Origin of the sequence: Halomonas sp. AOP30-A1-24, assembly GCF_052378165.1 — a bacterium.
GTDB classification, from domain to species: domain Bacteria; phylum Pseudomonadota; class Gammaproteobacteria; order Pseudomonadales; family Halomonadaceae; genus Vreelandella; species Vreelandella citrativorans.
Genome location: NZ_JBQSXL010000001.1, coordinates 56,645 through 171,749 on the forward strand (window position 1 = coordinate 56,645; position 115,105 = coordinate 171,749).

Consider the following 115,105-nt stretch of genomic DNA (forward strand, 5'->3'; position numbering starts at 1 on the left):
TAGTGCCTACCAGTTGGCCCTCGCCACCGTAGACAGGGCTCGACCAACAGGAGGCAAGCCCCGCCTGTTTGGAAACGCCATGATAGCCCCGCCAGCGCTCGTCCTCGGCAATATTAGCGCATATCACCGTTGCCCCCTGATAGGCGGCACTACCACAAGCGCCATTATTCGCGCTGATCAAAATGCGTTGTATCGCGCTGCGATAAGCGGCGGGCAGTCGGTCTCCCGCGATGAATTCCAGGTGAGTACCTGTCTCGTTAGCCAACATGACAGAACAGATTGCCGAAGGTAACTCGCGCTCCAACATAAGACACAGACTTTCCAGCGTTTCCTTTAGGGGCTGCTCTTGGGCAATCATGTGCTGAATCGCCTGCTGGTCTTCCAATGACTGACGCGTCTGAACAAGCTCGCGGGCACGAGAAACACTGACGCTCACAACGCCAAGACTAAAAGCCAACAAACCACTAAGCAGCAAGCTGCCTAACGCAACCGCAAACGACAGCAGGTTCAATTGATGCCAGTTGTGCTGGTTACCTGGGTAGACATAAAGCACCAGGTTAATGCCGCCGGGCAAGCCGATATAGCGTGACGCCAGCGCAAGCTCTGGCGTTTCCATGCGGTCGGCAGCAAAACCAGCGGGGTGTAGCTTCATCAGCGGCATGTCATCACGATTCACTCTCACCTGGAAAGGGCCCACCTCTAGGCGCAACTCGTTTTCCAACATGGTGGCCAGGTTAAAACTGGCGAACAGGTAACGATTGTTAGCGGGAACCGGGATAACAAATACCGCTTCGTGGGGTCGGCTGGTATCCGTCATCAACATCCTTGGACGACCGAGCGGAATTTGCATCCAGGCACGTGTTTGCTCTTCCTCCAACTGCTGACGTAGCCATCGTTCCATTTCAACCGTCCGCCCCACTCCCCACTCCCAGGACAACTGCTGCTGATCAACTATCGCAATGGCGCTAATACTGGGGATGTCCCGCAGATAGTGTTGTGCGTCATTATCCAACAGGTTCACATCCCAGTCTGTGCCCATGGCGTTCAGCCGCTCCGCCATTCGTTGCATTAATCGCAAGCGGTCTTGTGTTGCCCGCTCGATATTGAGTTGAACGTTATCCAATAGATAGGCGGCTTGCTGTTGCAGCGACGTTTGTTGATAAGCGTTTAACAATAACCAGATAAAACAACTGATCGTAACGCCCCATAGCGAGGCGACGACGGTCACCCGACCTGGATTTAGACGTTGCGGTTTACCCCGTAAGCCTGCTGCCAGCATGGCGGTACCTAAAAAGCAGGTAATGACCAATGCACTCATGGGCGACGATGAGAACAGAGGAGATGCACCGCTTAGCGTAAGCCATAGTTTTCCAACCACAAAAAGGGCAAGCCCCCACAGGCTTAGCCCACCGGCTATCCATAACCAGCGCCGCCATGCGGTAGAAAGCCCCAACCAAAAGCACACCCCAATCATTAAAAAAAAGCCTGCCGACAAGCTGGTGATACGCGGCCCATTGCTGAGCCATGAGTCGCCTCGACCGCCTTCCAGGCTATTATGTACCAAGGTGTAGGTGACAACCAAAAACAGAGATAAGATACTGATAGTTCTTGTTTTTCTCCACCCCTGAAGCGACGCCAGCAGCGCAATGCCGACCAGCAGAGTGACCAGTGCTCCATCCGGCACTAGCGTTGCAAAAAATGGCCGTGTCGGCACACTGAGACCGACCACCACCCCGACGACTCCCATGCAAACGAGGGTTGCCGATATCATAAGTAGCAGGGTTTCCAACGCCAATTGGCGCGTATTTATCCGCATGGTTCTACGCCCCATCAGGCCTTGGCATTGATATCTTTCACCGTCCCAAGTGTACCCGTTCTGTGAGTGATACCAGCTCATTAAATTGCTCATCCAAATAGTCGCGATAAGTGCTCAGCGACCGATAATCAATTAATGAGCCATACTCATGTGTAATCCGATGACGTAATGGCTCGCTGGCAAGCGCGTAAGCTAACGCATCGTTCAAAACGGCAAGCTCTCCCGGTGGTGTTCCTGCAGGCGCAAACACACCTCGGTCGCTCGTATGGACCAGATCAATTCCCTGCTCACGAAGCGTAAGAACGTCCGGCAACCCAGAGAGTCGCTCACTCCCCGCTACGGCCAGTGGCACCAAGGCACCCGAGACAAAAAGAGTGCCCGCCGAGGGCAGGTTAAGCATGGCGAAATCAATTTCTCTAGCCACCAAAGCTTCTACCTCGGAGGCCGTATCAGGAAAATGAACCAACTGTACATCCGAGAGCGAGATACCGCTTTGTTCAAAAAACTGCAGCCAGAACAAGTGGTCGGTGGAGTTAGCGATAACGCCAAACTTGAGCGGGGTTGAGGAAGTCTGCACTAACGCGCCAATATCGCTGGCTTGTTGAGCCGCATGCCCTGCATACGTGGCGGGAATATTAATCGTGCGAACCAGCAGTGACACCGGCGCAAAGTCTGCATGGGAAAACGAAGCGAGCCCCGCCAGGTACGAAAGATCAATCGTTTGATGACTACCGAGCAACGTATAACCATCGGGCGAGGCATTTTTGACATACTGAGCGCCCCGCATGGCTTCACGACCGGGCATATTAACCACAAGCACTGGCTGGTCTAGATAAATTTGTGCCGTGTCAAAAATATCCCGAAACAACACATCGGTCGCCCCTCCTAAACCAAAGGGAATGACAACGGTAATTTCTCTATCCGGGTACCGATTTTCAGCAAACGTGAACGTCGTTCCCCACAATAACAACCCACTGACAAACCCTAATGTGATGCAATAACGAGCGAGTCCCCTGCCACTATATGCCATGACATCAACCCCTCGTTTTTATTAGTTAACGCATAGCTACTCTTTGCAACATAGCTTTAATTTTCGGCCGCTACCACAAAAGCAGGGATCGTTACGCCGCGGCTTGAGACGCACGACCTCAGGCGTCCCATCCACGTACCACCACCGGCTCTGCTCAAACACGAAACGCGAGTTTTCTTCAAGCATGTGCCAGCGGCCACGCTCTTTGAAATAAGCGCGAAAATGAATATAACCTTTATCAGCATCGGGGGGCGTCTCTTCGGATGCTGCTTTAACAATGATGAGAGCTTTCCACTCGGTGTTAAGGTCCGGTGATAGCGCTTCAGGGCGAGTGCTCACGTGCCAAGTGGCAAGCACGTAGTCGCATAGATTCAGCGCAAAGGCACTGTAGCGAGAGCGCATTAGCGCTTCCGGGGTAGGGGCTGGCGCGCCATCGTGGTAACGGCCACAGCATACGTCAGTCGACAACCCTGTACCGCAAGGGCAACTTTTTTCAATTAGAGACATCATAGAAAGGCTCATATATCACGGTCACTTAAGCCTAACCGATAATCCTTAAAACCGTCCTACACATGGCCTATGTTTTATTCGATTTTGGTCCCATGTTAAGCGTATAGTGGCTGAGCAAGATTTTTTTGGCTTACGGAGTACGAAACACGACCCAATATTCTTTCCAAATGCAGCGGAGGTTCTCATGAAGGTTTATAAACCCGAATGGCAGTGCACGTTTAGCGTAAACGAAGGCGCAGAAGAATCAGCCAACTGGAAAGAGCGAGTCGCCTGGCGGCTGCGGGCGATAGCCGACCGTTTGGACGGTGTTGGTCGGACGCTGAAGGTTAATTGTCATGTTTCTCCTCAGGTCAGCCAGGAGGAAATGGATACCTGCCTGGGCAAAGGGTTTGAAGTCACCCAGCAGCTATTGACCCAACTGGCGCACCAGCAGGCGTGTGAAGATGTAATGCGCAATGCCAAAGCCGAGCTTTTCGAGCATAACCATCAGCACTGAAGTGGTTCGCAAGCAGTCTCGACTTTCCACTCCGCAACGGGGTGGGAAGTTTCTTGTAGGATCACTTTATTGCTTCGTCAGCCTTGCTGATCAACATCCGAATGAACCCCTCCAGCAGCGGATTCGCCTCCCCCTTTCGGCTCACCGCCACCAGCATGGTACTGATGTCAATGTCATTGACAGGTAGAAACACGACATCTCTTCGGTTATTGGTCGTAATCGAACCGCTCACTAACGTGACTCCCAACCCTGCTCCCACCAGAGCCAACGCCGTGTGTATTTCAATCGCGTCATGGATGACCGCTGGGCGCACGCCTCTTTCGTCGAGATACGTCAGCATCTTTTGACCGAAAGGGCTACGTTTATCTTTCGGATAGAGAATGAAGGGTAATTGCTCGAAATCGCGGATGGAAAAGCTGTCGCGCTTGGCCAGCGGATGATCGATGGGCAAGGCGACCCAGAAAGGGTCATTGATGATAACCTCGTACTGCATGTCCGCCTGCCGCTCGAAGGTGCCGATGAATCGCGAGACACCGACATCGATGCGGTGCTGCCTTAATCGCTCTTCCTGATATTCCGACAGTACTTCAACAAGATCCAGATGAACCTCTGGATGCTCCTCACGGTAACTCTTGATCACGCTGGGCAATAATGAAAAAAGCGTTGAGCGGATGAAACCCACTCCCAACCATCCACCGCTCCCATTAGCCACTTGCCTAGCCTCTTGCTCCAACCGTGAAGCCTGAGCCAATAGCTCTTTTGCACGGGGATAGACGAACTTTCCCAGCGAAGTGAGCTTCATCGGCCGCGTTGCGCGATCAAAGAGCTCCCCACCCAAGACTTGTTCCAGCAGCGCGACCTGCGCACTGATAGCAGTCGGCGCCACAAAAAGCCGCTTGGCAGCCGCACTTCCGCCACCGGCATCGACCACTTCGCAGAAATAACGTATCTGTCGTAAATTCATTTTTTTTGGACTTATGTGCGCTATTCGCTGATTGATTAAAGATAATCGATTATAGACAATCAATAGACAATAGTGAAATTGTTGTCAACCTAGGAACACAATAATGATAAATAAGCATCTCGCTTCACAACTCAGTCAGTTCAGTAGCGCCTCTATCTATGAAGCGCAAGGTGCTGTCGGCGCACTCGACAGCGGTATCAAGCCTCTCTGCTCCTCCATGCGCCTTTCTGGGCCCGCGTTCACGGTCGATATACGCCCAAGCGACAATCTCATGCTGCATTACGCCTTACTGCATATTCAGCCGGGTGATGTACTGGTGGTCGATGCCAAGCGCTTCATCGAAGCGGGTCCTTGGGGGGATATTCTCACCGAGCAGGCGATCAGCAAAGGCGTTTCGGGTCTCATCATCAACGGTTCGGTCAGGGATGCCCAAGTGATAAAAACGCTGGGCTTCCCTGTCTTCTGCCGCGGCTTGAGCATCAAAGGCACCGCCAAGAAGCAGCCGGGCAGAATCAATGTTCCTATTTGCATCGGGGACACGGTCATTCACTCAGGGGACTATGTGTTTGGAGACGAGGACGGTGTCGTGGCGGTTCCGCAGCAGAATCTCGCTGCGGTGCTAGAAGCCACTGTAGAGCGCGAAAGCACTGAAGCCTCATACCGAGAAGAGATCAAGAAAGGGCGCAACACAGTCGATCTGCTCGGCCTGAAGGATACCTTGCAGCGCCTCGACCTGGTCTGAAGCCGGCGAAAACTATGTCTTTTCAGACCATGGCCATTAGACGCCAGCCACGCATCCATAACTATAAATCTATACGACAGATATAAAGAAAGAGGTTAAACATGAAAACGATAACAACCATCAGCATACTCTCCTGCCTTTCACTGCCCATGATGTTCGCCGCCCCTGCGGCAGCGGATACCTATCCAGAAAGGCCCATTTCGGCGCTCATATCCTTCGGCGCCGGAGGTAATACGGACGTGGGCGCACGTATCCTGTTTCCGGGCGTCGAGCGCGAGCTTGGCGTACCACTCAATATCATCAACCGTCCAGGCGGCGGTGGCTGGGTAGGTTGGACGCAACTGCTCAATTCACCCAGTGACGGCTACACCCTGGGATACATCAACACACCCAACTTGATCACGGGCTACTTGGACCCCCAATATCGCCGTAATGTCGACCTGGATGACTTCGAGTTCATTGCCAACCATGTCACGGACTACGGTGTTATTTCGATCAATAAAAACGAGACACGCTTCAGCAATATCGACGAGCTGGTGGAGTATGCTCAGTCAAACATATTGACAGCATCCACCACGGGGGCAAATGGTGATGATCATATCGCCATGTTGAAGATGAACCGCCACTACGATACGCAATTCGTGCCTGTACATACCACCGGCACCGCAGAACAACGTGCCGCCATTCAGGGAGGTCACGTCGATGTCAACTTCTCCAATGTGGGCGATACCAACATGGCGCATCGCAACGGTGACCTGAACATCATTGCGATCATGGCGCCGGAACGTTCGGCGTTCATTCCCGACGTTCCCACTCTTGAGGAGCTTGGCTATTCAGGCGTGATCTCTTGGTCGGCACGAGGTATCGCAGCACCAAAAGGGATCGACCCTGCTCAGCGCGAGCTGCTGGAGGCAGCATTCGTTCGCGGCATGCAGGACCCTGAGCACATGGCCAAGATGGAAGAGATGGGCCTGATGGTCGATATCCGCACTGGAGAGGCCTACCGAGAGATGCTGGAGGAAGAGGAGGAGAGCGTTCGCGCACTCGAAGGCCTGCTCGGCTGGTAGTCCGAGTCCCTGGCCGCGGCAGTTTCCCACTTCACGGCCAGCCCCATCTCACGCCGTTCTCTACAAGAATAAATTGGTGGTTTTATGAAAACGCTCCATATGGACGTGGCTATTGGGTTAGCCATGCTGCTGTTCACGATCGTGTTTTATAGTCTCACAGTGATGATGCCCGCTGACCCAGCGGTGTTCCCCAAACTCATTCTTTCCGTTTTAGGCCTGTTTTCGCTACTGATCCTCGCCTCGGGCATCTCCAAGACACGGGGCCCCCTAAAGGCAAACGTCAACTCCGCGCCCATTTTCACCCATGTGCGCGGTCCTGCCGTGACGTTTACCGCCCTGTGTATCTATTTAGCGCTCATCAGCGTACTTGGCTTCTTTACGGCCAGCTCCCTCGCCGCCATTTTTTTCATGTTTTACTTTGGCCTCAAGTCGTATGTCCAAATGTTATTCGTCCTCGTGCTGATGAATACTTTTGTCTATTTACTGTTCGTCTGGCAGCTTCGTATCTCGCTGCCTACCGGACTACTTTTATAGAGGAGAGGGATCATGACTATTGATACGACCCTGCTATTGTCGGTGCTCTCCCAGCTTACCTCTCCAGATGTTCTCCTCATGCTGGTCATTGGGGTCCTGGGGGGCATTTTCCTGGGCGCGCTGCCAGGACTGAGTGCCACCATGGGCATTGCCCTGTTAATTCCAGTAACGTTTGGAATGCAACCCGTAGCGGCGATGGTATTGCTTGCAGCCATTTATGCGTCGGCCGTATACGGGGGATCCATTACGGCGATCCTGATTCATACGCCGGGCACTCCGGCATCAGCCGCGACGGCAGTCGATGGCTATCAAATGACGCTGCATGGCGAAGGGCTCAAGGCACTGGGAACATCCACGCTCTGCTCCGTCATCGGCGGCCTAGTGAGCGTGGTGGCCCTGCTATTACTCGCGCCTCCTTTGGCACAAATTTCGCTGCGTTTCAGCGCACCGGAATATTTTCTAATCGCTATATTCGGCTTGACCATTATTGGTAGCCTCTCGAGCGATGCTCTAGTGAAAGGCCTCTCTGCCGGGCTGCTGGGTCTATTGATCAGTTTAGTAGGGGTCGATGTCATGACCGCCTACCCGCGCTTCACCTTTGGCGTGGCTGAGCTGGAGAGTGGAATTTCGTTGATTCCCGCCATGATCGGCCTCTTCTCTATCTCGCAGGTTATGATTCAGTCGGAGAAGCTGCACAGTACCCACGCCCCTAGCTCCCAAGCCCCCACGTTGAGCGGGCAGCTCTTCCCCAGCCGAGTAGAGTGGAGAAAACTGAGGCGCACGATTTCACGCTCTTCGGTCATTGGCGTAGTGGTGGGCGCCTTACCGGGCGCAGGCGGCGACGTCGCCTCATGGGTGGCGTACAACGAAGCCAAGCGCAATGCCAAACAGCCGGATCGTTTTGGCAAGGGCGAAATCGAGGGGTTGGCAGCAGCGGAAACAGCCAATAACGCCGTGACCGGCGGCGCCATGATTCCCTTACTTACGTTGGGTATCCCAGGCAGCGCGGCGACTGCCGTCATGCTGGGCGGCCTGTACATTCATGGCTTGCAACCCGGGCACGAGCTGTTCAGCGTCAATGCGCATATCGTCTATGCCATTATCGTTGGACTGCTGCTGGCTAATATATTGATGGGTATCGTCGGCTTGGCGTTGGCAAAGCAGGTTGTCAAGGTAGCGACGGTACCTTTTGCTATCCTTGCGCCGATCATCGTGATTCTGTCGGTCGTGGGTTCCTACACCATCAACAACAGCATGTTCGATGTTTATGTCATGGCCGCGTTTGGACTGCTGGGCTACCTGATGAGAAAGACCGGCTTCCCGACCGCCGCCATTGTGCTGGCCATGATTCTAGGTGCGATGGCCGAGATCGGTTTCCGTCAATCGCTGGTCATGTCGAAAGGCAACATGCTGAGCTACTATTTTGATCGGCCATTTTCACTGCTCCTCATGGGGTTGATCCTGCTGGCCCTGATCTCTCCCCTCATCCTGCGCTGGAAGCGGTACAAGGCTCAGCAGGAGGTCTAGCGCGAACCGCTCAACAGCAGCCATGGCGGGTCATCGCCATGGCTGCTCCAGCGCCTTCCCCAAACAGCCCATAAACGCCAGGCACGCCTCAAGTTCGCTTTTCTCAATATATTCATCCGGCTGATGCGCTTGAGCGATACTGCCCGGACCCAGAATAATCGTTTGTAACCCTTGGCCTTGAAATTGCCCCGCCTCGGTGGCGTAGGCCACTGCGTGGTTGCAGCACTTACCTGGCAGGTGGTCCTTGGCCAAGCGCAGTACAGCGTGGTTATCTCGGTCGGCAAGGCCTGGCACCGTTACATTCAGCGGTTCGGTCGTAATCTGTACGTCCTTGCCACGCGCCCTTAGCTCGGCACTTAACGTATCGGCATACGCTTCAAAACGCGCAAACACCTCATCAAACGTCTCGGTGGGCAGGTGGCGTATTTCCCACTCAAACTGGCACTCTCGCGCCATGATATTGATGGCCGTACCGCCCTTGATCTTGCCCACGTGGAGGCTGGTGTGGGGTACGTTGAACGCCTCATCCACTTTGCCCTCCTCCACCAACGCCGCCATGGTGTCTTCGATGAAGGTGACCAGTCGCGCTGCCACATGAATGGCCGAAGTGCCCTGGTTCACCTGACTGCTGTGCGCTTCGCGCCCTACGACGGTGGTGCGCAGATTAGTGGCGCCCTTCTGGGCCACGACGGGCTGCATGCTGGTCGGCTCACCAACAATGACGTGCGCGGTGGTTGAGTAGTGCTCGTAGAACCGTTTGATCAGCGCAGGCGCACCGACACAGCCAACCTCCTCGTCATAGGAAAAACCAAAATAGATCGGCTGCTGCAAAGGCGTTTTCACCCACGTGGGCACCATGGCAAGAGCGCAGGCAATGAAGCCTTTCATATCACAGGTGCCACGGCCGTAAAGCTTACCGTCCTGGCCGTCATGCAGGGCGAAAGGATCCGTCGACCAGGGCTGGCCTTCCACCGGCACCACATCGGTATGGCCAGAGAGCATCACCCCACCCGGCGCATCAGGGCCTATACGGGCAATCAAGTTCGCCTTGGTGCCGCAGGGGCTCATCACCCGTTCGGAGGCGGCGCCGTACTCTTCAAGATAAGCTTCGACAAATTCGATCAGCGCCAGGTTAGAGCCACGGGAGGTAGTATCGAAAGAGACCAGTTTGGTTAATAGCGCTATTGCGTCACTCATACGACTCTCATTAGTTATGCACATTGTCTCAACCCTATCATCGCCCTCGCAGAGCGCCTACTACCAATGCCCTTGGATAAAACCCAAAGCTTTTATAAAACCTTGGTCCAGTTAGCATTCATCAAAATGTCATCTACACTCACTAATGTTCAGTGCACCCACAAATCTTAAAAACGCATTGTGCCACCTGGCTCTCGCCAGGCCCAAAAGGAGCTTACATGTCTCGTTTTATGTTACGCGCGTTATCTGCCGGTATTGCCGCGGCCACTCTGAGTGTTTCTGCCCACGCCGCTACCGAGATCACCTGGTGGCACTCCATGGGCGGCGAGCTGGGCGAGCGCTTGAGCGCGCTTGCCGAAGACTTCAACGCCACCCAGGATGAGTACCGTGTCACGCCTTCCTACCGGGGCGAATACGAACAAACCATGGTGAACACCATTGCTGCCTTCCGCGCAGGCGAGCAGCCCCACATCGTACAAATTTACGAAGTGGGCACCGGCACCATGATGGCCGCCCAGGGCGCTATCTATCCGGTGTTTGAGCTGATGGAAGAGCACGGCAACACCTTTGATCCGGCTGATTATCTGCCCGTGGTAACCGGTTACTACACCGACACCAACGGCAACATGCTCTCCATGCCGTTCAACTCGTCCACACCGATTCTTTACTACAACAAAACCATTTTTGAAGCGGCTGGCCTCGACCCTGAATCACCGCCTACTACGTGGGCTGAGATGGGTGAGATGGGTCAGCAAATCGTCGATGAAGGCGCGGCCTCTTGCGGTTTCACCATGGCCTATGCGGCTAACTGGGTCGGCCTTGAGAACTTCTCAGCACTGCACAATCAATCCATCGGCACCCAGGAAAACGGCTTCGGCGGTCTGGACACCGAGTTTGCCTTTAACGGCGACGTACAGGCGCGCTTTTGGGATCAGTTGAAAGAGTGGTCGGATAGCGGCGTCTACAGCTACGCAGGCCCAGCAAACGGCCCGGACGCGGCACCCTCGTTCTATTCCAGCGACTGCGCGATGTACATGAACTCGTCAGCATCACGCGCCGATGTGTTGGCTAACTCCGACTTCGACGTAGGTTTTGGCATGCTGCCCTACTACGACGACGTAGACGGCGCACCGCAAAACTCGATCATCGGCGGCGCGACTCTGTGGGTGCTTTCTGGCCACGAAGACGACGAGTACACCGGCGTTGCTGAATTCCTTGAGTACCTCTCCTTGCCTGAGATTCAGGCCGAGTGGCACCAGGGCACCGGCTACCTGCCGATTACCACCGCCGCTTATGAGCTGAGCCAAGAGCAGGGTTACTACGACGAAAACCCAGGTGCGGATATCGCCATCGAGCAGATCAACTTAAACGAGCCGACAGAGAACTCCAAAGGCCTGCGCTTTGGCAACTACCCCCAAGTGCGCATGGTTCTGGACGAAGAGTTCCAGGCCGTACTAGCCGGCGACAAGAGCGGTCAGCAAGCGCTGGATGATGCGGCAAGCCGCGGCAACCAGATCCTGCGCGACTTTGAGGCAGCCAATAACTAAGCACTTCGCATTACTTGTCAACAAACCCCGGCTTTTATAGCCGGGGTTTGTTATAGGAGCCATCCCATACGCCCAAGTCACCGGGGCCTATGGGATGGCTTACTTCCTGGCAGCTGAGCACAGCAGCCAGCCGCACCAACGCCCGTACGACAGGATGTGTCATGCAGACCAAACGTTCCACCTATCAAAACCGGTGGCTCCCTTTCTTACTGTTAGCGCCGCAGTTGGCGATTACGCTGGTGTTTTTTATCTGGCCGGCAAGCCAGGCGGTTAAATCGAGCTTCGAGCGCACCGATGCATTCGGCTTTAAAACAACGTTTGTCGGTCTGGAGAACTATGCACGCGTTCTGGCCGACCCCAGCTACCTGAACGCGCTGGGGCGCACCGCGATTTTTTCCGTCTCGGTGACGGTGCTTTCCATGAGCCTGGCGCTTTTACTGGCCGTTTGCGTCAACCGTGTGCTGAAGAGCGCCAAGTTCTACACCACGCTTCTGGTATGGCCCTACGCCGTCGCCCCAGTGGTAGCAGGTGTATTATGGTGGTTTCTGTTCAACCCCACCATCGGCCTCCTGCCGCATCTGCTCGACTGGTTCGGTATCAGCTGGAATCACCGCGTTTCGGGCTCTCAAGCAATGATTTTGATCACCATTGCCGCCGCTTGGAAGCAGATCTCCTATAACTTCCTGTTTTTCCTGGCAGGGCTGCAATCTGTGCCGCAGTCACTCATGGAGGCAGCGGCCATTGATGGTGCGGGCCCCTTCAAGCGCTTCTGGACCATCGTGCTCCCGCTTCTATCGCCCACCACCTTCTTCCTGCTGATCATCAACATCAACTACGTGATGTTCGACACCTTCGGGGTGATCGATGCCACCACCGCTGGCGGGCCTGGCCAAGCCACCATGACATTGGTCTACAAGGTCTACACCGATGGCGTAGCGGGGCTGAATATAGGCTCCTCATCCGCCCAGTCGGTCATGCTGATGGGCATCGTGATTATCTTGACGTTTATCCAGTTCCGATACGTGGAACGCCGGGTCAACTACTAGTGCGTTAAGGAAGTAAACATGGTTGAAAACAGACCCTTTCTAAATATTCTGACCCACCTGGTGCTCATTGCAGGCGTATTGGTCGTGGCGTTCCCGGTATACGTGGCCTTTATCGCCTCGACCCACGAATCCAGCGCCTTCGTGCGTGGGGTGTTGCCGCTGCTTCCCGGCGACAACATGTTTGCATCCTACCGGCAGATGCTCAGTTCCGGTTGGCAGGTAGGCGGCACGCCGCCGGTCTGGCTGATGCTGGGTAACTCGCTGATCATGGCGCTGACAATCGCGATCGGCAAGATCGCCATTTCGATTCTTTCCGCTTTTGCGATTGTCTATTTCCGCTTTCCGTTTCGCATGCTGGCGTTCTGGATCATTTTTATCACGCTGATGCTGCCGGTCGAAGTGCGCATCATCCCCACCTACGCCGTTGTGGCAGATCTCGGCATGCTGAACTCCTATGCGGGCTTAACCCTGCCACTGATTGCCTCTGCTACTGCGACCTTCCTGTTCCGCCAGTTCTTCATGACCGTGCCGGAAGAGCTGATGGAGGCCAGCCGAGTGGATGGCGCCGGGCCGATGAAGTTCTTCAAGGACATACTGCTGCCGGTATCGATCACCAATATCGCCGCTCTCTTCGTGATCATGTTTATTTACGGCTGGGTGCAGTACCTGTGGCCACTGCTGGTCACCACCGACGAAGACTTCTACACCATCGTGCTGGGCATCAAGCGCCTGATGGCCTCGTCCGACCGCGTACCCGCCTGGAACCTCATTATGGCGACCGTCACGCTTGCCATGCTGCCGCCGGTATTAGTGGTGCTGTTTATGCAAAAACTGTTTGTGAAAGGCCTGACCGAGACGGAGAAATAAGATGGCCAGTATTACCTTGGAAGGGCTTAGAAAGACCTACGCTGGCGATGTTCAGGCAGTGAAAGGCGTCGATCTTGCGATTGAAGACGGTGAGTTTGTGGTGCTGGTAGGGCCTTCGGGCTGCGGTAAATCCACGCTGTTACGTATGGTAGCCGGGCTTGAAACGATTACCGACGGCACGCTCAAGATTGGTGATCGGGTGGTCAACAGTCTCGAACCCGCCGAGCGCGATATCGCCATGGTATTCCAAAACTACGCGCTCTATCCGCACATGACGGTGTACAACAACCTCGCTTACGGGTTGAAAAACCGCGGCTTTAAAAAACCCGAGATCGAAGAGCGGGTACGTAAAGCGGCCAAAATGCTTGAAATCGAAGAGTATCTGGAGCGCAAGCCGCGCAAGCTCTCCGGCGGTCAGCGCCAGCGCGTCGCCATGGGCCGGGCATTGGTGCGCGAGCCCGCGGCCTTCTTGTTCGACGAACCGCTCTCTAACCTGGATGCCAAGCTGCGTGTGCAGATGCGGGTGGAGATCAAGCAGCTTCAGCGGCGCTTGAAGACTACCAGCCTCTACGTAACCCACGACCAGTTAGAAGCGATGACGCTGGGCGACCGTCTGGTGGTGCTTAGCGCTGGCAAAATCGAGCAGGTGGGCACGCCCATGGAGATCTACGCGCGCCCTGCGTCGATGTTCGTGGCAGGGTTTATCGGCTCGCCTGCGATGAACATGGTGCCGCTTGAGTACCTGCAAACGCGCGGCACCCATGACCTGCTAAACGATCTTCCCGCCGAGACCGACACAGTCGGCATTCGCCCGGACGATATGCGCCTATCGCCACCCGATACACCGCACCTCGTGGTCGACTCCACGCTTGAGCTTTTTGAAGCCGCCGGCGCCGAAAGCCACCTTTACGTGCGGCTCGCCGACAGCGACCAGCCCACTGTGATTCGGGTGAGTGGCCAGCCGCCGGTCAACGAAGGCGAAACGCTACGCTTCTATGTCACCCGCGAAGCGCTGCACCCGTTTAACAGTGTAACCGGCCAGCGCGCGGGGGATTGACTCGCCTTTTACGAAAACAACAGCCAGTAGAAAAAGAGCAAGTAAAAAGGGGCGCTATAGGCTAGGTTTGAGAAAGCATTATTGACTATTATCCACTTTGGCGCCCCTATAGATGCGAATGGGTCTTCTACCATGCGTCCTAAACCCTCCTTACTCGATGCCCTTTACCGTACTCATGCCAGACGTGTTCAGGCCACCCTGATCCGTCTGCTGGGAGACTTCGAGCTTGCCGAGGAAGCCATGCAAGATGCCTTTGTCGCCGCAGCTCAACAGTGGCCTGCCAAAGGCGCCCCCGATAACCCTCAGGCGTGGCTGATCCGCACCGGCTATTACTGCGGAATCGATCAAATTCGTCGACGCAGTACAGCACGCCGCCGGGCACATTTGCTATTACCGATGGAAGAAACCTGGGAATTCGACGATGTCGCTATCGCGGATGACTCACTGCGGCTGCTGTTTACCTGCTGCCACCCAAGCTTAAGCATAGAAGCACGCCTTGCGCTAACACTACGTGAGATGTGTGGGCTAACCACTGAGCAAGTCGCCCGTGCCCTACTGATGAAACCTTCAACCGTGGCACAGCGCATCGTACGGGCAAAACGCAAGATTCGCGATGCACATATTCCCTATGCGGTACCTGCGCCGGAGGCATTGCCCGAGCGTTTGCCGGACGTCCTCCAGATTATTTACCTGGTTTTCAATGAAGGTTATTCAAGCAGTAGCGGCACAATGGTGGTCGATATCAGCCTGACCCGCGAGGCGCTACGTCTTGGCGAGGAACTGGCAGCGTTGCTACCCCAGGGTGAAGTGTTTGGGCTACTGGCACTCATGCTGCTTACTAACGCCCGCCGAGATGCCCGCCAGGATCAACAAGGCGGCCTGGTCACACTGGAAGCGCAAAACAGGCACCTATGGCACCAGAAGGAAATTCACACAGGTATTGAGTGGCTCGAACAGGCACTCGCCCTTACCCCTGTTGGTTTTTATACCCTTCAAGCCTCTATTGCCGCCGTACACGCCCAAACCCATGACTCTGGGCAAACTGACTGGGCACGGGTTGTCAGGCTGTATGACGCTTTATGTCGCCATTATCCATCGCCTGTCCTGACCTTGAATCGCGCGGTGGCCGTTGCCATGCATGATTCTCCAGCAACCGGATTGAGACTGCTTGATGAGCTATCTCATCATCCTCAACTCTCTCGCTACTATTTATTGTATGCGGCACAGGCGGATTTGCTACGTCGACAGGGCAACAATGACGCAGCGCGCGATGCTTACCAAAAGGCCCTGACATTAACCACTCAGGATCCAGAAAAACGCTTTTTGCTCGACAGATTGACCGAACTTTAAGCATCGTTATAAAAACATCGCTATAAAAACCTTGTTATAAAAAAATAATCTGCAGGCCTGTCGATTTGCGAACACGCCAGACGTCTAGAGAGTATCCACCACAATAAAAGAGACTCTCAATGAAATTCATGCTGATACGGCGTGCCGATGCGGCCACCGAAAATGGCGTTATGCCATCCCAGGAAATGCTTGCCGCCATGGCTGATTACAACGAGCGCATGATGCAGGCAGGTGTACTCGTAAGCGGCAACGGCTTACATCCAACAAGCGATGGCTGCCTGATCCAGTTCAATAACGGCACTCCCACTATCCTCCCCGGCCCTCTGGCTCCTGCCAGTGAGCGTATCGCTGGTTATAGCGTGCTGGAGACACCTTCACTTGACGTCGCTTTGGAGTGGGCACAACAGTGGCCAACGCTGGATGCCGACGGCAACGTACTCCTTGAGCTAAGGCGCTACTTTACACTTGAGGAGTTTGAGCCCGGCGCAGGCCTGGATAAGCATCACGACCATGCTCGCGTACCGGATGCCATGAATGTGTATGTCGCCTTTCCTGGCACCTGCCGGGAAGCCATGCAGTTCTATGCCGACGTGCTCGGCGGCCACATAGAGTGCTTGCTGACTTACGCAGAAACCCCAGCGGCGGAACATGCGCCCCCTTCACTGCATGACCGCATCATCCACGCCTCGCTGAACCTACGCGGTCGTCGCTTGATGGGCGCCGACATGGCGCTTGAACAGCACATGCCACCACAAGGCGTGCAGATTCAGCTGGAGTATCAGGAGATCGAGCAAGCCTCCCGAACCTTTGCACGACTTTCCGAAGGCGGAGAGGTGATCATGCCTTTTGAACCAACATTCTGGTCTGCAGGGTTTGGCATGGCCACTGACCGCTTTGGCGTGCAGTGGATGATCAATGTGTCGGCGGATAGTTGCCTTTCTACTGAAGGAGAAACGCCATGAAATATGCGGCATTAGTGTACTACCAGGAACAACTTATTAGTGCCATGAGCGACCAGGCGTGGCATGACCTTAATCAGGAGTGCATCGCGGGGGTAGAGCGACTGAGCGCTCAAGGAAGTTACCTGGCCGGTGAAGCGCTGCAACCAATAGACACTGCTACCACGGTGCGTGTACGCAATGGCGAGACAGTGATTACCGACGGCCCGTTTGCGGAAACCAAAGAACAGCTGGCCGGTTTTTACCTGCTCGAAGCGCGTGATTTAAACGAGGCACTACAGCTAGCTAGCCGCATCCCACCCGCGAGACTCGGCAGCATTGAAGTACGCCCCATTCGAGAACTCCCGCCCAAAGCCCAGACTGGAGAAGCATCATGAGCACCACCACTCAACGCTATATTGATGGTTTCGTCGCGGCCGTGCCCACGGCTAATAAAGAAATATTCATCGAGCACGCCCGTGTTGCTGCCGAAGTTTTCAAAGAGCATGGCGCGCTGCGGGTAGTCGAGTGCTGGGGCGAGGATGTCCCCGAAGGGGAAATCACCTCTTACTCCATGGCTGTTCAGCGCAAGGATAATGAAACCATTATCTTCTCGTGGATCGAATGGCCATCCCGCGCCGTGCATGATGAGGCGATGCCCAAGGTCATGAAGGACCCACGCTTACAGCCGGATATCAATCCCATGCCGTTTGATGGCAAGCGGGCGATATTCGGTAGTTTTGCCACGCTTATCGATGAGTGACCAAGCTTCTGCGTGGCTTTCATGACTCTGAATAAGGGCCGCCTCTACGTAACGTCCGGACGGCCCGTCATCCGCGTTTAATGCTGGCGAGCCTGGTCCGTGATGCGCCCTTCAACCTGATAAACCACTTCGCCAACAGCCACCATATAGTCACGCAGCATTTCCCAGTCGGTATTGCCAACAATGGTGCTGCGCTCATCATCATAGGCGGCTTCTAGCGCCGTATGGCTGTCGCCACCGGCAGCGGTGAAGTGGTTGGTGGCGATGGTGTAGGTACTTTCAGGGTCTACCGGCTGTAACGTGCCATTGTGCGTCACCTTCAAGCTTACAACGCGCTCACCAACGGGTTGGCGGCTGTCATATACCAACTCGGTACCGTTCGACACCTGCAGAAAACCGCCGCTTTCATCCGGGGCATTTGCCAGTCCGATCTCGAACGTTTCCAAAAGCTCCGCGCCCGTCACACTCACCAGCGCCAGGCGATTGCCAAACGGCTGCACGGCAACCAGCTCACCCACACTCACATCACCTAGGGCAATGGGCTCACGAATACCGCCGCTATTTTGAATAGCCAGCACGGTTTCCAGGTTCACCCGGCGGGCAGCAGCAAGCTGACCATCGGCAATCAGATTGCCCAGCGCCGTTTCATCGGCACGCACGCTCTGTTCATCACCCTTGCCGTGGCGGGGGTTAGGCAGGGCTGAAACCACCCGAGCGCCCACCAGCGTATCGCGTACTTCTTCAATTTTCGCGGTGTACGGCGCCAAGAGGGCGGCAGCTTCGGCGTCTGGCTCGCGCTCGGCAGTGGCAAGCAGCTCCCCGTTAGCCTCCAGTACGTTGCCATTATCATCGAACGTTACCTGCATGACGCCCAGGTGCTGACCGTACTCGCCTGCCTGACCAATCACGGTGGGCGCTATCGGCTCGCCCCGGTCGTTTTCGGTTAGCATAACAGGGGCTTGCAAGTGAGTATGGCTGTGCCCGCCGATGATCACGTCCACCCCCTCCACGTGCTGGGCAAGTAACAGGTCGTTGCCCATACTCGGGTCGCTGTCGTAACCCAGGTGAGTAAGCGCGACGATCTTGTTGACCCCTTGGGCTTCAAACGTTTCCACCATCGCCTCAGCGGCCGCCCTATAGTCGTCAATAGCTACCTTACCAAGGCTGGAGACGGTCTCGCTGCCTTGCGTGCTTAGCCCGAAGATGCCGATTCGCTCGCCACCTTGCTCTACCACAATGCCATCGTAAAGGTGGCCAGGCTTAGGCTTATGTTCGGGCTCGGCACCGATCGAATCACCGAGTAGCTCGGCAAACTCCGGCGAGGTAGAGAAATCCAGATTCGCGCCCACAATAGGAAAGTCTGCGGCAGCAAAGAAAGCCGCAAGAGCCTGATGGCCCTCTTCCGGATCGCCCAGGTCGAACTCATGGTTACCGGGCACGAAAGCGTCATAGCCCATCAAATTCATGAACTCAACGGCGTCCTGCCCTTGGTATTCGGTGAAATAGAGCGTACCCGAAAAGATATCCCCAGCGTCCAGCAGCAAGCCATAGCCGAATTGCTCGCGCGCCTCGTCCAGCGTGGTGATGAGCTGAGGGTAGTGGTCGGTACGTCCGTGCAGGTCATTGGTATGAAAAATGGTCAGCGTATAGGGCGCAGCATACGCCGAGGTAGTCAGCAGCCCCGCCGCTATCCCTAGCGCAATACTGTGAGGAATAAGACGCATCAGTATGGTTCCTTTTATATAAGCGTTATAGCAAAACGATAGCGTGCCCTAAAAGCCTGACAAATTGGTGACGGTCCTTATGCATGTCATTTCAGCGCACTCATTTACCTTAGCTTAAGTGATACAAAAATAGCCTTTTACCTCATTTCACTCACGGCAACAGGCAGACTAAATAGCCCTCACTGTTCCAACCACCATGTCATGAGATAGAGACAAGACCGTCATCTTCGCTACACCAAAGTGTCATCAACAGCTGCCACTCTATGGAGCCATCACTCCATGCTAGGCAAGCTACAGCTGCGTCGCCTCTGATATCTCCTCTCTTGGGAAGCTCACAATGCACAAGTCACTCCTCGCGCTTGCACTCTCCACCGCCGCAACGCTGGCAACAACCGCCACCACCTATGCCAATGAAGATTTAAGCGGCATTTGCCCTAACCCACTGCGCATGGCCGATACGGGTATTGAAGGCATGGGGCCACTGGCAGAAGCGTTTGGCCCCTTCGCTGAGGCGTTTGAGGAAACGACCGGACTTGAGCTTAAGATGTTTAGCCTAAGCAACCGTACAGCGGCAGGCACAGCGCTTCAATATGACGATGTGGACCTGGTATTTGCCGGTCCTTCGGAATTCGTGCTGTTCGATCGCGAAAGCGATATTGAAATTCTGTTCGCCATCGAGCGCCCACACTATGGCAGCAGCTTCTATGTGCCCGCCGATAGCGATATCGAATCTCTTGAAGATTTAGCAGGCAATCGCGTAGCGCTGAAGGATGTTGGCTCTACCAGTGGACATATTTTCCCAAGCCAAATGCTGGTGGATGCCGGGCTGGATATTAACCGGGACCTGGAAATCATCATGGCTGGCGACGCGCGTATTGCTGCCTTGGTCAATGGCGATGTTGATGCCATGGGCGGCGGCAATCGCGACATTGATGAGATTCAGGCCATGGATCCTAACGGCGAATACCGTGTTATCGCCACTAGCGATGTGCTGCCTGGCGATCCGGTGGTTATGCGGGGCTCTTTAGATGATGCCTGTAAAACAGCACTGCGTGACACGCTAAATGCCAATGCCGATATGCTGTGGAGTGCTCTGATTGCCACAGAGCGCAACGAAGGCAAATTCTTAAACCGAGACTCATCACTGGGCTTTGACCGCACCAATGAAGATTACGACGTAGTCCGTCAAGCGTACGAAGCCGCGGGCATTCCCCTTTAACGGTTAGTTACTCAACATGCACAAGGACGTGCCGTTTAAAGGTTTCAACATGATGGCCTATAACCTCCCCCTCCTGGCAGTAACGCAGGAGGTTTTTGTATGAATGCGATCACGATTACCGACTTGCATAAATACTACGCAAAGCTTCATGTACTACGCGGCTTAAATCTCAGCGTTCGCCAAGGCGAATGCGTTATTTTGCTGGGCGCCAATGGATGCGGCAAATCGACGTTGATGCGCTGTCTCAATGGTTTGGCACCTCACGACCAAGGCAGTATCCACATCCTTGGCGAGCCGCTAACGCGCCTGTCGACAGCCCAAATGCGCAGGCTGCGCCAGAAAATAGGCGTTGTGTTCCAGCAGTTCAATCTGGTGCAAAACGTGAGTGTTTTTCAAAACGTTTTATACGGTGCACTTGGCCAGCAGCGTTTAGGACTTCTCACCAGCCTTGCCTGTTTCGCCAGTGATGAGCTGCGCGAACGGGCGATGGCGGCGCTTGAGCGAGTAGGGTTGGCGCATAAAGCACAGGCTGAGTGTCGGGCACTTTCAGGCGGCCAACAGCAGCGCGTGGCCATCGCCAGAACACTTATGCAGGATGCCGAAATTATTATTGCAGATGAGCCTATTGCCAGCCTTGACCCTAAAGCCGGCCGTGAAATCATGGACTTATTGCTGGATGTCGTGACAGAGCGAGGCATGACGGTGCTCTGCACGCTGCATCAGCTAGAGCTCGCCCAGCAATACGGCGACCGTATTGTAGGGATGAAAGCAGGAAGAATTGTCCTAGACTCGCTACGCCAACAGGTCGAATTAGACGATATGCAGCAACTGTATCAAGGCGAGACCCGTGTCGATCAACCACTGCTTTCGACCCCTACTCGTTTAACGCCCGTTACCCACTAACTGCCGAGAGCAGCCCATGCCTACTAATCGTCCGCTTGCGACGGCGTTGCCGCCCCGATTTAAGCGACCGTCACTGTTTACCTGGGGTATTGCCCTGGCGTTTTTAGCCCTGTTTATTCAAGGGGCTATGGCGACCAATGTCACGCTTGAGCGCTTGCTGCGCGGAATCGTGAATCTGAGCCATTTTTTGGGTCGCGCCTTCCCCCCCGATCTCAGCAATCTGGATGTATTGGCATGGTCGATGTTTGAAACGCTAAACATTGCCATTGTGGGCGTGACCATTGGGGTAATACTTAGCCTACCGTTTGCCTTGCTGTCGGCACGTAATACCACCCCCGCCTCCTGGGTTCGCACCCTAACGCGGTTTATTGTTTCGACGATGCGCACCATTCCGGACCTGATTTGGGCGCTCATTTTCGTGGTGGCCGTTGGCTTGGGCCCCATGGCCGGCGTGTTGGCGATCATCATGGACACCATTGGTTTTGCAGCGCGCTTTTTCTCGGAGCGTATCGAAGAAGTCCACCCGGGGCCTTCTGAAGCGCTTAGCGCTACCGGTGCGGGTAAGCTTTCAGTGATCGGCGGCGCAATTTTGCCGGAGACGTTGGCCTCCATGACCGCGACTAGCCTATATAGCGTCGAAAAGGCCCTGCGCTCAGCAGTTACGTTAGGCCTGGTCGGGGCTGGCGGCATCGGTGTTGAGTTAGCTGCTGCCATGCGGCTTTTCAATTTTGATCGCGCACTGACTATTATTCTATTCATTCTGGTGGTCGTAATTGCCTTTGAACAATTGTCCTCACAAATCCGGAAACGAGTGATTTAGCGAACAATCAAATATAAGCGCTTACTTATCTAAAATCGCCGTTGGCTGTCACTATAAATGCGCTAATACAGAAGGCCGCGGCGTCTCCGGAATACTCATTCAAATTCCCCTTTCACGCTTTAACTTAAGTTCAATCCCGAGCCGCCCGCTTTTACAACCCTCCCCCCTTGACTACCTTTTGACCAATACATCTGCGCATTAAAGAGGACTGATACCAGGATAAAAACAAGGGATCCATGGAGGAATGCCCACATGAACCGACCGTGCACGATTACGTTTGATGATAAAACATTAACCGGCAACGCCGATGAACCGCTAATCGACTTTCTAAAAGCCCAAGGCATTAACTTACCCAGCGTCTGCTATCACCCTTCCTTGGGGCCTATCGAAACCTGCGATACGTGCTGGGTTAATGTTAACGGCGAGATAAAACGAGGCTGTACGCTGCGTACCGAAGAGGGTCTTAACGTTTCCAGCCAAGACAGAGAGGCCGAAGCCGCTCGCCATGAAGGAATGGATCGCTTGTTAGCCAAGCACGAGCTTTACTGCACCGTGTGCGAGAACAACAATGGCGACTGCACGGTGCACAATGCGCTGGTAGAAATGCAGATACCCATCCAGCGCTACGAATTCACGCCCAAGCCTCATGAAAAAGATACTTCTAGCCCTTTCTATACCTACGATCCGGACCAGTGCATTCTGTGCGGCCAATGCGTGGAAGCGTGCCAAAACGTCGAAGTTAATGAGACGCTGAGCATCGACTTTTCCAGCGAAGACCCGCGCGTACTCTGGGATGGTGGCGAAAAGATCAACGACTCAAGCTGCGTACATTGCGGCCACTGTGTAACGGTTTGTCCGTGTAATGCGCTGCAGGAAAACAGCATGTACGGCCAGACAGGCCCGCTGACCGCACTGCCCTGGTTGCTTAAGCGGCCGATGATTGAAATAGTCAAGGAAGTCGAAAACACCACCAGCGCCATACCCATCACCGGTGTTTCAGAACTGGATGCCGCTTTGCGCGAGCCGGGCATCAAACGTACAAAAACGGTATGCACCTACTGCGGTGTAGGCTGCGCGTTTGAGATGTGGACCCGTGATCGCAACATTCTTAAGGTTCAGCCCACGCCAGATGCCCCGGCTAACGGTATCTCAACCTGCATCAAGGGCAAATTTGCCTGGGACTTTGTAAACAGTGAAAAACGCCTCTCGACACCGCTGATTCGGGAAAAGGGTCAGTTCCGTGAAGCCAGTTGGGACGAAGCGCTGGATCTGGTGGCGAGCCAACTGATGAGCGTGCGCGACACCCACGGCCCACAGAGCGTGGGCTTTATTGGTTCCAGTAAAGCCAGCAACGAAGAGGCCTACCTAACGCAGAAAATTGCCCGGCTGATCATTGGCACCAACAGCGTGGATAACTCATCCCGCTACTGCCAAAACCCGGCGACTAAAGGGCTTTTCCGCACCGTGGGTTACGGTGGCGACGCCGGTACCATCAAGGACATAGAGCAGGCTGAAGTAGTGGTGCTGGTAGGCAGCAATACCGCCGAAAACCACCCAGTGATTGCCTCGCGCATCAAGTCCTCACAGAAGCTGCACGGCCAAAAGCTGGTGGTGTTCGACCCGCGCCAACATGAAATGGCCGAGCGGGCGAATCTTTTCATGCGCCCCAATGTCAGCACCGATTTAATCTGGGCGTCGGCGCTATCACGCTATATGTTCGATAACGACCTGGCCGACCATGAATTCCTCGGGCGCTGGGTCAATAACGTCGATGAGTATCGTGAATCGCTGGCGCCGTTTACGCTTGATTTTGCGGAACAGAAAACCGGCATTCCCAAACAGCAATTGATTGAGGCCGCTGAATTAATCGGCCGGGCAAAACGTGTCTGCCTGCTATGGGCCATGGGAATTACTCAACATAGCCACGGTTCGGATACCAGCACCGCGCTTTCCAACTTGCTGCTGGTCACTGGTAACTACGGCAAGCCAGGTACCGGCGGTTATCCCATGCGCGGCCATAATAACGTGCAAGGCGCCAGCGACTTTGGTTGCTTGCGCAACATGTACCCAGGCTATGAAAAGGTCACCGACGAAGATGCCCGTAAGCGGTGGGCCAAAGGTTGGGGCGTTAAGCCTGAACAGCTCTCCAGTGAAATCGGTTATGGCAACTTCCTGATGGTGCAAGCCGCCGCCGAGGACAAGCTTAAAGCCATGTACATTATTGGCGAGGAAACGGCCTTCTCCGACTCCAATACCCATAACGTCCATTCCGCATTTGAAAGCCTCGACTTTATGGTCGTGCAGGACATGTTTTTAAGCCGTACCGCTGAGTTTGCCGATGTCGTGCTGCCCGCCTGCCCCAGCGTCGAGAAAGACGGCTCCTTTGTTAATACCGAGCGGCGTATTCAGCGCTTCTACCAAGTGCTTGACCCACTGGGCGATAGCCGCCCGGATTGGCGTATTTTAACGGACCTTGCCGCGCAAATGGGCCACGACTGGGGCTATAACCACCCCTCCGAGATCATGGCAGAGTGCGCATCTATATCCCCCATGTTCGCGGGGGTCAGCTACGAGCGCCTGGAAGGCTGGAAGTCGTTGCTCTGGCCGGTTGCCGAGGACGGCACCGATACGCCACTGCTGTATACCGATGGATTTCCGACGGAGGATGGCAAAGCTAGCCTGTTTCCGCTGGAGTGGAAAGAGCCTTCAGAGGCCTCGGATAAAGAGTACGGCCTAATGTTGAACAACGGTCGTCTGTTGGAACAGTTTCAGGGAACCAATCAGACTGGCCGCTCGCCGGGTATTTGTGACCAGGTAGCCCATGGGTTTGTTGAAGTTAGCCCCGAGCTTGCCGCCGAGCGCGGGATCGAAGACGGCACATGGGTCAAGATAGCTTCACGTCGGGATAGCATTGAGTTTCCAGCTATCGTCACCGAGCGTGCCGCAGGAAAAACTCTTTTTATGCCCATTCACTTCGGCAAACTGGGGGTTAACTCGCTGACCGGCGAACATAACGACCCCGATGTGCAAACACCTGCCTATAAGGAAGTTGCCGTAAAGCTTGAAGTGCTCGACAAACACACCGCCCTCCCGCTCCCCAGTAACAACTACCGCTACGGCCACCGTACGCCCAATAAGGGCGTTGCGGTCGAGGTCAAATGGGCAAAGGATGACTACCAGCTTCCGCCTGCCCAGCAAACCAATCCGAGGAAAATGTGATGGCCGAACGAATTTCCTACGACGTGCCGCCGCCTACTATCGGCCCGGATGCTCAGGAGGAACTTGATAGGCTGGTGCAAACGCTCCATGAGCACGGTCTGCTGCGGTTTGCCAATGACATGGTTGCCTCTAATCATGAGCTAATGCGTATTGCGGTAGACGGGTTAAATAAACCCGGCTCGCTTAACACTATTCAGAACTTATCGGTCATCGTGATGACGCTTTCAACGCTACCACCAGATCGGTTTTACCAAGTGATGTTTGCGCTTAAAGAGGGAATTGAGCAGGTTGGCAACCATCGCCATGAGGACAAGGCCAAGCACAAGGAGCAAGCACGAAGCCAGGACAAAGAGAAAGAAGAAAAAGACAGCGCCCCCGGCATCACCGGGGTGTATCACATGCTCAAAGATGACGAGCTGTGGTATGCCCTTAAACCGATTCTGGCAGGCCTGCGGGCTTTTTCCGAGCGGCTGGACCAGCCCATAGATAAACCGGTGACGGATTTCACCAGCAAGCCTACCGAAGGGCCTTAAACATATTGCTTAAGGCTGTGTATGGTTATTAACGGTGGCGTGAGTTTAATCCTTCTCAAGATAGACAGTCCGAGAGGGGAAGGCAAAATCGGCGTCATGACCATGCACGATAGTGATGATATTAAGGTAGATATCTTGCTGGATCGCCAGCCATTCAGCCCATTTCGTGGTCCTGGTAAAACCATAGACCATAATATTTAGTGAGGAATCCGCAAATTCGTTGAAGTAGACGAGGAGAGTCTGCGTGAAATCAATGCCGTCGTGCTTCTGAAGCATCGCGCGAATATCGTTGACGACGGCGGCAACCTTGTCGGCATCCTCGTACCTGAGGCCGACCGTAGTACTGATGCGCCTGTTACGCATCTGCCCCGGATTTTCGACGCTGATCGTTGAGAAAACGGAGTTAGGGACGAAGAGCGGGCGGTTATCGAAGGTGATGATCTTCGTCATTCTCCAACCGATTTCCTCGACGGTACCCTCAATATTACGGTCTGGAGAACGAATCCAGTCGCCAAACTTGAAGGGGCGGTCGAAATAGAGCATCACGCCGGAGAAAACATTGCTTAGAACATCCCGTCCGGCAATACCGATGGCGATACCGCCGAAGCCGCCAAAGGCCAAGAGGCCCGAAAAGCTCAGGCCCAGATGTTCACCGAACAAAAGCAGTAACACCAGCACCATTGCAAGTTTAAGGATGCGAGCGATGCTTGTGGCCGAGGTTTTATCGCTTCCCTTCGTTACCTGATCGGCCGTCAGGCGGTTAATCAGCAGGAAGGTTTGCTGCATGGCGGTCAGACCAATAGCCACCAAGGTCAGGTCGTCAATGATATCCGGCTTTATGGCGGAGACCTTTCTGTCGACCAGTATCTGATTGATGGTCTTGTTCAGAGTCAGCAGGAAACCCGCATTCGCGGCGAACAGAACAACGTGAACGGAGATGCTGTGGGACCAGCTCTTTCTTTTCCGCATGATAAAACCGGAGGCCAGCGCGACCGTCAGAAAAGCTATCAAGAGCCCCGCATTTATCCAGTCGTTGATCATCATGTTTCCGTTCCTTGTTCCAGGCGCCGCCAATTTCGCCCAGCTTCATCGCCATGTAAACCCGTGTTCATTCATAAATACCCATCCGGGCATGGCAAATCTTCTTTATTAAAACGTTATTAGAGCCTAATTAAACATATCACTTCTTAGCAACGCACTACCAATATGCTCAAGCCAAATCACACAACGTAGTGGCATGCGCCCACGACTCTTTTTAGTTGTCCGTGACAACCCTATTGTCCTAATAACACTGCAGCTCACCCAGCGGTAAAAAAATAACCAACGAATCTTTTATTATAAAATTCCTCTTTCAGTCGCTTTTATCAGGTTGTAATCTCTTAATAATAACGTCGTTAAAAGCAGGCCTATCAATAATTAAATAAACGGCGATTGATATTTGTGTCACTAGTTTTTCACTGTCCTGACTTGGCAATGTCATCGTTACCGACCACACTAAGTTAAAATATGATTAAGGGGCGTATCGTTTATGCGGCTATGTATTGTGAGTGAAACGTGGTCACCCGATATCAATGGCGTTGCGCACACGCTAAGCCGCATTAACCACGAACTGCACCAGCAGGGCGTAACGGTCGATGTGATTCGCCCACGCCCCAAAGTACCCGGAAGCGCTACGCATATTGCCCAGGAAATGCAGGTTAAATCTGTCGCTTTACCTGGCTATGCGGAAGTACAGGTAGGCTTGGTAACGCCCGCTAAGCTGCGCCGTTTCTGGCGTAAGTACCGTCCTGATACGATCTATCTTGCTACCCAAGGCCCGCTTGGCTGGGCAGCACGACATGCGGCGAGGAAACTCAATATTCCTCTGGTGGCGGGCTGGCATACCAACTTTGACCACTACTGCCACGATTACGGCGTGTCGTGGTTATCCTCCGCCACGCGGCGCTATTTGCGCTACTTTCATAATGGCTGTACCACCACGCTGGTCCCCACCCATTTACAAGCCGAGACGCTACGCCGCCAAGGCATCCACGGCGTTCAAGTGCTGTCGCGCGGAATCGACGGAGAGCGCTTTTCACCCACTTTTCGAGATAGCGCGTTACGCCGTCAATGGGGAGTGAGTGACCATCAGCCCGTGGCCGTTTATGTCGGTCGTTTAGCCGCTGAGAAAAACCTCACGCTACTCCAGGAAACACTGCAAGCCATGCGTGAAGTGCGCCCGGATATGGCCCAGGTCATTGTGGGTGATGGCCCAGCGCGTGCGCAGCTTGAAAAGGCGCTACCTGATGCACACTTCACCGGGTTCGTCGATAAACATGAATTAGCCCGCCACTATGCCAGCGCCGATATCTTTGTCTTCCCTTCGCTGTCAGAAACCTGGGGCAATGTGATTACGGAAGCCATGGCCAGTGGTCTGGCTGTTGTGGCCTATCGATACGCAGCAAGCGCTGAACTGATCGAAAATGATCAAAACGGAATGACGATAGCGCTTGATGATGGCGACGCGTTTCAGCAAGCGGCCGTCGAGCTTTGCCAACACCCCGCCGACTATGCACGGCTAGGGCGTGTTGCGCGCCTTCGCGCACTTGAGCAAAGCTGGTCGGGCATTGCAGACCAGTTTATGCAGTACCTTCAGCAAGCCCAGGAGAATTACCATGCGTCCGCGCCCGCTTGTCGTATTCGATCGTCTTGATTTACTGGAGTGGCGCCTCTGCCAGCGGGTGACACGGCTCAACCTGTTTCGCCCGTGGCGAATTCTCTTGCAAGCCGCCAGCCGAATAGGTGACTGGCCTATCTGGGTACTGCTGATAGCCGCTCAGCCTTGGCTACAGCCGGATGGAATCTGGCGTATGGTGCAATACACCAGCATCGCACTGCTGGCGATGGCGGCTTATCGCTTAATCAAAACGCGCCTGTGCCGCGAGCGGCCCTTTATTACCTACCTGGGTGGCGTGCATTGCGGTGAGCCTGCGCGTGACCGTTACAGTTTCCCCAGTGGCCACACCATGCACGCCGTAATGTTTAGCGTACTGGTGGCGGCTCATACGCCGTGGCTACTTCCTTTGGTGGTGCCACTGGCCCTGCTAATTGCCGTTTCCCGTGTTGGCCTCGGGCTCCACTACATTAGCGATGTTCTTGCAGGCGCCGCTATGGGTTATGGCTTTGCTCTACTTAGCCTCTATTGGGCAGGCTAAGCATTAACTATTCGCCAATTTAACCACGACGCACTACGTTAAAACCAACCCTGTCATTTACTTGGTCTTGTGAAGACGGCATACGTCCTCTCGCATTCATTAAGGAGTGATGTGATGACCATGACGGTTGGTGAACTTTTTATTGCACTGGTGATTATCTCTCTCGCGCTCGTCGCAAGTAATGCGCTGCGGCTTCGGATTGGTTGGCTACGTAGGCTGTTCTTACCCAGTTCCGTCATTGCTGGTCTTGTGCTTTTATTGATGGGCCCGGACGTTATCGGCCGCTTGCTGCCTACTTTTTTTGAAGAGAGCCCCGGCCTTTTCCCCGCGTATGTACAAGAGAGCTGGTCTGCGCTACCTGGCCTTTTGATCAACGTGGTATTTGCTGCCCTCTTTATCGGTAAAACGATTCCTGGCATTCGTACTATTTGGCTGCGCGCAGGCCCCCAGGTCGTTGTTGGCCAAACAATGGCGTGGGGTCAATACGTGGTGGGTTTGACGCTGGCGCTGTTGATACTTGCTCCCTTGTTTAACATGAACCCCATGGCGGGTGCCCTTATTGAAATTGGCTTTGAAGGCGGCCATGGTACGGCCGCTGGCATGGCCGATACGTTCGCTGACCTGGGGTTTGAAGAAGGCGCTGACCTTGCACTTGGTCTCGCCACCGTGGGCATTGTTTCCGGTGTACTCATTGGCACGCTCATGATTAATATTGCCGCGCGCCGCAACATCATTACGCCCAGCAACGAGAACGATGAACCTGATGACATGATCCGTGAGGACAGTCGTCCTTCTACTGAAGAGTTTAGCGAATTTAAAAAAGACCTCATGCATGAAGCAGGAACCACTGACCCGCTTAGCCTGCATATTGGGTTGGTGGGCATTGCCATTTTAATAGGTTGGCTGCTGCTCTCTGGCCTGCAGTGGATTGAGCAAGCCACCTGGGCAAGCAATGGAGGTCTTGAGATATTAGCGCATGTGCCGCTATTTCCTATCGCGATGATTGGCGGCGTCATCGTCCAGTTAGTGATCACGCGCTTTGGCCTGGAGCACCATGTTTCCACACGCACCATGGCGCGAATTGCTGGCACCGCGCTTGATTTCACCATTGTCGCAGCACTGGCCACGCTGTCACTCACCACCCTAGGGGAGTACTTCCTGCCCTTTTTACTGCTTGCCGTCGCTGGCATTGCCTGGGGGTTATTCGTTCTTATCGTGATTGCCCCCCGAGTAATTCCAGAAGGCTGGTTTGAGCGGGGCATTGGAGACTTTGGACAATCCATGGGGGTCACGGTGACGGGCTTATTGCTGATGAGAATGGCTGACCCCAGCAATAAATCCGGCGCGCTTGAGAGCTTTGGCTATAAGCAGCTTATGTTTGAACCGGTGGTAGGTGGTGGGTTATTTACCGCCGCTGCTCTGCCCTTGATAGGCGAGTTTGGTGCGCTCGCTATACTGGGCTTTTCGGCTATTTTAACCGTTGGCTGGTTAGTCTTTGGCCTGCTGTACTTCGGACGCATGGTGCCCGACAGAGGCCGTGGCCGCTGGCAGAAACAGTAGCCCGCCGCGTTATGCTCACCCCAAACGATCATGCCCACTTGCGTGGGCATGATCGTTTAGTGTACGTATTCTTTTTAGAACGCGCCGTTGGGCGGTAACCATCAAATGTCGGGCGGTATGTCTTCGTGGTTGTCTGTTGTGACCATAAAAGAACTTTTAAACATCATGTATAACCCGATGGCGGAAAACACCAAGAACAGCACAAACATGCATAACATCAATCCCATCGCCATAACGCTTGTTCCTGAAATGCGCGGCTACTGCATTGGCATGTTCTAACCGCTTAGATTTAGTGTGCTGCAAGGATAGACTAAATCGGCGGCGTCATCTGTACAAATCTTTTGCAAATTATAGCCAGGAATCAACAATTTTATAATTTTCAACAACTTAAAAAACACACACAACGCAAAAAAACCACAACGCTTACGCGAAATGGTCATTTTGCATCTCAGCCAATCCCTGGCCTCGACGATTAGCATATCCTTATGCTAATACAAATGAGCGGGTGAATGTCCTTTAACGTCCTGTTCTTCTACTTGGCTCCTGCCTTCCCTTGCTTCCTATCAATCCGCTCATGTTGTTCCTACTCATAATACTGCAGGCTTTAGGCCAACTGCCAACATAAAAACAAAAAACAAACAAAATCAAAAGTTTGAAATAAAAAACACTTTCCTAAAAACAACGAAAACCCTCTTTAGCCGTGTGTAAAAAAGGCACATGCGACAAAAATACCTGCTCATCGAATGGTCACCGTGACACCAATCACCACTTGGGAAGCTGAACGTTTGGCTATTGCTCACTTTATTTCGGCAAAAACGTACTACTTCTTACCCTAACGTGTTATTGCTGGCTAATATAAAGAGAAGGCAAGATACTTCGAAGGCGCGCTTGGTATGGGCTACTGCGTTGCTGATGGCAGCCTTACTGTTTTATGCAAGAATGGTTTTACGCAGGACTGTTTCTACTCACGACTATTTCTGATCAACAAGAAGGGATCATTCAATGAAACGCACATGGGCGATGGGTGTAGTGCTATTAACCACACTGCTGGCGATCAGCGGTTGTAATACGATTCATGGCGCGGGAGAGGATATCTCGGAAGGCGGCCAGGCGATTGAAAGAGCAGCGGAATAACCATAATGATGACCGTCTATCTTTCACACGGCCTGGAAAGCGGGCCCGGTGCCTTGAAAATTCAGGCACTCAAAGGGATCGCCGAAACGCTCGATGATTGTGAGCCGGTCGTTATGGATTACCGTGGCATGGCAGAGCCCCCCAGGCGGCTGGATCACCTGTTGGATACTCTGTCAAAACGCAATGATAACCCCGCAGCGTGTGTGCTAGCGGGTTCAAGCCTGGGAGGATGGCTGAGCGCTGCGGTTAGCGCTCAGCATCCCCTTTTAGGTTGTTTTTTACTTGCCCCTGCGCTTGGCTTACCGGCATACCCTGAAACCTCGCCGATGATTCAGGCTCAGCTTACCCATATCATCCACGGCTGGCAGGATGATGTCGTGCTGCCCGGCCCCGTTATTGAACGCGCCCAGTTACAACAACTCTCGTTACGGATGGTCAATGACGACCATCGTCTTCACGCTAGCCTGGACACCATACTGAGCGACTTTGAGCGTTTTCTAATGCAGTGCCAAGCGCTTACCAAGCAATCAATGCTCGTTTAGCGCGCACAGTGGCAGCGTTATTCGTCTGCCAGGGCGGGTAGCAACGTCTTTAATTTACGCGTTAGTGTATTGCGCCCCCAGCCTAACAATTCCGCTGCTTCTCCTTTACGCCCACCGGTATGTTTTAACGCCGTCTCAATCAGAATTTTCTCAACGTCGGGTACGGCCTCTTCCAACAGATGTGTGTGCCCTTCGGCCAGAGCACGGTCGGCCCACTCCCGAAAGGCACTGCGCCAGTCGCCGTGACCGGCGCTTTCAGTTGCTTGGGGGGAGCGTAGCTCTGGCGGTAAATCCTCCACCAGAATTTCACGCCCAGACGCCATTACCGTTAACCAGCGACAGATATTTTCCAGTTGGCGCACGTTACCCGGCCACGCTAGGCGCGTCAGGTGCTCCTCGGTTTCGGCCGTGAGTACCTTGATGTCGGTGGCAAGTTCTTTGGCGGCTTCAGCAAGAAAATGCCGTGTGAGGCGTGGGATATCCTCACGGCGTTCGGCAAGGCGCGGCAAGTGAATGCGGATAACGTTCAGGCGATGGAAAAGGTCCTCACGAAAGCGCCCGTCATCCACCAGCGACTCAAGGTTCTGGTGCGTCGCAGCGATAATCCGCACGTCGACCTTGACCGGAGTATGCCCGCCCACTCGGTAGAACTCCCCGTCGGCCAATACGCGCAGCAAGCGGGTCTGAGTTTCAGCCGGCATATCGCCGATCTCATCCAGAAACAGCGTGCCGCCGTTGGCCTGCTCAAAGCGCCCCTGGCGCTGGGCAGCGGCCCCGGTAAACGCGCCTTTCTCGTGGCCAAACAGTTCAGACTCAATCAGATCACGCGGGATGGCTGCCATGTTCAGGGCAATAAACGGCTTGCCCGCCCGGGGGCTGTGCTGGTGGAGCGCCTGGGCTACACGCTCTTTACCGGTGCCCGACTCGCCATTGATGAGCACAGTAATATGCGAATGAGAGAGCCGCCCAATAGCCCGAAACACCTCCTGCATGGCCGGCGCTTCACCAATGATTTCTGCGTTCAAACCTTCGGGAACGCTGATCGGCCGTTGGCGCTCGCGCGCATGAGCCACCGCCCGGCGCACAAGCGCCAGCGCTTCATCCACATCAAACGGCTTGGGCAGGTACTCAAACGCACCGCCTTGATAAGAGGCCACTGCGCTGTCGAGGTCCGAATGAGCGGTCATGATGATGACGGGCAAATCCGGATGCGCCTCGCGAATGTGCGACATCAGATCCAGCCCATCAATGCCCGGCATACGAATGTCAGTCACCAGCACATCCGGTGGGGTTTTCAGCAGTCGTTCCAGTACGGTATCGGCGCGTTCTATGCACTCTACATCAAGATCCGGCTGCGCCAATGCACGTTCAAGCACCCAGCGGATAGCGCGATCGTCATCCACAACGACCACCCGTGCAACCTCGTTACGTGTCGCCTCTATCATGATGCTTCTCCGGTGCAATTAATAACCAATGGAATCAGTAAGCGGAACTCGGTGTGCCCGGGCCGTGAGTCACATTCAATCAAGCCTTGATGCTGATGCAGGATCGACTGAGCGATGGACAACCCCAATCCGCTGCCTTCAGCACGCCCTGACACCATCGGGTAGAAGAGCGTTTCTTTAAGCCCTTCCGGGATGCCAGGGCCGTTGTCGACCACACCCACCTCGCTCACTAACCGGTGGCGCTCAGCCCCCAGGGTAAACTGACGCCGTGCGCGGGTGCGCAGCATCAATTCGGGCACAGGGGTCTCGGCATCGCTCATGGCCTGCACGGCGTTTCTGGCCACGTTAAGCACGGCCTGGATCATCTGCGCCTCATCCCCGGAAAGGTCCGGCAGGCTAGGGTCGTAATCGCGGTGGATGGTGATATTCGGATGTTCAGCCACCAGCAGCGTTCTTACCCGCTCCAGCACTTTGTGGATGTTCACCGGCGCGTGCTTAACAATGCGATTCGGGCCAAGCATCGAATCCACCAGATCACGCAAGCGGTCAACCTCCTCCACGATGATATGGGTAAACTCACGCAATTCAGGCTTATCCAGGTCACGCTCTAATAGCTGAGCCGCCCCGCGGATGCCGCCCAGCGGATTTTTCACTTCATGGGCCAAGCCTCGGGCTAGCACTTTGATGGTTTCCTGGCGCGTGGTTAGCGCTTCCTCGCGGGAAATTTGCATCAAGCGGTCACGAGGTTCTACTTCCAGCAGAAGCTCGTCTGCCGACAGGGGCGTCACGGTGTAATCCACCGTCAGCGCTTCACCGTTAACCGGGGTAATGCGCGCCTCGCGCTGGGTGTAGGGATGAAAGGCATCCCGCGCCTTGGCCAACACCTGGTCAATACTTTCATCACCGCCCAGCAGGGTATCCTGGCTGCTCCCCTGCACACGGCTAAAGCTTACTGCCAACAGCGCTTCGGCGGCAGGGTTCATCCAGCGTACGCGGAGCTCACCGTCCAGCAGCAGCACTGCCATGGAGAGATGTTCTAGTAAACGCTGATACATGAAGTGTCCTGAATGTCGCTGATAAAAACGTTCAATACGCAAGAGAAACTGCAAAAAGCACGCCAGGTTGGCCCCTTTCATCAGCATGCACGCCTTATGGGCGCCAAGCCTTGATTCAACGAGCGTTAAGCGCGCAACCTGCCATGGTGCGATCCACCACATGCACTATTTTAGTGCATGGAGTACCGTTAAGGCGCACCCTCTCACTGGTTAAGTGCAATAAAAAACCCCGCCGAAGCGGGGTTTTAGGGCTATCGCGTCAAAACGCGATTAGCAGCTGTAGTACATATCAAATTCGATAGGGTGCGTGGTCATGCGAATACGCTCTACTTCTTCCATCTTGAGTTCGATATAGGCATCAATCATATCGTCGGTGAACACGCCACCTTCGGTCAGGAACGCACGGTCAGCGTCGAGCGCTTCCAGAGCCTGGTCCAGGCTGTTGGCAACGGTCGGTACCAACTTGCCTTCTTCTGGCGGCAGGTCGTACAGGTTCTTGTCCATGGCATCGCCAGGATGAATCTTGTTCTTGATGCCGTCGATACCTGCCATTAGCAGGGCAGCAAACGACAGGTACGGGTTAGCGGTCGGGTCAGGGAAGCGGGTTTCAACGCGCTTGCCTTTGGGGCTGACCGTATAGGGAATCCGGATAGAGGCGGAACGGTTACGGGCGCTGTAAGCCAGCATAACCGGCGCTTCAAACCCCGGCACCAAACGCTTGTACGAGTTGGTAGAGGCGTTGGTGAAGGCGTTCAGAGCGCGTGCGTGCTTGATCACACCGCCGATGTAATACAGCGCCATTTCCGACAGGCCTGCGTATTCATCACCGGCAAACTGGTTCTGACCATCTTTCCAGAACGACTGGTGAATATGCATACCAGAACCGTTGTCGCCAACCAGCGGCTTGGGCATGAAGGTCGCGGTTTTGCCGTACGCGTGGGCCACGTTGTGGATCACGTACTTCATTTCCTGAACTTCGTCCGCCTTCTTCACCAGCGTATTGAATTTAACGCCGATCTCGTTCTGCCCCGCATTCGCCACTTCGTGGTGGTGAACTTCAACGGTCTGACCAATCGCTTCCAGGGTGTTACACATAGCGCCACGGATATCGTGGAAGCTGTCGACCGGAGGAACCGGGAAGTAACCGCCTTTAACGCGCGGACGGTGCCCCAGGTTGCCGCCCTCTACCTGATTACTGGTCGCCCAGGCGCCCTCGTCGGAAGAAATCTTGTACATGGAACCCTGAATATCAGACTTCCAATGTACTTCGTCAAAAATAAAGAACTCAGGCTCCGGACCGAAGAAAGCAGTATCGCCCAGGCCGGTGGACTCCAGGTACGCCTCAGCGCGCTTAGCAATAGAACGCGGGTCACGATCATAGCCCTGCATCGTGGCTGGCTCAATGATATCGCAACGCAAAATCAGAGTAGCGTCTTCGGTGAAGGGGTCGAGGAAAGCAGTGCCATCTTCCGGGCGCAGGATCATGTCGGATTCGTTAATGCCTTTCCAGCCCTCGATTGAGGAGCCATCGAACATTTGACCATTTTCGAAGAACTCTTCGTCTACATCGCGGGCAGGCACGGTAACGTGCTGCTCTTTACCACGAGTATCGGTGAAACGCAGGTCCACCCACTTAACATCATGTTCTTCAATTAGCGCGAGAGTCTTGGCTGACATTGTGCCTCCGATATGGGCGTGGCTTAAAGCATGTAACAGTAAGCTATCGATAAAAGTGTTATTAGACAAACCCCGTCATTCAATAAAGTACGTGCCTGACAGGCCTATCCTTTTTGTTCGCTTAACATTTGCCTGAAATTGAATCACACATCGCCTAGTGATCGTTTCAAACCGGCTATTGTTGTAGCACGCCGAGAGGCATCTGCCTACGGTGGCTAGCCGCTGACAAGTATAATGCAGAGAACATGCCAACCCTGCACCAAAATGACCGGAACAATTACTAACTTGTTGTTTTAATGAATAAAAAATCTGCGCCTACTTGCCTCTCTATGACGCATAAATATTTCCCGAGGCTTTTAAACACACACGGAGCTGTTTTTTTGACCCAAAATAGATCAAACATAAGCATAAACGCACCTAATTGGTGCATGGAAAGATAGTAGAGCGCCCCTCTCGGCTTCCAACCCACCGCACGGCGCGTCAACGCCCTATACTTTTAGCCGCTTGCCAAACATCATGGCCCCGGCTTTTGTGGTGTTCGCCATTTTACTGAGCAGGATAGAGCCCGTGGCACCCATTACTATCAGCAGCAGCACGTAAACCGTTATAGGCAACGCCAACGGCATCACCAACACATCGGTAATGGCAAAAAACATGGGGTGCGCCAGGTAAATACCAAACGAATACTGGTTGATATAGCGCACCCAGCGAGGCGCTGTGATGTCTTTTAAATAACGCATCGCTACAAGCGTTGAGAGCATGAACAGCGGTATCACCCACACTTCCTTGGATGAGAACTGCAGCCACCCCGCCACGCTGGCCGCGACCAGCAGACAAACCAACACGACCAACCACAAAGGCCACGACAGGTACTGCATCCATAAAGGCCGCAGCGGTGCCTGGACTCCACTATCAAAGGGGTAGTAACGCACCAGCACCAGGGCCAGAAAGAACAGATATATCCAGCCCAGAGGAGCCACCCAGAGCAGATACCCCGGCAGCGCCACACCCAACCAATACGCCACTCCCCAGTACGCCATACTCACCCAACAGCTCACCCACAGCCACGGCACCGGGTTAAAGCGCCACAGCTGCCAGCGGGTAAACAGCCAATAAGCGATATAAAACTGCATGGCGATAATCAAAAAATAACCGTGCCACCCGGCGAAAACAAAGTACGCCAGCGCATTAGCGACAAAGCCTACCGGCTCCCCTGCCACGTATAGCCGAACCCACTCGGCCGTCGAGTAGATAAAGCCATATACCAGATAAGGCAGCATGACGTACTTTACCCGTTGGGCCAAAAAGCCAGGCGGCACCGCCTTGTCATAGCGCATGGCAAACACAAACACTGAAATGAACAAAAAGATCGGCGTGCCCAATACCAGCGGCAGGCGCATTAGGTCGGTGGCCAGGTTATCCACACGCTGATTAACGTGGTCCAGCAAATGAAATAAAAACACGGCCACGCAGCCGTATGCACGCAACCAGTAAATTTCCTCTATCCTTTTATGCATACCTGCTCCGTGTATGCCTGACATTCGCCTGCGCTGAACAGTGTCGGCGGGTACGGTGTACGACGCTATAACCCTGCGATAATTCCCGGAGGCTGTTTGTCATTCCTCTCATTTTCACGTGTATTTCACGGGTTGTTACGTTCCTTGTTGACCAGCCTGACAGCCCTGGCGGGCCTATGGAGCCTGTTTAACACCGCCGTTGCTGGCGAGGTGCACTACGCCACCTTTGACTCGCCCACGCTGGGCCACGCCTACCCTTACACCGTGTATCTACCCGACCATTATGACGCCAATGCCGCCGAGCCTTACCCAGTGGTTTATCTGCTCCATGGCTCTTTTGGCAACGAACGAGACTGGCTAGCCAAGGGCAATCTTGCCCAAACCGCTGATCGTTTGATTCGCGCTGGGCACATTCCACCTGCCGTTTTTATCATGCCCGGTAGCCGCAGTTGGTGGGTAGACGGCCATAACGAAGCCGCCCGCAGCGCCTTTTTTAACGACCTAATGCCGCATATTGAAAACCAGTACCGAGTGGGTGCCACGCGAGCGCTTCGCGGCGTAGGCGGGTTATCCGCCGGAGGGTTTGGCGCGCTTAATTTTGCCCTGGAAAAGCCCGAGATGTTTGCCGCTGCCGCAGCGCTAAGCCCGGCAAGCTATCTTCCGTATCCGCCGAGCAATTCCTCAGCACATCGTCATCCCGCGTTTTTGGATGAACAAGGCCATTTTGATACGGCTTTATGGGACCAACTCAACTACCCCGCTTACCTTGAAGCGTATCGCATTAACGTAACGCCCCGGCCCAGCGCAGAAGAGAGCGACATCCCGATCGTGCCACTTTACATTAGCGCAGGCCGCAGCGATGTGTACGACGCCGAGTTTCACGCCCGTAAGCTACGCCAAGCCATGGAACGCATTCAACCTAATGATGTACGCTTGGACCTCTACCCCGGCGGGCACACCTGGCGCGTTTGGCGTGCCAGCCTACCTGCGGCCTTAACCTTTATGTTTCAGCATATTGGCAAAGGTCCCATTAACCAATAACTAGCAAAACTAATAAAAATCAAACTACACTTGTGTTTTTCGGCCCACTTACAAGGAAACCATGATGCATCGACATATCGAATGGGAAGACCCCGGCAAAGACAGCGTATCCAAGCTGTTTGCTAACGACCACCATGAACACGCCCGCATTGGCACCGGCGATATTTTATCCGCCCGCTACCAAGGCAAAATTGTCCACGTAAAAGTGGAAGCCTACCGAGAAGAAGACGCCGTGAGTATTGGCAGCGTTGCCGCCATCATGGACACCAAAGGCCACCATATTAAAGGCCTTCCTGATCTCAACATCGGTGATATTGTCCGGCTCCCCGATGACAAGCGCGCCTTTGAACACTGGGACAAGGATAAATAAGCAGTTTCAACACCGTTATTTCAAAGAGCCTCCATTGAGGCTCTTTTGCTTAAAGCTGAACGCTAGCGTTAATTTCAAGACAGCGCTAAAAGATAGTAACGCTTGTCTTTTCTCAGCTGCCTAGGCGGCAGCGAACCTGCTTAAAGCTGTCATGGCCATGACCATCTGTTTCTGGGCTGCCTGGGCGGCAGCGAACGTGGCAATGCGCTCCAGCAGCTCCAGCGTTGATTTCTAAGCTGCCTGGGCGGCAGCGAACCGGCTTCTTTCTGCTCCTCGGTAATTCCGGCGTTTCTAAGCTGCCTGGGCGGCAGCGAACAGACTCTCAGAACGGGCTACGTCGCTGGGAGTTTTCTAAGCTGCCTGGGCGGCAGCGAACGATCTCGCCGTTCTCAGCGGCGGCCAGCTGCTTTTCTAAGCTGCCTGGGCGGCAGCGAACTGGCAGCATAACCCACTGGTTAGTTAATGCCTTTTCTAAGCTGCCTGGGCGGCAGCGAACCTCCCCCGGCAAGCCGGTGATTGATGCCGATTTTTCTAAGCTGCCTGGGCGGCAGCGAACACGCCAGCTCTGACCCCGCCGTTAGCGGTATTTTTCTAAGCTGCCTGGGCGGCAGCGAACGCGGCGGATCTCGCCAAACGGGTAACCGCTCATTTCTAAGCTGCCTGGGCGGCAGCGAACTTCCACATCGTAAATGTAATCGGTTTTCGCATTTTCTAAGCTGCCTGGGCGGCAGCGGACGCTTGGCCACACCAAACTCCCGAGCAATCTCCTTTCTAAGCTGCCTGGGCGGCAGCGGACAAGCGCTGCACCCAACGGTTTGTTATGCGCTTTTTCTAAGCTGCCTGGGCGGCAGCGGACCTATTCGCAGGCTGGCATGCGATTGAGCGACATTTCTAAGCTGCCTGGGCGGCAGCGGACCATGCGCGATCTGATAGAGCGCGGTTTTCTGATTTCTAAGCTGCCTGGGCGGCAGCGAACTCGACGTCAAGGATGGTAAGCCGTGGCCCCAGTTTCTAAGCTGCCTGGGCGGCAGCGAACCTAGCGATGACCACCCCGGCAGAACTTGAATTTTTCTAAGCTGCCTGGGCGGCAGCGAACTGAGGGCGTAAGAAGGCCAATAGCATCAGTGATTTCTGAGCTGCCTGGGCGGCAGCGAACCAGCATACGCTAGGCCGCGCGGCGGATATCAATTTCTGAGCTGCCTGGGCGGCAGCGAACGCTTTCTTGGCCAGCTCTTCGGCGATGGTGGTTTTCTGAGCTGCCTGGGCGGCAGCGAACGAGTTCTGGGTGCATGAAGTGGGCTTCTTTCTTTTCTGAGCTGCCTGGGCGGCAGCGAACAAGCCACCAGAGGGAGTGCTAGACGACCTTTTTTTCTGAGCTGCCTGGGCGGCAGCGAACGTAAGCCGCTTGACCTCTTCCCCAGTGCGCTTTTTCTGAGCTGCCTGGACGGCAGCGAACCCAGCCGCCCAGCTGACCTGCAGCTGCTGGATTTTCTGAGCTGCCTGGGCGGCAGCGAACGCGAGGCGTTGGGCGTTTTGGGCTGCCCTTTTTTTCTGAGCTGCCTGGGCGGCAGCGAACTACCAAGAACGTGGCGTTGCGTGCCGGTGAGCTTTCTGAGCTGCCTGGGCGGCAGCGAACTTGGCAGAAGCAAAACGGAATGAGATTGTTGCTTTCTGAGCTGCCTGGGCGGCAGCGAACAAGCCCCAGCGCCAACTGGGGCTTTTCTTTTGTTTCTGAGCTGCCTGGGCGGCAGCGAACTGCCTTCGGATATAAGCACATCGTTGGTTATCTTTCTGAGCTGCCTGGGCGGCAGCGAACGAGCTGGAGGAACCGCTCGATGACGAGGCGCTTTTCTGAGCTGCCTGGGCGGCAGCGAACACTTGCCCGAGACACGCAGCAGCGGGAGTACATTTCTGAGCTGCCTGGGCGGCAGCGAACGCTCCCAGTCCAAGTGCATGGCGGTTTTGCGATTTCTGAGCTGCCTGGGCGGCAGCGAACTGTGGCATGAGCATAACTGCCGCCATGCTCCCTTTCTGAGCTGCCTGGGCGGCAGCGAACCCATCATCCAGCAGCACTTCCATAGAGTGGTTTTTCTGAGCTGCCTGGGCGGCAGCGAACCGATTCGTGGCGCTAACGGGCGACCGCGCGATTTTCTGAGCTGCCTGGGCGGCAGCGAACGATGGCGGTACGAACACCGTTGGCGTTTTCCGTTTCTGAGCTGCCTGGGCGGCAGCGAACTGTGAGGCCGAACTGGCCTAGTTCGCTGTCGCTTTCTGAGCTGCCTGGGCGGCAGCGAACGCCGCAACACGTCAGGACTAGGCGCATCATCATTTCTGAGCTGCCTGGGCGGCAGCGAACATAATTCAGATATGCCAGCGATGCCATTGAGCTTTCTGAGCTGCCTGGGCGGCAGCGAACGTAGGGTGTGCTATGTGATAGCTTATTCAGTCTTTCTGAGCTGCCTGGGCGGCAGCGAACCACTCTCTATATCGTTACCCGTTGCCGTCGATTTTCTGAGCTGCCTGGGCGGCAGCGAACACCGCCCGCAAAGCTATTGCGGCGCGACAAGCTTTCTGAGCTGCCTGGGCGGCAGCGAACGTAGCGCTATCATCGAAGGGTAATCCGATTGTTTTCTGAGCTGCCTGGGCGGCAGCGAACGCGTGTACAGCCTGCGCAACGTGCGTGGTCGCTTTCTGAGCTGCCTGGGCGGCAGCGAACATAGCGCCCTGCACTGTTACGCCCGGCAAGCGTTTCTGAGCTGCCTGGGCGGCAGCGAACGCCACATGACAGCCATGACCATTGTTGCTATTTTTCTGAGCTGCCTGGGCGGCAGCGAACTTGACTGGAGTGAATTTAATCATGCGTTTGACTTTCTGAGCTGCCTGGGCGGCAGCGAACGCGGATGCCGCCATTTCGCCCCTGAGCCAGCATTTCTGAGCTGCCTGGGCGGCAGCGAACCCACCCATGCCGAACATGCCTTGCATCTGTCCTTTCTGAGCTGCCTGGGCGGCAGCGAACCGTTTGCATACGCTTTCTGAATCGGTTATTGATTTCTGAGCTGCCTGGGCGGCAGCGAACTTCTACCCGCTCGGTAGGTGTGGCGTCGTCCCATTTCTGAGCTGCCTGGGCGGCAGCGAACGGAGCTGGGGCTGGGTGATCTGTTTTTCTCCGTTTCTGAGCTGCCTGGGCGGCAGCGAACTGCTGGCCTCTGCGACCTGGGCGAGAGTCTCATTTCTGAGCTGCCTGGGCGGCAGCGAACGCCACTTCCAGTTACAACCGGGGGTGGTCAATTTTCTGAGCTGCCTGGGCGGCAGCGAACCGCTCGAAAACCTCATGCTGCAGCAGCGTATCATTTCTGAGCTGCCTGGGCGGCAGCGAACCTGGCGAGACGTGAAAATCTTTTGAAAGATCATTTCTGAGCTGCCTGGGCGGCAGCGAACAGCGCAGCCCTTGTTCTGAATTCATACGGTCCTTTCTGAGCTGCCTGGGCGGCAGCGAACCTTCTTCAGCTGGTTCATAGATTGGACCCGGGTTTCTGAGCTGCCTGGGCGGCAGCGAACGTACCGCTTACTTACGTGGAGGTTTAACTTATTTTCTGAGCTGCCTGGGCGGCAGCGAACCTGATGAGGCTAGCTATGAAAAACGTGATGAATTTCTGAGCTGCCTGGGCGGCAGCGAACACCGCTTGCTGCTTGCCGAGCTGCATCATGCGTTTCTGAGCTGCCTGGGCGGCAGCGAACCCTGCGTTTAGTGCGTGGGACGTGCTTGAACTTTTCTGAGCTGCCTGGGCGGCAGCGAACGCAGGATGTTATCGAGTACCGGCGTGGGCGGCTTTCTGAGCTGCCTGGGCGGCAGCGAACTAGGGTGTCAATCTGACACCCCTTCTATATCTTTTCTGAGCTGCCTGGGCGGCAGCGAACCGAGGTGGTCAGCATTCGCGGCGCCGTCCAACTTTCTGAGCTGCCTGGGCGGCAGCGAACACCAACCTGCCCAGCGGTTTTCTGATTCCAGATTTTCTGAGCTGCCTGGGCGGCAGCGAACGGGAAAACCGCTAACTCCAACTACGGTGAGACTTTCTGAGCTGCCTGGGCGGCAGCGAACGCCGCATTTTGCAGCGCCCATGCTGAGTGGATTTTCTGAGCTGCCTGGGCGGCAGCGAACTTCTGTGACAATGCAGGGCTTGGCTACTCATGTTTCTGAGCTGCCTGGGCGGCAGCGAACATAAACATGGATCGAACATTGGAAAGTATCGAGTTTCTGAGCTGCCTGGGCGGCAGCGAACTGGTGCCAGTATATTCCGCACGCTTGACCAATTTTCTGAGCTGCCTGGGCGGCAGCGAACTTTGTGATGCCGGGGTCGTAGATCGGGTCGTCTTTCTGAGCTGCCTGGGCGGCAGCGAACCGGCAGCTTTTGAAACTGGCGGCTTGATTTCATTTCTGAGCTGCCTGGGCGGCAGCGAACTTAGGATTTGGGCAGACTGTGGATTGGTACATTTTCTGAGCTGCCTGGGCGGCAGCGAACAGCTCATGAACGCGGTTTCGCACTAGCTGCGCTTTCTGAGCTGCCTGGGCGGCAGCGAACTGGTACGTGTTGAAAGCCGCCAAGCGAAGAATTTTCTGAGCTGCCTGGGCGGCAGCGAACGTTAACTCCGAGAGCCTTAGCAGTGGATTGCTTTTCTGAGCTGCTTGGGCGGCAGCGAACTGCGTGCAGGCGCTCCATCCCCCGGCCGTCTGTTTCTGAGCTGCCTGGGCGGCAGCGAACAAACAGGCCCGGTTGGGGCGTGAAATGCGCGCTTTCTGAGCTGCCTGGGCGGCAGCGAACGGCGTAGTTCTATTTGGCGCCTTTGGGATTATTTTCTGAGCTGCCTGGGCGGCAGCGAACACAGGTGCAAACATAGACGTTGATAACCTTGTTTTCTGAGCTGCCTGGGCGGCAGCGAACAAGCTGAGCTTGATGGCGACCTGCCGGATGGTTTTCTGAGCTGCCTGGGCGGCAGCGAACGCCTGTTCTTCGGCTCCGGCGCGTTCGGTTACTTTCTGAGCTGCCTGGGCGGCAGCGAACTTTCAGTGGGTCTAGCTGGAGAGGGATGCCGTTTTCTGAGCTGCCTGGGCGGCAGCGAACGTACGCACAACGGCGCGCGGTAGCTCTGCGCTTTTCTGAGCTGCCTGGGCGGCAGCGAACCTGCCGCGCTGACACACTCGATGCACCGAGTGTTTCTGAGCTGCCTGGGCGGCAGCGAACGGCTGTCGGGCCTTTACGCCCTCGGCACCGATTTTCTGAGCTGCCTGGGCGGCAGCGAACCCATGACCGCTGCAGGCGGCGAGAACGTGCTATTTCTGAGCTGCCTGGGCGGCAGCGAACGGTGTCGAAAACGTCACGCTGCATAACTGGCATTTCTGAGCTGCCTGGGCGGCAGCGAACATCTTGCTCTGCGTCTTCGTGTTCATATGTCATTTTCTGAGCTGCCTGGGCGGCAGCGAACATGGATTGCGCCCTCGGCGGTTGTCTCAAACTTTTCTGAGCTGCCTGGGCGGCAGCGAACGATCACGATGGCCGCTACTACACAAAAGGCCATTTCTGAGCTGCCTGGGCGGCAGCGAACACTCCCCACAGCACCCAAACCCCGCCCGCCATTTTCTGAGCTGCCTGGGCGGCAGCGAACTTATTTCAAATATTCCCACGGCGCGCTGGGCATTTCTGAGCTGCCTGGGCGGCAGCGAACCAGATTGATTTGACCGTCACTGATAGGCCGCTTTTCTGAGCTGCCTGGGCGGCAGCGAACGCCTGCATTGAGAGCTACCGGCGCCCTGTCTGTTTCTGAGCTGCCTGGGCGGCAGCGAACTCGGGGTTGGCTAAACCTAACTCTGCCAACTCTTTCTGAGCTGCCTGGGCGGCAGCGAACAACCTGGATCGTCTAAACGACGCTGCCAAGCATTTCTGAGCTGCCTGGGCGGCAGCGAACGCGACAAGGCCCATCAGGAGATCGATGCGCTATTTCTGAGCTGCCTGGGCGGCAGCGAACTTTAACGGTCTATCAAAGCAGATCGTGAAGATTTTCTGAGCTGCCTGGGCGGCAGCGAACACGGATCTGGGCGAAGCGCATGGCGGCGCAAGTTTCTGAGCTGCCTGGGCGGCAGCGAACGCCGCGCTGCACTGGTTGGGTTTGATTGAAAATTTCTGAGCTGCCTGGGCGGCAGCGAACTCGGCAAGAAATTGCTCAGGGCTGAGCATTTCTTTCTGAGCTGCCTGGGCGGCAGCGAACTAATTAGCGTATGTGCTAATTATCTGGTGTGTTTTCTGAGCTGCCTGGGCGGCAGCGAACATACTCCAGTCTGCCCTGGGTGATCCGTTACATTTCTGAGCTGCCTGGGCGGCAGCGAACTGGTACTGGTACCATCCGTAAGGTAGAGAACTGTTTCTGAGCTGCCTGGGCGGCAGCGAACTGCGATGTTATTAATGAAGACGGTAGCATCAATTTCTGAGCTGCCTGGGCGGCAGCGAACGAGGATTATTTAGAGACTAGCTCTAAGATTCATTTCTGAGCTGCCTGGGCGGCAGCGAACACATGCATTCAGGATCAAGCCGACGTTGCTGTTTTCTGAGCTGCCTGGGCGGCAGCGAACACTCACGCTCAAGAACCGCTGCACGTTGCTCATTTCTGAGCTGCCTGGGCGGCAGCGAACTCGCGGGTTAGCAAATCCCAATCCTCTGGATGTTTCTGAGCTGCCTGGGCGGCAGCGAACAGCCTTCCCGACGATGGCGGCCATGTTCCGTTTTTCTGAGCTGCCTGGGCGGCAGCGAACACGCGCCCCCAATGCAAACGATCCATCTTGCATTTCTGAGCTGCCTGGGCGGCAGCGAACCTCTCTGTGGTGCGACTCCATTCTCTCAAACATTTCTGAGCTGCCTGGGCGGCAGCGAACAGGAGAGGCTAGCGGCCAGCATTCTCGGTTAGTTTCTGAGCTGCCTGGGCGGCAGCGAACAATGCCGAGGTTGATAATCTCACTGCTATGCATTTCTGAGCTGCCTGGGCGGCAGCGAACTGGAAACCCCAGTAGGGCTATTAACATCACAGTTTCTGAGCTGCCTGGGCGGCAGCGAACGCTTATTTTGTCGGCGCTGAGGCATAGAATTATTTCTGAGCTGCCTGGGCGGCAGCGAACAACTAGGCTCGCAGGGGGCCACCCCTTCTATTTTTCTGAGCTGCCTGGGCGGCAGCGAACGCGAAGCCTATCAGCGCCGCACGGTGCCCCATTTTCTGAGCTGCCTGGGCGGCAGCGAACGCCGCCCTTTAGCAGGTACACGCGGCCATGCATTTCTGAGCTGCCTGGGCGGCAGCGAACTGGCCTGCCGAACCTCGGCAAGCTGTTCGGGGTTTCTGAGCTGCCTGGGCGGCAGCGAACAGCTTATTTTGTCGGCGCTGAGGCATAGAATTTTTCTGAGCTGCCTGGGCGGCAGCGAACTCTACATGAAGGCGCTGGCCGTCGTGGGTTTGTTTCTGAGCTGCCTGGGCGGCAGCGAACGACGAGTTCGCCGAGGTGAGGCAAGATGTGACTTTCTGAGCTGCCTGGGCGGCAGCGAACGTGTTCCCATGCCCTGCTCAGTGGCGTCATGATTTTCTGAGCTGCCTGGGCGGCAGCGAACTTCGCGGTACTTGCGGCGGGCCTGTTTGAGCTTTTCTGAGCTGCCTGGGCGGCAGCGAACCCGTGCGCGGGGCACCTACGGGTGCGCCGGGTTTTCTGAGCTGCCTGGGCGGCAGCGAACCGAAGAGGAAATTGATGCGCTAATCCAGCAATTTTCTGAGCTGCCTGGGCGGCAGCGAACTAATCGTGTGCGCACACCATCATTTTCATCCATTTTCTGAGCTGCCTGGGCGGCAGCGAACGCTGAGCTGCACGTTCGAAGATCGTCGGCTCATTTCTGAGCTGCCTGGGCGGCAGCGAACACTCCGTTACCCAGAGGGTAATGCTTTTCCTTTTTCTGAGCTGCCTGGGCGGCAGCGAACTGGTAGCGGCTACCGACGAGGGGTAGTCCAGTTTTCTGAGCTGCCTGGGCGGCAGCGAACACACGTACTTAAAAGCGAATGGCAAAGCCCAGTTTCTGAGCTGCCTGGGCGGCAGCGAACGCGGTTGCAGTTAAGAATAAAGTTAGCCGTCATTTCTGAGCTGCCTGGGCGGCAGCGAACTCACCCTCCCCATCACAGCCAGATATAGAGGGTTTCTGAGCTGCCTGGGCGGCAGCGAACCAGCAGGACCGCATTCGCGCTATTGATCAAGATTTCTGAGCTGCCTGGGCGGCAGCGAACCGATGTTCTTCAAAGGCCCACACGGCGGCGTCTTTCTGAGCTGCCTGGGCGGCAGCGAACTGGGTGAAAGCATGATGCCCGACTACCCGCCTTTTCTGAGCTGCCTGGGCGGCAGCGAACGTCACCGAACACGCCATGGTGGCCGCCTTGTTTTTCTGAGCTGCCTGGGCGGCAGCGAACCCTGTTATTGCTGACCGATCGTCACCCGAACATTTCTGAGCTGCCTGGGCGGCAGCGAACTAAACGCAAGTCTAACTGTTCAAAATCTTCTTTTTCTGAGCTGCCTGGGCGGCAGCGAACCTACGAGCGCACGCAACTCATCGACTGTTTTGGTTTCTGAGCTGCCTGGGCGGCAGCGAACCAGATGATCGATCACATCGCGCTGGATTTGCTTTTCTGAGCTGCCTGGGCGGCAGCGAACCTGGCAGAAGCCAATGACTTGACCGATGAACATTTCTGAGCTGCCTGGGCGGCAGCGAACGCTTCATACCTCGCCCTCCCGCATCTTCAACTTTTCTGAGCTGCCTGGGCGGCAGCGAACCTATCCAGTGCGCCACTTCCCCGCTCGCTGCTTTTCTGAGCTGCCTGGGCGGCAGCGAACTCCCGATGATTGCACCCGGTGCATCGCTAAACTTTCTGAGCTGCCTGGGCGGCAGCGAACGGTTTCCGGGTCGTACACAGCTGATACGTCTTTTTCTGAGCTGCCTGGGCGGCAGCGAACCTGCGCTTTGTCGTCGAGAACGTCGGCGAAGTTTTCTGAGCTGCCTGGGCGGCAGCGAACTCCATGCGATTGAAAACGACATCGATCTGCTTTTTCTGAGCTGCCTGGGCGGCAGCGAACCTTTTGAAAAGGCGGGTTGTACTCAGGCGGTATTTCTGAGCTGCCTGGGCGGCAGCGAACTTTCCTCGCTCCCCGTAAATGTAGCGCCTTCAGTTTCTGAGCTGCCTGGGCGGCAGCGAACCACCGGGCAGGAAAGCCCTGTTCGGAATTATATTTCTGAGCTGCCTGGGCGGCAGCGAACGCTGGACGCAGCATGGATGCCGTCACGCAGCATTTCTGAGCTGCCTGGGCGGCAGCGAACAGAAAAGCAGCAAGACCAAGGCCGCCCACTGATTTCTGAGCTGCCTGGGCGGCAGCGAACCATGATCATGATGATGGATATGTGCGCCGTGATTTCTGAGCTGCCTGGGCGGCAGCGAACACGGCAATTCCGTCGAGCGTCAGCGACCACATTTTCTGAGCTGCCTGGGCGGCAGCGAACTGGCAGGAAATCAACGGCCTGATTCACTCCGTTTTCTGAGCTGCCTGGGCGGCAGCGAACTTCCACATTGTAAATGTAATCGGTTTTCGCACTTTCTGAGCTGCCTGGGCGGCAGCGAACGTGTACTCTTCCGAGCTATGCAGCATGATCTCTTTCTGAGCTGCCTGGGCGGCAGCGAACAGGCACTGGCTGCGCAGTTACAAATTGACCAGTTTCTGAGCTGCCTGGGCGGCAGCGAACTTCCACATCGTAAATGTAATCGGTTTTCGCATTTTCTGAGCTGCCTGGGCGGCAGCGAACCGGCAAGAAATTGCTCAGGGCTGAGCATTTCGTTTCTGAGCTGCCTGGGCGGCAGCGAACGCTCTTTACGCAATCGGCATAGATGTCGATCTTTTCTGAGCTGCCTGGGCGGCAGCGAACGTGGCGTTCTTGAGTTGCCGCTCAACTTTCGTTTTCTGAGCTGCCTGGGCGGCAGCGAACACAGCTACGGTGCCGGTTTCATTGTCGCTAACTTTCTGAGCTGCCTGGGCGGCAGCGAACGAAGGTTTTGATCTCAGCGCCCAAGTAGGAAATTTCTGAGCTGCCTGGGCGGCAGCGAACGCCACAAAGCCTATACCGCCTGCGTTATTAACTTTCTGAGCTGCCTGGGCGGCAGCGAACTCGCCATGGGCGCATCAATCGTGGACTCCATCTTTCTGAGCTGCCTGGGCGGCAGCGAACTATTTGATATCGCTCGATCAACACGCCTCCTTTTTCTGAGCTGCCTGGGCGGCAGCGAACAATATTGGCGTGCGCGCTGCGGCAAACGTATCTTTCTGAGCTGCCTGGGCGGCAGCGAACGAGGTGCTGGAGCTGTTGACGGAGTATCCAGATTTCTGAGCTGCCTGGGCGGCAGCGAACGCCTTGGTTTAAAGTACATCTTTCCTGTGTCTTTTCTGAGCTGCCTGGGCGGCAGCGAACCGAACTCAGGTTGAAAACTTCCCCGGCCGCGTTTTCTGAGCTGCCTGGGCGGCAGCGAACCGTGCGGCGCGTGCGCGACGGTCTGGCAGATTTTTCTGAGCTGCCTGGGCGGCAGCGAACGTTAGCAGGACGGCGGCGGCTTTTGATTTGTATTTCTGAGCTGCCTGGGCGGCAGCGAACGGTTACCATACCTGCATCCCCATGACTGACGCTTTCTGAGCTGCCTGGGCGGCAGCGAACACGGTAATGGCACGATTCCCCAGTTTGCAAACTTTCTGAGCTGCCTGGGCGGCAGCGAACGGTATGACCACGGCCAGAGTGTATTGCACTTATTTCTGAGCTGCCTGGGCGGCAGCGAACATATCCTAAAGCAGGACGATGGTTTGATGATATTTCTGAGCTGCCTGGGCGGCAGCGAACTGCCGTATCTGCCCGATACGCTGCTGGGTCAATTTCTGAGCTGCCTGGGCGGCAGCGAACAATACCAACAACCGTTGTCCCAGCCATGGCGATTTCTGAGCTGCCTGGGCGGCAGCGAACACAAAACGACGGGTAGCGAGTTCCTGTTCTATTTTCTGAGCTGCCTGGGCGGCAGCGAACGAGAAGATTGCTCGCGACACATGTATTCAGGATTTCTGAGCTGCCTGGGCGGCAGCGAACGCTTCTCTGTCAGCTGCTCAGGGCAGTTTGTGTTTCTGAGCTGCCTGGGCGGCAGCGAACCTGGAAGCTGTCAAACGGGATCATCTCTTGCTTTTCTGAGCTGCCTGGGCGGCAGCGAACCCAGCGAGGCCTACAGCCCTAGCCGTGCCATGTTTCTGAGCTGCCTGGGCGGCAGCGAACCAAGTTACAGCCCTGCGTTAACAGGGCTGGGTTTTCTGAGCTGCCTGGGCGGCAGCGAACTAGAGCTTACCAAAAATAATCTACTGATTGTTAAAGAGCTTTGCCCAAAAAAAGCGGTATCACCCTTTTCTGGGAGATACCGCTAAGTGGTTGATTAATCGCGGCCCTTATTCATACAAAGAAAAAGGGTCAAAACCAGGGCACGGTGGCGCTACTGCTTAATCCATAATGGTTAAATGTGCCTGCCACCGCTTTTTCCTGCGGCTTTCCATGTTCAATGAATAAGCAAAAGCGCTGCTGTGTAGAGCGGCTATTGATCTGCACAAACGGCAGCTCAATACGCTTTTCCGCTACTTTTGCGTAGATATCACGCGCTGCTTCTTCTGAAATGTCATGCCGCTTGGCATAGCGCTTCGCACGGCTGGGGCTTCCTGTATTGAACTGCTTGCGCGCGACGTTGATATGCTTCGCATTGGTCGGGGTCGCCAACGCGTCACTAACACTAACGTGATCACGCATGCCGGTTAGCCACTGAACAGCCATCAGTTGTTCAAGGCTCGCTTGGGTGCCGTGCAAGCGTAGGTGCCCGCCCAAGCTGCGGGCGCGAACGCCGTGTTTACACAGCGGAAAGCTGACGCCGATAGCATTTGATTCCAGATCGAAAAGCGCCCGATGCAGCTTGTTATAAAGCGCGCCCATCAGCATTGGCTCGGGAAAATCCGGGTCTGGCCTTAGGCGGATATCGATATAGTGATCCATGGCTTACCCCGCATCGCCGAACACGCCGCCGCGAATCAGGGTGGCCATTACAAAATGCTGCTGCTCGGCGGGCGGAACCTGGTCTTTCAGCAGCCAGTTATCCAGCAGGTTGTAGAAATCCACTTTCTGTTTAGGCTGACGATAAGCCGTACCCTGTGTGGTCACCGAGCCGTAGGGCTCGACAGCGATGGGGCCTAGATCGCCGCCATCTTCCGGCGCCGGGTACCAGGTATCGATAGTGCGCAAGGCGTTCCCAAGTTTCTGGGAGTGAATAGCCGCCCGCTTGTCGGCGCCGATGCTGTAGAGCGTCTTGCTCTTGTCGCCACGGGAGCGGTCCAGAATCAGTTCCTGCGAAGGGAATACTTCTTGACCGGCGCCAATACGGGCGAACGCGACAACATCAAGCAACAGGTACTGCTTGCCTGCCAACGCTTGGGCGATAGCGGCCCCCAGCTCTTGGGTCTGTTTATCGCCGCTAAAGTCGCGAGTGGATTGTCCAAGTGCATCGAAAGTCCAGCTCTTTTCCGGCTGGCCCTCCTTCATCTGGCTGACGACAACCTCAACCTCCTCAGCGCCCATGCGATTGCGCCACAGGAAGCGGCCATTGGCAAGATTGCAGGCGTAGCGATGAGCCAGCTCGTCGAAGCCGTGTTCGCTCACGTAGCCCGATACTGTCTGCGCCAGTTTCTTCTGATATTCAGCGTTATTGCAGGCAGAAGGTGTACCGGCGCCAGCCAGTACCCGTAGCGTAAAGCGAACCGCCAGCGTATCGGCGTCGTGAGGCAAGGTCGCGACATCTACTGTTTGGAGGTTGGGGTTCTCAATAGCGGCATCGAGTTTGAGCGGGTCTTGGTCCTTGGCTTTCAGACGATTGGAAATCGTACCGCGCACCGATTTTTCACGTACCGGTACGAAGTTCCATTGTGCCACCTGCGCGCGGTCTTCCCAGTTTCCGGCACGGAACAGCGCGTCGGAAGGATCGAGCTTGCGCTCGAAAGCGAGCACAGAAGCGGTTTTGAGTGTGTCATTCTTGGCCATGTCGTTTCCCCTTTGATTAGTCTTGTGTCAGCGCTTGGAGTAGTCGTTTTGCAGACGATAAATACCGCGATCCAGGTCGTTCTCCACGAACCACATCAGATCCTCGGGTGTTTGAAAGCGATGCGGGCTTACCCACTCGCCAATGGAGTAGAGGCTTTCCACGAATTGGAATGGCACCTTAGGGTCGCGGGCGTTGGTAACATCGCCGGGCGCGTATAGCTCCGAGATAGCACCGTAGCCAACCGGAATCGGCACTAGCCAGCCGGGGTAAGGGCGGCGCACGTTCCATCGCACCACCTCTTTCTCTTTGTCGTCGTTGTTGCCCTTCACCTGCTCGACGTGACATTCGTGGTTAAGCCGGGAGAGGTCGAGCCAGGCGTCCAGCGCCGTGGCGCTTGCATCGTGAGCTTTTAGCGTGGCGGTGTGTTCAGCAAGTAGATCGTCACGCAGCACCAGTGCAAAACCGGGTAGAAGATGACGCTTGAGGCGCTGCCACTGTTTTTTTCTGTCTACTTCAATGGCGCTAAAGCTGATCAGCTCCGGGCGGTGGCGCTTTTGAGTATCGAGCGAAGGCATGACGCTGCCACCCGCGATACGCATGCCCTGAACCTGCTCGTATAACGTCTGCGCAATAGCACGACGGCGCTCGGCACTGCCAAGGTCGTCGCCTTCCGACTCCACGCCAATCAATAGGCTGACTTCCAAGTGCGCACGCCCTTCTTCAACAATGGCGGCTGTAGCGCCACTCTTGTCGACCGGGTTACGCGTCAAGTGAAACGCCTTGATGAAACCGCCTTCGGTCACTTGTGGCTCGATGTGGTGGCACACCACACCAATCTCGTTAAAGACCAGTTTGATGTCGTCGGGCAGGTTGCGCTCCAGCACTTGCTGAACGCCGACGAACGCGCTCATGGCGGGAAAGCCCCAGGTCATCGGGCTGGAAATAGCATTGGCGTTCTGGATACGCAGCCGAGGAAGCAAAAGGAGATGATCAATCATGAGGGCTCTCCCAAGAGGCTTTCGTCATCGTCGCGCAAAGCGTCTTGCAGATCGCCCAACTGCCGGTGGAAATCTTCAATGACTGCGCCAACCTGCTTTTGCCAGTAGGCATGTTCGGGATCACCCATGCTCAGCTTACTTTTATAACCAAGTTCATGGTTGAGCCATCCTGCCGCACGATCACTGATAACCTCGTGCCAATTGGATTGCCGTCGAGCCTGATCGAAGTCGGCATCTATATCCGCACGCCCCGGATCAAGCCAAAACTTTTCCTCGGCGACCAGCTCACACTTTTTATCAGTGGTCCAACCGGGCGCTAGTGAGTGCATGTCAAAGGTAAATAGCGTCAGCTCGTCGACCAGCATGGCGGTATAGTCATCACGAAGATCTCGCGTGTGCATGTTTTTGGCGGGATCAGTTTCTAAAAAGCGTTTTAGCTCGTAGAGAATTTTCCAAGCGTTAGGGCGGCGCTTAAAGGCTCGAAATGCCTCGCGCATGGGTGGATAGATGTCACGTGATTGCCAATGAGGCGGGAGCGAAGCAAGCAGGTAATTCTGCCCACCACGCTCGCTGTTAAGCTGAGAAATATTTTGTGGCTTGGTGCCGCCCAACTTCTGTACGGCCAGATTGAGATAGTCACTGTAACCACCCTCGAAGGCAGCACCATCGCGGCGGGCCTTGCGCCCGCCCTTGGCGTGTTCGCCGAAGCGCGCCTCGCTGAGCTGGGCATGGAACGGGTGCGTCAAGGCGGTGGCATACAGCGGAGCCAGTAGATGATAACCGGCGTCATCGGCAGGCTCATCACCCACCTGCCAGTACACCTGTTTGCCCCGCGCATGTGAACTAGGCGTTCCTTTTGGCTCAACGATATTGGCAAAGGCACGCGCCCACTCCTGCGCTTCTTCACGGTCCTTACTGAGCGCATTGATTAGTTCACTATCCTGGTCAAGCGCCCGTTCCAGCAGCGAACGTCCTTGCCATTCGAGCTTCAGAAACTTGTAGACATCAAGGGCGGCTGCGTTTCCCGTGACATCCCCTTGGAAGTTTTCAGGAAGGCAGTGGCTACCTACGAGATCACCTTGGTCAAGCGAGCGGGGCTCCACGTAAAGATTGGTGCCCTTGGCATCCGGATGGACCGCCTTGAGCGAATGCGTGACGACCTGAAGCTGACTGACACGCCGCGCGGCATCGGCCAGCCAAGTTTGCGGCGCGAACTGCTCTTGTAGCTTGAGATAGACGGGATCATCCGGCGTAAGCTTTTCTGTTTTGGTCGCAAAGCGGTTCTGAATGAAGTCATGAATAAGCGCTTTAAGCGATAACGTTTCGTTTGGTGGTTCAGTCATAACGCTCCTTTCCCCTGTTTTTAGTTTGAGTTTACTTTTTTCTCACAAACCCCAACGCAGGATGAAAATGCCATCCGTAAGGGGCGTAGTCGGTTTTCAGTCGAATGCGGCCAAAGCGCTTGGCGCAGCGTTCAAGGCTCATGTCCACGGCGTCCGCTTGTTCTGTAAGAGCCGTCATATAGTCCGGTTCGTTCCAAGGCGTGATGCGCGGATTTTCCAATAGCGTATCCGGCAACCGATCCAGTTCTCGCTCTGCAGGGGTCAGCTTCTCTTCAAGGCCGCTCTGTTCGATGCTGTAAAACAGGTAATCCTCTTCCGCCTCATCCGGCAGCAGCACAAATTCGCTCTCTTGGGCGTTATCCTCGCGAAATGGGGCGTGTTGTAGAGCAGCGGCGCTGAGTGTCATCGAGGCAGGCCGATAGAAAAGATAAGCACCGAGATCGACCTTGGGCGCCTCGCCCCGGCGCTTGCGTCGCCTTGGCGCGTCTGACGGCTCTGCGCCTTCAACCATCAGCGAGGCCAGCCGCGCGTGCTCCAAGTCAACCAGCTTGCCGGTGGGGGCAAGCGACTCAGCGAGTGTCAGGCGTGGACGTGAATCAATCGGATCGATTTCATTTTCACGTAGCAGATCGGTGAGCCTGTGCGTACTTAATGGCCAGAATTGCTCGGTCTCAAAGCCTGGGTGGCTGAAAGCGGGTCGCCTTCCTTCAAGATGTTTCACGTTGGTATCAAGCAGCGCGATATTGGGTTTACTGACAGCCGTTGGACGATGGCGGCGAACGCGCCCTGCCAGTTGGATAATCGAGCGCATGGAAGACGGCTCAACGATAGCCCAATCGTAATCGTGATCGCGCCCTACCTCAGTAACGGGCGAGCCCAATACGATAAATAAGTGATCGGCTGCCTCGCCCTTTAACTGCGTTTGAATATCCGGCTGCGTAAAAACGCCCCATTCATCTCGGCGGTCCAGCACACGATCAAGCCTCGCCTCCAGCCGCGAGCGCAGCAGTAGTGGAAACTGCGAGTGGTAAACGCATAGATGAACCTGTATACCGTCGGGAATTTCGGATCGATAAAGCGCCTGCGCCACGGCGACCAGTGGCGCAATATTGGCCATGCGTACCAAACCGAAACTAACCCGTTTTTCGCTTTGCGGATCTTGCGTGTGATGCACCTTGTGCAACGCGATGGCTTGGTCAATTACCGTTTGTGCCAAAGCGCCAGCGATGGCTTCCAGTGATGAAGGCGCCGAAAAAGGCACGAGGTAACCACGGCGTAGTGGCGGCTGAGACGCTAGTTTGGCAGCACGCTTGCGGGCAAACGTATCGTGTGCGGCATCAAAGCGTGCGCCATCGGCACAGCTTTCCTGTGTGCAGCTGTGCTCATCAAACCAGGCACAAACCGGCTCGACGGGCGCACCCGGCTCACCCCGGTGCCGCTGGTATTCAGCACGGCCCTCTCGGTAGGCGTCAAAAAGGCCGCGAACTAGCGCAGGAGGCAGCGTGGCGGAAGAAAGCAGTACCTTTGAACCCAACATGCCCGCCCAATAGACCAACCTTGTAAGCGCAGGCAAATCAGCAATATCGAAGTCGTCCGGCTCATCCAGCACCAGGTCGCTGCTCATCAGGCGCAGCATCGGGGCGATCTGATGGCCGCCACGCAGGCTTTCGGTGGCGGGTACCAGATGATCAATCGTAGAAACGAGAATGGGGGCACAGATGAGGGAACGTGCACGAGGATCGGCCACCGCCTTGCTCAAGAGAGGGTGCGTATCCACGTTGCCTTCGAAGTGAACATGGCTTTGCTCGTCTAACAAATCAGCCCGCGAATCCGAACCACCTTGCGCCTGCAGGTGCTCGAACAGCGCACGGCTGGCAGACCCGCCCACGCGTACTGCAAGATCATCGCTGCCCAGCCCCAAGCGCTCACGGTAGGCTTGCCCCGTTTGCAGCGTTAGCGTGCGAAGCCCCAGCGCAATCGAAAAGCGCGCGCCAAGGTCAGGCTCGCTCAGACCATAAATGATTCGCCCGTTGGCAATCGTCTTGCCACACCCAGTCGAGGCCATGTTGATACCGAAAAAGCCTTGGCGGTGGCTTTTCTCACGCAAGCCTACGGCTAAATCATAGGCTTTATCCTGCCAGCGAAAACGCGGGTTTTTACTACGGGCCTTAAACCCTTTATGCCCGGTAATACCACTCATCGCCTTGGTCATATCAGGTAAGCGGTGAACAATTTCCCCCACTGCACGTGTCACACCCAGCAAATGCTCCGTTAATGGCTGGCTCATCTGGCGCTTGCCGTTAACCGTTGCCGTATTGGCATACAGCGTTTTCTTCCAAGGCCCGGTTAGCCGCCCCATCCCCGTCAGGCTGGAGTAGTAATGATCCGCCAGCATCAATGCCATACGGGCCAAGTGCATCACGTAAGGAGATTCAAGCGGGGGCTGTGCAGTCTGTAACTTTCCTAGCTGGCGGGCCAAACGCTGTGCCCGCTCGCGCCACGTTTTTTCCGTTACCGGCAAGCCGTGAAGAAAGCGCCAGTAAGGGGCTACGTCTTTCTCGGCAGCGGGTTCCACGCGCTCGTTCCAAGCGGCGGTAATAGCCTTTGGCAACGTTGGCAAATTACCTGTATTGAGTGGCGCTTTGGCGCCTAGCCATTTCTGGTTGCCATCATCATCGTAAGCGGGTAAAGCGGGAAGACGGTGGTGACTGACGATCAGCCAACCAATCGCCGCTGCCAACGGAGGTAAATGACCGAATGGCTGCACTTGCCCCGAATCATCCGGCGCGTCACACCGGAGGGTTTCAAGCCAGTGGGCATCGTCTTCTTCATCGAAGCTTTCAAGACGAGAAAGCCACGCAGCATCGTCATCTTCGCCAACGAAAGCCTCCAGCAAGCGCAGCGATACCCACTCATGGCGGTAACGATTGCGGCCTTCAAGTTTGCCCTGCAAGCGAAGCTGAAAGGCCTCGCTGGCCTTACCCAAATCGTGAAAGAGCGCGGCCACCGAGGCCAGCAGATGAATCAGCTGGCCGCTGTGCCAATCGTTTTCGTCTTCTGCACGCAGGATATTACGCCGCGTGGTATTGGTCGGCGTAGCACCGCGCCGGTTGAACTTCGCGGCATCCCCCACTACCCAAACCAGCTCGCTGTGGTCGTGGCCACGAATCCAGTGGCAGGCCACGGCGGTGTTCTTGCGGGCGGATTTGCGCAGCAGTTTACGCAGCGTATCCAGCCCCGCTTGGGTGATGGGCGTTTGCCAAGTGCGGTCCCCACGGCGCTCGGCGAACTGGTCGAGAATGCGGCGGGTTTCTTTCAGCGCATTTTTATTGCACTGGGAAATCAGCAGCACGTTCATGGTTCACCGCTCCCTAGCGCTTGTGCCACGTCCTTGAGCGTGTCGATCATAAAGTCGAGGGATTCAGTGCGCGTTAAGCGCTCAATACATGCTTGGCGAAATTCTTGTTCTTCATCACCGCGCATGGCGGAGATAAACGCCTGAGGCAAAATAACGGCGTCCTTGACTAGGTCTGCCACGTCAAACACCAAGCCGCCCCGGCGGGTTTTACCATGCAGTACGGCAAGGCCATGCGGAATGCCCAGCACCCACGTGGCGGTCGCGGCCAAGCCGTAAGCCAGATAGTTGCCGTGGTCGAGAAAGCGGTTGGCGGGGTCGGCGCCTGTGCCACGTTTGGCACGGGTGAAGTCGCCGTAATCGGTGGCATTAACCGCCAATTTAAAGAGCGTTTTGGTTAAGCGTGCTTCCAGCGTCAGTAAATCCACGGTACTGGGCGCTTGTGTGATCGCTTGGCGGTGGTGATGAAGTGCGCTGTGTAGATGCTCCTTATCAATATTGAATCCAGCATCTTTCATTACGCGGTTTGTCCAAAGCGCTTCAATACGCGTTAAACGGGCTTGCTGGAATGCCCGAGCGGCGTTTAGGCGCTTTACATCGTCAAACCAGAAGCGCACCCAGTATTGAAGATACTCGGTGGGCCGGTACTCGCTTTGCGGGGTCAACCAAGCGACGTCTACATCGACTTCATTGGCAGCGAACAGCGGCGTGCCACCACCCCCACAGAACCCAACCAACACGCCTGCTTTGGCCAGTTCGCGCATAGCAGCTTGGGTAATGGAGGTGCCGGTGCCCAAAAGTAGCGAGGTGGTATTGGCGATGGGGATATTCCAGTAGCGCGATTTGCTCCCCTCATCGGTGACATACTCAACACGACCACCATTGACCAGCACCCGACAGTGCTGCAAGTAATAGAGATTTGCACGCTTGGAGTGCAGGATAGTTTTTAGATCTGATGGTGAGAAATCATCCATTACGTGCGCCTCTTGCTCTTTTCAACATCTAACCATCCTTCGCCTTTAAGCGCCATTGACCTTAGTCATACTTAACGTCAGGCTTCCGTGAAAATCCCCTTCCAGTACATGCTACGCTTAATGCCATCCCCCTTTGATGACAGGACTTTCCCGATGCGTTTACACCCTCTTTTAGGCGTACTGCTGTGCGTTGTGGCACTGCCAGCTTTGGCGCAAACAACCGATGAGTGGGCGGGTTATGACGATGTATTTGAGCGCGGTGCGCGGCAGGCCAATGTGTGGGAGTGGGGTTGGACAGGTATTTATGGCGCAAGCCTTGTGGTGGATGCTTACCAGGCCAGCGAAGCAAGCGACCGCGATGACCGTTTTGATGCGCGGATCGGTGTGGTGAAATCAGCCTTGGCGCTTGGCGGGGTGTTGTTGGATAGCCAGCCACACCAGGCGGCGTTGGCGCAGTACGAGCGTTTAAAAGCCCGTGGCGAGCTAAGCGGTGTGCAAGCGCTGGGATTGGAACTTGCCCAGGCCGAACGGGCACGCCGTGGCTGGGGTGAGCGGGTGAACTCACTGGTGATCAACAGCATTGCGGGCGGTATTATTGCGGCCGATGGCCGCGAGCGCGACGGGGCGATGAACTTTGCCATGGGCATGCTGGTCAATGAACTTCAGATTTGGACCCAGCCCAACCAGGCGTCTTCCGCTATTAACCGCTTTCAGCCCGCCCGCGTTTCGCTTGGCCCAGTGACGATGGACGGCGAGTATGCGCTGCTGGTCTCTCCCCAGCAGATTAGCGCTACATGGCGTTACTAAAACGCCCTGTGGATAAGTTACTTTGGGATGAGTGTGTACGCGCGTTTGTCATTGTCACGACGCGGTAAGCACGTAAAATATTCAGCAATTTTTTTGGCTTCGCCAATTGTTATGTTATAACTTATTCTATTATTAAGAGGGTACTCTGTGAGTCATCGCACGCACCGCCATAACCGGGAGGGGCCTTGCCACTTCTCTTTAATGTCATTGTCGGCCACGAAACGGCTGCTACTGGTGACGATACCGCTTGTAGCGCTGTGGGCGCTGGTGGTGTGGGCTGGTGGGTGGCCTAAATGAGTCAGCGCACAACATCACGCTTACAGCTTAAGAATTTGCACTTGGCCCAGGGGCATCGCACCGTGCTTGAGCATGTGGATGGCGATATCAGGCCGGGGGCTATTACGGCGTTAGTGGGTGCCAATGGGGCCGGTAAAAGCACTCTGATCCAAGCCATTATGGGCGAACTTCGCCCGGCAGGCGGCAACGTCATATGCAGCGTTCCTTCTGAACGCCGTGCCTGGCTGCCCCAGCAGTTGGCGCTGGACTTAACCTTTCCCATGAGTGTGGAGGAGTTGGTCATGACCGGCAGCTGGCCAAGCCATGGGGCACTAAAAGGCTACTGTGCGACGCACTACCGTAAAGGTCGCGACATCATGGCGCGTTTGGGTATTTCGCACTTGGCTCACCGCCCGTTAGGCGAGCTTTCCGGTGGCCAGCGCCAGCGGGCCTTGATTGGGCGTACGTTGATGCAGGAAGCCGAGCTGTTACTGCTGGATGAGCCTTTTGCCAACGTGGACAGCGACACGGTCGATATTTTAATCCGTATCCTGCGCCAGATGGCCGATGACGGTACGACGATTATTATTGTTCTGCACGATATGGACCATTTACGCCGCCTGGCCGATGAAATATTGATGTTAAACGGCGGCCATGCCCGCTGGGTGGCACCCAGTGAACTACATCATCAGCCACTGCCCGCCCAGGCAGTACCTTTTACGCTGGGGGAGCACCATGCTGGAACTGCTTAACACGTGGCTAATTGCGCCGTTTGATTACGGCTTTATGCGCCGCGCGGTGGTCGGTGGGTTAGCGCTGTCCATTGCGGCCCCGCCCTTGGGCGTTTTTCTGGTGCTACGCGGCATGAGCCTGATTGGCGATGCCTTGGCGCACGCCATTATGCCGGGCGTGGCAATCGGCTTTTTACTGGCCGGGTTCTCGCTGCCCATTATGAGCATTGGCGGCGTATTGTGCGGGTTAATGGTAGCGCTACTTGCCGGAGCTGTATCGAAGATAGGCGGCCAGCGTGAAGATGCGGCCATGGCGAGCTTTTTTATTATCTCGCTGGCGGCGGGGGTCATGCTGATCTCGATGGGAGGCAGCAGCGTTGACTTAACCCACGTTCTGTTTGGGTCGATTTTGGCCGTTAACTCCACCGCATTACTACTGATTGCAGGCATCAGCACGCTGATTCTGGTGACCCTGGCGATCATCTTCCGCGCGCTGGTGGTGGAGTGTTTGGACCCGCTTTTTTTACGCGGCCAAAACCGCCGCAACGGCTGGGTGCATAGCGTGTTTTTAGCCTTGCTGGTGCTCAACATGACGGCGGGCTTTCAAACGCTGGGCACGATGATGGCGGTGGGTTTAATGATGCTGCCCGCCACCGCCGCGCGTTTTTGGAGCAGGCGCCTTGAGGGGCTAATGGCGATTGCGGTCGTGATCGCCATGGTCGCCAGTACCGGTGGCTTGCTGCTCTCTTTTCATCTGGATATTCCTTCGGGGCCGAGCATTATTCTGCTGGCCGGCGTGGGCTATCTTTTCTCGGCGATGTTTGGGCGCTACCACAGCCTGGCTGCCCGGCTAAGGCGTAAAACAGCCCCGCTCAATGCTGAGGCATCTACGTAACATCATTCAACAGGAGTCGGTATGTCTTTACGGTTATCTTCGCGCTTATTGGTTGGCGTATCCGCCATGTTGGCACTGCCCGCGGCCATCGCAGCAGACCGCGTTCAGGTGGTGACAAGCTTCTCCATCCTGGCCGATATGGTCGAGAACGTGGGCGGTGAGCACGTTGAAGTAACATCGCTGGTGGGGCCTGACGGTGATTCGCACGTCTACTCCCCTCGCCCAAGCGATGCACGCGCACTGACAGAAGCAGACCTTGTGGTGTTCAACGGCCTACTGTTCGAAGGCTGGATGGAGCGGCTCATTGAATCCAGCGGCTACAACGGCGCATTGATAACGGCCACCGATGGCATTAACAAGCTCGACTACCATGGTCATGGACACGACCACGGGCATGACCACGATCATGACCATAATCACGACCACGGGCACGACCACGGGCACGACCACGGACACGACCATGCGCATGGTGAATTTGATCCTCATGCCTGGCAGGATATGGCCCAAACGCGGATTTACGTTGCCAACATCCGTGATGGGTTGATTGAGGCCGATGAAACTAACGCCGATGAGTACCGGGCTAACGCCGATAACTACCTGGCCAGCATGGCAGAAGTCGATGCTGAAATTCGTGAGCTCATCAGCGAAATCCCGGCCTCAACCAGCGTGATTACTGGCCACGACTCCTTTGGCTACTTCTCGAATGCTTACGGCGTCAACTTTTTGGCACCTACCGGCTTATCGACCGAAGTAGAACCCAGCGGCGCCAGCATGGCCGAGCTGGTGGACGTGATCAACGACCAGAACGTACAAGCCCTGTTCCATGAAAACATGACCAATCCTGCGGTCATTCAGCAGCTTTCTGAAGAGACGAGCCTGCCGATTGCCGGAACGCTATATGCCGATGCGCTCTCTTCCGAGGGCGAAGCGAGCACCTACCTTGGCATGATGCGCCACAATGCGGTAGTGCTGCACGAAGCACTGGCCCAGCCGGGCCATGATGACCATGCGCATGACGGCCACGACCATGCACATGACGATCATGACCACGACCACGACCACGACCACGGTCATGATCACAGCGAGCATAGCCATAGCCACTAGGCATTGGTTGCTAAGGTCAGCCACTCTCTGAAACAGGCCATGGCCTGGGTTTCTGGCCGCGACTGTAAGCGCGTCAGCCAGTACCCGCCTAAACTCACCGCGGTGCTGAACGGTTGCACCAAAGCACCGCTGGTGAGCGGGCGTGAGAACATTGAAGGCGGTGCCAGGGCGATGCCTACGCCCTGCTGTGCGGCTTCTATCATGGCAATAGAAGAGTCAAACACGATACTTCTTGGCACAGAAACACTGCTTGATAACCCCGCCGCCAGTAGCCACTGCGTCCACTCATCGGTGCGATAAGAGCGTAGCCATGTTTCACCCACGACATCAGCCGGCGTCTTTAGCCGGGTGGCGATGTCAGGCGTGCACATGACCGACAGCGAGGCTGGCAACAAGGGCTGGGCCGCAATACCGTGCCAGGCGCCTGTTCCAAAGCGGATAGCAAAGTCGAACCCTTCCGCGGCCATATCCGTACGGTTGTTATGGGTCGAAAGGCGCAGATCAATAAACGGATAGCGCTCCTGAAAGTCAGCAAGCCTGGGCAGCAACCAGCCGACGGCGAACGTGCCCACCGCGCCCACATTCAATACCTCCCGGTAGTTCTGCTCGCCTAATTGATCCAGCGTGTGCGTAATCTGATCAAACGACGCCTTGAGGACCGGCAGTAGCATTTCGCCCTCTTGCGTTAACATCAGTCCGCGCGGCAGGCGGGTGAACAGTGCTACCTTCAACTGGCTCTCCAGCAGTTTTACGTGATGACTTACGGCCGCTTGCGTCACGCATAGCTCGGCAGCCGCTCGGGTAAAACTCAGGTGCCTGGCCGACGCTTCAAAGGCACGCAGGGCTTTTAGTGGTAAGTAGGGACGCACGACACAGACCCCCAAATTTTTCTAATGGCTTATGCAAAATATCGCTGTTTGTCACCTTGTACGGTTCGCCGTAACGTAAGCAACGAATCAGCGGGGCCAACACCCGATGTTAACCAACAACACGTAACGGGTTTTCTGATGAACAAGATGTTAACAGCAAAGAATGCGCTTATTGTGGCAGGTTCGTTTCTTATCAGCGCTTTTGGCTATGCGAATGATGATCCGCGCAGTCTGCCGGTGGCGTCGGTGGTCAACGACACTATCGTAGCCTTGATGGACGCGCACAGTATCCCGGGCATGGCCGTAGCGGTGAGCGTTAGGGGCACACCCTATTACTTTAATTATGGGGTCGCCGATCAAGAGGCTGGCGTGCCGGTAACTACCGATACGCTGTTTGAGCTGGGTTCCGTCAGCAAGACGTTTACGGCGACGCTGGCGGCTTACGCTCAGGCCAGCGGTGCTCTGTCACTTTCTGACTCCGCCAGCCAGTACCTGCCAGCCCTTGAAGGAAGCGCCTTTGATAACATCAGCCTATTGGAACTGGGCACCTACACGGCGGGTGGGCTGCCGTTGCAGTTTCCAGATAGCGTCAACAACGAAGACGACATGGTCGCCTACTACCGCCAGTGGGCACCGACGTATGCGCCCGGCACCCATCGACTCTATTCAAATCCGAGCATTGGATTACTCGGTTACCTGACCGCCCAGCGGCTTGGAAAACCTTACGCCCAGTTGATGGAAGCGCATGTGTTTTCAGCACTCGGCCTTGAGCACAGCTACTTGCAGGTACCTGAAGACGCCCAGGCGAACTACGCCTTCGGGTACTCAAAAGAGGATGAGCCGATTCGGGTGAACCCCGGCGTACTGGATGCAGAGGCCTACGGGGTAAAGTCGAATAGCGCCGATATGCTGGCGTTCATTAACGCCAACATGGACAACTCCGCGGTGGATGAACCGCTGCGCGAAGCACTGGAAGCAACCCGGATGGGTTACGTCAACATGGGCGATATGACCCAAGGCCTCGGTTGGGAGCGCTATGCCTACCCTGTGTCGCTTGACCAGCTACAAGCAGGCAATTCGATGGAGATGGTGCTGGAGGCTAACAAGGCCGGGCAGCTTCAGCCACCGTTACCGGCAGATGACGATGTGTGGTTTAACAAGACGGGCTCAACCAATGGCTTTGGCGCCTATGTCGCCTTTGTACCCAGCCAGCAAATAGGCATCGTGATGCTCGCCAACCGCAATTATCCCAACCAGGCACGTATTGAGGCCGCCCACCATATTCTGACGACGCTTGCGGCGACGCCCTGAAAAAAACCGCCTTTATACCACGAGCCTTCCTAAAGGCTCGTCATTAAAGCGCTCTTTTATGCATTGCATTTTGGGTGGTGGATAAGGAGACTTGCACTACCGCGATCCCCCCACTGCAAAGAGCCAACACCATGCGCCTTAACGCCGACTTTAGCCACTTTGCCTGCGTAACGCCGGACCAATATCAATGGGTCGATTCGCCCAGTGCAGGCGTCACACGCATGATGCTTGATCGCATCGGCGAGGAAGTCGCCAGAGCGACCAGCCTGGTACGCTACGCGCCCAACAGCCAGTTCACCGCACATACCCACGACGGCGGGGAAGAGATCCTTGTACTAGAGGGCGTGTTCGGTGATGAGCACGGCCGCTACCCCGCGGGCACCTATCTGCGCAATCCTATCGGTACGGGCCACACCCCGCACATAGGCGATGAGGGCGCGCTCATCCTGGTGAAGCTTCACCAGTTTGCAGCCAATGACATTCTTCAACTGGCCGTTCCTGCTCACCGTTTACCTTGGCAGCCGGACCGTCGCCCAGGCATTACCTATAAAATGCTGCATACCTTTCACCAGGAGCGCGCCAGCCTGGAGCGGTGGGAGGCGGGCGTGACGATTGTCTACCCAACGCTGGGCGGTGGCCTGGAAGCGTTTGTTCTGGAAGGCACCTTGTGCGACGGCGATACCGAATACCCGACGGGCAGCTGGTGTCGCTACCCTCCCGGCGCCGCTCCCCAACTTAGCGCGGGCAGCGAAGGGGTCAAGCTCTACTTAAAACGCGGGCACCTGCGGCTTGATTAACGTGTCAGGCCAAGAAATGGCAACAGCGTAAGCAGTGCCACCATGACGACCGCCACCATTACCAGGGTGACCTGAAAGGGATGCGCCGCCAGGCGGCGCCATAAGGTAGGTGCATCGCCTTGGCTCACGGCCTCGGCGTGCGCTTGCCGAGCCTTGGTGAAGCGCTCGGCTTGATACACCGCCAGTGCTGCTTCGGCCGCCTCACGCTGGGTTTCATCACGCAGCCAGATCGCGTCCACCCCTAAGCGGAAAAAACCGGCCTGCGTTTCATAGGTATCAAAACCATGTTCTGCCAGTAGTGAGCGGACTTCCATGGCTTCTTCATCGGTAACGTAGCGCAGCCGAAACAGCAAGTGTGCCATATCAGTCGCCCATCGCCGCCATTAGGTCGGCCTGGATAACTTCGATCCAGTAGCCGTCCGGGTCTTTCACAAAAATGACGCCCTGCATTTTGCCTTGGTCCGCCCGCTTTATGAACGTTACATCGTGCTCATCAAACCATGCCTGGGCCGCTTCCAAGTCCGGTACGCTAAAGCAGATATGTCCAAAGCCCTGCGGTTCGGCATTGCCATCGTGGTAGGCAAAATCGTCCTGGTCTTCGGTGCCCCAGTTATGGGTAAGTTCTAACAGCCCCTTTTGGCTGAAGGTCCAGGCCGTACGCGCCTGGGTATCTTCCGGCACCTGGTCGCTGGCTTCCAGGTTCGCCAGAAAGTAGAGCGAAAACTGCATCTCTTCGAAATCCAGCCGACGCAGTACCTGCATGCCAAATACCTGGGAGTAAAAGGCCAATGAACGCTCGGGGTCTTTCGCCCGCAGCATCGTATGGTTTAAGCGAAACCCTTGGGTTTGCGCAGGGGCCGGACGAACGCCTTTATGCTGTTCACCTTGCAAAGTCATCTTGGGCTCCTTGTGGGGAATTATGCTGTTAAATGAATTGATTGAGCGGTTATCTTTGACAAAAACCATACCGTGTACAAGCCTATCTCTAACCGTTTCACACCGCATGATACCGTTGTGATGACATACCATGAGGGCAGAACAGCCATTATTCCAGCCCCGCTTACCCTACCGGCCTCCCCTTACACATCGCCTGCGCTTTACAGCACCGCCCAAGGCAAGGATAGTAGCCTGACGACAGGGGCGCTTGAGACGCTCAAGCTGAGATGCACCCTTAGAACCTGAACCGGATAATACCGGCGTAGGAAGTCGCGGTGTCATCACACCCGATCTACGCTGTGAGGTGGCCATGACATCACTCCCGCTGAGCGACGCGCTTTCCGCTGTACAACGCACCACGCCGTTAGTGCACTGTATTACCAATTTTGTAGCGATGAACAGCACAGCTAACTGCCTGCTGGCTGTCGGCGCTTCCCCTGCCATGCTGCATTCAACTGAGGAAGTCGCTGAGTTTACTCGCTTGGCCGGGGCACTTTCGATCAATATCGGCACGCCTTCACCACACTGGGCAGAAGGTATGCAACTTGCCGCCAGAACGGCCAACGAGAGCAATACGCCTTGGGTATTGGACCCGGTTGCGGTGGGCGCCACTTACTACCGTCAAACGCTTTCACAAACGCTATTGGCTTTTAAGCCCAGCGTGATCCGTGGCAATACCTCAGAAATCATGACGCTTTCCGGCTTGACCCACGCGGGCCGAGGAGTGGATGCCACAGCCTCTACGGATGAAGCGCGTGAGGCTGCCATAAACCTCGCCAAGCAGCAACGCTGTGTTGTCGCGATGACCGGCGTTCAGGATTTTATTACCGATGGCACTCAGCACTGGCGTCTGAGCGGCGGGCACGCGCTTATGCCGCGTGTCACTACGCTTGGCTGTGCGTTAAGTGCCACCGTTGCCGCCTTTGTAGCGGCCAGCCCCGAAGCTCCCTTGAACGCCACGTTAGCCGCACTTACAAGCTTTGCTATCGCGGGTAGCCGCGCTGGACAACAGGCGGCAGGCCCGGGTAGTTTTCAGGTAGCCCTGTTGGACGCCTTGTATCAGCTAACACCTACAGACGTCCGTCAGTTTACCGGGCTGGAGGAAGGCTAATGCGTTTTGATCTTTCGCTTTATCTGGTCACTGACGCTCAACTCTGTAAAGCCGCAGGGCTAGAGCGCACCGTGATTGAGGCCGTCAAAGGGGGCGTCAGCTTTGTTCAACTGCGCGATAAACACGCAAGCGATACCGACATGATTGAACAGGCCAAGCGTTTGAAAGCCGCCCTGGCGGGTAGCGGGGTACCGCTGGTGATTAATGACCGCTTGAACGTTGCCTTGCAAAGCGGCGCCGATGGGCTGCATGTCGGCCAAAGCGATACAGCGGTTCAAGAGGCACGGGCAGCCATGGGGCCAGAGGCAATTATCGGGCTTTCGATTAATACGCTTGAGCAGCTTCACGCAGCCCCCGTGGCCCTGCTCGACTACGTGGGCCTGGGCCCGGTGTTTACCACCCAAAGCAAGCAGGACCATGCTAAACCGTTGGGGTTTGAAGGCCTGGCTCAATTAGCCGCGGCCTGCACCTTGCCAAGCGTGGCCATTGGCGGGCTCAAGGCTGAACACGCCCAGCAGGTCGTTGCAGCCGGTGCCAATGGCTTGGCGGTTATCTCCGCCATTTGTGGCCAGCCTGACCCTTACCAGGCCGCACGGGCGTTGGCTCGGCCATGAACCAGCTCGACCATATTGCCGCTTTTGTCAAAGTTGCCGAGCTTGGCAGCTACACGCGGGCCGCTGAGGCGTTGGATCTTTCCCGCACGCGGGTATCACGCGTTGTCATGGCCCTTGAAGAGACGCTCGGGGTGCGGCTTATTCAGCGCACCACGCGGCGCCTGCATTTAACCGCCGAGGGCGAGCGCTACCTTGCGCATGCCCAAGCGATTTTACAGGCCCTTGATGAGGCTGCCGCCGACGTAGGCAGCGGCATTTCTGAAATAAGCGGCCGTTTACGCATCAACGGCCCCATGAGTTTTGGCATGCGCCACCTCTCCCCGCTGGTGGCGCGCTTTATGGTGGCATATCCTGGCCTGGATGTACGCCTGGATTTAGGTGACCGCCGCGTGGATCTTCTCGAAGAGGGCTACGATGTGGCCATTCGTATTGGCAACCTGCCCGACTCAAGCCTGATCGCCAGGCGCCTGACGCGCTGTCAAATGCTGTTTTGCGCATCTCCGGCGTACCTTGAAACCCATGGCGTGCCGGCAAATGCAGAGGCGCTTGCGCACCACCGCTGCCTGCGTTACCGCAGCGATTTAGCCAATAGCAACTGGCGTTTTGAACATATGACACTGACACCCCAAGGCCCGCTTGAAAGCAACAATGGCGATGTTTTAACCCATGCCGCCGAGGCAGGCATCGGTATCGCTCATCAACCCAGCTTTTTGGTAACGGAGAGCATTATCGCTGGGCGGCTGGTTCAGGTACTGCCGCACATCCCCCCCAAGATGCTGGATATTCATGCCATTTACCCTGCGCGACGCTTTTTACCTGCCAAGGTAGAGCGGTTTATTGAGTTGTTAACGGACGCCTGGGGTAGCCCGCCTTACTGGGAGCAGGAGATGGGATTGTCGCCTATTTCGCAACAGTGATGTTTGGTACGCGTGGATTATCTCTGCCGTCAATGAACGTAAAGTGTCCCCATTGAACTTTCAGCACTGCCCAATGGAGATACCCCATGAATGCATCTTCTTCCACCATGAGCACGAACCTTCAACCCCACGCCATCGCTCTGCTGCGACTATCACTTGGCGTGATGGCACTCGCCCATGGCCTGACCAAGGTGTTTGTGTTTACCCTGCCGGGCACGGTCGCCTACTTTGAGTCACTGGGCCTACCAAGCGTTATAGCCTACTTAACGATTCTGGGAGAAGTTGGCGGCGGCCTGGCCTTGATTCTGGGTATTTATACGCGCTGGATTAGCCTTGCAATGATTCCTCTGCTGCTGGGTGCTACGTCCGTGCATCTTGGCAACGGCTGGGCGTTTACCAACGCTGGCGGTGGTTGGGAGTTCCCGGCATTCTGGACCGTTGCCCTGCTCGTGCAGGCAGGTTTAGGCGGCGGCAGCTTTACACTGAACCGCCGCGTTAGCTAATCGCGTTAGGCGCACCCAAACGAGTTTATCTATCACCTTTTCTCCGCCATGCCTTTGCTCGCGCCCTGGTCACTGCCAGGGCCTTCTGCCAGGAGACGTTGTTATGCTACCCAGTCTTTTTATATCCCACGGCTCTCCCATGCTGATCCTCACCCCTACGCCTGCCCATCACTTTTTACGTTCGCTGGGCAAGCGACTGACGCCCAAGGCGATCATTGTGGTTTCGGCGCACTGGGAAAGTCAGACGCTGAAAGTCAGTAACAGCCCTTCGCCAGAAACCCTTCATGACTTCGGCGGCTTTCCCCGCGAACTGTTCGAGCAGCAGTACCCGGCACCTGGCGAGCCTGCACTGGCCAACCGCTTGGCCAAATTACTGGGGGCCTCAGAAGTGGAACGAGGGTTTGACCACGGCACCTGGGCACCTCTTTCGCTGATGTTTCCCAAGGCGGATATTCCTGTCGTTACGCTATCGCTGCCTGTGCGTTGGTCTAACGACAAGCTCGTTGAGCTGGGTAAGCGCCTGGCGCCACTGCGTGAAGAAGGTATTCTAGTGATCGGGTCGGGCAGCCTGACCCATAACCTTTACGAAACCATGCCGCTTGATAACCCGATGCCCAACTGGGTCGGCGCTTTTGCAGAGTGGGTCGATACTCAGCTTGTGAACAATGACCGTGAGGCGTTGCTTGCCTGGCAAACGGCCCCCGAAGCGAGCAGGAACCATCCAACGCCCGAGCATTTTCAGCCGTTACTGGTAGCCATGGGCGCAGGCGATGATGTCACACCGCTCCACCGCAGCGTTGAGCATGGCGTGCTGGCAATGAACGCGTACGCCTTTGCCTAGCCTAAGCGATTGCGCGCGTACGTGTGCACTGGTGAAAAGCCGTTGTGGGTCGTGACATCAACCATAAAAAAACCCCACCAGCTCATAAAAGCTGGTGGGGTTTTTTGACATTTAAAACAAGGCTTAAAGGCTTGCGTTGACCACCATGCACTCCATGCCTTGCAGTTGTAGTTCACGGCAGGCTTCACGGGCGCGATGCTCATCCAAAGCCACCAGGCGAGCACGGTATACCGGCGTCTGGCCTTCAAGTGTATCCACCTCCACGCGCCCGGCCAAGTTTTGCGTTAAGCGTTGGGCCGCTTGTTGGGCCAGCTGTTGAGCCTGCCCTTGCTGGCTAAATGCACCCACCTGGATACCCCAGGCGCCGGCCGGGGGAGCTTCCACCAAGCGCTCACTTTGAATAAAGTCCTGCAAAGGGTCAGCGTTAGACGCGCGGGACGCCTCGGCCGGGCCTTCAACGGTGATCGTGGCCAGTTGCTCGTCTACGCTGGTATTAGGGGCAGGTGACAGCGTGGTCGTTTCAATACTGGCAAGCATTTGGCTTGGCGCAGGTGTTGGCGCCTTGGGGGGTGCCACGGGAGGTGTAGAACCACCAAACCCCATAAACTCCTGAGAAAAACTGGTATTGGCGACCCATGTACGCTGATCGCGCAGCTCAGCGCGCATAAAGCCTCGGTCGAGTAAATCGGCCATATGAGTATCACGCGATGAAGAGCTAAACCCTCCCATCACAATGGCAACCAGCCGCCGGCCATCATGCACGGCAGTCGTCGCGACGTTAAAACCAGAGGCACGAATAAAGCCGGTTTTTAAGCCATCAGCGCCAGGGTAGTCGCGCACCAGCCGATTATGACTGGTGTGGCGCTTGTCGCGATAAGTAAATTCCTGAAGACCGAAGTAATGGTAATACTGTGGAAAATCCTGCATGACACGCACCGAGAGCGTGAGCATGTCCCGCGCGGAGGTAATTTGCTGGTCATCAGGAAGTCCCGAGGCGTTGCGGAAGGTCGTGGCTGTCATACCTAACTCTCGCGCCTTTTCGGTCATAAGCCGCGCAAAGCGCTGCTCGCTACCGCCCAACGCTTCAGCCACCACAACGGCGACATCATTCGCCGAACGCACAGCCAGGGCGCGGATAGCGGTATCGACAGGAATCGTACTGCCCGCAGAAAGCCATAATTTGGTAGCGGGCATGGCCGCGGCCTGGGCAGAAACAGCGAGGGGCTCATTGAGCGTTAAAGTGCCACTTTCCAGCGCTTCAAAGGTCATGTACAGCGTCATCATTTTGGTCAGCGAAGCAGGATAACGCGGTGCATCCACATTTTCTGCGTATAAAACTTCACCGTTATCAAGGTCGACCACAATACCTGCGTAACGTGGATTCGCCTGCACGGTCGAGGTGGTGATGATCAATAGCAGTAACATCGTTACCGCTAGCCATGCCCTCGACGCCTTGTTATCGTTTACTCCCCTCGTCACCATGTCTGCCCCTTGATGATTCATTTACGCTGGAAACGAGACGCACACTTCTTCCTCGGCCTGCACGCGTACACCCCCGCATTGAATAATGCGCCATGAATCAGTTCCCAAGGGTAAACAACTGCAGCGCCAATGGCCCCGTCAATTCACTCTAGACTAGCACGCTCGTCGGACAATTTAACGTTTATAGCGGCATTACTCGATACGCCAGGCATAAAAAAAACCGACCCAGCTGGGTCGGTTTTCATTCTGCTTTAAAGAGGCAGCAACTAAAGATTTACTCTTCAGCAGCGGCTTCTTCAGCAACCGGACGGTCTACTAGCTCAACGTACGCCATAGGCGCGTTGTCGCCGGTGCGGAAACCGCACTTGAGAATACGGATGTAGCCACCCGGACGCTCGGCGTAACGCGGACCCAGCTCATTGAACAGCTTGCCAACGGCTTCTTTGGAACGTGTGCGAGAGAACGCCAAACGACGGTTCGCAACGCTATCCTGCTTGGCTAAGGTGATCAGCGGCTCGATAACGCGACGCAGTTCCTTGGCCTTGGGCAGGGTTGTCTTGATGACTTCATGTTCGACCAGCGAGACAGACATGTTCTTGAACATGGCCTGACGATGCGAGCTGGTGCGATTCAGATGACGACCACTCTTACGATGACGCATGGTTGTAATTCCTTACCAAACTGGGACTCAAGTCGACACTCACGCGGTGGCCTTGTCGTCCTTCAGGCTAGCGGGCGGCCAATTTTCCAACCGCATGCCGAGGGACAAGCCGCGCGCCGCCAAAACGTCCTTGATTTCATTCAAGGATTTTTTACCGAGGTTCGGTGTCTTCAACAGCTCAACTTCTGTGCGCTGGATAAGATCACCGATATAGTAAATATTCTCGGCTTTTAGGCAGTTCGCGCTGCGAACGGTCAACTCAAGATCGTCTACGGGGCGCAATAGGATTGGATCAACGTGATCTTCTTCCTCTTCGACTTCCTGCTCTTTATCAGCTTCAAGGTCGACGAAGGCGGCCAGCTGCTCTTGCAGAATGGTCGCACTGCGACGGATAGCCTCTTCCGGATCCAAAGTACCGTCGGTTTCCAGATCGATAATCAGCTTATCGAGGTCGGTGCGCTGCTCAACACGAGCGGCTTCAACCGAGTAGGAAACGCGGCGGACAGGGCTGAAGGTGGCATCCAGCTGCAGGCGGCCAATAGCACGGGTCTCTTCATCAGAGCCACGGGCGTCAGCCGGTTCGTAGCCACGACCCAGCGCTACCTTAAGCTGAATTTTCAGCTCGGCACCTTCATTGACGTGTGCAATGACGTGGTCCGGGTTGACGATTTCGACGCTATGATCAAGCGCAATGTCGCCAGCAGTGACGACGGCTGGGCCCTGCTTGTTCAGCGAGAGCACCGCCTCATCGCGGCTGTGCATCTTGATCGCAACATCTTTCAAGTTCAGGAGGATTTCGATGACATCTTCCTGCACCCCTTCGAGCGCACTGTACTCGTGCTCTACACCCGCAATTTCAGCCTCTACCACGGCAGCGCCGGGCATAGACGAAAGCAGAATGCGACGCAGTGCATTCCCCAGGGTGTGACCAAAACCACGCTCGAACGGTTCGAGAACGATTTTGGCATGATGTGCGCTGATTTCTTCGACCTTGATGTCGCGAGGACGAAGAAACTCTGTCACTGAACGCTGCATATGAACACCTTTCAGGCTGCCAAACGGATACTGAGTTCTTAAGAACCGTACTCAAGAGCATCTGGGCGGTTAGCTTTGCTATCCCGCCCAGGCTTCAAGAAGCAGATTAATTAACGCCGCTTACTTGGAGTACAGCTCGACGATCAGGTTTTCGTTGATGTCGGCAGTCAGGTCACCGCGTTCAGGCAGAGCCTTGAAAGTGCCTTCCATCTTCTTGGCGTCGATTTCAATCCAGAGGATATCGCCACGGTTGGCCGCAATGGTCAACGCGTTTTGAATACGTGCCTGATTCTTCGCCTTTTCGCGAATAGCAACAACGTCACCCGGCTTCACTTGGTAGGAAGCAACGTTAACGGTGCGGCCGTTCACGGAAATCGCCTTGTGGCTAACGAGCTGACGCGCTTCAGAGCGAGTCGAGCCGAAACCCATACGGTAGACGACGTTATCCAGTCGGGATTCAAGCAACTGCAACAATACTTCACCGGTCGCACCTTTCAGGCGAGCAGCTTCTTTGTAGTAGTTACGGAACTGTTTTTCGAGTACGCCATACATGCGACGTACTTTTTGCTTCTCACGAAGCTGCAAGCCGTAGTCTGAAAGACGCTGACGACGCTGGCCGTGTACACCCGGGATTTGCTCGGATTTACACTTTTTCTCGAAGGGAGTCACGCCACTCTTCAAAAAGAGATCGGTGCCTTCACGACGAGACAGTTTGCACTTCGGTCCAATATAACGAGCCATGAATCTGTCTCCTTAAACGCGGCGTTTCTTAGGCGGACGGCAGCCATTATGGGGAATGGGCGTCGCGTCTACGATGCTTTGCACGCGGAAGCCTGCGGCATTGAGTGCGCGCACGGCGGATTCACGACCGGGACCTGGGCCTTTAACCAGTACGTCTACGTTTTTCACACCATACTCGGCTGCAGCAGTCGCTGCACGCTCGCTTGCTACTTGAGCAGCGAACGGGGTGCTCTTGCGAGAACCACGAAAACCCGAACCACCGGCAGTTGCCCAAGAAAGAGCATTGCCCTGGCGGTCTGTGATCGTCACGATCGTGTTGTTAAAAGAGGCATGGATATGCGCAACGGCGTCCACTACCTGCTTTTTAACCTTTTTACGGTTACTACGCGGGTTAGCCATGTTGATGTCTATTCCTGTCTTTACGCCAGAACGTGCGTGTTATTTGCGGATCGGCTTACGCGGGCCCTTACGGGTGCGCGCGTTAGTCTTGGTCCGCTGACCACGCAGCGGAAGACTACGACGATGACGCAGACCACGGTAGCAGCCTAAGTCCATGAGACGCTTAATGTTCAGCGTAACATCACGACGAAGGTCGCCTTCTACGGTGTACTTACCAACTTCAGAACGCAGGGTATCCAGCTCTTCGCCAGATAGGTCCTGGATCTTGGTAGTCAGCGCGATACCGGCAGCAGCACAGATATGCTGCGCGCGAGTACGGCCAATCCCGAAGATATAGGTCAGCGAGATCGCCGCATGCTTGTTGTCCGGGATATTGACGCCTGCAATACGGGCCATCAGCTTACTCCGAAATTTGAGCGGCTTGCTCGTTTATTCATCTACAAAAGGCGCAACAGCATACCCCTTTAAATGCCCTAAGGCAAGGGGTATGCCGAACACCCACTTAAAACAACGTAGGAATTAACCCTGACGCTGCTTGTGCCGTGGTTCGATGCAGATGACGCGAACAGCGCCATTGCGACGAATGATCTTACAGTTACGGCACATTTTCTTTACGGAAGCTCGAACTTTCATCGTTCTTTCTCCAAAAACGGCTCGCGGCGCGCCAATCGTAAGGCGGCGCCTCAGCGCATGATGCCGCCGCTACCGTAGCCTTTCAGGTTGGACTTCTTCATCACCGAGTCATACTGATGCGACATGAGGTGTGACTGCACCTGAGCCATGAAGTCCATGATGACCACCACCACGATCAGGAGCGAGGTGCCGCCAAAAAAGAATGGCACATTCCACGCAACGATCAGGAACTGGGGCATCAAGGAAACCGCAGTGATATACAGGGCACCGAACAAAGTCAGACGCGTCATGACTTTGTCGATATAGCGAGCGGTCTGCTCGCCGGGGCGAATGCCCGGCAGGAACGCACCTGACTTTTTCAAATTGTCAGCTACATCCTTCGGATTGAAGACCAGCGCTGTGTAAAAGAAGCAGAAGAATACCACTGCCGCCGCGAAAAGCAAGATGTAAAGCGGTTGCCCAGGGGCTAATGCTTGTGATGCACGCTGTAACCACTCCATACCTTCACCTGCACCTACCCACTGACCAATAGAAGCCGGGAAGAGTAGGATACTGGACGCGAAGATCGCAGGAATAACACCCGCCATATTCACTTTCAAAGGCAGGTAGCTGCTTTGGCCTGCATACATCTTGTTGCCAACCTGGCGACGTGGGTAGTTCACTTTCAAGCGGCGTTGACCGCGCTCAATGAACACCACAAACGCGACGGTGGCAATACCTAGCACTGACAGCGCTAACAGCGGAAGGACATTCCAGGCCCCTTCGTTACGAGCAAGTTCAAACGCTTGCCCCACGGCACTGGGCAGCCCAGCGACGATACCAGCGAAGATCAGCAACGAAATACCGTTGCCGATGCCCTTCTCGGTAATCTGCTCACCTAGCCACATCATAAACACCGCGCCTGACACAAACGTAATCACGGCGGTGAAATAGAAGCTGAAGTCAGCGCTGTAAGCGATGCCTTGGCTAGCCAGACCGACCGACATACCGGTAGCCTGGACAAGAGCCAGTATCACCGTGCCGTAGCGGGTGTACTGGCTAATCTTGCGGCGGCCGGACTCACCTTCCTTCTTGAGCTGTTCAAGATGGGGTGAGACCGCAGTCATCAGCTGCATGATAATCGACGCAGAAATATAAGGCATTATGCCCAAAGCGAGGACGCTCATGCGCTCCAGGGCGCCACCCGAGAACATGTTAAACATGCCCAGGATGGTGCCCTGTTGCTCCCTAAACAAGGCAGCAAGCTGGTCAGGATTGATACCGGGAACGGGAATGTGGGCACCGATACGGTACACCACGATGGCGAGGAGCACGAAGCGCAAACGCGCCCACAGTTCACTCAGACCGCTGCCCATCGCCGGCATATTTCCTGACTTGGCCATTTAGTCCTCTACCTTGCCGCCAGCAGCTTCGATCGCTTCACGGGCACCTTTGGTGACCTTGATTCCACGAACGGTAACTGCCTTGTTCAGTTCGCCTGAAAGGATGATTTTCGCGTGTAGCGTTGCATCCTTCAGCACGTTGGCTTGCTTCAGTGTTTCCATAGTGACTTCGTCACCGGAAACCTTGGCAAGTTCAGCCAGGCGTATTTCTTCAGAGACCAATGATTTAGCAGACGTAAAACCGAATTTCGGCAAACGACGCTGCATGGGCATCTGACCGCCTTCGAAACCAGGCTTGACGCTACCGCCACTGCGTGATTTCTGACCTTTGTGACCACGGCCGCCGGTCTTACCAAGACCGGAACCGATACCACGACCAACGCGCTTTTCAGCGGGTTTGGAGCCCGGGGCCGGGCTTAAGGTATTAAGTTTCATGGATTACTCTCCCTCAACACGCACAAGGTAATTTACCTTGTGGATCATGCCGCGAACGGCAGGGGTGTCTTCCAGTTCAACCGAGTGACCGATGCGACGCAGGCCCAGGCCTTTCATAGTAGCCTTGTGCTTGGGCAAAACGCCGATGGTGCTGCGGATCTGGGTAACCTTGATCGTTGCTGCCATGGTGCCTTACCCCGTGATCGCGTCGACAGACAGACCGCGCTTGGCGGCGATGTCTTCCGGTGCATGCATAGCAGAGAGACCTTTAACAGTCGCTCGTACCACGTTAACCGGGTTGGTGGAACCGTAGCACTTGGCCAGTACATCGTGGACGCCAGCAAGCTCTAATACAGAGCGCATAGCACCACCGGCGATGATACCGGTACCTTCGGAGGCTGGCTGCATGTAGACCTTGGAAGCACCGTGACGGGCTTTCACAGGGTACTGCAGCGTGTTGCCTGCAAGGTTAACCTTGACCATGTTGCGACGAGCCTGGTCCATTGCTTTCTGAATTGCGACCGGCACTTCACGCGCCTTGCCACGACCGAAACCAACACGACCTTTACCATCACCTACGACGGTCAGCGCGGTGAAGCCGAAAATACGACCACCCTTGACCACCTTGGCGACGCGGTTAACCTGCACTAACTTCTCTTGCAGATCACCGTTTTGCTGTTCGTTCTTCGCCATCGTAAAACCCTTTAGAATTCCAGGCCGCCTTCACGAGCGGCGTCGGCCAGAGCCTTGACGCGACCGTGATACTTAAAGCCAGCACGGTCGAAGGCCACCTGGGTGATGCCTGCTTCTTTAGCGCGTTCAGCAATCAGAGCACCGACCTTGGAGGCCGCATCTGAGTTACCGGTCGCACCCTCGCGCAGTGCTTTGTCCAGCGTTGAAGCGCTGGCCAACACTTTGCCACCATCCGGCGAGATAATCTGCGCGTAGATGTGACGCGGGGTACGGTTGACGCACAGGCGATACACGCCCAGCTCGCGGATCTTGGCGCGAGCACGGCGGGCACGACGGAGACGAGATTCTTTCTTCGCGTTCATAACCCTGCCTTACTTCTTCTTGGCTTCTTTGCGACGCACCTGCTCGTCGGCGTACCGAACACCCTTGCCTTTATACGGCTCAGGCGGACGGAAAGCGCGGATTTCCGCGGCGCACTGACCGAGCATCTGCTTATCCGCGCTTTTCAGCACGATCACGGTGTTTTTCGGCGTTTCCGCTGTGACACCTTTCGGCAGTTCGTAGTCGACCGGGTGCGAGAAGCCCAGTGAAAGATTGAGCGTCTGGCCCTTAGCTTGGGCACGATAACCGACGCCAACAATTTCGAGAGTTTTTGTGAAACCCTCGGATACGCCCGTTACCAGGTTCTGAACCAAGGCGCGGGTAGTACCGGCCATTGCCCAGCTCTTGGCAGATTCGCTCGGGGCGAAGGTCAGCTGGCCATCTTCTTGACCAATCACCACGTCCTGGTGAATGGGCAGTGACAGCGTGCCTTGGCCGCCTTTGGCGGTCAGCTGGCTAGCATCGATTTTGATCTCGACACCAGCAGGCACTTTAACCGGATATTTCGCTATGCGGGACATTCCAGCCTCCTAGAATACGGTGCAGATGACTTCGCCACCTACACCCGCCTGGCGTGCGGCACGAGCGGTCATGACACCATTAGAGGTGGTGACAATCGCGATGCCCAGACCATCGGCAACCTTGGGCAGGTTGTCCTTGCCCTTGTACTGACGCAAAGACGGCTTGGAAACCCGCTGAATGTGCTCAATGACCGGCTTACCCTCAAAGTACTTGAGAGTCACGGTTAGTGCAGGCTTAACGCCTTCATCAACCGCAAAGTCGGTAATGTAGCCTTCTTCCTTTAGCACGCGGGCCACTTCCACTTTCAACTTGGAAGACGGCATGACTGCCGTCTCCTTGGTGGCCATCTGCGCATTGCGGATACGGGTAAACATATCCGCCAGAGTGTCTTGCATGCTCATTTAATGTGCGCTCCTGATGATTCTACGTGGCGTTACCAGCTGGACTTTTTCAGACCAGGGACGTCGCCACGCATGGCGGCTTCACGCAGCTTGTTGCGGCCAAGGCCGAACTTGTTGTAAAAACCGTGCGGACGACCCGTGATGCGGCAGCGGTTACGCTGACGTACCGGGCTTGAGTCGCGCGGCAGTTGCTGCAGCTTCAGCGTCGCCTCGAAGCGCTCTTCCTCAGACGTATTCACGCTTGAGATGATTGCCTTGAGCTCAGTACGCTTGGCCGCATACTTCTCGACCAGCTGCGTACGCTTGAGCTCACGCTCTACCATACTTTTCTTAGCCATGATCCAACCCTTATTTCTTAAACGGGAAGTTCAGTGACGCTAGCAGCGCACGACCTTCCTCGTCGGTGTTGGCAGTAGTAGTGATAGTGACGTCCAGCCCCCGAATGCGATCGATTTTATCATACTCGATCTCCGGGAAGATGATCTGCTCACGCACACCCATGGAGTAGTTGCCGCGACCGTCAAAAGACTTCGGGTTAAGACCACGGAAGTCACGCACGCGAGGAATCGCAATGTTAACCAGACGGTTCAAAAAGTCCCACATACGCTCACCGCGCAGCGTTACCTTGACACCAATCGGCCAACCTTCGCGCACCTTGAAGCCCGCGATGGACTTACGTGCTTTGGTCACCAGCGGCTTTTGACCGGACAATTTCTCCAGGTCACCGACGGCATTGTCGATCAGCTTTTTATCACTAACCGCTTCACCGATACCCATGTTCAGAGTCACTTTCGTGATCCGTGGTATCTGCATAACGTTGTTGTAGCTGAACTGCTCTTTGAGTTGAGCTACGACCTCGTTTTGATAACGTTCTTTCAAGTTCGCCATTTTGCTACCCGACTCGCGTTAGGCGTCGATCTGCGTCTGCGTCGACTTGTAGATACGTACCTTGGTACCGTCTTCCTTAACTTGGAAGCCGACGCGATCCGCCTTACCGGTCTCCGAATTGAAGATGGCTACGTTGGACGCGTGAATCGGAGCCTCACGCTCGACGATACCGCCCTGATTTCCCGCCATGGGATTCGGCTTGGTGTGACGTTTAATCATGTTCACACCCGATACCACGAAGCGGTTTTCTAATACCCGCTTAACGGTACCACGTTTGCCTTTATCCTTCCCGGCGATGACGATGACTTCATCGTCACGTTTGATCTTTTGCATATCCGCCTCGCTCCTTACAGCACTTCAGGCGCTAGGGAAATGATCTTCATGAACTTCTCATTACGAAGCTCACGAGTAACCGGCCCGAAGATGCGCGTGCCGATCGGCTGTTCGTTGGTGTTATTCAACAAAACCGCCGCATTTCCATCGAAACGGATCAGCGAACCGTCACTACGACGGACGCCACTACGGGTGCGAACCACTACCGCTTTCATGACTTGGCCTTTTTTGACCTTGCCACGCGGAATAGCTTCTTTCACCGTTACCTTAATGACGTCACCAACGCGGGCGTAGCGACGGTGTGAACCGCCTAGCACCTTGATGCACTGCACCCGGCGCGCTCCGCTGTTGTCGGCGACATCCAGCATTGTCTGAGTCTGAATCATCGGTTTTCTCCAAACCTAATCTGACTGCACTGATCGGCAGACTTTAGGTAATTAACCCTTAGCCTGCTCAACCACCTCGACCAGCGTCCAGGCTTTCTTTTTGGAAAGCGGACGGCACTCCTGAATGGAAACCGTATCGCCTGCCTTAGCCTGGTTCGCCTCATCATGGGCGTGCAGCTTGGTGGAGCGCTTAACGTATTTTCCGTAGATCGGGTGACGTTCACGACGCTCGATCATAACGACGATGGATTTATCCATCTTGTCGCTCACCACCTTACCGGTGAGCGTACGGGTTTTTTTCTCTTCGGCCATCTCAATCACCTGCCTTCTCGTTGAGCACAGTCTTAACGCGGGCGATATCCCGACGGACCTGCTTGAGCAGATGAGTCTGGCTCAGTTGGCCAGTGGCCTTCTGCATGCGCAGGTTAAACTGCTCGCGGAGTAGCTCGAGGAGCTGCTCTTTGAGCTCTCCTGCTGACTTTTCACGAATTTCCTGGGCTTTCATCACATCACCGTCCGTTTCGCAAAGGTGGTGGATAAGGGCATCTTCTGTGCGGCCAGTTCAAACGCTTCACGGGCCAGCTCTTCGGATACGCCTTCAATTTCGTACAGGACCCGACCCGGTTGGATCTGGGCTACCCAGTACTCAACAGAACCTTTACCTTTACCCATACGAACTTCGAGCGGCTTCTTGGAAATCGGCTTATCAGGGAAAACGCGGATCCAGATTTTACCGCCACGCTTAACGTGACGTGTGATCGCACGACGGCCGGCTTCGATCTGACGCGCAGTGATGCGGCCGCGACCAGTAGCTTTCAGACCGTACTCCCCGAAGCTGATCTTGCTTCCGCGATGCGCTAGGCCACGGTTGCGGCCTTTCATCATCTTGCGGAATTTCATACGCTTGGGCTGTAACATCGACTCGCTCTCCCCTTACCTGGAACCTTTCTTCTTGGGCGCGTTGCCGGCAGGCTGCTGTTGCTTAGCCTTGGCACGCACTTCCTCGATACCGCCGAGGATTTCGCCCTTGAAGATCCACACTTTAACGCCGATGACGCCATAGGTGGTGTGAGCTTCGTAAGTGGCGTAGTCGATGTCCGCACGCAGAGTGTGCAGCGGAACGCGACCTTCGCGGTACCATTCGGTACGTGCGATTTCGGCACCACCAAGACGACCTGACAGCTGAATCTTGATGCCGCCAGCGCCAAGACGCATTGCGTTCTGTACCGCGCGCTTCATGGCACGACGGAACATGACGCGACGCTCAAGCTGACCCGCTACGTTAGCAGCGACTAGCTTGGCATCCAGCTCTGGCTTGCGAACTTCTTCGATGTTCACATGAACCGGAACGCCCATCATTTCGGTAAGATCGCGACGCAGACGGTCGACATCTTCACCTTTTTTACCGATCACGATACCCGGACGGGCAGTGTGAATGGTGATGCGGGCGTTGTTAGCCGGACGCTCGATGTGAATGCGGCTTACGGAAGCGCTTTTAAGACGCTCTTCCAGGAAGCTGCGCACTTCGAGATCGTTATTGAGCTTATCGGCATAGGCGCCGCGCTCGGCATACCAGACAGAAGCATGGTCTTTGACGATGCCCAGTCGAATGCCTGTTGGATTGACTTTCTGACCCATCTGGTCGACTCCTACTTCTCGGCTACCTTGACGGTGATGTGGCAGGTGCGCTTCAAGATACGATCCGCACGGCCTTTGGCGCGCGGCTTGATACGCTTGAGCGTCATGCCCTCATCGACGCAGATGGTCGAGACACGCAGCTCGTCGATGTCCATGCCGTTATTTTCTTCCGCATTCGCGATGGCGGACTGAAGCACTTTCTTGACCAGTTTGGCAGCCTTCTTCGGTGAGAAGGTCAGCAGGTCAATAGCTTCGGCGACCGGTTTACCGCGCACCTGGTCAGCCACCAAACGGGCCTTCTGTGCGGATAAAGCAGCGCCACTCAGCTTAGCTGTGACTTCCATCTCTAAATCCTCTCTGGCTTACCGTTTGGCTTTCTTGTCCGCAACATGCCCGCGATATGTGCGAGTAGCAGCGAATTCGCCAAGTTTATGACCCACCATTTCCTCGGAGACGTGCACCGGGACATGCTGGCGTCCGTTATGGACCGCAATAGTCAGACCTACCATGTTGGGCAGGATCATCGAACGACGCGACCAGGTCTTGATCGGTTTACGGTCGTTCTTCTCCACTGCAGCCTCTACCTTCTTCAAAAGATGAAGGTCAATGAAGGGACCTTTCTTTAGTGAACGTGGCACAGCCGTTACCTCTTAAGTTCTTGGCAATTTCGATTAACGCGTCTTGTTACGACGACGGGTAATCAGCTTGTCGGTGCGCTTGTTCTTACGCGTCTTGTGACCCTTAGTCGGTACGCCCCATGGGGATACCGGGTGACGACCACCACTAGTGCGGCCTTCACCACCACCGTGCGGGTGGTCTACCGGGTTCATCGCGACACCGCGAACAGTCGGACGCACGCCTCTCCAGCGCTTCGCACCGGCCTTGCCAAGTTGACGCAGGCTGTGCTCGGAGTTGCTCACTTCACCCAGTGTTGCGCGGCACTCAGCCAAGATCTTACGCATTTCGCCAGAGCGAAGACGCAAGGTGGCGTAGTTACCTTCACGAGCAACCAGCTGAGCGCTAGTACCGGCACTGCGAGCAATCTGCGCGCCTTTACCCGGCTTCAGTTCGATACCGTGAACGGTAGAACCAAGCGGAATGTTGCGCAGCGGCAAGGCATTGCCTTTTTTGATGGGCGCGTTGACACCAGATTCCAGCACGTCACCCGCGCTGACACCTTTCGGTGCAATGATGTAACGACGCTCGCCATCTGCATATTTCAATAGTGCAATATGCGCGCTACGGTTCGGATCGTGTTCAAGACGCTCAACAGTGGCTGGAATGCCATCTTTGGTGCGCTTGAAGTCGATCAAACGGTAGTGCTGACGGTGACCACCGCCCACGTGGCGGGTGGTGATGCGACCGTTATTATTACGGCCACCGGACTTGGACTGTTTTTCCAAAAGCGGCGCATACGCACGGCCTTTGTACAGTTCCTCGCCAACGATCTTGACGACGTGGCGACGACCGGCGGATGTGGGTTTGGTCTTGACGATTGCCATTATCCGTACTCCTGCCCTTATTCGGCGCCAGAGAAGTCTTCGAGCGTTTCACCCGCAGCCAGGGTCACATAAGCTTTGCGGTAACCCTTACGCAGGCCAACGCCGTGTGCAGTACGCTTGGTTTTACCCTTAACGTTCAACACCTGAACGCTGCCGACCTGTTTGCCGAACAGTATTTCAACGGCTTTCTTGATCTCGGGCTTGGTAGCATCAGATGCCACCTTGAAAACGTACTGGTTGCGCTCTGCAGCCATCGCGGCCTTTTCGGTCACGTGCGGTCCAAGCAGAACCTTGAATACGCGTTCCTGGTTCATGCCAGCTTCTCCTCGAATTTACGCAGGGCGGAGACGGTGACCAGGACCTTATCAAAGGCAACCAGGCTCACCGGGTCAGCTGCCGCGACATCCACCACGTCAACGTGGGGAAGGTTGCGTGCGGCTAGATAGAGCGTTTCGTCCATTTCTTCAGTGACGATCAACACTTTCTCAAGGTTGAGCTCTTTCAGCTTAGCAGCTACCTGCTTGGTCTTGGGCGCTTCGACGCTGAACTCTTCAATTGCGACTAAACGCTCTTGACGGACAAGTTCAGACAGGATGGAGCGCATCGCCGCGCGGTACATTTTGCGGTTAACCTTCTGGGTATAGTCTTGCGGACGTGCCGCGAAGGTTACGCCGCCACTGCGCCACAGCGGAGAACGGATGGTACCAGCACGTGCACGGCCGGTACCTTTCTGACGCCACGGTTTTTTACCACCACCGCGAACATCGGAACGGCTCTTTTGAGCGCGAGTACCTTGACGGCCACCAGCCAAATAGGCGGTAACAACCTGGTGAACTAGCGCTTCGTTGAATTCTTTGCCAAAAGTGGCGTCGGCTACTTCAACGGTACCCGTGCCTGCAGCAAGATTCAGATTCATTGGTAATTATCCCCTTCAGCCAGCTTTCACGGCGCTGCGAACGATAACGTCGCTGCCGGGTGCTCCCGGTACGGCGCCCTTGATCAGCAGCAGGTTACGCTCGGCGTCAACACGGACGATCTCAAGGCTCTGTACGGTGCAACGGGCGTTACCCATTTGACCGGCCATTTTCTTGCCTTTAAATACGCGACCTGGTGTTTGACACATGCCGATAGAACCCGGCGCGCGGTGCGACAGGGAGTTACCATGGCTGTTGTCTTGGGTACGGAAGTTCCAGCGCTTAACAGCACCCTGGAAGCCTTTACCCTTAGAGGTGCCGGTCACGTCGATCATTTGACCAGCTTCGAAGAGGGATACGGTGAGCTCGCCACCCACTTCTGGAGCTTCTTCGCCTTCTGCAAGGCGGAATTCCATCAGTGAACGACCAGCTTCAACACCCGCTTTGGCAAACTGACCAGCCTGCGCTTTGGTGAGGTGTTTGGCTTTACGAGAACCTGTAGTGATCTGAATCGCTGCGTAGCCGTCAGACTCAATGGTCTTAACGCGCGTCACACGATTAGGATCAACTTCAATAACGGTCACGGGCACGGATGCGCCATCTTCGGTAAAGACACGGGTCATCCCGGCCTTTGTACCGACTAAACCGATAGTCATACTCAGTCTCCTATAGTGTACGGGGCTATCACCCGCTATGGCTGCCCTTTCCAGAGCATTCCACTAGCACATTGTGTGGCGCCTCACGGCGCGGCGGCTGCTGTTCATGCGATAAATGATGAACGCTGGGCCGCAAGTGTCTAGTGTAATTAGTTGAGCTTGATTTGCACGTCTACGCCAGCGGCGAGATCAAGCTTCATCAACGCATCAACAGTCTTTTCAGTTGGCTCAACGATGTCGAGCACACGCTTGTGCGTACGAATCTCATACTGATCACGCGCATCCTTATTAACGTGCGGTGAAACCAGGATGGTGTAACGCTCGCGGTTGGTCGGCAGCGGGATCGGCCCACGAACCTGAGCACCAGTACGCTTAGCGGTTTCAACAATCTCCGCTGTGGACTGATCGATCAGGCGATGGTCGAACGCTTTCAACCGAATGCGAATCTTTTGGTTCTGCATTTGCCCTAAACTCCAATGGATGTCGACGGCGCGAGCCGTCTACCCACGCATTCAAAGGATGCGCATTATAGGCACGCCAAAAGCCCATGTCAAACATTTGCTATTGGTGCGCAGAAAAGGGGGCTCGCGAGAGCCCCCTTCATCGATCAAGTAAATCGATTACTTAACGATTTTTGCCACAACGCCAGCACCAACGGTACGACCACCTTCGCGAATAGCGAAGCGCAGACCGTCGTCCATAGCGATCGGAGCAATCAGGGTAACAACCATCTGAACGTTGTCACCCGGCATTACCATTTCAACGCCTTCCGGCAGTTCACAAGTACCGGTGATGTCAGTGGTACGGAAGTAGAACTGCGGACGGTAGCCCTTGAAGAAAGGCGTGTGACGACCACCTTCTTCTTTGGACAGTACGTAAACTTCGGCTTCGAACGTGGTGTGCGGGTTGATAGTACCCGGCTTGGCCAAAACCTGACCACGCTCAACGTCATCACGCTTGGTACCACGCAGCAACGCACCAACATTCTCACCCGCACGGCCTTCGTCGAGCAGCTTACGGAACATTTCAACACCGGTAACGATGGTTTTCGTGGTGTCGCGGATACCCACGATTTCCACTTCTTCACCGGATTTAACGATACCGCGCTCTACACGACCAGTAACAACAGTACCACGGCCAGAGATAGAGAATACGTCTTCGATCGGCATCAGGAACGGCTGGTCGATAGCACGCTCCGGCTCAGGAATGTAAGCATCCAGAGCTTTGATCAGATTAGCAACGGCGGTAGTACCCATACCGTTCTCATCTTCACCGTTCAGAGCCATCAGCGCTGAACCAGTGATGATCGGCGTGTCATCGCCCGGGAAGTCGTACTCGTCGAGGAGCTCACGAACTTCCATCTCAACCAGCTCAAGCAGCTCTTCGTCATCGACCATGTCCGCTTTATTCAGGAACACAACGATGTACGGAACGCCAACCTGGCGAGACAGCAGGATGTGCTCGCGCGTCTGCGGCATCGGGCCGTCAGCAGCAGAACATACCAGGATCGCGCCGTCCATCTGCGCAGCACCGGTGATCATGTTCTTGACGTAGTCAGCGTGCCCCGGGCAGTCAACGTGCGCGTAGTGACGCTCTTCAGACTGATATTCCACGTGGGAAGTCGCGATGGTGATACCACGCTCGCGCTCTTCAGGAGCGTTATCGATAGTATCAAATTCACGCCAATCGCCGCCGAAAACCTCAGCAGACACGCGGGTCAGGGCCGCAGTCAGAGTCGTTTTACCGTGGTCGACGTGACCGATGGTGCCGACGTTGACGTGCGGTTTGGAACGTTCGAATTTTTCCTTAGCCACTGCTATAACCTCTTTACGTTAGCTAACGGTTAACCGTTTTGATTGATGACGGCTTCAACGACGCTGGAGGGCGCCTCGTCGTACTTCGAGAACTCCATAGAGTAGCTCGCACGGCCCTGGGTTTGTGAGCGCAGGTCGGTTGCGTAACCGAACATCTCACCCAGCGGCACCGTCGCACGAATGACTTTACCAGAAGAAGAGTCATCCATACCCTGCACCAGACCGCGACGACGGCTCAGGTCGCCCATGACGTCACCCATAAATTCCTCGGGAGTCACGACTTCGACCTTCATCACCGGCTCCAGCAGCACGGCCTTGGCCTTCCTGGCACCTTCCTTCACTGCCATAGAAGAAGCAATCTTGAACGCAGTCTCGTTAGAGTCTACGTCGTGGAAGGAGCCGTCGAACAGCGTCACTTTAACGTCGATCATCGGGTAACCCGCGATGACACCGTTTTTAAGCTGCTCGTAAGCGCCTTTCTCAACCGCAGGGACGTATTCCTTGGGAACCGTACCACCTACGATCTCAGAGTTGAATTTGAAGAAAATCTCTTCTTCGCCTTCACCCTTCTCTTCAGCAGTCAGCGGCTCAATACGCAGCCAAACGTGACCGTACTGACCACGACCACCGGACTGACGTACAAACTTGCCTTCCTGCTCAATGCTGCCACGAATAGTTTCGCGGTATGCTACCTGCGGCTTACCGATATTGGCTTCCACCTTAAACTCGCGACGCATACGGTCAACGAGAATATCCAGGTGAAGCTCACCCATACCAGAAATAATCGTCTGGCCGGTTTCTTCGTCGGTTTTAACCTGGAAAGAAGGATCTTCCTGGGCCAATTTACCCAGCGCAATACCCATTTTTTCCTGGTCAGCCTTGGACTTCGGCTCAACAGCTACCGAGATAACCGGATCCGGGAATTCCATGCGCTCAAGAACGATCTTGTTATCGATATCACACAGGGTATCACCCGTGGTGACGTCTTTCAGACCGATACATGCTGCAATATCGCCAGCGAGTACTTCCTTGATCTCTTCACGCGAGTTGGCGTGCATCTGTACGATACGGCCAACGCGCTCTTTCTTCTGCTTAACGGAGTTATATACACCGTCGCCAGACTTCAGAACGCCCGAGTAAACGCGGATAAAGGTCAACGTACCAACGAAGGGGTCGGTAGCGATCTTGAATGCCAACGCCGCAAACGGCGCATCGTCATCGGCTTCACGCTTAGCGATGGTGCCATCTTTATCGTCCAGCTCACCTTCAATCGCCTTAACTTCAGTTGGCGAAGGCATGTACTCGATAACACCGTCCAGCACCGCCTGAACACCCTTATTCTTAAAGGCAGAACCACAGGTAACCAGAACAATATCATTGGCCAGAGTACGCGCACGAAGACCCGCCTTGATCTCTTCGATCGACAGCTCGACGCCTTCCAGGTACTTATCCATCAGCTCGTCAGAGCCTTCGGCAGCCGCCTCAACCATCTGTTCGCGATACTTCTCGGCAGTCTCTTGCAACTCAGCCGGAATATCCACGAGCTCGAAATTCATACCCAGACTAGCCTCATCCCACAGGATAGCCTTCATCTGAATCAGGTCGATAACGCCCTTAAAGTCTTCTTCCGTACCCCAGTTAATCTGGATCGGCACGGCATTCGCACCCAAGCGCTCTTTCAACTGGTCAACAACCATGAAGAAATCAGCGCCAGTACGGTCCATTTTGTTAACAAAGACCATACGCGGCACTTCGTACTTATCGGCCTGACGCCATACTGTTTCGGTCTGGGGCTGAACGCCGGAAGACCCACACAGTACGACAACCGCACCATCAAGAACGCGCAATGAACGCTCAACTTCGATGGTGAAGTCAACGTGCCCAGGCGTATCGATGATGTTGATACGGTGCTCATCAAACTGCTTGGCCATACCTTGCCAGAAGGTGGTGACAGCGGCAGAGGTGATCGTAATGCCACGCTCCTGCTCCTGCTCCATCCAGTCAGTCGTTGAGGCACCCTCGTGTGTTTCACCCAACTTGTGATTCAAGCCGGTATAGAACAGTACCCGCTCGGTCGTTGTGGTTTTACCCGCATCAACGTGCGCTACGATACCAATATTGCGATAACGATTAAGTGGTGTCTTGCGTGCCACGGTGAAACTCCCGTTAGTTGGCGATGCTCGTTAACTTAGCAGTGGCAAAAGTGAGCCTTACGCTACCGCCGCTATCACAGAATGATAACGGCGGGGTGTTGCAACAAAGCGACTCGACCTACCACTTCCAACGACGCCCTGCTGAAACAACGTGCATATATAAACGCGAACTTTATAAACACTGCGCTTACAAACGCCGTACTTAAAAACGTCACTCTTGAAAGGGACGCTCTTAGAAACGATAGTGCGAGAAAGCCTTGTTGGCTTCGGCCATACGATGCACGTCTTCGCGCTTCTTAACAGCAGAACCTTTACCTTCTGCGGCATCCAGCATTTCGCCTGCCAGACGCTGAACCATCGTTTTTTCACCGCGGCGACGCGCCGCGTCTACCAACCAGCGCATAGCGAGCGCTTGGCGGCGAGACGGACGAACTTCAACCGGAACCTGATAGGTCGCACCACCCACGCGGCGCGACTTCACTTCGACCATCGGCTGGATGGTTTCCAGCGCTTTGTCGAAGATTTCCAGCGGCTCTTCACTACTACGCTCGGCAACCTTGTCCAACGCACCGTAAACAATGCGCTCAGCTATGGACTTCTTGCCGCTGACCATCAGATGGTTCATGAACTTCGCCAGACGCTCACTTCCGAACTTAGGATCCGGCAGGATTTCGCGTTTAGCTACAACTCTTCTTCTAGGCATGATAAGCCCTCAATTAAGGATCCTTCAGGTAAACCCGGAACTCGCGCTTAGTATCGACTACCCTGCACTGCCCGACCTTACTCTTATCAGACCATCATATTCGTGTTGGACATTACGTTACATACGCTGCAAACACAGCGTGACGGCAAGCTGTCTTAAGACTTCGGACGCTTAGTACCGTACTTGGAACGGCCCTGCTTACGATTCTGTACGCCAGAGGTGTCAAGGGCGCCACGAACGGTGTGATAACGCACACCTGGCAAATCCTTTACACGGCCGCCGCGAATCAGAACAACAGAGTGCTCCTGCAGGTTGTGACCTTCACCACCAATGTAAGAAGAAACTTCAAAACCGTTGGTCAGGCGCACACGGCAAACCTTACGCAGGGCCGAGTTCGGCTTCTTGGGAGTAGTGGTGTATACGCGCGTACATACGCCGCGCTTTTGCGGACAAGCCTGAAGCGCGGGCACGTCACTTTTAGTAACGGGGCGCTTGCGCGGCTTACGCACTAGCTGATTAATCGTTGCCATGGTGTTTAGCTGACTCCAATGGTTGCCTAGCCTTTCAACAAATACGGGCAGCGGATGCGGGCGCACCCACCCCACTGTTAAAGGCTGCGCATTCTAAAGGCTGACCCTAGTCGACGTCAAGTCTTGCCGGCGGTTTAACCGGCAAGATAGCGCTTCCAGGGTCAGATGCTCATTTTTTACTACTCGTTTTTTAGAGCTCGTCGTCAGAATCAAGTGCTGTCAACTGTGCTCCAAGCTCCTGCTCTACCTCAGTCGCTGAGGGGTTGAACAGGCGCTCAACGTCTTCGCGTTTGCGGCGACGTTCAGCGTGGTGAGTCAGACCGGTACCTGCCGGAATCAGACGCCCAACTACCACGTTTTCTTTCAGACCGCGCAGATAGTCGCGCTTGCCGGTAACGGCCGCCTCGGTCAGTACGCGGGTTGTCTCCTGGAAGGAGGCCGCAGAGATGAACGATTCGGTCGCAAGGCTGGCCTTGGTGATACCCAGCAACAAGCGCTGATACTTCGCCGGGAATTTACCTTCTTTTTCGAGACGAGCGTTCTGCTCCAGCACGCGCACAAGCTCAGCCTGGTCGCCGGTGATGAAGTCAGAATCGCCTGAATCGGCAATTTCGACCTTACGTAGCATCTGACGCACAATAACTTCGATGTGCTTGTCGTTGATACCTACGCCCTGCAGACGGTAAACATCTTGCACTTCGGCCGTAATGTACTTGGCAAGCTCCGCTACGCCGAGCAAACGCAGAATATCGTGCGGGTTGCTCGGGCCATCGGAGATGACCTCACCCTTCTCAACACTTTCACCTTCAAAGACGGCGATTTGACGCCATTTCGGGATCAGCGCTTCAAACGGATCGCCAGACCCTGGAGTAATCGTCAAACGACGCTTGCCTTTGGTCTCTTTACCGAAGCTCACCACACCGCTGATTTCGGCAAGGATTGCCGGCTCTTTCGGCTTACGTGCTTCGAACAGATCAGCAACGCGCGGCAGACCACCGGTGATATCCTTGTTACCTGATGCCTCAACCGGAATACGGGCAACTACCTCACCCACACCGATGGTAGAACCATCATCAACGGAGATAATGGAATTGCCTGGCAGCAGATATTGCACTGGCGTGTTCGAGCCGGAAACCGACACGTACTCACCGGTCGCATCTTGCAGCATGACCATCGGACGCTTGTCGCGGCCAGCCATCGGGCGGGCGGCGGACTCAATGACTTCGATAGAGGAGAGGCCGGTCATCTCGTCGACTGAGCGATGCATGGTGACACCTTCGTCGAGATCGATGAACTGCGCCTTACCCTCTACTTCAGCAATGATCGGATGGGTGTGCGGATCCCACTTGGCAACCATCGCACCGGCATCAACCACGTCGCCGTCGCGCACGGAAAGCTCAGCACCGTAGGGCAGCTTGTAGTACTCACGCTCACGACCGTGATCGTCAGCCACCGCCAGGGCGCTAGAACGCGATACCACGACCAATTTACCGTCGGTACGCTCTACGTGCTTAATGTTATGCAGACGAACCTTACCGCCGTGCTTGACCTGTACGCTATCGACGGCCGATGAACGCGATGCCGCACCACCGATGTGGAACGTACGCATGGTCAGCTGGGTACCCGGCTCACCGATTGACTGAGCGGCGATAACACCGACAGATTCACCGATGTTGACCTGGTGACCGCGGGCAAGATCACGTCCGTAACAGGACGAACATACGCCGTGCGGTGTGTCACAGGTAATGGTTGAGCGTACGATAATCTCATCCACACCCATGGTGTCGAGTTCAGCACACCACTTCTCGTCAAGCAGCGTGTTACGCGGGATCAGGACCTCTTCAGTACCTGGATCAACCACATCCAACGCAACCACACGACCCAATACGCGCTGTGATAGCGGTACGATGATGTCGCCACCCTCGATAATAGGGTGCAGGGTCAGACCGTTTTCAGTACCACAGTCAACCTCGGTGATCACTAGATCCTGGGCCACGTCCACCAAACGACGCGTCAAGTAACCGGAGTTAGCCGTTTTCAGAGCCGTATCCGCCAGACCTTTACGTGCACCGTGGGTCGAGATGAAGTACTGAAGTACGTTCAGGCCTTCACGGAAGTTGGCCACGATCGGCGTCTCGATGATCGAGCCATCCGGCTTGGCCATCAGGCCACGCATACCCGCCAACTGGCGGATCTGAGCGGCACTACCCCGTGCACCGGAGTCGGCCATGATGAAGACGCTGTTGAACGATTCCTGCTCAACTTCGTTGCCATCGCGGTCAATAACGGTCTCTTTGGAAATACCGGTCATCATCGCCTTGGCGACTTTATCGTTGGCCTTGGACCAGATATCGATAACCTTGTTGTACTTCTCGCCCGCAGTTACCAGGCCAGAAGAGAACTGGTCTTCGATCTCTTTGACTTCAGCTTCGGCCGCGTCGACGATCTCGGTTTTGGCATCCGGGATGACGAAGTCGTTAACGCCGATAGAGGCGCCGGACCAGGTCGCCAGACGGAAACCGGTGTACATCAGTTGGTCAGCGAAGATGACCGTCGGCTTGAGGCCGGAGCGGCGATATACTTCGTTGATCAGGCCAGAAATCGCCTTCTTCTTCATCGGCTGGTCGATCAGCGCAAACGGCACGCCTTCAGGCAGAATGCGGAACAACAGCGCACGGCCAACCGTGGTTTCGTATAGACGACGATGGAATGACTTCTCGCCGGTCTCTTCTTCGATGTCGACCTCGTCCAGACGCACCTTGACACGGGCGTGCAGCGATACCGACTGAGTACCGAAGGCGCGCTCAACCTCGTTGAGGTCAGAGAACACCATGCCTTCGCCCTTGGCGTTGATCTTCTCACGGGTCATGTAGTAAAGACCCAGAACAACGTCCTGCGACGGCACGATGATCGGCTCGCCGTTGGCGGGCGACAGCACGTTGTTGGTCGCCATCATCAGCGCACGGGCTTCGAGCTGGGCTTCCAGGGTCAGCGGCACGTGTACCGCCATCTGGTCACCGTCGAAGTCGGCGTTGTAGGCCGCACACACCAGCGGGTGCAACTGGATCGCTTTACCTTCGATCAGCAGCGGTTCAAACGCCTGGATACCCAGACGGTGAAGCGTCGGTGCACGGTTAAGCAGTACCGGGTGTTCGCGGATAACATCGGCAAGGATGTCCCACACTTCCGGCAGCTCGCGTTCAACCATTTTCTTCGCGGCTTTAATCGTTGAGGCGAAGCCTAGCGACTGAAGCTTGGAGTAGATAAACGGCTTGAACAGCTCCAGTGCCATTTTCTTCGGCAGACCACACTGATGCAGGCGCAGAGTAGGACCCACGGTAATCACCGAACGGCCCGAGTAATCGACGCGCTTACCCAACAAGTTCTGACGGAAACGACCCTGCTTACCTTTGATCATGTCGGCGAGCGACTTCAGCGGGCGCTTGTTGGAGCCCGTGATCGCGCGGCCACGACGACCGTTGTCAAGCAAAGCATCGACCGCTTCCTGAAGCATACGCTTCTCGTTGCGCACGATGATATCCGGCGCATTAAGGTCGAGCAGACGCTTCAAGCGGTTGTTACGGTTGATCACACGACGGTAAAGGTCGTTGAGATCGGAGGTCGCGAAGCGGCCGCCGTCCAGCGGTACCAGCGGACGTAAATCCGGTGGCAGGACAGGCAGCACTTCCATGACCATCCACGCCGGCGCATTGCCGGAGTGGTAAAACGCTTCCAGCAGCTTCAAACGCTTGGAAAGCTTCTTGATCTTGGTTTCAGAGTTAGTCTGCGGAATCTCTTCACGCAGGGTGTTTATCTCTTCTTCAAGATCAATATCTTTGAGGAGTTCTTGCACCGCTTCGGCACCCATGCGGGCATCGAAGTCATCGCCGAACTCTTCAAGGGCTTCAAAGTACTGCTCATCGTTCATCAGCTGACCACGCTCAAGCGTGGTCATGCCTGGATCGATAACAACGAAGGACTCAAAGTACAGCACGCGCTCGATATCACGCAGGGTCATATCGAGGAACATGCCGATACGCGACGGCAATGATTTCAAAAACCAGATGTGAGCAACCGGCGAGGCCAGCTCAATGTGCCCCATACGCTCACGGCGCACGGCTGCCTTGGTGACTTCAACGCCACACTTTTCACAAATGATGCCGCGGTGCTTCATGCGCTTGTACTTACCGCACAAGCACTCGTAATCCTTTACCGGGCCAAAAATCTTGGCGCAGAACAGACCGTCCCGCTCCGGCTTAAAGGTACGGTAGTTAATGGTCTCAGGCTTCTTCACCTCGCCAAACGACCAGGAGCGAATCATGTCCGGCGACGCCAGAGTAATCTTGATCGCGTCAAACTCTTCGGACTGAGACTGCGATTTGAGTACTTTCACCAAATCTTTCATAGCACGGCTCCTAGCTCTCTAACTCAATATCGATGCCCAGCGAGCGGATTTCCTTCACGAGTACATTGAAGGATTCCGGCATGCCTGCCTGCATGGTGTGGTCGCCATCCACGATGTTTTTGTACATCTTGGTGCGGCCTTCGACGTCGTCCGATTTGACGGTGAGCATCTCTTGCAGGGTGTAGGCCGCGCCATAGGCTTCCAGCGCCCACACTTCCATCTCACCAAAGCGCTGACCACCGAACTGTGCTTTACCACCCAAGGGCTGCTGGGTAACCAGCGAGTAAGAGCCGGTAGAACGAGCGTGCATCTTGTCGTCTACCAAGTGGTTCAGCTTCAGCATGTACATGTAGCCGACGGTGACCGGGCGATCAAACGCATCACCGGTACGGCCATCGTGCAGCACCATCTGGCCAGACTCAGGAATGTCAGCAAGCTTCAGCAAGTGTTTGATTTCGTGCTCTTCGGCACCATCAAATACCGGCGTGGCCATGGGGACACCGCCTTTCAGGTTTTTCGCCAGCGCGATAACTTCGTCATCACTGAGCGAATTCAGATCTTCAAGGCGCGCACCCGGCGTGTTGTATACCTGACCAAGGAAGTCACGGATCTCGGCAACCTGCTGGCCGCGCGCATCACGTAGCATAGCGTCGATTTTGACACCCAAACCACGCGCTGCCATTCCCAGGTGCGTTTCAAGAATCTGACCCACGTTCATACGCGACGGTACACCCAAGGGGTTAAGTACCACATCGACCGGCTCGCCCTTCTCATCGAACGGCATGTCTTCGATCGGCATAATCGCGGAGATAACACCCTTGTTACCGTGGCGACCCGCCATCTTGTCGCCTGGCTGGACACGGCGCTTGACCGCCATGTAAACCTTGACGATTTTGAGCACGCCAGGCGCCAGATCATCGCCCTGAGTCAGCTTGCGTTTCTTGTCTTCAAAACGCTCGTCCATCTCTTTACGACGGTTTTCCAACTGCTCGTCGGCCTGGGCCAGAAGCTCGTTGTAAGCCTCATCCTGCATGCGCAGCTTGAACCACTGCTGACGCGGCAGCTCGTCGAGGTAAGCCTCGTCCAGCACGTCGCCTTTCTTGAGGTTCGGACCGCCGTTAACCGCTTGGCCATCCAGCGTACGCTGCAGACGCTCAAACGTTGCGTCTTCAGCAATACGGTAGGTTTCCTGCAGGTCCTTACGCACTTCATCCAGCTGCATTTGCTCGATGGAGAGCGCACGTGAATCTTTTTCAACGCCGTCGCGAGTGAACACCTGAACGTCGATAACCGTACCTTTCATGCCCGTAGGAGCACGCAGGGAGGTATCTTTTACGTCAGACGCTTTCTCACCGAAGATCGCACGCAGTAGCTTCTCTTCTGGCGTCAGCTGGGTTTCACCCTTCGGCGTTACCTTACCGACCAGAATGTCGCCCGGGCCAACTTCAGCACCGATGTACACGACGCCCGCCTCGTCCAATTTACCCAGCGCGGACTCACCGACATTGGGAATATCAGAGGTGATCTCTTCCGGCCCTAGCTTGGTGTCGCGAGACACACAGGTCAGTTCCTGAATGTGGATCGTGGTGAAACGGTCTTCTTGAACGACCCGCTCAGAGAGCAGAATGGAGTCCTCGAAGTTGTAGCCGTTCCAAGGCATGAACGCGATGCGCATGTTCTGACCCAGTGCCAGGTCACCCATGTCAACAGACGGGCCGTCAGCCAGAATATCGCCACGTGCAACGCTGTCGCCAGGACGCACAATGGGGCGCTGGTTCATACAGGTGTTCTGGTTCGAGCGGGTGTACTTGGTCAGATTGTAGATATCAACGCCGGCTTCACCACCGATGATCTCATCTTCGCTAACCCGTACTACCACACGACGCGCATCGACGGAGTCGATCACACCGCCACGACGCGCCACGGCACATACGCCAGAGTCACGCGCAACGAAGCGCTCCATGCCGGTGCCTACCAGCGGCTTGTCCGCACGCAGAGTAGGAACGGCCTGACGCTGCATGTTCGCACCCATCAAGGCGCGGTTAGCGTCATCGTGCTCCAGGAACGGAATCAGGGCAGCCGCCACCGACACGACCTGGCGAGGAGAAACGTCCATCAGCGTCACTTGCTCAGGACGCATAAAGGTGGTTTCACCACGGTGACGCACCTGAACCAGGTCGTCAGAAAGCTTATTGGACTCATCTACCGCTGCAGAAGCCTGAGCGATGATGTAGTCGCCCTCTTCAATAGCAGAGAGGTGCACAATATCGTCAGTTACCTGACCCGCATTCACCTTACGGTACGGCGTTTCGAGGAAGCCGTAGCTGTTGGTGTGGCTGTAGGTGGCCAGCGAGTTGATCAGACCGATGTTCGGTCCTTCAGGTGTTTCGATCGGGCATAAACGGCCGTAGTGCGTGGCGTGTACGTCACGTACTTCAAAGCCAGCGCGCTCACGGGTCAAACCACCCGGGCCGAGTGCAGACACACGACGCTTGTGGGTAACTTCCGAAAGCGGGTTGTTCTGGTCCATGAACTGGGACAGCTGGCTTGAACCGAAGAACTCTTTCACCGCCGCTGCAACTGGCTTGGCGTTGATCAAGTCCTGGGGCATCAGGCCTTCGCTTTCCGCCATGGAAAGACGCTCTTTTACCGCACGCTCAACGCGTACCAGGCCGACACGGAACTGGTTCTCGGCCATTTCGCCCACACAGCGAATACGACGGTTACCCAGGTGATCGATATCATCAACGTCACCAAAGCCGTTACGGATATTGATCAGCTCGCGCAGCACATCGAGGATATCCTTGCGATCCAGTACGCCGGAACCAGTATCGGATTCACGGCGCAGGCGACGGTTGAACTTCATGCGGCCTACGCCCGACAGGTCGTAGCGGTCCTCAGAGAAGAACAGGTTGTTAAACAACGTCTCGGCAGACTCTTTTGTGGGCGGCTCGCCGGGACGCATCATGCGATAAATTTCAACGAGCGCTTCAAGTGCGGAGCCAGTCGTATCCAACTTTAAGGTGTCGGAAATGAACGAGCCGCAGTCGAGGTCGTTGGTGTAAAGCGTTTCAATGCGCTTGATGCTGCCTTGCGCCATGCGCTCAAGCACTTCAGGGGTAATTTCGGTGTTGCACGGGCAGATCAGCTCACCGGTTTTGGTGTCAATCTGATCCTTGGCCAGCGTTTTACCGAACAGGTATTCCATCGGTACTTCCAGACGCTCAAGGCCGGCTTTTTCAAGCTGACGAATGTGCTTCTGAGTAATCCGACGACCTTCTTCAACAATGATGTCGCCGTTGCCATCCTTGATATCAAAGGTGGCGGTTTCGCCGCGCAGACGCGAGGGTACCAGCTCCACGGAGAAGCCAGACTTCTCGATGTGGAAAACGCTGGTTTCGAAGAACTCACCAAGGATTTCTTCAGTACTCATGCCTAACGCACGCATCAGCACCGAGGCCGGCAGTTTACGGCGACGGTCAATACGTACAAACACGTTGTCTTTGGGGTCGAACTCGAAGTCCAACCAGGAACCACGGTAAGGAATTACGCGAGCAGAGTAGAGCAACTTACCAGAAGAGTGGCTCTTGCCTTTGTCGTGATCGAAGAACACACCGGGAGAGCGGTGGAGCTGGGAAACGATAACCCGCTCAGTACCATTGATAACAAAGGTACCGTTCTCAGTCATCAAGGGGATTTCCCCCATGTAGACTTCTTGCTCTTTAATATCCTTGATTGCCTTGTTCGAGGAATCGCGATCATAAATGATCAAGCGAACCTTGACGCGCAGCGGGGCGGAATAGGTCACGCCACGCAGCTGACACTCCTTAACATCGAACGCCGGCGTACCAAAGCGATAGCTAACGTACTCAAGTGCCGCGTTGCCCGAGAAACTCTCGATCGGGAAAACGGACTTGAACGCCGCATGCAGGCCAACTTCGTGACGCTCATCAGGCGAACGATCTTGCTGGAGAAAGTCGTAATAGGAATCAAGCTGGATGGCCAGCAAGTAAGGCACATCCATCACTTGGGGCAGTTTGCCGAAATCCTTGCGGATGCGTTTTTTCTCAGTATATGAGTAAGCCATCTGTATTCCCCAGCTTGTTCACCATGGGTGACCGATGCGTGGTCATCGCTGCCCTGCGCGGGCGTGTCAGACGCAGACAGCAAGCTCCTAAACCGGTAGCTCGCCGTCGAAAATCTTGATCGATAACAGTATTACAACAACGGTATTACTGTGTTTCTGGTGCAACCTTAACGTTGCAACAGAAAAAGGCCGGCAGCGGGAAAACCCGCCGCCAGCCGTGGAAGCTTACGCAGCGCGTAAAGCCGTCAGCACAAGAATTACTTGAGCTCGACGCTTGCGCCCGCTTCTTCCAGCTTCGCTTTTGCTGCTTCTGCGTCGTCTTTGGACATGGCTTCTTTGATCGTTGCCGGAGCGCCGTCAACAGCGCCTTTAGCTTCTTTCAGGCCAAGACCAGTGATTTCGCGAACTGCTTTGATGACGTTAACTTTCTTGTCACCAGCAGCGGTCAGAACCAGGTCAAACTCAGTTTGCTCTTCTGCAGCAGCTTCGCCGCCAGCAGCCGGGCCAGCCATAACAGCTGCAGCAGCTGATACGCCGAATTTCTCTTCCATTGCTTCGATCAGCTCAACAACTTCCATTACGGACATGTCGGCTACAGCATTGATGATATCGTCTTTAGACAGTGCCATTTTTCATTCCTAACTTTGCGGGAGTCTCGGTCGGCCGAGAACTCGGGATTCATTGCTCGGTTCAGGCAACGCAACCGACATAGCGTTCACGCTGCCTGCAAAAAGGTCTGCTTACGCAGCTTCTTCTTGCTTCTGATCGCGCAGAGCGGCCAGGGTACGAACCAGCTTGCCAGCGGAGGCTTCTTTCATTACCGACATCAACTTGGCAATTGCTTCGTTGTAAGTCGGTAGGGTTGCCAGACGGTCGATGTCAGCAGCCGGGATCAGTTCGCCTTCGTAGGCCAACGCCTTCACTTCGAAGTTCTGCTCAGTTTTAGCAAAATCCTTGAACAAACGAGCGGCAGCGCCCGGATGATCAGTAGAGAAAGCCAACAGAGTCGGACCAACAAAGCTCTCGTTCAGACACTCCCACTGAGTGCCCTCGAGGGCGCGGCGAGCCAGCGTGTTACGAACAACACGCAGCTCTACACCATTCTCACGTGCCTGCTTGCGCAGATCGGTCATTTTACCGACCGTTACACCGCGAGAATCGGCAACTACGACGGAGAGTGCGCCCTTGGCCGCTTCACTGACCTCGGCAACAATCGCTTTCTTGCCTTCAAGTGCTAGTGGCACAGTGATCACTCCTTCGTGCCGGAGCCTTTTTAAGGCGCCGGAGGTTACCATCTCTTCCAGGCCTACTCTAACCAGCACTGGAAGCCTTAGGGGATGGTGCTCACCAGAAAGCAATGTCGCTAAAAAGCTTCAACCAACTGGCGGCCACACCATCTGCGCAGGCGCTTTAGGCAATTAAGCCGCGCTGAGATAAAAACATCCAACGCGGCACCTGCGGTCTTTGACGGTGCTCCAGTAGGCTTACCTAACCAGAGGACCGCAAAGTTCTTGCTCGGTTCTTACTTAAACCTGTCGACGGTCTGCTTACACCAACGCAGAGTGGTCGATAGTCAGACCTGGGCCCATGGTAGTGGACAGGGTGACTTTCTTAAAGTAAATACCTTTAGAAGAGCTCGGCTTGAGCCTCTTAAGGTCAGCAACCAGCGCTTCCAGGTTGCCTTGAACAGACGCAGCATCAAACGTCACTTTACCCAGTGTCGTGTGAATAATACCGTTTTTGTCAGTACGGAAACGTACCTGACCGGCCTTGGCGTTCTTAACTGCGGTTGCAACGTCAGGCGTTACGGTGCCAACTTTCGGGTTCGGCATCAGGCCGCGCGGACCAAGAATCTGGCCCAGCTGACCAACAACGCGCATAGCGTCCGGAGAAGCGATAACGACGTCAAAATCCATCACGCCTTTCTTCACTTGCTCAGCCAGCTCATCCATACCCACGATGTCAGCGCCTGCTTCTTTAGCAGCATCGGCGTTAGCACCTTGAGTGAAGACCGCTACGCGTACATCTTTACCAGTACCGTTAGGCATGACGGTTGCGCCACGAACGACCTGGTCAGATTTACGCGGATCAACACCCAGGTTGATCGCGACATCAACAGACTCATTGAACTTAACAGTAGACAGCTCAGAAAGCAGTGCAACCGCTTCTTCCAGAGAGTACGTCTTGTTGGCATCTACTTTCTCGCGAATTACCTTCGCGCGCTTAGACAGTTTAGCCATGATCAGAGACCCTCCACGTTAAGGCCCATGCTACGAGCGCTGCCTGCGATAGTACGTACGGCGGCATCGAGATCAGAAGCCGTCAGATCAGGCTCCTTGGTTTTGGCGATCTCTTCAATCTGCTCGCGCGTCACGGTACCGACCTTCTTCTTGTTCGGCTCACCAGAACCCGACTTGATACCAGCGGCTTTTTTCAGCAGCACGGCAGCAGGCGGTGTTTTGGTAACGAACGTGAAGCTACGATCAGAGTAGACAGTGATCACGACAGGCGTCGGCAGACCCGGCTCAATCTCTTGAGTCGCTGCGTTAAACGCCTTACAAAATTCCATGATGTTCACACCGTGCTGACCCAGTGCTGGGCCTACGGGCGGACTTGGATTGGCTTTACCTGCAGCTACCTGCAGTTTGATATAAGCCTGGACTTTCTTGGCCATGGTAAATACTCCAATTGGGTAATAGCGCCTTGCGGCTCCCCGGGACTAGCGAGACAGCCAACGGCTGCCTCTTACGAATTTAAGACGTTTTCTTAACCTGCGCCCTACTCTTTCTCGACCTGAGAAAACTCAAGTTCGACAGGTGTTGCACGCCCAAAGATCAATACACTGACCTGCAAACGGCTCTTGTCGTAGTTGACTTCTTCAACCAAACCGTTGAAGTCGGCAAAAGGACCATCGATAACACGTACCGACTGGCCCGGCTCAAACATTGTCTTGGGCCGCGGCTTATCGGTTCCGTCTTTAACGCGACGCAAAATAGCGTCCGCTTCACGGGTCGTGATTGCAGCCGGCTTCTCTTTCGTTCCGCCAATGAAGCCCATAACGCGCGGAGTCTCATTAACGAGATGCCATGTCTCATCGGCCATCTCCATCTCGACTAATACATAGCCGGGATAGAATTTACGCTCACTCTTGCGGCGCTTGCCGTCGCGCATTTCCACGACCTCTTCCGTCGGCACCAGAATTTCGCCAAAACGATCTTCCATACCGTACATTTTTACGCGCTCAATCAGTGAGCGCATAACATGCTTCTCAAAACCGGAATAGGCGTGGACGACGTACCAACGTTTGGACATGAAAACTCCTAACCAATGACGCCGGACATTGCCCAGCCAAGAAGAGTGTCAATCAACCACAGCATCAACCCCACCACGAGAACCGCCACCAGAACAATCGCAGTGGTTTGAATAGTCTCGGGGCGGGTCGGCCATACAACGCGCTGAATCTCTTTCTTGGCGCTTACGGCAAGCTCTGTTAAGTCGCGACCCTTAGTAGTGGTAAGTGCGATAAAACCTGCAAGCACACACAACACCACCACACCTAATACGCGGTAGAGCAAGCCAATATCGGCGAAATAGGTATTACCAACGACAGCAACGACAAGCAGCGCTGCAACCACAGCCCACTTAAGCCCGTCATGGCGCGCCTGCTGCACCTCGGTACCGTGCTTTACAGAACCAGGCTTCATAAAACGAGACTCCTTGGGATGCGGCTACAATAAAGGAATTCTGAAAAAACATGCCAACCTGGGGAAGGTTGGCAGGCCAGGAGGGACTCGAACCCCCAACCTGCGGTTTTGGAGACCGCTGCTCTGCCAATTGAGCCACTGGCCTATCATCGCTGCACAGGCAAAGAAAAGCCTACACAACAGCGGGCGCCATGATAGCGGAGAAATAACCACCTGACAACCCCACTCTGCATCGAACACTCAAAACATGCAGCGCTCTACAAACAGAGACGAACTCAGAAACAAAAAAAGCGAGCTTCGCTCGCTTTTCTCGAAATATGGAGCTCATGGACGGAATTGAACCGTCGACCTCACCCTTACCAAGGGTGTGCTCTACCCCTGAGCTACATGAGCCAAATCACATCAACTGGAGCGGGCGGCGGGAATCGAACCCGCACCATCAGCTTGGAAGGCTGAGGTTCTACCGTTGAACTACGCCCGCGTAACTGCTGCATGGATTACAAGCCGCTGCACGCCGAACGATAGACAATGCCCTCTACCGGCTTTCATCCCACAACACCGACAAACGTCGCTGCTGCTTAAATCTGGTGGAGAGAGAAGGATTCGAACCTTCGAAGCTTTCGCGGCAGATTTACAGTCTGCTCCCTTTGGCCACTCGGGAATCTCTCCAGCGTTGGCGGCACATTATGCCAGCCTCCAAAACACTGTCAAGCTAGATATTTACTTAATTTATCGTAGCTTGCGATGCCAGCGCATCTGTTAGCTGCCTTGGAACGCGCTGCATTCTGTCAAAGCAGCATAGAGAATGCAAGCCCTGCGCGAATTTTTTCTAACGATACAGGCTCAGGCACCCGCGGCGCACCGGCCATTTTTCCTGCTCGTTCAGTGAAGGTAAGCGGAAAACTGGCCTCAAGCCCCCCATACACCATATCAGGCCATACCGCGTGAGGCACTTGTACGCCTCGAGAAACCACGCGTGCATCGCCGCCTGTCAACAGCACGGGTAGCGCAATGCCCTGCTGATCGCACACTTCGCTATAAATACGGTTAATCGCGCTAACAGCCGCCATATAAATCCCGTGATTAACTGCATCGACGGTGCGACGCCCAGGCTCTAGTAAAGCGTCCGCCTCGCTTTCAGGATCAATCGCGACATTGCGGGTACCCAGCTTTAAGCTCTCTTTCATTAGCCGCAATCCTGGGATAATAAAGCCCCCCAGGTGCATACCGCCAGGCAGCACAAAATCAATAGTGATGGCACTACCACAGTCGACCGCACAGCAGCCTCCGGCCAGCTGGTATCCGGCAAGTGCTCCCATCCATCGGTCGACCCCCAACCGAGCGGGCTCCTCATAGCCGTTAACAACGCCCAACGCTTCAGGTGTTGAGTGCGCCACATAGACATGGCGCACCTTGTGGCGCAGCAGCGTCACCGTCTCCTCCAACACAGCGGCCCGGGCAACGCTTGAAATACGTACGGCCTCAACCACATCAAGGTCTGGAATGTCCGCCCCTGGGCGCCACTCTTCGCGCGTCCAGACAGCACCGCGCGAGCGTATTTCACTACTTTCGGCATCCTTGAGCCGCCATTTCGACAAGGTATTACCGATATCTAAATCCAGAATCATAAGCGCCTGCGTACGCTGATCTCACCGCCTGCCAAGCGCCGCGAGTGACCGTTTTCAGTAACCCATAAGTTACCGCTGTTATCGACGTCGCCTGCGATCGCATCGCTGACGCGCTCTCCTTGAATGATGCGTACCGGCGCGCCTGCATACGCATGGCGCGCATTCCACTCATCGCGCCATGCGGCAAAACCGACGTGTTCAAAATCTGCCAGCATGCTCAGAAGCCCCGCCACAACATCTGACGCCAACTGATTTCGCGTATGCCCGGCATGCACATCAAACAGCGCGGCTACCGGCTGGTCAATGGCGGCGCGCTGCGACTCGGTTAACGACAGGTTCATGCCCATACCAATCACAACCTCGCAAGGCCCCGCCGCATCGCCCGTCACCTCAATCAATATGCCAGCCAGCTTACCCAGCTCGTCGCCTGCATCCACCATCAGAATATCATTGGGCCATTTTAGCTTAGGCGCAGCGCCTAGTTGCTCAAGCACCTGAGACACAACCACGCCTACCGCAAGACTTAACCCTTCAAGCGAGGCTACCCCCGCGTCAAAGCGCCAGCCCAACGAGAGCATCAAACTTTGCCCCCACGGGGTTGTCCATACTCGCCCACGGCGACCACGACCGGCGGTTTGGAGTTCAACCAGGCACACTTCGCCATGCCCCGCACCCTGATTAAATCGCTGACGCAGATACTCATTGCTTGAAGGCAACTGGTCTTCGACAAATAATCGTGTCAACAAATGGCGTGCCTGAGCAGGCAGGTGCTCAACAATTCGGGCACCTTCCAATGGCTCAAGGCGGTGGGCTAATCGATAGCCCCTCCCTTTGACCGCCACCAATTCCACGCCCAAGGCTTCCAATTTTTTTAGCTGTTTCCATACAGCAGCCCGCGAAACGCCCAGCGTTTCGCCTAATTGTTCACCAGAGTGAACATTGCCATCGCTCAACAAACGCACCAGGTTACCGATGGTCATGTGCTTGCCCCAACTGGGAAAACGCCTATCTTAACGGATGCACGTAGGAGGCGAAAACTGCCGCGTTTGGGTTATTGACTTAACGCTTTATTTGAGACAAGGCTGGTAGTCGACCATACCGAGACCCTATAATGCCGCCCTATTTTCCCAGCAGGATCGCGTCGTGATCGAGAATCTTCGTAACATTGCCATCATCGCCCACGTTGACCACGGCAAAACTACCTTGGTAGACAAGCTGTTAAGTCAATCGGGCACACTAGACCGCAAGGCCGAAGCCCAAGAGCGGGTTATGGACTCCAATGACCAGGAGAAAGAGCGCGGCATTACGATCCTGGCCAAAAACACAGCCATTCAGTGGCAAGATGGCAATGGTACGGGCTATCACATCAACATCGTTGACACCCCTGGGCACGCTGACTTCGGTGGTGAAGTAGAGCGCGTTATGTCCATGGTGGATTCAGTGCTACTGCTGGTTGACGCAGTTGATGGCCCGATGCCGCAAACCCGCTTTGTGACTCAAAAAGCGTTCTCTCAAGGCCTCCAGCCGATCGTCGTGGTGAACAAGATTGACCGCCCTGGCGCACGCCCTGACTGGGTTATCGACCAGATTTTCGATCTGTTTGACAACTTGGGTGCCACCGACGAGCAGCTCGACTTCCCAATCATCTACTGCTCAGCACTCAACGGCATTGCCGGCATGGAGCCTGACGCACTTGCCGAGAACATGGACCCCATGTTCCAGTCGATTGTAGATATCGTTAAGCCGCCGCAAGTTGAAGTCGACGGTCCCTTCCAGATGCAGATTTCCGCACTGGATTACAATAGCTACGTGGGTGTTATCGGTCTTGGCCGCATCAAGCGCGGCAGTGTCAAGCCGGGCCAACAGATCACCGTCATCACCAAGGAAGGCGCTACCCGCAAAGGTAAAGTCGGCCAGGTCATGACGCACATGGGTCTGGAGCGTGTACAAACGACCGAAGCGACCGCAGGTGACATCGTTTGTATCACCGGCATCGAAGATCTGGCGATTTCCGATACGCTGTGCGACAACAGTGCCGTTGAAGCCCTGCCGCCGCTTTCCGTTGATGAGCCGACCGTGTCCATGACCTTCCAGGTCAATGACTCGCCGTTCGCCGGTAAAGAAGGCAAGTACGTCACCAGCCGTAATATCAAGGATCGTCTTGATCAAGAGCTGATTCACAACGTGGCACTGCGCGTTGAACAGGGCGACACCCCTGAAAAATTCAAGGTTTCCGGGCGCGGCGAGCTTCACTTGTCGGTACTGATCGAAACCATGCGTCGTGAAGGCTTTGAGCTGGCCGTTGGCCGCCCTGAAGTTATCATCAAAGAGATCGACGGCGAGAAGCAGGAACCCTACGAAGAAGTCATCATCGACTGTGAAGAGCAGCACCAGGGCTCGATCATGGAAGAGCTTGGCTATCGTAAGGGTGAACTAACCAACATGAACCCGGATGGTAAAGGCCGTGTTCGTTTGGACTTCATCATTCCTGCACGTGGTTTGATCGGTTTCCGTGGTCAGTTCCTGACCCTGACATCCGGCACCGGCATCTTGACCAGCCGCTTTGACCACTACGGCCCGCTGAAGCCCGATGCGTCTATCGAACGTCGTAACGGCGTTCTGGTCTCCATGGTAGGCGGCAAGGCGCTGGCCTATGCCCTTTACGCGCTGCAAGAGCGTGGCAAGCTGATCATCGATCACGCTACCGAAGTCTACGAAGGCATGCTGATCGGTATTAACAACCGTGCCAACGACATGGTGGTTAACCCGACCAAGGGTAAAAAGCTCGATAACATGCGCTCCACCGGTAACGATGAAAACATCGTCCTGACGCCGCCGATCAAGTTCACGCTGGAACAGGCCATTGAATTTCTGGATTCCGATGAGCTGGTGGAAGTCACTCCGACGCACATCCGCCTGCGCAAGAAGCACCTGACAGAGAACGAGCGTAAGCGCGCTGGCAAGAAATAAGTCAGCTGAGCAAACGCTCAACAAGCTCTAAAGCAAGACCGAAAGCCCGCCACCGTGCGGGCTTCCTTGTATCTGGGGAGCGCTCTTTGCAAACGTTTGCGCCATTCATTGCCCCGCGGCTACCTCCGCTACTCTTTTTTAAAGCCCCGCCAAGTGCACCAATAAACGCAGCCTAAACGCCAAGGCGCTGGAAAGCGCACGCATTCTACCGCACAGTAGCTTACAACTGGCGACGCCAAAGCTTTCTGCCAAACTGCAATACATACAGGCATTTGGATACCGATCTTTGCCTATCACTTGCACAGGAACACTCTGTACATGAGTGGACACAACGTCTGGACGCACAAGGGTACTTTTTTACTGGCGGCGGTAGGCTCCGCCGTGGGCTTGGGCAATCTTTGGCGTTTCCCGTATTTAACCGGTGAAAACGGTGGCGGGGCGTTTATCCTGGTGTATGCCGCCACCATTTTGGCCGTCGGCACTCCTATCCTGATCGCCGAGACCATGCTGGGCCGCACCAGCCGTCAGAGCCCTATTATGGGCATGCGGCACTTAACCAAAACGCACAAAGCCTCGCGCGCCTGGGAGTTAATCGGCTGGCTGGGCGCGGCTTCGGCTTTTTTGATTTTAAGCTTTTACTCGGTCATCGCTGGCTGGGCACTGCACTACACCGGGCTCATGCTGACCGGCTCGCTTGTAGGTGCCGACGCGCAAACGATGGCGGCGAGTTTTGACGCACTACTGGCGTCACCTTCCCTTATGACGCTGTATCACACGCTGTTCATTGCGGCGTCTGCACTCATCGTCAGCATGGGCGTTCACCGAGGAATTGAGACGGGCCTGCGCATTATGATGCCAGCGCTGTGCATTATTCTGACAGTAGTGCTTGTTTACAGTGTGATGAATGGCGATATACGTGCGGCGGCGCGCTTTCTGTTGACCTTTAACATCGCGGACCTGAGCCTTGAGGGCTGGCTACAAGCCGTGGGGCAGTCCTTCTTTACGCTAAGCCTGGGGATGGGCGCTATTATGGCCTACGGCGCCTATATGCCCGGCGATGCCTCTCTTACGCGCACCGCCATTGGCGTGGCCATAGTGGATACGGCGATTGCCATGGTGGCAGGGCTAGCGATTTTCGCGCTGGTATTTGGGGCAGGGCTTGAAACCGGCCAGGGTCCAGGGCTGATGTTTGTGACGTTGCCCCTTGCCTTCGCTGAAATGCCGCTGGGGGCGCTAATCGGCGGCGTCTTCTTTATTTTAGTGCTGGGGGCTGCGATCAGCTCCTCCATCTCACTTATCGAGCCCGTGGCCGCTTTTCTGGTCGAGCGCTTCAACCTTACCCGGCCCCAGGCAGTCATCATGGTGGTGGTGGCGGCTTGGGCAATGGGACTGCTCACCGTCGCAAGCTTTAACATCGGCGCAGAAGACAGTCTTTTCCACCATCTATTTGGCCGCAGCGCCTTTGATGTTATCGAACTATTGACCAATATCTTTATGCCGCTGGGTGGCCTGATGATTGCGCTATTCGCGGGCTGGGTGCTCACCCAAAGCGAAGTGATGAAAGAGCTGGATACTACCCATGGCTGGTTTATTAGCTGGCGGTTTCTAGTGCGTTTTGTTGCCCCTACCGCGGTCGCGTTTGTCTTTTTACGCACTATTCCCCAGGTTGAGGGCTATATGATTCCTGCGTTTGGCGCACTGTTGCTGGTCGGCCTCTTTGCGCTTAGCCAACGACGCCAAAAACCGCGCTGATCAGCGCCCTACAATAACAATACAGACGACCCAATGGTCGCCTACATCACGAGGGCACTATGCATCCTCTTATTGAAGTACAGCAGGTGAACAAGGCGTTTGGTGGATTACAGGTGATTAACGACTGCTCCATTCGCGTCGAGAAAGGCTCAATTACCGGCATGATCGGCCCTAATGGGGCAGGTAAATCGACCCTGTTTAATCTGATCGCTGGTTCCCTGACGCCGGATAGCGGCCATGTATTTCTCAACGGTGACGATATTACCGCGCTCAGCGCCAACCAACGCTTCCACAAGGGGCTTTTACGCACCTTCCAGATTGCCCATGAATTTAGCCAAATGAGTGCGCTGGAAAATCTGATGATGGTGCCGCCTCATCAGGCGGGAGAAAGCTTATTCAACACGTGGTTTAAACCGGCACGGGTGCGTGAAGAAGAAGCGGCGGTCCGAAAACGTGCGCTTGAGGTCATCGAGTTTGTCGGCCTGCACCATGTCCGCAATGAGCTGGCAGGCAACCTGTCTGGCGGGCAAAAAAAGCTGTTAGAGCTTGGCCGCACCATGATGACGGATGCCAAGGTCGTGCTGCTTGATGAAATTGCCGCAGGCGTTAACCGCACCCTGCTGGGCGACTTGATCAGCAATATTGAGCGTTTGAATCGCGATTTGGGTTACACCTTTTTAGTGATCGAACACGACATGGACATGATTGCCCGGCTATGCGACCCGGTGATTGTCCTGGCTCAAGGGAGCGTGATGGTCGAGGGGCATATTCAGGATATTCAAAATAACCCAGAGGTGATTGAAGCTTACTTTGGCACCGACGCTGCCTGATCAAACGCTCCCTATAAACGACAACAAGCCGCTTAAAAGCGATGCAGCGAGATACTTTTGCCATGTCATTAACAACATCAACGACGCCACTGCTTGAGGCACGCAATGTGCACGGTGGTTATGGCGCCATGAACATCCTTAACGGGGTGAACATGTCACTTTATGCCCATGAAGTGGGCGTTATTGTCGGGCCCAACGGCGCTGGCAAGTCGACCATGCTCAAAGCCGTATTTGGATTGTTAAACGTTAGTCAGGGCGACATTCTGCTCAACGGCGAGCCCATTCATAATCTGGCCTCCAATAAACTTGTTGAGCGCGGAATGGGCTTTGTCCCCCAGGAGAAAAACGTTTTCCCAAGCCTTACCGTTAAGGAAAACCTGGAGATGGGCGCCTATCTCAAGCCCCACAACGTCAAGCGCATGCTGGAGCAGGTATACGCGTTTTTCCCGCCATTGGTAGAGAAGCGCCATCAGCCCGCCGGTGGGCCGCAACGGTAGTGGCTAATGCGCGCCTTATTGATCATATTATTTGTCGCTCCCAGTGAGATAGCCCGTCCTGCGCAAGCGCAGAAACTTCCTCTAATTTGGAACCACAACGTTAAAAATACAAGCAACACTTTCTAACGCTACTTTGATGGTTTATCGACTACGCGCTGCATCTATAACCAGCGTAACAGGCGTTAAAGCACCGCCATCTGTAAGAGCAGTACGCACAGCATTAGCCAACCCAGCCACCGCCTGCATCCTTTACTCATGGCGGCTATTACCCACCCGCTGGTCTTGTTGTTTACGCTGTCGATTACGGCGGTACACGCGCACCAGCGCAATACTTAGCGCCGCGGCTAACATGAAGCCCAAGGTGAGTCCTTGCCAGGGCCGTGCCGCACTTTCCAATAGCGTCTCCAGCGTGATGATAACGATCAGGCCCAACGCCTGAGAACCAATAGCCAGCGCGCGCAGCACGTCAAAGGCGGGTTGTGACATAGTCAGACTCCGTAATTTTCAACTCACGTGGTATGGTCTCGTAGTGTACCTGCTTATCGGAAAGACCATGAATGCCATTGCCCTTGGGCCGCTATTGATTTCATTACCCAGGTTATACGCCATCGGCTGTGCGCTGCTGGTGCTACTGTCGGCGCGTTACTTACTGCGCTTACCACCGCCACTGTTAAATCGCTGGTTCACCGGGCTAATCCTTGCCTGGTTAATCGGGGCGCGTATCGCGCACATTACGCTTCACCTGGAGAGCTATAGTGCCAATCCGCTTGATGCACTTAAAGTCTGGCAACCGGGATACCACGGCATCGGCGGATTATTGACCGGCTTGCTATGGTCCGCTTGGACGCTTCGCAAGCGGCTTTCAGCGTTACTTGGGAGCACCGTCATTCTGCTCTGCGCCTCGGGTCTATGGCTTATGCTGGTATCCCTGTCGCCCTTGGGTAGCGCATCTGCCGTCAGCCAATTACCCGAAATCCACCTGGAAAACGTAGACGGCGCCGACGTGTACCTGCCCGACCTGGCAGACGGCAGCGACCGGGTGATTGTTAACCTCTGGGCCACCTGGTGCCCACCCTGCCGACGCGAAATGCCATTACTCGAAGAGGCTGCCCAGCGCGAAGGCGTAAGCGTCGCGGTCGTTAACCAAGGGGAAGATTTGTTGCCTATCGTGCGTTATTTGGACGCAGAAGGGTTGGATTTTACCCATGCACTGCGCGACCCAGGCCAAACGCTGATGGCCCTGTTTGAAGCGCCCGGGCTACCCACTACAGTGCTTTTTGATGGCCAGGGCACTACCTTGGATATCCACGTTGGCGAGCTTACCCGTGCCCATCTTGAACACTGGTTGGAAGATTGACGCCGATACACCTTAATCCCCCGGCGCCTTTGCGTTAGAATCCCCCGCCCTACCGCTGCTGATGGCGTGCCCTCGGCAGCGTATGACCCGTTTTTGTAGACTTCCCCGAGGCATCATGAGCGATTTTTCACCCGGCCAGCGCTGGATTAGCGACGGCGAAGCCGAGCTTGGGCTTGGCACCGTGCTTAACTGCGACTTCCGTAGCGTTACCATCTTGTTCAGTGCCAGCCAGGAAACCCGAACCTATAACACGCGCCAGGCGCCGTTGACCCGCGTGATGTTCGGCAGCGGCGATCGGGTACTGTCGGCCGATGGCTGGCAGATGATCGTTGATGACAGCAAAGAGTCTCACGGCCTGATTACCTATATCGGTGAGGACAGCGAAGGCACGCCGCGCGAACTTCCCGAAGCCAAGCTGGCTGACACCATGCAGTTTGATCAGGCACGTGATCGCCTGCTGACAGGCCAGGTAGACCGCAACGACTGGTTTGATCTGCGCTTTCGGACGCTGCACCATCACCAGCGCATCGAGCAGCACAACGCCCTGGGCTTTGCCGGGCCGCGCATCGATTTGATTCCGCACCAGCTGTATATCGCCGACGAAGTTGCTCGCCGTCATGCACCGCGCGTGCTTCTGGCGGATGAAGTAGGCCTGGGGAAAACCATTGAAGCCGGACTGATTCTGCACCGCCTGCTGCTGACCGGCCGTATTGAGCGGGCGCTTATATTGGTGCCCGACAGCCTGACCCACCAGTGGCTGGTGGAGCTTCTGCGCCGCTTCTCGCTGAATGTCAGCCTGCTTGATGAGCATCAAAGCCAGGCCCATGGCAGCGCCAACCCGTTTGAGAGCGCCCAGCTAGTGCTGGCAAGCCAGGGCTGGCTGTTTGCCAACATTCATCGCCAGGACCAGGCGCTAGCCAGCCGTTTTGACCTGCTGATTGTCGATGAAGCTCACCACCTGGACTGGAGCGCCGAGGGTAGCGGCCCAGGTTATCAATGTGTTGAGCAGCTCGCTGCTGAAATTCCTGGCCTGCTGCTGTTAACGGCCACACCTGAGCAAATGGGTATTGAAAGCCACTTTGCCCGCCTACGCCTGCTGGACGCCGAACGCTATCACGACCTGGAGCGCTTCAAAGACGAAGAGCGCCACTACACCGCTGTCGCCAGCGCCATTGACGCTTTAGATGAATTGCCTGCCACGCCGGATGCCCGTGCCCGAATAGATGCCGTCGCCGACGACCGCGACAGCCAGGCGCTGCTGGCAACGCTGTGTAACGCTGAAGCCAGCACAGAGCAGCACGATGCGGCCCGTCATCAACTGCGTGACGCCTTGCTTGACCGCCATGGCACGGGGCGGGTGATGTTCCGCAATAGCCGCCGTCATGTTGGCGGCTTTCCCGAGCGTCGCCTGCACCTCTCCTCGCTTGAGCTACCCTCCGCGTATCGCCGCGTGCTGCGCCGCCTGGAGCGTGATGACGACTACCTGGACGAGCTGCTGATCGAAACCGGCATGGATCATCCGGATGTCTTGATCTATCCGGATGCCATGTACCGTGAGCTCAGCAACGATCCGCTCAACGGTGAAGCCTGGTGGCATATCGACCCACGGGTTAACTGGCTGCTGGATAAGCTCAGCGACGATAGCGAAACAGGCTTTGCCAACGACAAAGTACTGGTCATTGCCCACCATCGTGAAACCGCCGAGGGGCTGGCTGAAGGGCTGCGCGTGCTGGGCGGCTATCAGGCGCCGGTCTTCCATGAAGGGCTTTCACTGGTTGAGCGTGACCGCGCCGCCGCCGCTTTTGCCGATGAAGAAGAGGGCGTGCAGGTACTCGTCTGCTCGGAGATTGGCTCAGAGGGGCGCAACTTCCAGTTCTGCCGCCACTTGGTCATGTTCGATATGCCCCAGCACCCTGACCAACTGGAGCAGCGCATTGGCCGTCTGGACCGTATCGGCCAGAAGCACGCCATTGAGCTTCACGTGCCCAGCTTTATTGGCAGCCCCGGCGAGCGGCTGCTGCGCTGGTATAACGAAGGCATGGATGCGTTCAGTGCCCCCCATGGCATCGGCAGCGACCTCTACGAGGCCTTTGGCGATGCACTTGCCGATGCGCTTCTCGACGATGAAACGCTGGACGAAATCATCGTTGAAACACGGGAAATGTTTACCGCCAAGCTGGCCGAACGCGATGCCGGGCGCAACCGCCTGCTGGAACTTAACGCCTGTCGGCCAGCACGCGCCCAAGAGGTGATTAGCGCTGTACGCGAGTTGGATGAAGATACCGCGCTCCCACGTTATGTAGAGCGCGCGCTGGACGTATTTGGCGTGGACAGCCAGGAGATCGGCAAAGGGCTTCTTCACTTGCAGCCCAGCCAGCATATGCTGGACGGACTGCCTGGCCTGGTGAAAGGCGAAGAGGGCTTTACTGCGACCTATAGCCGTGCCCAAGCGCTTGCGCGGGATGATATTCAACGCCTTTCGTGGGAGCATCCGCTGCTGCGCGAAATGATGGAGCGTATTCTGGACGGCACCATGGGCAACACGGCCCTGGCACTGCTGCGTCACACGGCCATCCCCAGTGGGCGGCTAATGGCAGAGCTTGTCTTCCGCACCCACTGCCCGGCGCCGAAGTCACTGCACCT

105 protein-coding genes, 4 tRNA genes, 1 pseudogene, 1 CRISPR repeat array and 1 riboswitch (2 of these 112 cut by a window edge) are annotated in these 115,105 nt (G+C 55.5%); of the genes and pseudogenes, 42 read left to right on the plus strand and 68 right to left on the minus strand.

Going from position 1 to position 115,105, the window contains the following annotated elements; translation table 11 throughout:
* The 3 genes in view from ACT3TJ_RS00295 to ACT3TJ_RS00305 are tightly spaced (at most 37 nt apart) and all read right to left on the minus strand, a layout consistent with a single transcriptional unit that may run on beyond the window.
* Positions 1–1,816: the 5' portion of an EAL domain-containing protein gene (locus ACT3TJ_RS00295; protein WP_444665426.1), read on the minus strand. The gene continues 2,156 nt to the left of window position 1, outside the view; the window shows 1,816 of its 3,972 coding nt (coding positions 1–1,816); its start codon is at positions 1,814–1,816; its stop codon lies beyond the left edge, outside the window.
* A gap of 37 nt (positions 1,817–1,853) precedes the next feature.
* A complete protein-coding gene (locus ACT3TJ_RS00300) occupies positions 1,854–2,846 on the minus strand; it encodes a tripartite tricarboxylate transporter substrate binding protein (RefSeq protein WP_193053602.1) in 993 nt (330 codons plus the stop codon).
* Positions 2,847–2,882: 36 nt separating this feature from the next.
* A complete protein-coding gene (locus ACT3TJ_RS00305; RefSeq protein WP_193053603.1) occupies positions 2,883–3,356 on the minus strand; it encodes a YchJ family protein in 474 nt (157 codons plus the stop codon).
* Between the two features lie 184 nt (positions 3,357–3,540).
* Here ACT3TJ_RS00305 and ACT3TJ_RS00310 point away from each other — a divergent pair, with 184 nt between their 5' ends.
* The gene (locus ACT3TJ_RS00310) at positions 3,541–3,852 is read left to right on the plus strand and encodes a hypothetical protein (protein ID WP_193053604.1); all 312 of its coding nucleotides are present in this window, start codon (positions 3,541–3,543) and stop codon (positions 3,850–3,852) included.
* A gap of 61 nt (positions 3,853–3,913) precedes the next feature.
* On the opposite strand, the gene ACT3TJ_RS00315 is transcribed toward ACT3TJ_RS00310, so the two are convergent.
* Entirely contained in the window at positions 3,914–4,816 is a 903-nt protein-coding gene (locus ACT3TJ_RS00315) for a LysR family transcriptional regulator (protein ID WP_193053605.1), read from the minus strand.
* 103 nt (positions 4,817–4,919) lie between these two features.
* On the opposite strand from ACT3TJ_RS00315, the gene ACT3TJ_RS00320 reads away from it, so the two are divergent.
* The 4 genes from ACT3TJ_RS00320 to ACT3TJ_RS00335 all read left to right on the plus strand — a co-directional run bounded on the left by ACT3TJ_RS00320 (position 4,920) and on the right by ACT3TJ_RS00335 (position 8,686).
* Positions 4,920–5,558 (plus strand): 4-carboxy-4-hydroxy-2-oxoadipate aldolase/oxaloacetate decarboxylase, encoded by a 639-nt coding sequence (locus tag ACT3TJ_RS00320; RefSeq protein WP_193053606.1) that lies wholly within the window; start codon positions 4,920–4,922, stop codon positions 5,556–5,558.
* Positions 5,559–5,659: 101 nt separating this feature from the next.
* A complete protein-coding gene (locus tag ACT3TJ_RS00325; RefSeq protein ID WP_193053607.1) occupies positions 5,660–6,625 on the plus strand; it encodes a tripartite tricarboxylate transporter substrate binding protein in 966 nt (321 codons plus the stop codon).
* Between the two features lie 84 nt (positions 6,626–6,709).
* On the plus strand, positions 6,710–7,159 hold the full coding sequence (locus ACT3TJ_RS00330) for a tripartite tricarboxylate transporter TctB family protein (RefSeq protein ID WP_193053608.1): 450 nt from the start codon (positions 6,710–6,712) through the stop codon (positions 7,157–7,159).
* A 12-nt stretch (positions 7,160–7,171) separates the two neighbouring features.
* Positions 7,172–8,686 (plus strand): tripartite tricarboxylate transporter permease, encoded by a 1,515-nt coding sequence (locus tag ACT3TJ_RS00335; protein ID WP_193053609.1) that lies wholly within the window; start codon positions 7,172–7,174, stop codon positions 8,684–8,686.
* Positions 8,687–8,716: 30 nt separating this feature from the next.
* Here the strand turns inward: ACT3TJ_RS00335 and argE are convergent, their stop codons facing one another.
* Positions 8,717–9,883 (minus strand): acetylornithine deacetylase, encoded by a 1,167-nt coding sequence (argE, locus tag ACT3TJ_RS00340; RefSeq protein WP_193053610.1) that lies wholly within the window; start codon positions 9,881–9,883, stop codon positions 8,717–8,719.
* 218 nt (positions 9,884–10,101) lie between these two features.
* On the opposite strand from argE, the gene ugpB reads away from it, so the two are divergent.
* The 8 genes from ugpB to ACT3TJ_RS00380 all read left to right on the plus strand — a co-directional run bounded on the left by ugpB (position 10,102) and on the right by ACT3TJ_RS00380 (position 17,451).
* The gene (gene ugpB, locus ACT3TJ_RS00345) at positions 10,102–11,430 is read left to right on the plus strand and encodes a sn-glycerol-3-phosphate ABC transporter substrate-binding protein UgpB (protein WP_193053611.1); all 1,329 of its coding nucleotides are present in this window, start codon (positions 10,102–10,104) and stop codon (positions 11,428–11,430) included.
* Positions 11,431–11,591: 161 nt separating this feature from the next.
* Positions 11,592–12,476, plus strand: coding sequence for a sn-glycerol-3-phosphate ABC transporter permease UgpA (gene ugpA / locus ACT3TJ_RS00350; RefSeq protein WP_193053612.1), 885 nt, complete (start codon positions 11,592–11,594; stop codon positions 12,474–12,476).
* 18 nt (positions 12,477–12,494) lie between these two features.
* Entirely contained in the window at positions 12,495–13,343 is an 849-nt protein-coding gene (ugpE, locus tag ACT3TJ_RS00355) for a sn-glycerol-3-phosphate ABC transporter permease UgpE (protein WP_193053613.1), read from the plus strand.
* 1 nt (position 13,344) lies between these two features.
* The gene (locus ACT3TJ_RS00360; RefSeq protein ID WP_193053614.1) at positions 13,345–14,400 is read left to right on the plus strand and encodes a sn-glycerol-3-phosphate import ATP-binding protein UgpC; all 1,056 of its coding nucleotides are present in this window, start codon (positions 13,345–13,347) and stop codon (positions 14,398–14,400) included.
* 132 nt (positions 14,401–14,532) lie between these two features.
* A complete protein-coding gene (locus tag ACT3TJ_RS00365; protein WP_193053615.1) occupies positions 14,533–15,750 on the plus strand; it encodes an RNA polymerase sigma factor in 1,218 nt (405 codons plus the stop codon).
* 119 nt (positions 15,751–15,869) lie between these two features.
* Positions 15,870–16,712, plus strand: a complete 843-nt coding sequence (locus tag ACT3TJ_RS00370; protein WP_172117668.1) for a VOC family protein — start codon at positions 15,870–15,872, stop codon at positions 16,710–16,712.
* The gene (locus ACT3TJ_RS00375) at positions 16,709–17,086 is read left to right on the plus strand and encodes a YciI family protein (protein ID WP_172117669.1); all 378 of its coding nucleotides are present in this window, start codon (positions 16,709–16,711) and stop codon (positions 17,084–17,086) included. The genes ACT3TJ_RS00370 and ACT3TJ_RS00375 overlap by 4 nt, the downstream gene beginning before the upstream one ends.
* On the plus strand, positions 17,083–17,451 hold the full coding sequence (locus ACT3TJ_RS00380) for a DUF1428 domain-containing protein (RefSeq protein ID WP_193053616.1): 369 nt from the start codon (positions 17,083–17,085) through the stop codon (positions 17,449–17,451). Before ACT3TJ_RS00375 ends, ACT3TJ_RS00380 begins: the two co-directional genes overlap by 4 nt.
* A gap of 77 nt (positions 17,452–17,528) precedes the next feature.
* Here the strand turns inward: ACT3TJ_RS00380 and ACT3TJ_RS00385 are convergent, their stop codons facing one another.
* Positions 17,529–19,175 (minus strand): bifunctional metallophosphatase/5'-nucleotidase, encoded by a 1,647-nt coding sequence (locus ACT3TJ_RS00385; RefSeq protein ID WP_193053617.1) that lies wholly within the window; start codon positions 19,173–19,175, stop codon positions 17,529–17,531.
* A 337-nt stretch (positions 19,176–19,512) separates the two neighbouring features.
* On the opposite strand from ACT3TJ_RS00385, the gene phnD reads away from it, so the two are divergent.
* The 5 genes from phnD (at position 19,513) to ACT3TJ_RS00410 (ending at position 25,869) form a co-directional block, all read left to right on the plus strand.
* Complete coding sequence (phnD, locus tag ACT3TJ_RS00390) at positions 19,513–20,394, plus strand: phosphate/phosphite/phosphonate ABC transporter substrate-binding protein (protein ID WP_193053618.1); 882 nt, start codon at positions 19,513–19,515, stop codon at positions 20,392–20,394.
* Positions 20,395–20,493: 99 nt separating this feature from the next.
* A complete protein-coding gene (phnC, locus tag ACT3TJ_RS00395; protein WP_193053619.1) occupies positions 20,494–21,297 on the plus strand; it encodes a phosphonate ABC transporter ATP-binding protein in 804 nt (267 codons plus the stop codon).
* A 16-nt stretch (positions 21,298–21,313) separates the two neighbouring features.
* A complete protein-coding gene (gene phnE, locus ACT3TJ_RS00400; RefSeq protein ID WP_193053620.1) occupies positions 21,314–22,117 on the plus strand; it encodes a phosphonate ABC transporter, permease protein PhnE in 804 nt (267 codons plus the stop codon).
* A 252-nt stretch (positions 22,118–22,369) separates the two neighbouring features.
* Positions 22,370–25,336, plus strand: a complete 2,967-nt coding sequence (gene fdhF / locus ACT3TJ_RS00405) for a formate dehydrogenase subunit alpha (protein WP_193053621.1) — start codon at positions 22,370–22,372, stop codon at positions 25,334–25,336.
* Complete coding sequence (locus tag ACT3TJ_RS00410) at positions 25,336–25,869, plus strand: DUF1641 domain-containing protein (protein ID WP_193053622.1); 534 nt, start codon at positions 25,336–25,338, stop codon at positions 25,867–25,869. The genes fdhF and ACT3TJ_RS00410 overlap by 1 nt, the downstream gene beginning before the upstream one ends.
* Before the next feature lie 45 nt (positions 25,870–25,914).
* Here the strand turns inward: ACT3TJ_RS00410 and ACT3TJ_RS00415 are convergent, their stop codons facing one another.
* Positions 25,915–26,913 carry a mechanosensitive ion channel family protein gene (locus tag ACT3TJ_RS00415; RefSeq protein WP_193053623.1) on the minus strand — a complete coding sequence of 333 codons (999 nt, stop codon included), beginning with the start codon at positions 26,911–26,913 and terminating at the stop codon, positions 25,915–25,917.
* A 484-nt stretch (positions 26,914–27,397) separates the two neighbouring features.
* Between ACT3TJ_RS00415 and ACT3TJ_RS00420 the strand changes: the two genes are divergently transcribed.
* From ACT3TJ_RS00420 to ACT3TJ_RS00440, 5 genes are all read left to right on the plus strand, one after another.
* On the plus strand, positions 27,398–28,561 hold the full coding sequence (locus tag ACT3TJ_RS00420) for a glycosyltransferase family 4 protein (protein WP_193053624.1): 1,164 nt from the start codon (positions 27,398–27,400) through the stop codon (positions 28,559–28,561).
* Positions 28,524–29,063, plus strand: coding sequence for a phosphatase PAP2 family protein (locus ACT3TJ_RS00425; RefSeq protein ID WP_172117678.1), 540 nt, complete (start codon positions 28,524–28,526; stop codon positions 29,061–29,063). Before ACT3TJ_RS00420 ends, ACT3TJ_RS00425 begins: the two co-directional genes overlap by 38 nt.
* A 114-nt stretch (positions 29,064–29,177) precedes the next feature.
* Positions 29,178–30,623: a sodium/glutamate symporter gene (locus ACT3TJ_RS00430; protein WP_193053625.1), complete on the plus strand. Its 1,446-nt coding sequence runs from the start codon at positions 29,178–29,180 to the stop codon at positions 30,621–30,623.
* 1,002 nt (positions 30,624–31,625) lie between these two features.
* Entirely contained in the window at positions 31,626–31,757 is a 132-nt protein-coding gene (locus tag ACT3TJ_RS00435) for an entericidin A/B family lipoprotein (RefSeq protein ID WP_087108872.1), read from the plus strand.
* A 5-nt stretch (positions 31,758–31,762) separates the two neighbouring features.
* Positions 31,763–32,299: a YqiA/YcfP family alpha/beta fold hydrolase gene (locus ACT3TJ_RS00440; protein WP_172117680.1), complete on the plus strand. Its 537-nt coding sequence runs from the start codon at positions 31,763–31,765 to the stop codon at positions 32,297–32,299.
* Between the two features lie 17 nt (positions 32,300–32,316).
* On the opposite strand, the gene ntrC is transcribed toward ACT3TJ_RS00440, so the two are convergent.
* The 4 genes from ntrC to ACT3TJ_RS00460 all read right to left on the minus strand — a co-directional run bounded on the left by ntrC (position 32,317) and on the right by ACT3TJ_RS00460 (position 37,993).
* Positions 32,317–33,744 (minus strand): nitrogen regulation protein NR(I), encoded by a 1,428-nt coding sequence (ntrC, locus tag ACT3TJ_RS00445; RefSeq protein ID WP_193053626.1) that lies wholly within the window; start codon positions 33,742–33,744, stop codon positions 32,317–32,319.
* Positions 33,741–34,799, minus strand: coding sequence for a nitrogen regulation protein NR(II) (glnL, locus tag ACT3TJ_RS00450; RefSeq protein ID WP_193053704.1), 1,059 nt, complete (start codon positions 34,797–34,799; stop codon positions 33,741–33,743). The genes ntrC and glnL overlap by 4 nt, the downstream gene beginning before the upstream one ends.
* 270 nt (positions 34,800–35,069) lie before the next feature.
* Positions 35,070–36,476 (minus strand): glutamate--ammonia ligase, encoded by a 1,407-nt coding sequence (gene glnA, locus ACT3TJ_RS00455; RefSeq protein ID WP_172117682.1) that lies wholly within the window; start codon positions 36,474–36,476, stop codon positions 35,070–35,072.
* A 488-nt stretch (positions 36,477–36,964) separates the two neighbouring features.
* A complete protein-coding gene (locus tag ACT3TJ_RS00460; protein WP_193053627.1) occupies positions 36,965–37,993 on the minus strand; it encodes an acyltransferase family protein in 1,029 nt (342 codons plus the stop codon).
* A gap of 165 nt (positions 37,994–38,158) precedes the next feature.
* Between ACT3TJ_RS00460 and ACT3TJ_RS00465 the strand changes: the two genes are divergently transcribed.
* Both ACT3TJ_RS00465 and ACT3TJ_RS00470 read left to right on the plus strand, forming a co-directional pair.
* Positions 38,159–39,034, plus strand: a complete 876-nt coding sequence (locus ACT3TJ_RS00465) for an alpha/beta hydrolase (RefSeq protein ID WP_226912071.1) — start codon at positions 38,159–38,161, stop codon at positions 39,032–39,034.
* Between the two features lie 64 nt (positions 39,035–39,098).
* Entirely contained in the window at positions 39,099–39,404 is a 306-nt protein-coding gene (locus ACT3TJ_RS00470; RefSeq protein WP_087108882.1) for a hypothetical protein, read from the plus strand.
* A gap of 108 nt (positions 39,405–39,512) precedes the next feature.
* A CRISPR array of direct repeats spans positions 39,513–50,830; the repeat unit is 28 nt; unit sequence TTTCTGAGCTGCCTGGGCGGCAGCGAAC.
* A 129-nt stretch (positions 50,831–50,959) separates the two neighbouring features.
* On the opposite strand, the gene cas6f is transcribed toward ACT3TJ_RS00470, so the two are convergent.
* Genes cas6f through cas1f form a run of 6 tightly spaced genes read right to left on the minus strand, consistent with a single transcriptional unit; the run spans position 50,960 to position 59,238 of the window.
* On the minus strand, positions 50,960–51,529 hold the full coding sequence (gene cas6f, locus ACT3TJ_RS00475) for a type I-F CRISPR-associated endoribonuclease Cas6/Csy4 (protein WP_193056573.1): 570 nt from the start codon (positions 51,527–51,529) through the stop codon (positions 50,960–50,962).
* Positions 51,530–51,532: 3 nt separating this feature from the next.
* Positions 51,533–52,567 carry a type I-F CRISPR-associated protein Csy3 gene (csy3, locus tag ACT3TJ_RS00480; protein ID WP_193056574.1) on the minus strand — a complete coding sequence of 345 codons (1,035 nt, stop codon included), beginning with the start codon at positions 52,565–52,567 and terminating at the stop codon, positions 51,533–51,535.
* Between the two features lie 27 nt (positions 52,568–52,594).
* The gene (csy2, locus tag ACT3TJ_RS00485; RefSeq protein WP_193056575.1) at positions 52,595–53,566 is read right to left on the minus strand and encodes a type I-F CRISPR-associated protein Csy2; all 972 of its coding nucleotides are present in this window, start codon (positions 53,564–53,566) and stop codon (positions 52,595–52,597) included.
* Entirely contained in the window at positions 53,563–54,909 is a 1,347-nt protein-coding gene (csy1, locus tag ACT3TJ_RS00490; RefSeq protein WP_193056576.1) for a type I-F CRISPR-associated protein Csy1, read from the minus strand. The genes csy2 and csy1 overlap by 4 nt, the downstream gene beginning before the upstream one ends.
* Before the next feature lie 31 nt (positions 54,910–54,940).
* The gene (cas3f, locus tag ACT3TJ_RS00495) at positions 54,941–58,267 is read right to left on the minus strand and encodes a type I-F CRISPR-associated helicase Cas3f (RefSeq protein ID WP_193056577.1); all 3,327 of its coding nucleotides are present in this window, start codon (positions 58,265–58,267) and stop codon (positions 54,941–54,943) included.
* Positions 58,264–59,238 carry a type I-F CRISPR-associated endonuclease Cas1f gene (gene cas1f, locus ACT3TJ_RS00500; RefSeq protein WP_193056578.1) on the minus strand — a complete coding sequence of 325 codons (975 nt, stop codon included), beginning with the start codon at positions 59,236–59,238 and terminating at the stop codon, positions 58,264–58,266. The genes cas3f and cas1f overlap by 4 nt, the downstream gene beginning before the upstream one ends.
* Positions 59,239–59,391: 153 nt before the next feature.
* On the opposite strand from cas1f, the gene ACT3TJ_RS00505 reads away from it, so the two are divergent.
* From ACT3TJ_RS00505 to ACT3TJ_RS00520, 4 genes are all read left to right on the plus strand, one after another.
* Positions 59,392–60,045, plus strand: coding sequence for a hypothetical protein (locus ACT3TJ_RS00505; RefSeq protein ID WP_172117691.1), 654 nt, complete (start codon positions 59,392–59,394; stop codon positions 60,043–60,045).
* 293 nt (positions 60,046–60,338) lie between these two features.
* A complete protein-coding gene (locus ACT3TJ_RS00510) occupies positions 60,339–61,073 on the plus strand; it encodes a metal ABC transporter ATP-binding protein (RefSeq protein WP_193056579.1) in 735 nt (244 codons plus the stop codon).
* Positions 61,057–61,947, plus strand: coding sequence for a metal ABC transporter permease (locus tag ACT3TJ_RS00515; protein WP_193056580.1), 891 nt, complete (start codon positions 61,057–61,059; stop codon positions 61,945–61,947). The genes ACT3TJ_RS00510 and ACT3TJ_RS00515 overlap by 17 nt, the downstream gene beginning before the upstream one ends.
* A 21-nt stretch (positions 61,948–61,968) precedes the next feature.
* Positions 61,969–63,051: a metal ABC transporter substrate-binding protein gene (locus tag ACT3TJ_RS00520; RefSeq protein ID WP_444621347.1), complete on the plus strand. Its 1,083-nt coding sequence runs from the start codon at positions 61,969–61,971 to the stop codon at positions 63,049–63,051.
* Here ACT3TJ_RS00520 and ACT3TJ_RS00525 read toward each other — a convergent pair.
* The gene (locus ACT3TJ_RS00525; RefSeq protein WP_319643845.1) at positions 63,048–63,920 is read right to left on the minus strand and encodes a LysR family transcriptional regulator; all 873 of its coding nucleotides are present in this window, start codon (positions 63,918–63,920) and stop codon (positions 63,048–63,050) included. The two genes, ACT3TJ_RS00520 and ACT3TJ_RS00525, sit on opposite strands and share 4 nt — an antisense overlap.
* A gap of 147 nt (positions 63,921–64,067) precedes the next feature.
* Between ACT3TJ_RS00525 and ampC the strand changes: the two genes are divergently transcribed.
* Positions 64,068–65,231, plus strand: a complete 1,164-nt coding sequence (gene ampC / locus ACT3TJ_RS00530) for a class C beta-lactamase (protein WP_407647886.1) — start codon at positions 64,068–64,070, stop codon at positions 65,229–65,231.
* A gap of 131 nt (positions 65,232–65,362) precedes the next feature.
* On the plus strand, positions 65,363–66,028 hold the full coding sequence (locus ACT3TJ_RS00535) for a cupin domain-containing protein (RefSeq protein WP_193056584.1): 666 nt from the start codon (positions 65,363–65,365) through the stop codon (positions 66,026–66,028).
* Here the strand turns inward: ACT3TJ_RS00535 and ACT3TJ_RS00540 are convergent.
* Together ACT3TJ_RS00540 and gloA are read right to left on the minus strand one after the other, a co-directional pair.
* Entirely contained in the window at positions 66,025–66,390 is a 366-nt protein-coding gene (locus ACT3TJ_RS00540) for a DUF6164 family protein (protein WP_087108910.1), read from the minus strand. The two genes, ACT3TJ_RS00535 and ACT3TJ_RS00540, sit on opposite strands and share 4 nt — an antisense overlap.
* A gap of 1 nt (position 66,391) precedes the next feature.
* A complete protein-coding gene (gloA, locus tag ACT3TJ_RS00545) occupies positions 66,392–66,925 on the minus strand; it encodes a lactoylglutathione lyase (protein ID WP_087108912.1) in 534 nt (177 codons plus the stop codon).
* 229 nt (positions 66,926–67,154) lie between these two features.
* A riboswitch (TPP riboswitch) is annotated at positions 67,155–67,250 on the plus strand.
* Between the two features lie 24 nt (positions 67,251–67,274).
* Between gloA and thiM the strand changes: the two genes are divergently transcribed.
* The 5 genes from thiM (at position 67,275) to ACT3TJ_RS00570 (ending at position 70,950) form a co-directional block, all read left to right on the plus strand.
* The gene (thiM, locus tag ACT3TJ_RS00550; protein ID WP_193056585.1) at positions 67,275–68,075 is read left to right on the plus strand and encodes a hydroxyethylthiazole kinase; all 801 of its coding nucleotides are present in this window, start codon (positions 67,275–67,277) and stop codon (positions 68,073–68,075) included.
* Positions 68,075–68,689 carry a thiamine phosphate synthase gene (gene thiE / locus ACT3TJ_RS00555; RefSeq protein ID WP_193056586.1) on the plus strand — a complete coding sequence of 205 codons (615 nt, stop codon included), beginning with the start codon at positions 68,075–68,077 and terminating at the stop codon, positions 68,687–68,689. The genes thiM and thiE overlap by 1 nt, the downstream gene beginning before the upstream one ends.
* Entirely contained in the window at positions 68,686–69,606 is a 921-nt protein-coding gene (locus tag ACT3TJ_RS00560; protein ID WP_193056587.1) for a LysR family transcriptional regulator, read from the plus strand. Before thiE ends, ACT3TJ_RS00560 begins: the two co-directional genes overlap by 4 nt.
* 86 nt (positions 69,607–69,692) lie before the next feature.
* Positions 69,693–70,109, plus strand: coding sequence for a DoxX family protein (locus ACT3TJ_RS00565; RefSeq protein WP_193053638.1), 417 nt, complete (start codon positions 69,693–69,695; stop codon positions 70,107–70,109).
* Positions 70,110–70,212: 103 nt separating this feature from the next.
* The gene (locus ACT3TJ_RS00570; protein ID WP_193053639.1) at positions 70,213–70,950 is read left to right on the plus strand and encodes a DODA-type extradiol aromatic ring-opening family dioxygenase; all 738 of its coding nucleotides are present in this window, start codon (positions 70,213–70,215) and stop codon (positions 70,948–70,950) included.
* A gap of 123 nt (positions 70,951–71,073) precedes the next feature.
* Here ACT3TJ_RS00570 and ACT3TJ_RS00575 read toward each other — a convergent pair whose 3' ends face one another.
* The 47 genes from ACT3TJ_RS00575 to ACT3TJ_RS00805 all read right to left on the minus strand — a co-directional run bounded on the left by ACT3TJ_RS00575 (position 71,074) and on the right by ACT3TJ_RS00805 (position 106,036).
* Positions 71,074–72,432, minus strand: coding sequence for a D-alanyl-D-alanine carboxypeptidase family protein (locus ACT3TJ_RS00575; RefSeq protein WP_407647882.1), 1,359 nt, complete (start codon positions 72,430–72,432; stop codon positions 71,074–71,076).
* A gap of 274 nt (positions 72,433–72,706) precedes the next feature.
* Positions 72,707–73,093, minus strand: a complete 387-nt coding sequence (rplQ, locus tag ACT3TJ_RS00580; RefSeq protein ID WP_018917717.1) for a 50S ribosomal protein L17 — start codon at positions 73,091–73,093, stop codon at positions 72,707–72,709.
* A gap of 39 nt (positions 73,094–73,132) precedes the next feature.
* Positions 73,133–74,128, minus strand: a complete 996-nt coding sequence (locus tag ACT3TJ_RS00585) for a DNA-directed RNA polymerase subunit alpha (protein WP_172117703.1) — start codon at positions 74,126–74,128, stop codon at positions 73,133–73,135.
* Positions 74,129–74,248: 120 nt separating this feature from the next.
* Entirely contained in the window at positions 74,249–74,869 is a 621-nt protein-coding gene (gene rpsD / locus ACT3TJ_RS00590) for a 30S ribosomal protein S4 (RefSeq protein ID WP_087108925.1), read from the minus strand.
* 12 nt (positions 74,870–74,881) lie between these two features.
* On the minus strand, positions 74,882–75,268 hold the full coding sequence (rpsK, locus tag ACT3TJ_RS00595; RefSeq protein WP_009099028.1) for a 30S ribosomal protein S11: 387 nt from the start codon (positions 75,266–75,268) through the stop codon (positions 74,882–74,884).
* A gap of 39 nt (positions 75,269–75,307) precedes the next feature.
* Positions 75,308–75,664, minus strand: coding sequence for a 30S ribosomal protein S13 (rpsM, locus tag ACT3TJ_RS00600; protein WP_192536496.1), 357 nt, complete (start codon positions 75,662–75,664; stop codon positions 75,308–75,310).
* 123 nt (positions 75,665–75,787) lie between these two features.
* Positions 75,788–75,901 carry a 50S ribosomal protein L36 gene (rpmJ, locus tag ACT3TJ_RS00605; protein ID WP_009099023.1) on the minus strand — a complete coding sequence of 38 codons (114 nt, stop codon included), beginning with the start codon at positions 75,899–75,901 and terminating at the stop codon, positions 75,788–75,790.
* 50 nt (positions 75,902–75,951) lie between these two features.
* The gene (gene secY, locus ACT3TJ_RS00610) at positions 75,952–77,283 is read right to left on the minus strand and encodes a preprotein translocase subunit SecY (RefSeq protein WP_087108929.1); all 1,332 of its coding nucleotides are present in this window, start codon (positions 77,281–77,283) and stop codon (positions 75,952–75,954) included.
* Complete coding sequence (gene rplO / locus ACT3TJ_RS00615; RefSeq protein WP_193053640.1) at positions 77,284–77,718, minus strand: 50S ribosomal protein L15; 435 nt, start codon at positions 77,716–77,718, stop codon at positions 77,284–77,286.
* 3 nt (positions 77,719–77,721) lie between these two features.
* Positions 77,722–77,904 carry a 50S ribosomal protein L30 gene (rpmD, locus tag ACT3TJ_RS00620; protein WP_087108933.1) on the minus strand — a complete coding sequence of 61 codons (183 nt, stop codon included), beginning with the start codon at positions 77,902–77,904 and terminating at the stop codon, positions 77,722–77,724.
* 6 nt (positions 77,905–77,910) lie between these two features.
* Complete coding sequence (rpsE, locus tag ACT3TJ_RS00625; RefSeq protein ID WP_172117708.1) at positions 77,911–78,411, minus strand: 30S ribosomal protein S5; 501 nt, start codon at positions 78,409–78,411, stop codon at positions 77,911–77,913.
* 11 nt (positions 78,412–78,422) lie between these two features.
* A complete protein-coding gene (gene rplR, locus ACT3TJ_RS00630) occupies positions 78,423–78,773 on the minus strand; it encodes a 50S ribosomal protein L18 (RefSeq protein ID WP_008959159.1) in 351 nt (116 codons plus the stop codon).
* A gap of 9 nt (positions 78,774–78,782) precedes the next feature.
* Complete coding sequence (rplF, locus tag ACT3TJ_RS00635) at positions 78,783–79,313, minus strand: 50S ribosomal protein L6 (RefSeq protein WP_193053641.1); 531 nt, start codon at positions 79,311–79,313, stop codon at positions 78,783–78,785.
* A 9-nt stretch (positions 79,314–79,322) separates the two neighbouring features.
* Positions 79,323–79,715 carry a 30S ribosomal protein S8 gene (rpsH, locus tag ACT3TJ_RS00640; protein ID WP_172117710.1) on the minus strand — a complete coding sequence of 131 codons (393 nt, stop codon included), beginning with the start codon at positions 79,713–79,715 and terminating at the stop codon, positions 79,323–79,325.
* A gap of 32 nt (positions 79,716–79,747) precedes the next feature.
* On the minus strand, positions 79,748–80,053 hold the full coding sequence (gene rpsN / locus ACT3TJ_RS00645) for a 30S ribosomal protein S14 (RefSeq protein ID WP_172117711.1): 306 nt from the start codon (positions 80,051–80,053) through the stop codon (positions 79,748–79,750).
* Positions 80,054–80,063: 10 nt separating this feature from the next.
* The gene (rplE, locus tag ACT3TJ_RS00650; RefSeq protein ID WP_193053642.1) at positions 80,064–80,603 is read right to left on the minus strand and encodes a 50S ribosomal protein L5; all 540 of its coding nucleotides are present in this window, start codon (positions 80,601–80,603) and stop codon (positions 80,064–80,066) included.
* An 18-nt stretch (positions 80,604–80,621) separates the two neighbouring features.
* On the minus strand, positions 80,622–80,936 hold the full coding sequence (gene rplX, locus ACT3TJ_RS00655; protein ID WP_009723895.1) for a 50S ribosomal protein L24: 315 nt from the start codon (positions 80,934–80,936) through the stop codon (positions 80,622–80,624).
* Between the two features lie 14 nt (positions 80,937–80,950).
* Positions 80,951–81,322 (minus strand): 50S ribosomal protein L14, encoded by a 372-nt coding sequence (rplN, locus tag ACT3TJ_RS00660; RefSeq protein WP_172117712.1) that lies wholly within the window; start codon positions 81,320–81,322, stop codon positions 80,951–80,953.
* Positions 81,323–81,373: 51 nt separating this feature from the next.
* The gene (gene rpsQ, locus ACT3TJ_RS00665) at positions 81,374–81,634 is read right to left on the minus strand and encodes a 30S ribosomal protein S17 (protein WP_009723897.1); all 261 of its coding nucleotides are present in this window, start codon (positions 81,632–81,634) and stop codon (positions 81,374–81,376) included.
* Position 81,635: 1 nt separating this feature from the next.
* Complete coding sequence (gene rpmC / locus ACT3TJ_RS00670; RefSeq protein ID WP_027337514.1) at positions 81,636–81,827, minus strand: 50S ribosomal protein L29; 192 nt, start codon at positions 81,825–81,827, stop codon at positions 81,636–81,638.
* Positions 81,827–82,240 carry a 50S ribosomal protein L16 gene (gene rplP / locus ACT3TJ_RS00675; protein WP_007112000.1) on the minus strand — a complete coding sequence of 138 codons (414 nt, stop codon included), beginning with the start codon at positions 82,238–82,240 and terminating at the stop codon, positions 81,827–81,829. Before rplP ends, rpmC begins: the two co-directional genes overlap by 1 nt.
* Before the next feature lie 15 nt (positions 82,241–82,255).
* Complete coding sequence (gene rpsC / locus ACT3TJ_RS00680; protein WP_087108946.1) at positions 82,256–82,960, minus strand: 30S ribosomal protein S3; 705 nt, start codon at positions 82,958–82,960, stop codon at positions 82,256–82,258.
* A gap of 11 nt (positions 82,961–82,971) precedes the next feature.
* Complete coding sequence (gene rplV, locus ACT3TJ_RS00685; protein ID WP_009723900.1) at positions 82,972–83,304, minus strand: 50S ribosomal protein L22; 333 nt, start codon at positions 83,302–83,304, stop codon at positions 82,972–82,974.
* A gap of 18 nt (positions 83,305–83,322) precedes the next feature.
* The gene (rpsS, locus tag ACT3TJ_RS00690; RefSeq protein ID WP_027337511.1) at positions 83,323–83,598 is read right to left on the minus strand and encodes a 30S ribosomal protein S19; all 276 of its coding nucleotides are present in this window, start codon (positions 83,596–83,598) and stop codon (positions 83,323–83,325) included.
* A gap of 33 nt (positions 83,599–83,631) precedes the next feature.
* Positions 83,632–84,462, minus strand: coding sequence for a 50S ribosomal protein L2 (rplB, locus tag ACT3TJ_RS00695; protein WP_444665427.1), 831 nt, complete (start codon positions 84,460–84,462; stop codon positions 83,632–83,634).
* 17 nt (positions 84,463–84,479) lie between these two features.
* Positions 84,480–84,776 (minus strand): 50S ribosomal protein L23, encoded by a 297-nt coding sequence (gene rplW / locus ACT3TJ_RS00700; RefSeq protein WP_087108950.1) that lies wholly within the window; start codon positions 84,774–84,776, stop codon positions 84,480–84,482.
* Positions 84,773–85,378, minus strand: coding sequence for a 50S ribosomal protein L4 (gene rplD / locus ACT3TJ_RS00705; RefSeq protein ID WP_172117714.1), 606 nt, complete (start codon positions 85,376–85,378; stop codon positions 84,773–84,775). The genes rplW and rplD overlap by 4 nt, the downstream gene beginning before the upstream one ends.
* Before the next feature lie 15 nt (positions 85,379–85,393).
* Positions 85,394–86,032 (minus strand): 50S ribosomal protein L3, encoded by a 639-nt coding sequence (rplC, locus tag ACT3TJ_RS00710; protein WP_172117715.1) that lies wholly within the window; start codon positions 86,030–86,032, stop codon positions 85,394–85,396.
* Between the two features lie 149 nt (positions 86,033–86,181).
* Positions 86,182–86,493, minus strand: coding sequence for a 30S ribosomal protein S10 (rpsJ, locus tag ACT3TJ_RS00715; RefSeq protein WP_087108956.1), 312 nt, complete (start codon positions 86,491–86,493; stop codon positions 86,182–86,184).
* A 159-nt stretch (positions 86,494–86,652) separates the two neighbouring features.
* Positions 86,653–87,846 (minus strand): elongation factor Tu, encoded by a 1,194-nt coding sequence (tuf, locus tag ACT3TJ_RS00720; RefSeq protein WP_444627780.1) that lies wholly within the window; start codon positions 87,844–87,846, stop codon positions 86,653–86,655.
* Between the two features lie 29 nt (positions 87,847–87,875).
* A complete protein-coding gene (fusA, locus tag ACT3TJ_RS00725; RefSeq protein ID WP_444631136.1) occupies positions 87,876–89,999 on the minus strand; it encodes an elongation factor G in 2,124 nt (707 codons plus the stop codon).
* 232 nt (positions 90,000–90,231) lie between these two features.
* Complete coding sequence (gene rpsG, locus ACT3TJ_RS00730; RefSeq protein ID WP_018917738.1) at positions 90,232–90,702, minus strand: 30S ribosomal protein S7; 471 nt, start codon at positions 90,700–90,702, stop codon at positions 90,232–90,234.
* Positions 90,703–90,857: 155 nt separating this feature from the next.
* A complete protein-coding gene (rpsL, locus tag ACT3TJ_RS00735) occupies positions 90,858–91,232 on the minus strand; it encodes a 30S ribosomal protein S12 (protein WP_009098973.1) in 375 nt (124 codons plus the stop codon).
* A gap of 190 nt (positions 91,233–91,422) precedes the next feature.
* Positions 91,423–95,637, minus strand: coding sequence for a DNA-directed RNA polymerase subunit beta' (gene rpoC, locus ACT3TJ_RS00740; RefSeq protein WP_444631137.1), 4,215 nt, complete (start codon positions 95,635–95,637; stop codon positions 91,423–91,425).
* A gap of 10 nt (positions 95,638–95,647) precedes the next feature.
* Positions 95,648–99,724 carry a DNA-directed RNA polymerase subunit beta gene (rpoB, locus tag ACT3TJ_RS00745; protein WP_444621345.1) on the minus strand — a complete coding sequence of 1,359 codons (4,077 nt, stop codon included), beginning with the start codon at positions 99,722–99,724 and terminating at the stop codon, positions 95,648–95,650.
* 257 nt (positions 99,725–99,981) lie between these two features.
* Positions 99,982–100,353: a 50S ribosomal protein L7/L12 gene (gene rplL, locus ACT3TJ_RS00750; protein WP_087108966.1), complete on the minus strand. Its 372-nt coding sequence runs from the start codon at positions 100,351–100,353 to the stop codon at positions 99,982–99,984.
* Between the two features lie 111 nt (positions 100,354–100,464).
* A complete protein-coding gene (rplJ, locus tag ACT3TJ_RS00755; protein WP_106374976.1) occupies positions 100,465–100,968 on the minus strand; it encodes a 50S ribosomal protein L10 in 504 nt (167 codons plus the stop codon).
* A gap of 303 nt (positions 100,969–101,271) precedes the next feature.
* Positions 101,272–101,964: a 50S ribosomal protein L1 gene (gene rplA / locus ACT3TJ_RS00760; protein WP_444621344.1), complete on the minus strand. Its 693-nt coding sequence runs from the start codon at positions 101,962–101,964 to the stop codon at positions 101,272–101,274.
* Between the two features lie 2 nt (positions 101,965–101,966).
* Positions 101,967–102,398, minus strand: a complete 432-nt coding sequence (rplK, locus tag ACT3TJ_RS00765) for a 50S ribosomal protein L11 (protein ID WP_172117721.1) — start codon at positions 102,396–102,398, stop codon at positions 101,967–101,969.
* 104 nt (positions 102,399–102,502) lie between these two features.
* Positions 102,503–103,036 (minus strand): transcription termination/antitermination protein NusG, encoded by a 534-nt coding sequence (gene nusG, locus ACT3TJ_RS00770; protein ID WP_172117722.1) that lies wholly within the window; start codon positions 103,034–103,036, stop codon positions 102,503–102,505.
* Positions 103,037–103,044: 8 nt separating this feature from the next.
* On the minus strand, positions 103,045–103,428 hold the full coding sequence (gene secE, locus ACT3TJ_RS00775) for a preprotein translocase subunit SecE (protein ID WP_172117723.1): 384 nt from the start codon (positions 103,426–103,428) through the stop codon (positions 103,045–103,047).
* 69 nt (positions 103,429–103,497) lie between these two features.
* A tRNA-Trp gene (locus ACT3TJ_RS00780) sits at positions 103,498–103,573 on the minus strand.
* A gap of 173 nt (positions 103,574–103,746) precedes the next feature.
* A tRNA-Thr gene (locus ACT3TJ_RS00785) sits at positions 103,747–103,821 on the minus strand.
* A gap of 14 nt (positions 103,822–103,835) precedes the next feature.
* A tRNA-Gly gene (locus ACT3TJ_RS00790) sits at positions 103,836–103,909 on the minus strand.
* 104 nt (positions 103,910–104,013) lie between these two features.
* Positions 104,014–104,097 (minus strand) — tRNA-Tyr (locus ACT3TJ_RS00795).
* 119 nt (positions 104,098–104,216) lie between these two features.
* Positions 104,217–105,056 (minus strand): type III pantothenate kinase, encoded by an 840-nt coding sequence (locus ACT3TJ_RS00800; protein ID WP_193053653.1) that lies wholly within the window; start codon positions 105,054–105,056, stop codon positions 104,217–104,219.
* Positions 105,053–106,036: a biotin--[acetyl-CoA-carboxylase] ligase gene (locus ACT3TJ_RS00805; RefSeq protein ID WP_444665428.1), complete on the minus strand. Its 984-nt coding sequence runs from the start codon at positions 106,034–106,036 to the stop codon at positions 105,053–105,055. The genes ACT3TJ_RS00800 and ACT3TJ_RS00805 overlap by 4 nt, the downstream gene beginning before the upstream one ends.
* Before the next feature lie 163 nt (positions 106,037–106,199).
* On the opposite strand from ACT3TJ_RS00805, the gene typA reads away from it, so the two are divergent.
* The 4 genes and pseudogenes from typA to ACT3TJ_RS00825 all read left to right on the plus strand — a co-directional run.
* A complete protein-coding gene (gene typA, locus ACT3TJ_RS00810; protein WP_444665429.1) occupies positions 106,200–108,026 on the plus strand; it encodes a translational GTPase TypA in 1,827 nt (608 codons plus the stop codon).
* Between the two features lie 318 nt (positions 108,027–108,344).
* Complete coding sequence (locus ACT3TJ_RS00815) at positions 108,345–109,778, plus strand: sodium-dependent transporter (RefSeq protein ID WP_444621342.1); 1,434 nt, start codon at positions 108,345–108,347, stop codon at positions 109,776–109,778.
* A 59-nt stretch (positions 109,779–109,837) separates the two neighbouring features.
* Positions 109,838–110,608 (plus strand): ABC transporter ATP-binding protein, encoded by a 771-nt coding sequence (locus ACT3TJ_RS00820; RefSeq protein WP_444621341.1) that lies wholly within the window; start codon positions 109,838–109,840, stop codon positions 110,606–110,608.
* 62 nt (positions 110,609–110,670) lie between these two features.
* A pseudogene (locus tag ACT3TJ_RS00825) lies at positions 110,671–111,090 on the plus strand (ATP-binding cassette domain-containing protein); the annotation flags it as partial.
* Between the two features lie 264 nt (positions 111,091–111,354).
* Here the strand turns inward: ACT3TJ_RS00825 and ACT3TJ_RS00830 are convergent.
* Entirely contained in the window at positions 111,355–111,591 is a 237-nt protein-coding gene (locus ACT3TJ_RS00830; protein WP_193053656.1) for a hypothetical protein, read from the minus strand.
* 67 nt (positions 111,592–111,658) lie between these two features.
* Between ACT3TJ_RS00830 and ACT3TJ_RS00835 the strand changes: the two genes are divergently transcribed.
* Together ACT3TJ_RS00835 and rapA are read left to right on the plus strand one after the other, a co-directional pair.
* A complete protein-coding gene (locus ACT3TJ_RS00835) occupies positions 111,659–112,462 on the plus strand; it encodes a TlpA disulfide reductase family protein (RefSeq protein WP_172117734.1) in 804 nt (267 codons plus the stop codon).
* 115 nt (positions 112,463–112,577) lie between these two features.
* Positions 112,578–115,105, plus strand: partial view of an RNA polymerase-associated protein RapA gene (rapA, locus tag ACT3TJ_RS00840; RefSeq protein WP_193053657.1) — the 5' portion only. 418 nt of this gene lie beyond the right edge of the window; 2,528 of the gene's 2,946 nt are visible here — the first part of the coding sequence; its start codon is at positions 112,578–112,580; its stop codon lies off the right edge, out of view.

What these genes read in the sequence shown, in the direction of transcription:
- ugpE (WP_193053613.1), top strand. Translation starts at nt 12,495, where the DNA reads ATGGTTGAAAACAGACCCTTTCTAAATATTCTGACCCACCTGGTGCTC.
- rplL (WP_087108966.1), bottom strand. Translation starts at nt 100,353, where the DNA reads ATGGCACTGTCTAAAGACGATATCATCAATGCTGTAGCCGACATGTCC.
- ACT3TJ_RS00835 (WP_172117734.1), top strand. Translation starts at nt 111,659, where the DNA reads ATGAATGCCATTGCCCTTGGGCCGCTATTGATTTCATTACCCAGGTTA.
- thiE (WP_193056586.1), top strand. Translation starts at nt 68,075, where the DNA reads ATGCGTTTTGATCTTTCGCTTTATCTGGTCACTGACGCTCAACTCTGT.
- rplB (WP_444665427.1), bottom strand. Translation starts at nt 84,462, where the DNA reads ATGGCAATCGTCAAGACCAAACCCACATCCGCCGGTCGTCGCCACGTC.
- ACT3TJ_RS00315 (WP_193053605.1), bottom strand. Translation starts at nt 4,816, where the DNA reads ATGAATTTACGACAGATACGTTATTTCTGCGAAGTGGTCGATGCCGGT.
- ACT3TJ_RS00505 (WP_172117691.1), top strand. Translation starts at nt 59,392, where the DNA reads ATGCGTTTACACCCTCTTTTAGGCGTACTGCTGTGCGTTGTGGCACTG.
- rpsN (WP_172117711.1), bottom strand. Translation starts at nt 80,053, where the DNA reads ATGGCTAAGAAAAGTATGGTAGAGCGTGAGCTCAAGCGTACGCAGCTG.
- fdhF (WP_193053621.1), top strand. Translation starts at nt 22,370, where the DNA reads ATGAACCGACCGTGCACGATTACGTTTGATGATAAAACATTAACCGGC.
- ACT3TJ_RS00435 (WP_087108872.1), top strand. Translation starts at nt 31,626, where the DNA reads ATGAAACGCACATGGGCGATGGGTGTAGTGCTATTAACCACACTGCTG.
- cas3f (WP_193056577.1), bottom strand. Translation starts at nt 58,267, where the DNA reads ATGAACGTGCTGCTGATTTCCCAGTGCAATAAAAATGCGCTGAAAGAA.
- ACT3TJ_RS00375 (WP_172117669.1), top strand. Translation starts at nt 16,709, where the DNA reads ATGAAATATGCGGCATTAGTGTACTACCAGGAACAACTTATTAGTGCC.
- rplR (WP_008959159.1), bottom strand. Translation starts at nt 78,773, where the DNA reads ATGAACGCGAAGAAAGAATCTCGTCTCCGTCGTGCCCGCCGTGCTCGC.
- rpsK (WP_009099028.1), bottom strand. Translation starts at nt 75,268, where the DNA reads ATGGCTAACCCGCGTAGTAACCGTAAAAAGGTTAAAAAGCAGGTAGTG.
- ACT3TJ_RS00510 (WP_193056579.1), top strand. Translation starts at nt 60,339, where the DNA reads ATGAGTCAGCGCACAACATCACGCTTACAGCTTAAGAATTTGCACTTG.
- secY (WP_087108929.1), bottom strand. Translation starts at nt 77,283, where the DNA reads ATGGCCAAGTCAGGAAATATGCCGGCGATGGGCAGCGGTCTGAGTGAA.
- ntrC (WP_193053626.1), bottom strand. Translation starts at nt 33,744, where the DNA reads ATGATAGAGGCGACACGTAACGAGGTTGCACGGGTGGTCGTTGTGGAT.
- ACT3TJ_RS00815 (WP_444621342.1), top strand. Translation starts at nt 108,345, where the DNA reads ATGAGTGGACACAACGTCTGGACGCACAAGGGTACTTTTTTACTGGCG.
- ugpA (WP_193053612.1), top strand. Translation starts at nt 11,592, where the DNA reads ATGCAGACCAAACGTTCCACCTATCAAAACCGGTGGCTCCCTTTCTTA.
- rpsQ (WP_009723897.1), bottom strand. Translation starts at nt 81,634, where the DNA reads ATGGCCGAAGAGAAAAAAACCCGTACGCTCACCGGTAAGGTGGTGAGC.
- rpmJ (WP_009099023.1), bottom strand. Translation starts at nt 75,901, where the DNA reads ATGAAAGTTCGAGCTTCCGTAAAGAAAATGTGCCGTAACTGTAAGATC.
- ACT3TJ_RS00570 (WP_193053639.1), top strand. Translation starts at nt 70,213, where the DNA reads ATGCTACCCAGTCTTTTTATATCCCACGGCTCTCCCATGCTGATCCTC.
- thiM (WP_193056585.1), top strand. Translation starts at nt 67,275, where the DNA reads ATGACATCACTCCCGCTGAGCGACGCGCTTTCCGCTGTACAACGCACC.
- ACT3TJ_RS00325 (WP_193053607.1), top strand. Translation starts at nt 5,660, where the DNA reads ATGAAAACGATAACAACCATCAGCATACTCTCCTGCCTTTCACTGCCC.
- glnL (WP_193053704.1), bottom strand. Translation starts at nt 34,799, where the DNA reads ATGTATCAGCGTTTACTAGAACATCTCTCCATGGCAGTGCTGCTGCTG.
- ACT3TJ_RS00365 (WP_193053615.1), top strand. Translation starts at nt 14,533, where the DNA reads ATGCGTCCTAAACCCTCCTTACTCGATGCCCTTTACCGTACTCATGCC.
- rplQ (WP_018917717.1), bottom strand. Translation starts at nt 73,093, where the DNA reads ATGCGTCATCGTAAGAGTGGTCGTCATCTGAATCGCACCAGCTCGCAT.
- ACT3TJ_RS00380 (WP_193053616.1), top strand. Translation starts at nt 17,083, where the DNA reads ATGAGCACCACCACTCAACGCTATATTGATGGTTTCGTCGCGGCCGTG.
- ACT3TJ_RS00440 (WP_172117680.1), top strand. Translation starts at nt 31,763, where the DNA reads ATGATGACCGTCTATCTTTCACACGGCCTGGAAAGCGGGCCCGGTGCC.
- rpoC (WP_444631137.1), bottom strand. Translation starts at nt 95,637, where the DNA reads ATGAAAGATTTGGTGAAAGTACTCAAATCGCAGTCTCAGTCCGAAGAG.
- glnA (WP_172117682.1), bottom strand. Translation starts at nt 36,476, where the DNA reads ATGTCAGCCAAGACTCTCGCGCTAATTGAAGAACATGATGTTAAGTGG.
- ACT3TJ_RS00820 (WP_444621341.1), top strand. Translation starts at nt 109,838, where the DNA reads ATGCATCCTCTTATTGAAGTACAGCAGGTGAACAAGGCGTTTGGTGGA.
- rplW (WP_087108950.1), bottom strand. Translation starts at nt 84,776, where the DNA reads ATGAACCAGGAACGCGTATTCAAGGTTCTGCTTGGACCGCACGTGACC.
- rplV (WP_009723900.1), bottom strand. Translation starts at nt 83,304, where the DNA reads ATGGAAGTCACAGCTAAGCTGAGTGGCGCTGCTTTATCCGCACAGAAG.
- ACT3TJ_RS00425 (WP_172117678.1), top strand. Translation starts at nt 28,524, where the DNA reads ATGCGTCCGCGCCCGCTTGTCGTATTCGATCGTCTTGATTTACTGGAG.
- rpmC (WP_027337514.1), bottom strand. Translation starts at nt 81,827, where the DNA reads ATGAAAGCCCAGGAAATTCGTGAAAAGTCAGCAGGAGAGCTCAAAGAG.
- rpsD (WP_087108925.1), bottom strand. Translation starts at nt 74,869, where the DNA reads ATGGCTCGTTATATTGGACCGAAGTGCAAACTGTCTCGTCGTGAAGGC.
- ACT3TJ_RS00535 (WP_193056584.1), top strand. Translation starts at nt 65,363, where the DNA reads ATGCGCCTTAACGCCGACTTTAGCCACTTTGCCTGCGTAACGCCGGAC.
- csy2 (WP_193056575.1), bottom strand. Translation starts at nt 53,566, where the DNA reads ATGATTGATCATCTCCTTTTGCTTCCTCGGCTGCGTATCCAGAACGCC.
- rpsE (WP_172117708.1), bottom strand. Translation starts at nt 78,411, where the DNA reads ATGGCGAAGAACGAACAGCAAAACGGTGATCTGCAAGAGAAGTTAGTG.
- csy3 (WP_193056574.1), bottom strand. Translation starts at nt 52,567, where the DNA reads ATGGCCAAGAATGACACACTCAAAACCGCTTCTGTGCTCGCTTTCGAG.
- rpsG (WP_018917738.1), bottom strand. Translation starts at nt 90,702, where the DNA reads ATGCCTAGAAGAAGAGTTGTAGCTAAACGCGAAATCCTGCCGGATCCT.
- cas1f (WP_193056578.1), bottom strand. Translation starts at nt 59,238, where the DNA reads ATGGATGATTTCTCACCATCAGATCTAAAAACTATCCTGCACTCCAAG.
- gloA (WP_087108912.1), bottom strand. Translation starts at nt 66,925, where the DNA reads ATGACTTTGCAAGGTGAACAGCATAAAGGCGTTCGTCCGGCCCCTGCG.
- ACT3TJ_RS00560 (WP_193056587.1), top strand. Translation starts at nt 68,686, where the DNA reads ATGAACCAGCTCGACCATATTGCCGCTTTTGTCAAAGTTGCCGAGCTT.
- ACT3TJ_RS00415 (WP_193053623.1), bottom strand. Translation starts at nt 26,913, where the DNA reads ATGATGATCAACGACTGGATAAATGCGGGGCTCTTGATAGCTTTTCTG.
- ACT3TJ_RS00520 (WP_444621347.1), top strand. Translation starts at nt 61,969, where the DNA reads ATGTCTTTACGGTTATCTTCGCGCTTATTGGTTGGCGTATCCGCCATG.
- rplK (WP_172117721.1), bottom strand. Translation starts at nt 102,398, where the DNA reads ATGGCCAAGAAAGTCCAGGCTTATATCAAACTGCAGGTAGCTGCAGGT.
- rplO (WP_193053640.1), bottom strand. Translation starts at nt 77,718, where the DNA reads ATGAAACTTAATACCTTAAGCCCGGCCCCGGGCTCCAAACCCGCTGAA.
- phnE (WP_193053620.1), top strand. Translation starts at nt 21,314, where the DNA reads ATGCCTACTAATCGTCCGCTTGCGACGGCGTTGCCGCCCCGATTTAAG.
- ACT3TJ_RS00575 (WP_407647882.1), bottom strand. Translation starts at nt 72,432, where the DNA reads ATGGTGACGAGGGGAGTAAACGATAACAAGGCGTCGAGGGCATGGCTA.
- rplD (WP_172117714.1), bottom strand. Translation starts at nt 85,378, where the DNA reads ATGAATCTGAATCTTGCTGCAGGCACGGGTACCGTTGAAGTAGCCGAC.
- ACT3TJ_RS00310 (WP_193053604.1), top strand. Translation starts at nt 3,541, where the DNA reads ATGAAGGTTTATAAACCCGAATGGCAGTGCACGTTTAGCGTAAACGAA.
- secE (WP_172117723.1), bottom strand. Translation starts at nt 103,428, where the DNA reads ATGAAGCCTGGTTCTGTAAAGCACGGTACCGAGGTGCAGCAGGCGCGC.
- rplX (WP_009723895.1), bottom strand. Translation starts at nt 80,936, where the DNA reads ATGCAAAAGATCAAACGTGACGATGAAGTCATCGTCATCGCCGGGAAG.
- cas6f (WP_193056573.1), bottom strand. Translation starts at nt 51,529, where the DNA reads ATGGATCACTATATCGATATCCGCCTAAGGCCAGACCCGGATTTTCCC.
- argE (WP_193053610.1), bottom strand. Translation starts at nt 9,883, where the DNA reads ATGAGTGACGCAATAGCGCTATTAACCAAACTGGTCTCTTTCGATACT.
- rplN (WP_172117712.1), bottom strand. Translation starts at nt 81,322, where the DNA reads ATGATTCAGACTCAGACAATGCTGGATGTCGCCGACAACAGCGGAGCG.
- ampC (WP_407647886.1), top strand. Translation starts at nt 64,068, where the DNA reads ATGTTAACAGCAAAGAATGCGCTTATTGTGGCAGGTTCGTTTCTTATC.
- ACT3TJ_RS00830 (WP_193053656.1), bottom strand. Translation starts at nt 111,591, where the DNA reads ATGTCACAACCCGCCTTTGACGTGCTGCGCGCGCTGGCTATTGGTTCT.
- ACT3TJ_RS00385 (WP_193053617.1), bottom strand. Translation starts at nt 19,175, where the DNA reads ATGCGTCTTATTCCTCACAGTATTGCGCTAGGGATAGCGGCGGGGCTG.
- ACT3TJ_RS00370 (WP_172117668.1), top strand. Translation starts at nt 15,870, where the DNA reads ATGAAATTCATGCTGATACGGCGTGCCGATGCGGCCACCGAAAATGGC.
- ACT3TJ_RS00470 (WP_087108882.1), top strand. Translation starts at nt 39,099, where the DNA reads ATGCATCGACATATCGAATGGGAAGACCCCGGCAAAGACAGCGTATCC.
- rpsM (WP_192536496.1), bottom strand. Translation starts at nt 75,664, where the DNA reads ATGGCCCGTATTGCAGGCGTCAATATCCCGGACAACAAGCATGCGGCG.
- ACT3TJ_RS00565 (WP_193053638.1), top strand. Translation starts at nt 69,693, where the DNA reads ATGAATGCATCTTCTTCCACCATGAGCACGAACCTTCAACCCCACGCC.
- rplC (WP_172117715.1), bottom strand. Translation starts at nt 86,032, where the DNA reads ATGACTATCGGTTTAGTCGGTACAAAGGCCGGGATGACCCGTGTCTTT.
- ACT3TJ_RS00460 (WP_193053627.1), bottom strand. Translation starts at nt 37,993, where the DNA reads ATGCATAAAAGGATAGAGGAAATTTACTGGTTGCGTGCATACGGCTGC.
- ACT3TJ_RS00360 (WP_193053614.1), top strand. Translation starts at nt 13,345, where the DNA reads ATGGCCAGTATTACCTTGGAAGGGCTTAGAAAGACCTACGCTGGCGAT.
- ACT3TJ_RS00805 (WP_444665428.1), bottom strand. Translation starts at nt 106,036, where the DNA reads ATGACCATCGGTAACCTGGTGCGTTTGTTGAGCGATGGCAATGTTCAC.
- ACT3TJ_RS00430 (WP_193053625.1), top strand. Translation starts at nt 29,178, where the DNA reads ATGACCATGACGGTTGGTGAACTTTTTATTGCACTGGTGATTATCTCT.
- ACT3TJ_RS00330 (WP_193053608.1), top strand. Translation starts at nt 6,710, where the DNA reads ATGAAAACGCTCCATATGGACGTGGCTATTGGGTTAGCCATGCTGCTG.
- rpsH (WP_172117710.1), bottom strand. Translation starts at nt 79,715, where the DNA reads ATGAGCATGCAAGACACTCTGGCGGATATGTTTACCCGTATCCGCAAT.
- ACT3TJ_RS00320 (WP_193053606.1), top strand. Translation starts at nt 4,920, where the DNA reads ATGATAAATAAGCATCTCGCTTCACAACTCAGTCAGTTCAGTAGCGCC.
- rpsJ (WP_087108956.1), bottom strand. Translation starts at nt 86,493, where the DNA reads ATGCAGAACCAAAAGATTCGCATTCGGTTGAAAGCGTTCGACCATCGC.
- rplP (WP_007112000.1), bottom strand. Translation starts at nt 82,240, where the DNA reads ATGTTACAGCCCAAGCGTATGAAATTCCGCAAGATGATGAAAGGCCGC.
- ACT3TJ_RS00300 (WP_193053602.1), bottom strand. Translation starts at nt 2,846, where the DNA reads ATGGCATATAGTGGCAGGGGACTCGCTCGTTATTGCATCACATTAGGG.
- ACT3TJ_RS00335 (WP_193053609.1), top strand. Translation starts at nt 7,172, where the DNA reads ATGACTATTGATACGACCCTGCTATTGTCGGTGCTCTCCCAGCTTACC.
- ACT3TJ_RS00420 (WP_193053624.1), top strand. Translation starts at nt 27,398, where the DNA reads ATGCGGCTATGTATTGTGAGTGAAACGTGGTCACCCGATATCAATGGC.
- ugpB (WP_193053611.1), top strand. Translation starts at nt 10,102, where the DNA reads ATGTCTCGTTTTATGTTACGCGCGTTATCTGCCGGTATTGCCGCGGCC.
- rplE (WP_193053642.1), bottom strand. Translation starts at nt 80,603, where the DNA reads ATGGCGAACTTGAAAGAACGTTATCAAAACGAGGTCGTAGCTCAACTC.
- rpsL (WP_009098973.1), bottom strand. Translation starts at nt 91,232, where the DNA reads ATGGCAACGATTAATCAGCTAGTGCGTAAGCCGCGCAAGCGCCCCGTT.
- nusG (WP_172117722.1), bottom strand. Translation starts at nt 103,036, where the DNA reads ATGTCCAAACGTTGGTACGTCGTCCACGCCTATTCCGGTTTTGAGAAG.
- rpmD (WP_087108933.1), bottom strand. Translation starts at nt 77,904, where the DNA reads ATGGCAGCAACGATCAAGGTTACCCAGATCCGCAGCACCATCGGCGTT.
- phnC (WP_193053619.1), top strand. Translation starts at nt 20,494, where the DNA reads ATGAATGCGATCACGATTACCGACTTGCATAAATACTACGCAAAGCTT.
- rplA (WP_444621344.1), bottom strand. Translation starts at nt 101,964, where the DNA reads ATGGCTAAACTGTCTAAGCGCGCGAAGGTAATTCGCGAGAAAGTAGAT.
- rpsC (WP_087108946.1), bottom strand. Translation starts at nt 82,960, where the DNA reads ATGGGTCAGAAAGTCAATCCAACAGGCATTCGACTGGGCATCGTCAAA.
- ACT3TJ_RS00585 (WP_172117703.1), bottom strand. Translation starts at nt 74,128, where the DNA reads ATGCAGCGTTCAGTGACAGAGTTTCTTCGTCCTCGCGACATCAAGGTC.
- csy1 (WP_193056576.1), bottom strand. Translation starts at nt 54,909, where the DNA reads ATGACTGAACCACCAAACGAAACGTTATCGCTTAAAGCGCTTATTCAT.
- rpoB (WP_444621345.1), bottom strand. Translation starts at nt 99,724, where the DNA reads ATGGCTTACTCATATACTGAGAAAAAACGCATCCGCAAGGATTTCGGC.
- ACT3TJ_RS00410 (WP_193053622.1), top strand. Translation starts at nt 25,336, where the DNA reads ATGGCCGAACGAATTTCCTACGACGTGCCGCCGCCTACTATCGGCCCG.
- rplF (WP_193053641.1), bottom strand. Translation starts at nt 79,313, where the DNA reads ATGTCCCGCATAGCGAAATATCCGGTTAAAGTGCCTGCTGGTGTCGAG.
- ACT3TJ_RS00800 (WP_193053653.1), bottom strand. Translation starts at nt 105,056, where the DNA reads ATGATTCTGGATTTAGATATCGGTAATACCTTGTCGAAATGGCGGCTC.
- ACT3TJ_RS00515 (WP_193056580.1), top strand. Translation starts at nt 61,057, where the DNA reads ATGCTGGAACTGCTTAACACGTGGCTAATTGCGCCGTTTGATTACGGC.
- ACT3TJ_RS00305 (WP_193053603.1), bottom strand. Translation starts at nt 3,356, where the DNA reads ATGATGTCTCTAATTGAAAAAAGTTGCCCTTGCGGTACAGGGTTGTCG.
- ACT3TJ_RS00540 (WP_087108910.1), bottom strand. Translation starts at nt 66,390, where the DNA reads ATGGCACACTTGCTGTTTCGGCTGCGCTACGTTACCGATGAAGAAGCC.
- phnD (WP_193053618.1), top strand. Translation starts at nt 19,513, where the DNA reads ATGCACAAGTCACTCCTCGCGCTTGCACTCTCCACCGCCGCAACGCTG.